At 67.1% G+C, this 110,639-nt stretch carries 108 protein-coding genes, 2 tRNA genes and 1 pseudogene (2 of these 111 cut by a window edge); 51 read left to right on the plus strand and 60 right to left on the minus strand.

Annotated features, from left to right (window positions below; genetic code table 11):
• Positions 1-915, plus strand: the 3' portion of a protein-coding gene (locus AB6807_RS01355; RefSeq protein ID WP_371083232.1) for a LysR family transcriptional regulator. Its footprint begins 42 nt before the window's first position; 915 of the gene's 957 nt are visible here — the last part of the coding sequence; its start codon lies off the left edge, out of view; its stop codon occupies positions 913-915.
• A 19-nt stretch (positions 916-934) separates the two neighbouring features.
• On the opposite strand, the gene fghA is transcribed toward AB6807_RS01355, so the two are convergent.
• The 6 genes from fghA to AB6807_RS01385 all read right to left on the minus strand — a co-directional run bounded on the left by fghA (position 935) and on the right by AB6807_RS01385 (position 6,265).
• Entirely contained in the window at positions 935-1,822 is an 888-nt protein-coding gene (gene fghA, locus AB6807_RS01360) for an S-formylglutathione hydrolase (protein ID WP_371083233.1), read from the minus strand.
• Between the two features lie 8 nt (positions 1,823-1,830).
• Positions 1,831-2,754: an alpha/beta fold hydrolase gene (locus tag AB6807_RS01365; RefSeq protein ID WP_371083234.1), complete on the minus strand. Its 924-nt coding sequence runs from the start codon at positions 2,752-2,754 to the stop codon at positions 1,831-1,833.
• A 130-nt stretch (positions 2,755-2,884) separates the two neighbouring features.
• A complete protein-coding gene (locus AB6807_RS01370; protein ID WP_116908024.1) occupies positions 2,885-4,003 on the minus strand; it encodes an S-(hydroxymethyl)glutathione dehydrogenase/class III alcohol dehydrogenase in 1,119 nt (372 codons plus the stop codon).
• Positions 4,004-4,043: 40 nt separating this feature from the next.
• Positions 4,044-4,733 (minus strand): glutathione S-transferase family protein, encoded by a 690-nt coding sequence (locus AB6807_RS01375; RefSeq protein ID WP_371083235.1) that lies wholly within the window; start codon positions 4,731-4,733, stop codon positions 4,044-4,046.
• Positions 4,730-5,581: an aromatic ring-hydroxylating dioxygenase subunit alpha gene (locus tag AB6807_RS01380; RefSeq protein WP_371083236.1), complete on the minus strand. Its 852-nt coding sequence runs from the start codon at positions 5,579-5,581 to the stop codon at positions 4,730-4,732. The genes AB6807_RS01375 and AB6807_RS01380 overlap by 4 nt, the downstream gene beginning before the upstream one ends.
• A 15-nt stretch (positions 5,582-5,596) precedes the next feature.
• Positions 5,597-6,265: a Rieske 2Fe-2S domain-containing protein gene (locus tag AB6807_RS01385; RefSeq protein ID WP_371083237.1), complete on the minus strand. Its 669-nt coding sequence runs from the start codon at positions 6,263-6,265 to the stop codon at positions 5,597-5,599.
• Positions 6,266-6,454: 189 nt separating this feature from the next.
• Here AB6807_RS01385 and AB6807_RS01390 point away from each other — a divergent pair, with 189 nt between their 5' ends.
• On the plus strand, positions 6,455-7,426 hold the full coding sequence (locus tag AB6807_RS01390; RefSeq protein ID WP_371083238.1) for a LysR family transcriptional regulator: 972 nt from the start codon (positions 6,455-6,457) through the stop codon (positions 7,424-7,426).
• A gap of 47 nt (positions 7,427-7,473) precedes the next feature.
• Positions 7,474-7,914, plus strand: a complete 441-nt coding sequence (gene aroQ / locus AB6807_RS01395; protein WP_093237655.1) for a type II 3-dehydroquinate dehydratase — start codon at positions 7,474-7,476, stop codon at positions 7,912-7,914.
• Positions 7,915-7,948: 34 nt separating this feature from the next.
• On the opposite strand, the gene AB6807_RS01400 is transcribed toward aroQ, so the two are convergent.
• The 23 genes from AB6807_RS01400 to AB6807_RS01510 all read right to left on the minus strand — a co-directional run bounded on the left by AB6807_RS01400 (position 7,949) and on the right by AB6807_RS01510 (position 33,243).
• A complete protein-coding gene (locus tag AB6807_RS01400; RefSeq protein ID WP_371083239.1) occupies positions 7,949-9,535 on the minus strand; it encodes a SpoVR family protein in 1,587 nt (528 codons plus the stop codon).
• Positions 9,532-10,824 (minus strand): YeaH/YhbH family protein, encoded by a 1,293-nt coding sequence (locus AB6807_RS01405; protein ID WP_116908018.1) that lies wholly within the window; start codon positions 10,822-10,824, stop codon positions 9,532-9,534. The genes AB6807_RS01400 and AB6807_RS01405 overlap by 4 nt, the downstream gene beginning before the upstream one ends.
• A gap of 143 nt (positions 10,825-10,967) precedes the next feature.
• Complete coding sequence (locus AB6807_RS01410; RefSeq protein ID WP_116908017.1) at positions 10,968-12,890, minus strand: PrkA family serine protein kinase; 1,923 nt, start codon at positions 12,888-12,890, stop codon at positions 10,968-10,970.
• A 782-nt stretch (positions 12,891-13,672) separates the two neighbouring features.
• The gene (gene dnaJ / locus AB6807_RS01415; protein WP_116908016.1) at positions 13,673-14,818 is read right to left on the minus strand and encodes a molecular chaperone DnaJ; all 1,146 of its coding nucleotides are present in this window, start codon (positions 14,816-14,818) and stop codon (positions 13,673-13,675) included.
• A gap of 110 nt (positions 14,819-14,928) precedes the next feature.
• The gene (gene dnaK / locus AB6807_RS01420) at positions 14,929-16,866 is read right to left on the minus strand and encodes a molecular chaperone DnaK (protein ID WP_116908015.1); all 1,938 of its coding nucleotides are present in this window, start codon (positions 16,864-16,866) and stop codon (positions 14,929-14,931) included.
• Between the two features lie 127 nt (positions 16,867-16,993).
• Complete coding sequence (gene grpE / locus AB6807_RS01425; RefSeq protein WP_116908014.1) at positions 16,994-17,566, minus strand: nucleotide exchange factor GrpE; 573 nt, start codon at positions 17,564-17,566, stop codon at positions 16,994-16,996.
• 163 nt (positions 17,567-17,729) lie between these two features.
• On the minus strand, positions 17,730-18,080 hold the full coding sequence (locus tag AB6807_RS01430; RefSeq protein WP_116908013.1) for an FKBP-type peptidyl-prolyl cis-trans isomerase: 351 nt from the start codon (positions 18,078-18,080) through the stop codon (positions 17,730-17,732).
• Positions 18,081-18,166: 86 nt separating this feature from the next.
• A complete protein-coding gene (locus tag AB6807_RS01435; protein ID WP_371083240.1) occupies positions 18,167-18,628 on the minus strand; it encodes a winged helix-turn-helix transcriptional regulator in 462 nt (153 codons plus the stop codon).
• A gap of 241 nt (positions 18,629-18,869) precedes the next feature.
• On the minus strand, positions 18,870-19,721 hold the full coding sequence (gene asd / locus AB6807_RS01440; protein ID WP_116908012.1) for an archaetidylserine decarboxylase: 852 nt from the start codon (positions 19,719-19,721) through the stop codon (positions 18,870-18,872).
• Positions 19,722-19,857: 136 nt separating this feature from the next.
• Positions 19,858-20,865, minus strand: coding sequence for a Bug family tripartite tricarboxylate transporter substrate binding protein (locus AB6807_RS01445; RefSeq protein WP_371083241.1), 1,008 nt, complete (start codon positions 20,863-20,865; stop codon positions 19,858-19,860).
• A 57-nt stretch (positions 20,866-20,922) separates the two neighbouring features.
• Positions 20,923-21,993, minus strand: a complete 1,071-nt coding sequence (locus AB6807_RS01450; RefSeq protein ID WP_371083242.1) for a lactonase family protein — start codon at positions 21,991-21,993, stop codon at positions 20,923-20,925.
• A gap of 11 nt (positions 21,994-22,004) precedes the next feature.
• Positions 22,005-22,985, minus strand: coding sequence for a tripartite tricarboxylate transporter substrate binding protein (locus AB6807_RS01455; RefSeq protein ID WP_116908009.1), 981 nt, complete (start codon positions 22,983-22,985; stop codon positions 22,005-22,007).
• A gap of 82 nt (positions 22,986-23,067) precedes the next feature.
• Positions 23,068-23,829: an SDR family NAD(P)-dependent oxidoreductase gene (locus AB6807_RS01460; protein ID WP_116908008.1), complete on the minus strand. Its 762-nt coding sequence runs from the start codon at positions 23,827-23,829 to the stop codon at positions 23,068-23,070.
• A gap of 42 nt (positions 23,830-23,871) precedes the next feature.
• Positions 23,872-25,446, minus strand: a complete 1,575-nt coding sequence (gene garD, locus AB6807_RS01465; protein ID WP_371083243.1) for a galactarate dehydratase — start codon at positions 25,444-25,446, stop codon at positions 23,872-23,874.
• Between the two features lie 36 nt (positions 25,447-25,482).
• Positions 25,483-26,778, minus strand: coding sequence for a TRAP transporter large permease (locus AB6807_RS01470; RefSeq protein ID WP_116908532.1), 1,296 nt, complete (start codon positions 26,776-26,778; stop codon positions 25,483-25,485).
• A gap of 2 nt (positions 26,779-26,780) precedes the next feature.
• Positions 26,781-27,269, minus strand: a complete 489-nt coding sequence (locus AB6807_RS01475; RefSeq protein WP_116908006.1) for a TRAP transporter small permease — start codon at positions 27,267-27,269, stop codon at positions 26,781-26,783.
• 142 nt (positions 27,270-27,411) lie between these two features.
• Entirely contained in the window at positions 27,412-28,389 is a 978-nt protein-coding gene (locus AB6807_RS01480; protein ID WP_116908005.1) for a TRAP transporter substrate-binding protein, read from the minus strand.
• A 52-nt stretch (positions 28,390-28,441) separates the two neighbouring features.
• On the minus strand, positions 28,442-29,350 hold the full coding sequence (locus tag AB6807_RS01485; protein ID WP_371083244.1) for an SMP-30/gluconolactonase/LRE family protein: 909 nt from the start codon (positions 29,348-29,350) through the stop codon (positions 28,442-28,444).
• Positions 29,340-30,161 (minus strand): NAD-dependent epimerase/dehydratase family protein, encoded by an 822-nt coding sequence (locus AB6807_RS01490; RefSeq protein WP_371083245.1) that lies wholly within the window; start codon positions 30,159-30,161, stop codon positions 29,340-29,342. The genes AB6807_RS01485 and AB6807_RS01490 overlap by 11 nt, the downstream gene beginning before the upstream one ends.
• 14 nt (positions 30,162-30,175) lie before the next feature.
• Complete coding sequence (locus AB6807_RS01495) at positions 30,176-30,970, minus strand: transporter substrate-binding domain-containing protein (protein ID WP_116908002.1); 795 nt, start codon at positions 30,968-30,970, stop codon at positions 30,176-30,178.
• Between the two features lie 56 nt (positions 30,971-31,026).
• Positions 31,027-31,845 carry an amino acid ABC transporter ATP-binding protein gene (locus AB6807_RS01500; protein WP_116908001.1) on the minus strand — a complete coding sequence of 273 codons (819 nt, stop codon included), beginning with the start codon at positions 31,843-31,845 and terminating at the stop codon, positions 31,027-31,029.
• The gene (locus AB6807_RS01505; protein WP_371083246.1) at positions 31,829-32,485 is read right to left on the minus strand and encodes an amino acid ABC transporter permease; all 657 of its coding nucleotides are present in this window, start codon (positions 32,483-32,485) and stop codon (positions 31,829-31,831) included. The genes AB6807_RS01500 and AB6807_RS01505 overlap by 17 nt, the downstream gene beginning before the upstream one ends.
• Positions 32,482-33,243: an amino acid ABC transporter permease gene (locus AB6807_RS01510; RefSeq protein WP_371083247.1), complete on the minus strand. Its 762-nt coding sequence runs from the start codon at positions 33,241-33,243 to the stop codon at positions 32,482-32,484. The genes AB6807_RS01505 and AB6807_RS01510 overlap by 4 nt, the downstream gene beginning before the upstream one ends.
• A 127-nt stretch (positions 33,244-33,370) precedes the next feature.
• Between AB6807_RS01510 and AB6807_RS01515 the strand changes: the two genes are divergently transcribed.
• The 6 genes from AB6807_RS01515 to AB6807_RS01540 all read left to right on the plus strand — a co-directional run bounded on the left by AB6807_RS01515 (position 33,371) and on the right by AB6807_RS01540 (position 39,843).
• Positions 33,371-34,231 carry a FadR/GntR family transcriptional regulator gene (locus AB6807_RS01515; protein ID WP_371083248.1) on the plus strand — a complete coding sequence of 287 codons (861 nt, stop codon included), beginning with the start codon at positions 33,371-33,373 and terminating at the stop codon, positions 34,229-34,231.
• A gap of 168 nt (positions 34,232-34,399) precedes the next feature.
• Positions 34,400-35,413, plus strand: a complete 1,014-nt coding sequence (locus tag AB6807_RS01520; protein WP_116907997.1) for a tripartite tricarboxylate transporter substrate binding protein — start codon at positions 34,400-34,402, stop codon at positions 35,411-35,413.
• A gap of 53 nt (positions 35,414-35,466) precedes the next feature.
• Positions 35,467-36,378 carry a 5-dehydro-4-deoxyglucarate dehydratase gene (kdgD, locus tag AB6807_RS01525; protein WP_371083249.1) on the plus strand — a complete coding sequence of 304 codons (912 nt, stop codon included), beginning with the start codon at positions 35,467-35,469 and terminating at the stop codon, positions 36,376-36,378.
• Positions 36,379-36,432: 54 nt separating this feature from the next.
• Positions 36,433-36,882, plus strand: coding sequence for a nuclear transport factor 2 family protein (locus AB6807_RS01530; protein WP_371083250.1), 450 nt, complete (start codon positions 36,433-36,435; stop codon positions 36,880-36,882).
• A gap of 50 nt (positions 36,883-36,932) precedes the next feature.
• Entirely contained in the window at positions 36,933-38,267 is a 1,335-nt protein-coding gene (gudD, locus tag AB6807_RS01535; RefSeq protein WP_371083251.1) for a glucarate dehydratase, read from the plus strand.
• A gap of 139 nt (positions 38,268-38,406) precedes the next feature.
• Positions 38,407-39,843 carry an aldehyde dehydrogenase family protein gene (locus tag AB6807_RS01540; RefSeq protein ID WP_371083252.1) on the plus strand — a complete coding sequence of 479 codons (1,437 nt, stop codon included), beginning with the start codon at positions 38,407-38,409 and terminating at the stop codon, positions 39,841-39,843.
• Positions 39,844-39,990: 147 nt separating this feature from the next.
• On the opposite strand, the gene AB6807_RS01545 is transcribed toward AB6807_RS01540, so the two are convergent.
• Entirely contained in the window at positions 39,991-41,604 is a 1,614-nt protein-coding gene (locus tag AB6807_RS01545; RefSeq protein ID WP_371083253.1) for a glycine betaine ABC transporter substrate-binding protein, read from the minus strand.
• A 111-nt stretch (positions 41,605-41,715) separates the two neighbouring features.
• Between AB6807_RS01545 and AB6807_RS01550 the strand changes: the two genes are divergently transcribed.
• The gene (locus AB6807_RS01550; protein ID WP_371083254.1) at positions 41,716-42,954 is read left to right on the plus strand and encodes an ROK family protein; all 1,239 of its coding nucleotides are present in this window, start codon (positions 41,716-41,718) and stop codon (positions 42,952-42,954) included.
• A gap of 4 nt (positions 42,955-42,958) precedes the next feature.
• Here the strand turns inward: AB6807_RS01550 and AB6807_RS01555 are convergent, their stop codons facing one another.
• The 4 genes from AB6807_RS01555 to AB6807_RS01570 form a co-directional block, all read right to left on the minus strand.
• Positions 42,959-44,632 carry an Ig-like domain-containing protein gene (locus tag AB6807_RS01555; RefSeq protein WP_371083255.1) on the minus strand — a complete coding sequence of 558 codons (1,674 nt, stop codon included), beginning with the start codon at positions 44,630-44,632 and terminating at the stop codon, positions 42,959-42,961.
• A 192-nt stretch (positions 44,633-44,824) separates the two neighbouring features.
• Entirely contained in the window at positions 44,825-46,213 is a 1,389-nt protein-coding gene (locus AB6807_RS01560) for a phospholipase D-like domain-containing protein (RefSeq protein WP_116907991.1), read from the minus strand.
• A gap of 70 nt (positions 46,214-46,283) precedes the next feature.
• Positions 46,284-46,994, minus strand: coding sequence for a glutathione S-transferase family protein (locus AB6807_RS01565; RefSeq protein WP_371083256.1), 711 nt, complete (start codon positions 46,992-46,994; stop codon positions 46,284-46,286).
• A 38-nt stretch (positions 46,995-47,032) separates the two neighbouring features.
• Positions 47,033-48,154, minus strand: a complete 1,122-nt coding sequence (locus AB6807_RS01570) for a 5-methyltetrahydropteroyltriglutamate--homocysteine S-methyltransferase (RefSeq protein WP_371083257.1) — start codon at positions 48,152-48,154, stop codon at positions 47,033-47,035.
• A 148-nt stretch (positions 48,155-48,302) separates the two neighbouring features.
• Here AB6807_RS01570 and AB6807_RS01575 point away from each other — a divergent pair, with 148 nt between their 5' ends.
• The 8 genes from AB6807_RS01575 (at position 48,303) to AB6807_RS01610 (ending at position 56,094) form a co-directional block, all read left to right on the plus strand.
• A complete protein-coding gene (locus AB6807_RS01575) occupies positions 48,303-49,409 on the plus strand; it encodes a Rieske 2Fe-2S domain-containing protein (protein ID WP_371083258.1) in 1,107 nt (368 codons plus the stop codon).
• Positions 49,406-50,209, plus strand: coding sequence for a GntR family transcriptional regulator (locus AB6807_RS01580; protein ID WP_371083259.1), 804 nt, complete (start codon positions 49,406-49,408; stop codon positions 50,207-50,209). The genes AB6807_RS01575 and AB6807_RS01580 overlap by 4 nt, the downstream gene beginning before the upstream one ends.
• Positions 50,210-50,249: 40 nt before the next feature.
• Positions 50,250-51,236, plus strand: a complete 987-nt coding sequence (locus AB6807_RS01585; RefSeq protein ID WP_371083260.1) for a 2Fe-2S iron-sulfur cluster-binding protein — start codon at positions 50,250-50,252, stop codon at positions 51,234-51,236.
• A 168-nt stretch (positions 51,237-51,404) separates the two neighbouring features.
• The gene (locus AB6807_RS01590) at positions 51,405-52,577 is read left to right on the plus strand and encodes an ABC transporter substrate-binding protein (RefSeq protein WP_116907985.1); all 1,173 of its coding nucleotides are present in this window, start codon (positions 51,405-51,407) and stop codon (positions 52,575-52,577) included.
• A 194-nt stretch (positions 52,578-52,771) separates the two neighbouring features.
• Positions 52,772-53,644 (plus strand): branched-chain amino acid ABC transporter permease, encoded by an 873-nt coding sequence (locus AB6807_RS01595; RefSeq protein WP_116907984.1) that lies wholly within the window; start codon positions 52,772-52,774, stop codon positions 53,642-53,644.
• Positions 53,644-54,639, plus strand: coding sequence for a branched-chain amino acid ABC transporter permease (locus tag AB6807_RS01600; RefSeq protein WP_371083261.1), 996 nt, complete (start codon positions 53,644-53,646; stop codon positions 54,637-54,639). Before AB6807_RS01595 ends, AB6807_RS01600 begins: the two co-directional genes overlap by 1 nt.
• Positions 54,636-55,397, plus strand: a complete 762-nt coding sequence (locus AB6807_RS01605; protein ID WP_371083262.1) for an ABC transporter ATP-binding protein — start codon at positions 54,636-54,638, stop codon at positions 55,395-55,397. Before AB6807_RS01600 ends, AB6807_RS01605 begins: the two co-directional genes overlap by 4 nt.
• Entirely contained in the window at positions 55,390-56,094 is a 705-nt protein-coding gene (locus AB6807_RS01610) for an ABC transporter ATP-binding protein (RefSeq protein WP_116907981.1), read from the plus strand. The genes AB6807_RS01605 and AB6807_RS01610 overlap by 8 nt, the downstream gene beginning before the upstream one ends.
• Here the strand turns inward: AB6807_RS01610 and AB6807_RS01615 are convergent.
• The 3 genes and pseudogenes from AB6807_RS01615 to AB6807_RS01625 form a co-directional block, all read right to left on the minus strand.
• Entirely contained in the window at positions 56,091-56,807 is a 717-nt protein-coding gene (locus AB6807_RS01615; protein ID WP_371083263.1) for a DsbA family protein, read from the minus strand. The two genes, AB6807_RS01610 and AB6807_RS01615, sit on opposite strands and share 4 nt — an antisense overlap.
• A 2-nt stretch (positions 56,808-56,809) precedes the next feature.
• Positions 56,810-57,727 (minus strand): annotated as a pseudogene (locus AB6807_RS01620) (MBL fold metallo-hydrolase); the annotation flags it as partial.
• Between the two features lie 150 nt (positions 57,728-57,877).
• Positions 57,878-58,780 (minus strand): LysR family transcriptional regulator, encoded by a 903-nt coding sequence (locus tag AB6807_RS01625; RefSeq protein ID WP_371083264.1) that lies wholly within the window; start codon positions 58,778-58,780, stop codon positions 57,878-57,880.
• A gap of 112 nt (positions 58,781-58,892) precedes the next feature.
• Between AB6807_RS01625 and AB6807_RS01630 the strand changes: the two genes are divergently transcribed.
• From AB6807_RS01630 to AB6807_RS01640, 3 genes are read left to right on the plus strand one after another with little or no spacing between them, the layout of a single operon-like run.
• Positions 58,893-59,840, plus strand: coding sequence for a hydroxymethylglutaryl-CoA lyase (locus AB6807_RS01630; protein WP_371083265.1), 948 nt, complete (start codon positions 58,893-58,895; stop codon positions 59,838-59,840).
• The gene (locus AB6807_RS01635) at positions 59,837-61,063 is read left to right on the plus strand and encodes a CaiB/BaiF CoA transferase family protein (RefSeq protein WP_371083266.1); all 1,227 of its coding nucleotides are present in this window, start codon (positions 59,837-59,839) and stop codon (positions 61,061-61,063) included. Before AB6807_RS01630 ends, AB6807_RS01635 begins: the two co-directional genes overlap by 4 nt.
• Before the next feature lie 35 nt (positions 61,064-61,098).
• Entirely contained in the window at positions 61,099-62,103 is a 1,005-nt protein-coding gene (locus AB6807_RS01640) for a tripartite tricarboxylate transporter substrate binding protein (protein ID WP_371083267.1), read from the plus strand.
• Positions 62,104-62,238: 135 nt separating this feature from the next.
• On the opposite strand, the gene AB6807_RS01645 is transcribed toward AB6807_RS01640, so the two are convergent.
• From AB6807_RS01645 to rpoD, 3 genes are all read right to left on the minus strand, one after another.
• Positions 62,239-63,366, minus strand: a complete 1,128-nt coding sequence (locus AB6807_RS01645; protein ID WP_371083268.1) for an HPP family protein — start codon at positions 63,364-63,366, stop codon at positions 62,239-62,241.
• A 19-nt stretch (positions 63,367-63,385) separates the two neighbouring features.
• Positions 63,386-64,621 (minus strand): multidrug effflux MFS transporter, encoded by a 1,236-nt coding sequence (locus AB6807_RS01650; protein WP_116907973.1) that lies wholly within the window; start codon positions 64,619-64,621, stop codon positions 63,386-63,388.
• Positions 64,622-64,732: 111 nt separating this feature from the next.
• Positions 64,733-66,925 carry an RNA polymerase sigma factor RpoD gene (gene rpoD / locus AB6807_RS01655; RefSeq protein ID WP_286512596.1) on the minus strand — a complete coding sequence of 731 codons (2,193 nt, stop codon included), beginning with the start codon at positions 66,923-66,925 and terminating at the stop codon, positions 64,733-64,735.
• Between rpoD and AB6807_RS01660 the strand changes: the two genes are divergently transcribed.
• On the plus strand, positions 66,918-67,166 hold the full coding sequence (locus tag AB6807_RS01660) for a hypothetical protein (protein WP_286512593.1): 249 nt from the start codon (positions 66,918-66,920) through the stop codon (positions 67,164-67,166). The two genes, rpoD and AB6807_RS01660, sit on opposite strands and share 8 nt — an antisense overlap.
• 203 nt (positions 67,167-67,369) lie before the next feature.
• On the opposite strand, the gene dnaG is transcribed toward AB6807_RS01660, so the two are convergent.
• A complete protein-coding gene (gene dnaG / locus AB6807_RS01665) occupies positions 67,370-69,406 on the minus strand; it encodes a DNA primase (protein ID WP_371083269.1) in 2,037 nt (678 codons plus the stop codon).
• Between the two features lie 85 nt (positions 69,407-69,491).
• Here dnaG and AB6807_RS01670 point away from each other — a divergent pair, with 85 nt between their 5' ends.
• The gene (locus tag AB6807_RS01670) at positions 69,492-70,436 is read left to right on the plus strand and encodes a YihY/virulence factor BrkB family protein (protein ID WP_371083270.1); all 945 of its coding nucleotides are present in this window, start codon (positions 69,492-69,494) and stop codon (positions 70,434-70,436) included.
• Here AB6807_RS01670 and AB6807_RS01675 read toward each other — a convergent pair.
• Both AB6807_RS01675 and AB6807_RS01680 read right to left on the minus strand, forming a co-directional pair.
• Complete coding sequence (locus AB6807_RS01675) at positions 70,384-71,142, minus strand: 3-hydroxyacyl-CoA dehydrogenase (protein WP_116907970.1); 759 nt, start codon at positions 71,140-71,142, stop codon at positions 70,384-70,386. The genes AB6807_RS01670 and AB6807_RS01675 overlap by 53 nt on opposite strands.
• A 131-nt stretch (positions 71,143-71,273) precedes the next feature.
• Positions 71,274-71,825 (minus strand): phasin family protein, encoded by a 552-nt coding sequence (locus AB6807_RS01680; RefSeq protein WP_116907969.1) that lies wholly within the window; start codon positions 71,823-71,825, stop codon positions 71,274-71,276.
• A 249-nt stretch (positions 71,826-72,074) separates the two neighbouring features.
• Here AB6807_RS01680 and AB6807_RS01685 point away from each other — a divergent pair, with 249 nt between their 5' ends.
• Positions 72,075-72,536 carry an acyl-CoA thioesterase gene (locus AB6807_RS01685; protein WP_371083271.1) on the plus strand — a complete coding sequence of 154 codons (462 nt, stop codon included), beginning with the start codon at positions 72,075-72,077 and terminating at the stop codon, positions 72,534-72,536.
• Between the two features lie 74 nt (positions 72,537-72,610).
• Here the strand turns inward: AB6807_RS01685 and AB6807_RS01690 are convergent, their stop codons facing one another.
• Both AB6807_RS01690 and AB6807_RS01695 read right to left on the minus strand, forming a co-directional pair.
• Entirely contained in the window at positions 72,611-73,018 is a 408-nt protein-coding gene (locus tag AB6807_RS01690) for a hypothetical protein (RefSeq protein WP_371083272.1), read from the minus strand.
• A 61-nt stretch (positions 73,019-73,079) separates the two neighbouring features.
• On the minus strand, positions 73,080-73,313 hold the full coding sequence (locus AB6807_RS01695; protein ID WP_093303623.1) for a CsbD family protein: 234 nt from the start codon (positions 73,311-73,313) through the stop codon (positions 73,080-73,082).
• Positions 73,314-73,518: 205 nt separating this feature from the next.
• Here AB6807_RS01695 and pncB point away from each other — a divergent pair, with 205 nt between their 5' ends.
• From pncB to AB6807_RS01735, 8 genes are all read left to right on the plus strand, one after another.
• On the plus strand, positions 73,519-74,739 hold the full coding sequence (gene pncB / locus AB6807_RS01700; protein WP_116907966.1) for a nicotinate phosphoribosyltransferase: 1,221 nt from the start codon (positions 73,519-73,521) through the stop codon (positions 74,737-74,739).
• A gap of 50 nt (positions 74,740-74,789) precedes the next feature.
• Positions 74,790-76,202 (plus strand): sodium:proton antiporter, encoded by a 1,413-nt coding sequence (locus AB6807_RS01705; RefSeq protein ID WP_371083273.1) that lies wholly within the window; start codon positions 74,790-74,792, stop codon positions 76,200-76,202.
• 81 nt (positions 76,203-76,283) lie between these two features.
• Positions 76,284-77,270, plus strand: coding sequence for a D-glycerate dehydrogenase (locus AB6807_RS01710; RefSeq protein WP_116907964.1), 987 nt, complete (start codon positions 76,284-76,286; stop codon positions 77,268-77,270).
• A gap of 36 nt (positions 77,271-77,306) precedes the next feature.
• On the plus strand, positions 77,307-78,701 hold the full coding sequence (locus AB6807_RS01715) for a DNA recombination protein RmuC (protein WP_371083274.1): 1,395 nt from the start codon (positions 77,307-77,309) through the stop codon (positions 78,699-78,701).
• The gene (locus tag AB6807_RS01720) at positions 78,698-79,861 is read left to right on the plus strand and encodes an MFS transporter (protein ID WP_371083275.1); all 1,164 of its coding nucleotides are present in this window, start codon (positions 78,698-78,700) and stop codon (positions 79,859-79,861) included. The genes AB6807_RS01715 and AB6807_RS01720 overlap by 4 nt, the downstream gene beginning before the upstream one ends.
• A 125-nt stretch (positions 79,862-79,986) precedes the next feature.
• Positions 79,987-81,525, plus strand: coding sequence for an MFS transporter (locus AB6807_RS01725; RefSeq protein ID WP_371083276.1), 1,539 nt, complete (start codon positions 79,987-79,989; stop codon positions 81,523-81,525).
• Between the two features lie 83 nt (positions 81,526-81,608).
• Positions 81,609-82,076, plus strand: coding sequence for a hypothetical protein (locus AB6807_RS01730; protein ID WP_371083277.1), 468 nt, complete (start codon positions 81,609-81,611; stop codon positions 82,074-82,076).
• 8 nt (positions 82,077-82,084) lie between these two features.
• On the plus strand, positions 82,085-82,750 hold the full coding sequence (locus AB6807_RS01735; protein ID WP_371083278.1) for a TetR/AcrR family transcriptional regulator: 666 nt from the start codon (positions 82,085-82,087) through the stop codon (positions 82,748-82,750).
• 43 nt (positions 82,751-82,793) lie between these two features.
• Here AB6807_RS01735 and AB6807_RS01740 read toward each other — a convergent pair whose 3' ends face one another.
• The 3 genes from AB6807_RS01740 to earP all read right to left on the minus strand — a co-directional run bounded on the left by AB6807_RS01740 (position 82,794) and on the right by earP (position 85,587).
• On the minus strand, positions 82,794-83,657 hold the full coding sequence (locus AB6807_RS01740; RefSeq protein WP_116907958.1) for a TIGR00730 family Rossman fold protein: 864 nt from the start codon (positions 83,655-83,657) through the stop codon (positions 82,794-82,796).
• A 130-nt stretch (positions 83,658-83,787) separates the two neighbouring features.
• Positions 83,788-84,342 carry an elongation factor P gene (gene efp, locus AB6807_RS01745; protein WP_028258883.1) on the minus strand — a complete coding sequence of 185 codons (555 nt, stop codon included), beginning with the start codon at positions 84,340-84,342 and terminating at the stop codon, positions 83,788-83,790.
• A gap of 153 nt (positions 84,343-84,495) precedes the next feature.
• Positions 84,496-85,587: an elongation factor P maturation arginine rhamnosyltransferase EarP gene (gene earP / locus AB6807_RS01750; protein WP_371083279.1), complete on the minus strand. Its 1,092-nt coding sequence runs from the start codon at positions 85,585-85,587 to the stop codon at positions 84,496-84,498.
• Positions 85,588-85,701: 114 nt separating this feature from the next.
• Here earP and AB6807_RS01755 point away from each other — a divergent pair, with 114 nt between their 5' ends.
• The 4 genes from AB6807_RS01755 (at position 85,702) to AB6807_RS01770 (ending at position 90,211) form a co-directional block, all read left to right on the plus strand.
• Positions 85,702-86,616 carry an alpha/beta fold hydrolase gene (locus AB6807_RS01755; RefSeq protein ID WP_371083280.1) on the plus strand — a complete coding sequence of 305 codons (915 nt, stop codon included), beginning with the start codon at positions 85,702-85,704 and terminating at the stop codon, positions 86,614-86,616.
• Between the two features lie 73 nt (positions 86,617-86,689).
• Positions 86,690-88,702 (plus strand): excinuclease ABC subunit UvrC, encoded by a 2,013-nt coding sequence (gene uvrC, locus AB6807_RS01760; RefSeq protein WP_371083281.1) that lies wholly within the window; start codon positions 86,690-86,692, stop codon positions 88,700-88,702.
• Positions 88,703-88,760: 58 nt separating this feature from the next.
• Positions 88,761-89,327 (plus strand): CDP-diacylglycerol--glycerol-3-phosphate 3-phosphatidyltransferase, encoded by a 567-nt coding sequence (pgsA, locus tag AB6807_RS01765; protein ID WP_116907956.1) that lies wholly within the window; start codon positions 88,761-88,763, stop codon positions 89,325-89,327.
• Positions 89,324-90,211: a DMT family transporter gene (locus tag AB6807_RS01770; protein ID WP_371083282.1), complete on the plus strand. Its 888-nt coding sequence runs from the start codon at positions 89,324-89,326 to the stop codon at positions 90,209-90,211. Before pgsA ends, AB6807_RS01770 begins: the two co-directional genes overlap by 4 nt.
• A gap of 25 nt (positions 90,212-90,236) precedes the next feature.
• Here the strand turns inward: AB6807_RS01770 and AB6807_RS01775 are convergent, their stop codons facing one another.
• The gene (locus AB6807_RS01775) at positions 90,237-91,205 is read right to left on the minus strand and encodes a LysR substrate-binding domain-containing protein (protein ID WP_371083283.1); all 969 of its coding nucleotides are present in this window, start codon (positions 91,203-91,205) and stop codon (positions 90,237-90,239) included.
• 71 nt (positions 91,206-91,276) lie between these two features.
• Between AB6807_RS01775 and AB6807_RS01780 the strand changes: the two genes are divergently transcribed.
• The 6 genes from AB6807_RS01780 (at position 91,277) to AB6807_RS01805 (ending at position 96,663) form a co-directional block, all read left to right on the plus strand.
• Positions 91,277-92,194, plus strand: a complete 918-nt coding sequence (locus AB6807_RS01780; RefSeq protein ID WP_371083284.1) for an alpha/beta fold hydrolase — start codon at positions 91,277-91,279, stop codon at positions 92,192-92,194.
• Positions 92,191-93,276 carry a tartrate dehydrogenase gene (locus AB6807_RS01785; RefSeq protein WP_371083285.1) on the plus strand — a complete coding sequence of 362 codons (1,086 nt, stop codon included), beginning with the start codon at positions 92,191-92,193 and terminating at the stop codon, positions 93,274-93,276. The genes AB6807_RS01780 and AB6807_RS01785 overlap by 4 nt, the downstream gene beginning before the upstream one ends.
• A 220-nt stretch (positions 93,277-93,496) precedes the next feature.
• Positions 93,497-93,769 (plus strand): HU family DNA-binding protein, encoded by a 273-nt coding sequence (locus AB6807_RS01790; RefSeq protein WP_007830705.1) that lies wholly within the window; start codon positions 93,497-93,499, stop codon positions 93,767-93,769.
• Positions 93,770-93,798: 29 nt separating this feature from the next.
• Positions 93,799-93,874, plus strand: a tRNA-Val gene (locus AB6807_RS01795).
• Positions 93,875-93,952: 78 nt separating this feature from the next.
• The gene (locus AB6807_RS01800; RefSeq protein WP_371083286.1) at positions 93,953-95,866 is read left to right on the plus strand and encodes a SurA N-terminal domain-containing protein; all 1,914 of its coding nucleotides are present in this window, start codon (positions 93,953-93,955) and stop codon (positions 95,864-95,866) included.
• A 122-nt stretch (positions 95,867-95,988) separates the two neighbouring features.
• On the plus strand, positions 95,989-96,663 hold the full coding sequence (locus AB6807_RS01805) for a histidine phosphatase family protein (protein ID WP_371083287.1): 675 nt from the start codon (positions 95,989-95,991) through the stop codon (positions 96,661-96,663).
• A 14-nt stretch (positions 96,664-96,677) separates the two neighbouring features.
• On the opposite strand, the gene AB6807_RS01810 is transcribed toward AB6807_RS01805, so the two are convergent.
• Both AB6807_RS01810 and AB6807_RS01815 read right to left on the minus strand, forming a co-directional pair.
• Entirely contained in the window at positions 96,678-96,974 is a 297-nt protein-coding gene (locus tag AB6807_RS01810; protein WP_371084133.1) for a hypothetical protein, read from the minus strand.
• Between the two features lie 113 nt (positions 96,975-97,087).
• On the minus strand, positions 97,088-97,336 hold the full coding sequence (locus tag AB6807_RS01815) for a GlsB/YeaQ/YmgE family stress response membrane protein (protein WP_116907950.1): 249 nt from the start codon (positions 97,334-97,336) through the stop codon (positions 97,088-97,090).
• Between the two features lie 180 nt (positions 97,337-97,516).
• On the opposite strand from AB6807_RS01815, the gene AB6807_RS01820 reads away from it, so the two are divergent.
• From AB6807_RS01820 to AB6807_RS01830, 3 genes are all read left to right on the plus strand, one after another.
• A complete protein-coding gene (locus tag AB6807_RS01820) occupies positions 97,517-98,161 on the plus strand; it encodes a YbhB/YbcL family Raf kinase inhibitor-like protein (protein WP_371083288.1) in 645 nt (214 codons plus the stop codon).
• Between the two features lie 76 nt (positions 98,162-98,237).
• Positions 98,238-98,313: transfer RNA gene (locus AB6807_RS01825), tRNA-His, on the plus strand.
• A 271-nt stretch (positions 98,314-98,584) separates the two neighbouring features.
• Entirely contained in the window at positions 98,585-98,929 is a 345-nt protein-coding gene (locus AB6807_RS01830) for an H-NS family nucleoid-associated regulatory protein (protein WP_371083289.1), read from the plus strand.
• An 88-nt stretch (positions 98,930-99,017) separates the two neighbouring features.
• On the opposite strand, the gene AB6807_RS01835 is transcribed toward AB6807_RS01830, so the two are convergent.
• On the minus strand, positions 99,018-100,004 hold the full coding sequence (locus AB6807_RS01835; protein WP_371083290.1) for an NADPH:quinone oxidoreductase family protein: 987 nt from the start codon (positions 100,002-100,004) through the stop codon (positions 99,018-99,020).
• Positions 100,005-100,132: 128 nt separating this feature from the next.
• Between AB6807_RS01835 and surE the strand changes: the two genes are divergently transcribed.
• Genes surE through rlmD form a run of 5 tightly spaced genes read left to right on the plus strand, consistent with a single transcriptional unit; the run spans position 100,133 to position 105,152 of the window.
• Complete coding sequence (gene surE / locus AB6807_RS01840; RefSeq protein WP_371083291.1) at positions 100,133-100,891, plus strand: 5'/3'-nucleotidase SurE; 759 nt, start codon at positions 100,133-100,135, stop codon at positions 100,889-100,891.
• A gap of 1 nt (position 100,892) precedes the next feature.
• Positions 100,893-101,666 (plus strand): protein-L-isoaspartate(D-aspartate) O-methyltransferase, encoded by a 774-nt coding sequence (locus AB6807_RS01845; RefSeq protein WP_371083292.1) that lies wholly within the window; start codon positions 100,893-100,895, stop codon positions 101,664-101,666.
• An 11-nt stretch (positions 101,667-101,677) separates the two neighbouring features.
• Positions 101,678-102,586 (plus strand): peptidoglycan DD-metalloendopeptidase family protein, encoded by a 909-nt coding sequence (locus tag AB6807_RS01850; protein WP_116907944.1) that lies wholly within the window; start codon positions 101,678-101,680, stop codon positions 102,584-102,586.
• Between the two features lie 4 nt (positions 102,587-102,590).
• Positions 102,591-103,613, plus strand: a complete 1,023-nt coding sequence (locus tag AB6807_RS01855; protein ID WP_371083293.1) for a sigma-70 family RNA polymerase sigma factor — start codon at positions 102,591-102,593, stop codon at positions 103,611-103,613.
• Between the two features lie 30 nt (positions 103,614-103,643).
• Positions 103,644-105,152 carry a 23S rRNA (uracil(1939)-C(5))-methyltransferase RlmD gene (rlmD, locus tag AB6807_RS01860; protein ID WP_371083294.1) on the plus strand — a complete coding sequence of 503 codons (1,509 nt, stop codon included), beginning with the start codon at positions 103,644-103,646 and terminating at the stop codon, positions 105,150-105,152.
• Between the two features lie 45 nt (positions 105,153-105,197).
• Here rlmD and AB6807_RS01865 read toward each other — a convergent pair whose 3' ends face one another.
• Entirely contained in the window at positions 105,198-105,899 is a 702-nt protein-coding gene (locus tag AB6807_RS01865; RefSeq protein ID WP_116907941.1) for a Bax inhibitor-1/YccA family protein, read from the minus strand.
• 172 nt (positions 105,900-106,071) lie between these two features.
• Here AB6807_RS01865 and AB6807_RS01870 point away from each other — a divergent pair, with 172 nt between their 5' ends.
• Positions 106,072-106,479 (plus strand): heme-binding protein, encoded by a 408-nt coding sequence (locus tag AB6807_RS01870; protein WP_007830736.1) that lies wholly within the window; start codon positions 106,072-106,074, stop codon positions 106,477-106,479.
• Positions 106,480-106,663: 184 nt separating this feature from the next.
• Here AB6807_RS01870 and hemP read toward each other — a convergent pair whose 3' ends face one another.
• The 7 genes from hemP to AB6807_RS01905 all read right to left on the minus strand — a co-directional run.
• Positions 106,664-106,876: a hemin uptake protein HemP gene (gene hemP, locus AB6807_RS01875; protein WP_062479029.1), complete on the minus strand. Its 213-nt coding sequence runs from the start codon at positions 106,874-106,876 to the stop codon at positions 106,664-106,666.
• A gap of 95 nt (positions 106,877-106,971) precedes the next feature.
• Positions 106,972-107,385, minus strand: coding sequence for a biopolymer transporter ExbD (locus AB6807_RS01880; protein ID WP_116907939.1), 414 nt, complete (start codon positions 107,383-107,385; stop codon positions 106,972-106,974).
• 5 nt (positions 107,386-107,390) lie between these two features.
• Positions 107,391-108,104 (minus strand): MotA/TolQ/ExbB proton channel family protein, encoded by a 714-nt coding sequence (locus AB6807_RS01885; RefSeq protein ID WP_116907938.1) that lies wholly within the window; start codon positions 108,102-108,104, stop codon positions 107,391-107,393.
• Positions 108,105-108,126: 22 nt separating this feature from the next.
• On the minus strand, positions 108,127-108,837 hold the full coding sequence (locus AB6807_RS01890) for an energy transducer TonB (RefSeq protein WP_371083295.1): 711 nt from the start codon (positions 108,835-108,837) through the stop codon (positions 108,127-108,129).
• 101 nt (positions 108,838-108,938) lie between these two features.
• Positions 108,939-109,211: a bacterioferritin-associated ferredoxin gene (locus tag AB6807_RS01895; RefSeq protein ID WP_116907936.1), complete on the minus strand. Its 273-nt coding sequence runs from the start codon at positions 109,209-109,211 to the stop codon at positions 108,939-108,941.
• A gap of 112 nt (positions 109,212-109,323) precedes the next feature.
• The gene (locus tag AB6807_RS01900) at positions 109,324-110,004 is read right to left on the minus strand and encodes a Fe2+-dependent dioxygenase (protein WP_371083296.1); all 681 of its coding nucleotides are present in this window, start codon (positions 110,002-110,004) and stop codon (positions 109,324-109,326) included.
• Positions 110,005-110,095: 91 nt separating this feature from the next.
• Positions 110,096-110,639, minus strand: partial view of a sulfite reductase subunit alpha gene (locus AB6807_RS01905; RefSeq protein WP_371083297.1) — the 3' end only. The gene runs 815 nt beyond the window's last position; only the last 544 of its 1,359 coding nucleotides appear in the window; its start codon lies beyond the right edge, outside the window; its stop codon occupies positions 110,096-110,098.

Below are 110,639 nucleotides of genomic sequence, written 5' to 3' on the forward strand. Positions count from 1 at the left end.
CAGACCTTCGTGCGCATCGTGGAGGCGGGCAGCCTGTCGGCCGCCGCCGCGCAGATCGGCGCCACGCAGCCCACCGTGAGCCGCCGGCTGCAGGCGCTGGAACGCTCGCTGGGCGTGAAGCTGCTGCAGCGCTCCACGCACGCGATGAACCTCACCGAGGACGGCGAGCGCTGCTACGAGCGCGCCAAGGACATGGTCGCCAACTGGAACGCGCTGCAGTCCGACCTGCGCGGCACGCAGGAAGACCCCGAGGGCACGCTGCGCGTGCTGGTGCCGCATGCCTTCGGCCAGCAGCAGTTGCTGGGGCCGCTCGCCAGCTTCCTGCGCGGCCACCCGCGCGTGCGGGTGGAGTGGATGCTGCGCGACGGCACGCCGAACTTCATTGCCGAGAACATCGACTGCGCCATCCAGGTGGGCGAGGTGACCGACCCGTCGGTGGTGGCGATCAAGCTGGCGGACGTGCCGCGCATCGTGGTGGCGGCACCGTCGGTGCTGGGCGGCTCGCCAGTGAAGGGCGGCTTGCCGGTACCGGACCATGTCGAGGCGCTGGCCGCATTGCCGTGGATTGCGCTGAGCATGTACTACCGCAACGAGATCACGCTCACGCATTCGGTCACGGGGGCGTCGCGCGCCATCGGCATTCGAACGCAGCTCACCACCGACAGCCTCTACGCGCTGCGCACCGCGGCGCTGATGGGGTTGGGCGTGTGCGCGGCATCGGCCTGGGCGGTGCACGACGACATTGCGCGCGGCGAGCTGGTGCACCTGCTGCCCGAGTGGTGCGCCGCGCCCTTGCCGATGTACTTGGTCTATCCGCCGGCGCGTTTCTATCCGGTGCGCCTGCGGCGCTTCCTGGACGCGATGCGCGAGGCCATGCCCGAGACCATCGGCGCGCGTGGGCTGCTCAGGCCCTGAACCTCCGAGCCCGGCCTGTTCAGGCCCTGAGGGTCTGCGCGTGGTGCGCGATGTGGTCCGCCATGAAGCTCTGGATGAAGTAGTAGCCGTGGTCGTAGTCCGCATGCCGGCGCAGCGTGAGCGGCTGGCCGGCGGCGAAGCAGGCGGCCTCGAAGGCCTCGGGGTGCAGCTGCTCGGCCAGGAACTTGTCGTCCAGCCCCTGGTCGACGAGGATGCCCTGCGGGTAGGGCGCGGCCACCTGCGATTTCATGAGCGCGCTGGCGTCGTGCGCCAGCCATTGCGCGCGGTCGGCGCCCGGCTCGCCCAGGTAGCCGGCGAAAGCCTTCTCGCCCCACGGGCACTGCGTGGGCGCGCAGATGGGCGCAAAGGCCGACAGCGACCTGAAGCGCCCCGGATGCCGCAGCGCCAGCGTGAGCGCGCCGTGCCCGCCCATCGAGTGGCCGAAGATGCCGATGCGTTCGCCGTCGATGGCAAAGTGCTGCGTCACCAGCGGCAGCAGCTCGTGCACGATCCAGCTTTCCATGCGCCAGTGCGTGGCCCAGGGCTCGGCCAGCGCGTCGAGGTAGAAGCCGGCGCCGATGCCGAAGTCCCAGCTGTCCTTGGCGCCCGGCAGGCTTTCGACCGTGGCGCCGCGCGGGCTGGTGTCGGGCGCGATCAGCGCAATGCCCAGGCTCGCGGCCATGCGCTGCGCGCCGGCCTTGGTCGCGAAGGTTTCCTCGTTGCAGGTGAGCCCCGCGAGGTAGAGCAGGGCGGGCACGCGTTCGGGGTTGCTCTTCAGCGCCTGCGGCGGCAGGTAGACCGAGAAGCGCATCGGCAGGCCGATTTCATGCGACGCGTGCTCGTGAAAGCTCTGCACGCCGCCGAAGGCGTGGTGCGCGGAAAGGGTCTTGGGGGTGTTGTCGGTCATGGGGTCCGTCATGAGGTCTTTTTTTCGCGCAGGGCGGGCACCAGTTCGAGCACCGCGTCGGCGAAGGTGCGCGGCGCTTCCTGCGGCATGTTGTGGCCCACGCCGGGCACCAGCCGGTGCGAGCGCGGCCCGCTGAAGCGGTGGGCATGCGCCGACGGCTCGGCCGGTGGGCGCACGCCGTCGTCGATGCCGTCGAAGGTGATGGTGGGCACGCCGATGGCGGGCTGGGCCGCCAGGCGGCGCTCGATGTCGGCATAGGCAGGGTCGCCGGGCGCCAGGCCGAAGCGGTGGCGGTACGACTGGATCACCACGTCCACGAAGTCGGGGTGGTCGAAGGCGGCGGCGCTGCGCTCGAAGGTGGCGTCGTCGAACTTCCACGTGGGCGACCACAGCTTCCACAGCAGCCGGGTGATGCCCTTGCGGTCCTTGGCCAGGCCGGCGCGGCCGCGCTCGCTGTGAAAGTAGTACTGGTACCAGAGGCTGTGCTCGTTCTCGGCCGTGTCGGGCTCCATCGCCTTGGCGATGTTCTGGATGTTGTAGCTGTTGAAAGAGACCAGCCCCGCCACCCGCTCCGGCCACAGCGCCGCGACCACGCAGGCCGCGCGGCCGCCCCAGTCGTAGCCGGCGAGCACGGCGCGTTCGATGTTCAGTGCGTCGAGCAGCGCCAGCAGGTCGGCGCCCAGCGCGGCCTGTTCGCCCGAGCGCGGCGTGGCGTCGCTCAGGAAGCGCGTGGCGCCGTAGCCGCGCAGGTACGGCACGATCACCCGGCAGCCCTGCGCGGCGAGCAGGGGCGCCACTTCCGCGTAGGTATGGATGTCGTACGGAAAGCCGTGCATCAGCAGCACCGGCGGGCCGTCGGCGGGGCCGGCCTCGAAGTACGCGACTTCGAGCACACCGGCCTCGATCTTGTGCAAGGGTTCCATCTTTTGCATCACCGACTCACCTCCGAAGAGCACGTGGGAGTTATTCCAGGAACACCGCGGAACCGGCTTTGCCGGGCCGCTGGTGTTGCCCCCTGCAAGGGGGTTGGAGAAGCGACACGAAGTGCGCGAAGCCTGGGGGTTAGTAAATGACCACGCCGCGAATGGACTCGCCGCGCTTCATCAGGTCGAAGCCCTTGTTGATGTCTTCCAGCGGCATGGTGTGCGTGATCAGGTCGTCGATGTTGATCTTGTTTTCCATGTACCAGTCGACGATCTTCGGCACGTCGGTGCGGCCGCGCGCGCCGCCGAAGGCCGAGCCTTCCCACTTGCGGCCGGTGACCAGCTGGAACGGCCGCGTGCTGATTTCCGCGCCCGCCTCGGCCACGCCGATGATGATGCTGCGGCCCCAGCCCTTGTGCGTGCACTCGAGCGCCTGGCGCATCACCTTGGTGTTGCCGATGCATTCGAAGCTGTAGTCGGCGCCGCCGTCGGTCAGCTGCACGATGGCGTCGACGATGTTGCCGCCGGCCGCCTCGATGTCCTTCGGGTTGATGAAGTGCGTCATGCCGAACTTGCGGGCCATGGCTTCGCGCTCGGGGTTCAGGTCGACGCCGATGATCTTGTCCGCGCCCACCATCTTGGCGCCCTGGATCACGTTCAGGCCGATGCCGCCCAGGCCGAACACCACCACGTTGGCGCCGGCCTCGACCTTGGCCGTGAAGATCACCGCGCCGATGCCGGTGGTCACGCCGCAGCCGATGTAGCAGACCTTGTCGAAGGGGGCGTCCTCGCGGATCTTGGCCAGCGAGATCTCGGGCGCGACCGTGTAGTTGCTGAAGGTGCTGGTGCCCATGTAGTGGAAGATGGGCTTGCCGTCGAGGCTGAAGCGGCTGGTGGCGTCGGGCATCAGGCCCTTGCCCTGCGTGCCGCGGATGAGCTGGCACAGGTTGGTCTTGCGGCTCAGGCAGAACTTGCACTGGCGGCACTCGGGCGTGTACAGCGGAATGACGTGGTCGCCCTTCTTGAGCGTGGTCACGCCGGGGCCCACGTCGACCACGATGCCCGCGCCTTCATGGCCCAGGATGGCGGGGAAGATGCCTTCGGGGTCGGCGCCCGAGAGCGTGTAGTAGTCGGTGTGGCAGATGCCGGTGGCCTTGATTTCCACCAGCACTTCGCCGAACTTCGGACCTTCGAGGTCCACGGTTTCGATGGTGAGCGGTTCTCCGGATTTCCAGGCGACGGCAGCTTTGGTTTTCATGGTGTTGGGGTTCTTCAGAAAGCGGGAGGGATGAGGATTCTCAGGCAGGGCCAGCAGGGAAGATACCCGACATGCCGATGAACCCCGGCACGTGGCGGAAATTCCAGACCCAGTTTCGCAGTGCGGGAAATTCGTCGAGCGAAATGCCGCCTTCGCCGGCCAGCGCGACGTAGGGAAAGCAGGCCAGGTCGGCAATGGTGGGGTCGCCGGACGAGGCCAGCCAGCGCATGCCCTTGCCGGCTTGCCCGGCATGTTCTGCCCGTTCGGCTTGTCCCGCCTGTTCCGCCTGTTCCGCCAGATGGTCGTCGAGCACGCGGAACACCTCGCGCGCGCCGCGGCGGCAGGCCTCGATGTCCAGGTGGTGGTAGCCCAGCGCGTCGTGCAGCCGCGCGGCCGACGCGGTGCGGGTGATGTCGTCGGCCGTGGCCAGCCACATGGCGACCTGGCCGCGCAGCTTCGGGTCGTCCGGATACCAGCGGCGCTGCGCGTCGTAGCGGCTCGCCAGGTAGACCAGGATGGCCTGCGCATCGCGCAGCACGAAGCCGTCGTCGTCGAGCACCGGCAACTGGCCCAGCGGGTTGACTTTCGCCAGGAAGGCGGGCGACTTGTGTTCGCGGCCCGGAAAGAAATCGACCGGCACCGTCTGGTAGTCGATGCCGAGCCACGCCAGCATCTGCCGCACCTTGAAGCAGTTGCCCGAGAGCGGGTAGTCGTACAGCTTCATCGTCATGCCCCGGTCTCCGTGTGTTTCACGCCGAAGCGCATGCCGCGCTCGCGCAGCCAGCGCCGGTACGTGACCGACGAGGTGTCGCCGCGCGTGGGCGTTTCGGCGCGGCCTTCGAGCGGCATGCGCTTGAAGGCGTGGTTCTCCAGTATGGGTTTGTCCTGCCCGAAGATGGTGTGCTGGAAGGCGATGAGCGCGGCGTCGCTGGAGTCGTCGTCGTAGCAGGCCAGCACCGTGTGGGCGACGACATGCTCGTCGTCCACCGGCTGCAGGAACAGGCCGATGGCGTCGAGCGCGCCCTCGCGAAAGCTCGACTTGTAGAGCATGGCCGAGAAGGGCTGCATCACGCGGTACTTGTAGAGCACCTCGCTGCCGGTGTCGTGCGCGGCCGAGGCGCGCGGCTGCCAGAAGCGGCAGTCGGTGGCCCAGATCTCGCCGGTGGCGGGCTCTATGGCCACCTGGTACCGCGCGACCTCGGTGTGCGGCACCTTGCCAAGGTAGTCGGCGTGCACGAAGGGGAAGTGCGCCATGTCCAGGAAGTTCTCGATCACGCGCAGGCCCGACACCGCCACGCCGAAGCCGCCGCAGTCGATGGTGCGGCGCCCGGGTTCGCTGTATTCGGGAAAGTCGAACAACGCGCGCGCCGGCCGGCCGCTGGGGCAGGCCCAGAGGTAGCCGTAGCGCGATTGCACGGCCAGCGGCTGCGCGCCGACGTGGCAGTGCGGCGTGCCGTCGGCATCGGTCCACAGCCGCACGGTTTCGCCGAGCAGGCGGGTGGTGCGCGGCACCGTGGTGGCGGGCCCGAGAACGAGCCAGTCGTCGAGCATGTTGGGGTCGTCGGTTGCGAAGGGCATGGGCGGGGCTTTCTTTCAGCCGAGGACTTCGATGTCGCCGCGCAGGGTGCGCGCGGCGGTGTGCAGGGTCGCCATGGCGGCGCTGCCGTTGGGCGCGTCGCTCCACAGGTGGACGAAGGTGAGGGCGGGTTGCGCGTCGAGCACCAGCGCGACGGTGTCGACGCCGTCGAGCCGGCCGCGCCAGCCGCCGGAGTCCGCGTTGCTTGCAAAGCCGCGTTGCAGCAGTGCGTCACGCACGGCGGCGGCCGGTGCGCGCACGGTCAGCGTGCGGCAGAAGTGCCAACCGGCGGGCACGGCATCGGCCAATACCGGCGGCGCGGCCGTGTCGGGCGACAGCGCGACCCACAGCATGCCCGCCGCCTCCACAGTGGGGAAGGTTTTCGCGCACACATTGCGCGGCGCCTGCATGACCGGGTGGGCCGGAATGCGCGTGCACTGCCCGCTGCCCGCTTCGTACTCCCAGCCGTGGTACGCGCAGGCCAGCCGGTTCTCGATGACCTGGCCCAGCGTGAAGCGCACGCTGCGGTGCGGGCACCGGTTTTCCCAGGCCTGGGCGCTGCCGTCGGCGGCGCGCCAGAGCGCGAGCTCCTGGCCCTGGGCGAAGCCGGCGACGATGTTGGCGCCGGGGCGCAGGTCGGCGGCGCGGGCAACGGGGTGCCAGGGGTTGGTGTCGTGTGTGTTCATTCGTCGTGGGGGTGCGGAAACTGGCGGGTCTGCAGGGCATTCGTATGACATGCCGGTGATACCGTACCGCTTCCGCCCCACCGAAGAAAGCCACATGAAGAGACGCATCTTTTCATTCCTGAAACGCTCGTCCGCATCCGGTGCGCTGTCCGTACCTGCTGCACGGGCCGCACGAACTGCAAGAGCCGAATGAGCCGCATCGACCTCGCGCTGGTCGAGGCCTTCGTGCTGGTCGCCCAAAGCGGCAGCCTCACCAAGGCCGAAAGCCTCTCGGGCACGTCGAAGGCCACGCTGAGCCGCCAGCTCGTGCGGCTCGAAGAGCTGCTGGGCGCGCAACTGCTGCTGCGCAGCCCGCGCCGCATGGCACTCACCGAGGCCGGCCGCGCCTTCCTGCTGCGCGCCGAAGGCCTGCTCGACGAGGTCACGGGCCGGCTCGAAGCGGCGAGCACCGAGGTCCACGAACTGACGACCGGCGTGTCGGGCCGGCTCTCGCTGCTGTCCGACACGCAGTTCAGCACCTCCTTCGTCTGCCATGTGGTCAAGCTGTTTCTCGCGTCGCACCCCGGCGTGCGCTGCCAGCTCGACGTGGCCAGCGGCTTTCATGCGCCGCGCGTGGACGATGTCGATTGCTACGTGTGCGCCGAGCCGCCCGATGCGCCCAACCTGGTGGCCAAGCTGCTGGGCCGGCTGAACTACGGGCTGTACGCGAGCCCGCAGTACCTGGCGCGCCACGGCACGCCGGGTTCGCCTGAGGAACTGTCGCGGCACCAGTCCATCGTGATGAAGGAGCCTTCGTCGACCCGCGCGCAGGTGTTGCTGGTGTCGGGCGCGTCGAGCTTCGCCTTCGGCCCCGAGCCGGCGTTCGAGACGAACGACCACTGGGTCATGAAGACCTTCTGCATCGACGGCCTGGGCATCGCGCTGCTGCCGGCCTTCTTCGTGCGGCCCGAGGTCGAGCAGGGCGTGCTCGTGCCGGTACTGCCGCAGTGGCAGCCCGAGCCGCGCCGCATCTACTGCGCCTACCAGCGCCAGCGCTACATGGGCCAGAAGCTGCGCGCCTTCGTCGACCTGATGGCGCGCTGCGTGGTGGACATCGACTCTTACAACTACTACGTCGGCTCGTCGGCCGGCAAGCGCCGCCGGACGGCCGCAAGACCATAATTGGCGCCCCCGGCCCCGGCCTTCCACCCACCGTCCACCCGTTCATCATGAAGAAAATCCTCGTCCTCAACGGCCCCAACCTCAACCTGCTCGGCACGCGCGAGCCCGAACAGTACGGACGCGACACGCTGGCCGACGTGGAGCGGCTGTGCAAGGAAACCGGCGCGAAGCACGGCGTGGAAATCGAATGCCGCCAGTCGAACCACGAAGGCGTGCTGATCGACTGGATCCAGGAGGCCGGCCGCGAAGTGGCGGCGGGCAACATGCTGGGCGTGGTGATGAACCCGGGCGCCTACACCCACACCTCCATCGCGCTGCACGACGCCATCAAGGGCGCGAGCGTGCCGGTGATCGAGCTGCACATCTCCAACGTGCACGCGCGCGAGGAGTTTCGCCACCACTCGTACATCTCGCCCGCGGCGCGCGGCATCATCGTGGGGCTGGGCGTGAAGGGCTACACCCTCGCCATCGCGGCGCTGGTGCCCTGATGCCTTTGACGGCTCGCTAGCCTCGCAGGTCTCTTTAGTACTGCTGCTTGGGCGCCGTGGCTTTCCAGCTGCGGCTCACTCGCCCGGCGTTGTCGATGCTCTCCAGGTGCACGTCGAAGCCCCAGAGCCGCGCGACGTGCTTCAGCACTTCTTCGGCGCCGTCGTGCAGCGGCAGGTTGTTGCGCTGCGTGTGGCGCAGCGTGAGCGAACGGTCGCCGCGCGTGGCCACGTTCCACACCTGGATGTCGGGTTCGCGGCTGCTGATGTCGTACTGCCGTGACAGCGATTCGCGCAGCGCCTGGTAGCCGCTGTCGTCGTGGATGGCCGACACCTGCAGCTCCGACTCGCTCTGGAAATCGCGGATGGCGAACAGCCTGAAGTCGCGCATGGTCTTGGGGCTCAGGAACTGGCCGATGAAGCTCTCGTCCTTGAAGTTGCGCATGGCGTAGTCCAGCGTCTTCAGCCAGTCGGAGCCAGCGAAGTCGGGGAACCAGCGGCGGTCTTCGTCGGTGGGCTTCTCGCAGATGCGGCGCAGCTCGGTGAACATCGCGAAGCCCAGCGCATAGGGGTTGATGCCGCTGTAGGCGCGGTGCCCCACGGGCGGCTGGTAGATCACGCCGGTGTGCGAGCTCAGCCACTCCATCATGAAACCGTCGGCCAGCTGCCCGCGGTCGTACATGGTGTTGAGCAGCGTGTAGTGCCAGAAGGTGGCCCAGCCTTCGTTCATGACCTGCGTCTGGCGCTGCGGGTAGAAATACTGCGCGATCTTGCGCACGATGCGCACCACCTCGCGCTGCCACGGCTCGAGCAGCGCGGCGTTCTTCTCGATGAAGTACAGCAGGTTTTCCTGCGGCTCCGACGGAAAGCGGCGCGCGGCATCGGATTCGGCCGCCTGCTCGCTGCGCCGCGGCAGCGTGCGCCACAGGTCGTTCACCTGCTGCTGCATGTGGCGCTCGCGCTCGGCGCGCTGCGCGCTTTCCTGCGCCAGCGAGCGCTTTTGCGGGCGGCGGTAGCGGTCCACGCCGTAGTTCATCAGCGCGTGGCAGGAGTCGAGCAACTCCTCGACCGCGTCGAGCCCGTGGCGCTCCTCGCACTCGGCGATGTAGTGCCGCGCATAGACCAGGTAGTCGATGATCGACGACGCATCGGTCCACATGCGAAACAGGTAGTTGCCCTTGAAGAAGCTGTTGTGCCCGTAGGCTGCATGCGCGATCACCAGGGCCTGCATGGCCATGGTGTTTTCTTCCATGAGGTAGGCAATGCACGGATCGGAGTTGATGACGATCTCGTACGCCAGCCCCATGTGGCCGCGCTTGTAGTTCTTCTCGGTGGAGATGAACTGCTTGCCGTAAGACCAGTGCCTGTAGATCATGGGCATGCCCACGCTGGCGTAGGCGTCCATCATCTGCTCGGCGGTGATCACCTCGAGCTGGTTGGGGTACACGTCCAGTCCGTAGCCGCGCGCGGTCTTCGCGATCTCGGCGTGGTAGGTCTCGATGAGGTCGAAGGTCCAGTCCGACGGGCTGGGCAGCCGCTCCAGCCGGGGCAGGGTGGAGGCGGGCGGGGGCGCGCGAAGAACCTTGGCCGTGGTGGCCGTGGTGCCTGAAATGACGGAGCTCATGACGTGACCCCTTCCTTCTTGAACAGGTCGCGGAAAACCGGATAGATGTCCTGCGCGTCCGACACCTTGCGCATCGCGAAGTTGGGCTGCACGCCCTCGAGCTGCGCGTACTCCTGCCACAGGTTCTGCTCGGTCTCGGCCACCTGCACGTAGGCGTAGTAGCGCACCATGGGGAGGATGTCGTTGACCAGCAGCTCGCGGCAGCGCCCGCTGTCCTGGTGCCAGTTGTCGCCGTCGCTGGCCTGCGCGCCGTACACGTTCCATTCGCCGCTGGGGTAGCGCGCCTTGATGATCTCGTCCATCAGCACCAGCGCGCTGGACACCACGGTGCCGCCGGTCTCGGTGGCGTGGAAGAACTCTTCCTCGGTCACTTCCTGCGCCTGCGTGTGGTGGCGCAGGAACACCAGCTCGATGGTCTCGTAGTGCCGCGTGAGAAACATGTACAGCAGCATGAAGAAGCGCTTGGCCATGTCCTTGCGCGCCTCGTCCATGGAGCCCGAGACGTCCATCAGGCAGAACATGACGGCCTTGGCGCTGGGCACCGGCGTCTTCACGCGGTTGCGGTAGCGCAGGTCGATGGGGTCGATGTAGGGCACGTGCCGCATGGTGCGGCGCAGCTCCGCGATGCGCTCCTCGGTCTCGCGGATCTCGGTCTGGATGAAGGCCTGCGCCGCCTGCGGATGCTGCTGCAGGTGGAGCAGGTGCGCCTCCAGCCGCTTGAGCTCCCTGCGCGGCTCGCCGCCCAGCGCGATGCGCCGGGCCAGCGCGCCGCGCATGGAGCGCACCACGTGCAGGTTGTTGGGCGAGCCGTCGCTGGTGAAGCCGGCGCGGTGGCTCTTCCACTCGGGCACGTCGGCGATCTGCGTGCGAATGAGGTGCGGCAGTGCCAGGTCGTCGAAGAACACGCGCATGAATTCTTCGCGCGTGAGGCGGAAGACGAAGTCGTCCTCGCCCTCGCCGCTGTCGCTCGCCTCGCCGCTGCCCGAGCCGCCGCCACCCCCGCCTTCGGGGCGCTTGATGCGGTCGCCCTTCAGGTACTCCTGGTTGCCCGGGTGCACGTACTCGCGGTCGCCGCCACGGGCATGGCCGAACACGGGTTCGGACACATCGTGGCGCGGCAGGGTCACGTCTTCGCCTTGCTCCAGCTCGCGGATGTTGCGCCCGCTCACCGCGCGCCGCACCGCCTCCTGGATCTGCCCCTTGTAGCGCCGGAGAAAGCGCTCGCGGTTGCCAATGGACTTGTTCTTGCCCGAAAGCCGGCGGTCGATGATCTGCTGCAGGATGGCCACGGTGTCTGCTCCCTTAGTGACTTATCAGGCCGCGTTCCTTCGTGAAACGCCGCGGAACCGGCTTTGCCGGGCCGCTGGCGTTGCCCCCTGCAAGGGGGTTGGAGAAGCGACACGAAGTGCGCGAAGCCTGGGGGTGTGCCATATCACGAACTCTTGCGCACCCGCAGGTACCACTCGCAGAGCAGGCGCACCTGCTTGGCGGTGTAGCCCTTCTCGACCATGCGCGTGACGAAGTCCTCGTGCTTCTTCTGCTCGTCGGCGCTGCTCTTGGTGTTGAAGCTGATCACGGGCAGCAGCTCTTCGGTGTTGGAGAACATCTTCTTCTCGATCACCGAGCGCAGCTTCTCGTAGCTGGTCCAGGCCGGGTTGCGCCCGCTGTTGCCGGCACGCGCCCGCAACACGAAGTTGACGATCTCGTTGCGGAAGTCCTTCGGGTTGCCGATGCCCGCGGGCCGCTCGATCTTCTCGAGCTCGCCGTTGAGCGACGCGCGGTCGAACACCTCGCCGGTGTCCACGTCGCGGAACTCCTGGTCCTGGATCCAGTAGTCGGCGTAGGTCACGTAGCGGTCGAAGATGTTCTGGCCGTACTCGCTGTAGCTCTCCAGGTAGGCGGTCTGGATCTCCTTGCCGATGAACTCGGCGTAGCGCGGCGCCAGCAGCTCCTTGATGTAGCTGATGTACTTCTGCTCGACCTCGGGGGCGAACTGCTCGCGCTCGATCTGCTGTTCGAGCACGTACATCAGGTGCACCGGGTTCGCGGCCACTTCGGAGCTGTCGAAGTTGAAGACCTTCGAGATGATCTTGAACGCGAAACGGGTCGAAACACCGCTCATGCCCTCGTCGACGCCCGCGTAGTCGCGGTACTCCTGGATCGACTTGGCCTTGGGGTCGGTGTCCTTCAGGCTCTCGCCGTCGTACACCTGCATCTTGCTGAAGGTGCTGGAGTTCTCCGGCTCCTTCAGCCGCGTGAGCACCGAGAGCTGGGCCATCATGCGCAGCGTGCCGGGGGCGCAGGGCGCCTGGGCCAGCGACGAGTTGCGCACCAGCTTCTCGTAGATCTTGATTTCTTCCGAGGCGCGCAGGCAGTAGGGCACCTTCACGATGTAGATCCGGTCGAGGAAAGCCTCGTTGTTCTTGTTGTTGCGGAAGGCCTTCCACTCGCTCTCGTTGCTGTGCGCCAGCACGATGCCGTCGAAGGGGATGGCACCGAAGCCTTCGGTGCCCTTGAAGTTGCCTTCCTGCGTGGCCGTGAGCAGGGGGTGCAGCACCTTGATGGGCGCCTTGAACATTTCCACGAACTCCAGCAGCCCCTGGTTGGCCAGGCACAGGCCGCCGGAGTAGGCGTAGGCGTCGGGGTCGTCCTGGGCGTAGGTTTCGAGCTTGCGGATGTCGACCTTGCCGACCAGCGAGGAGATGTCCTGGTTGTTCTCGTCGCCCGGCTCGGTCTTGGCCACCGCGATCTGGCGCAGCACCGACGGGAAGCGCTTGACGATCTTGAACTGGCGGATGTCGCCGCCGTACTCCTCCAGGCGCTTGACCGCCCAGGGCGAGAGAATTCGGTTCAGGTAGCGGCGCGGGATGCCGTATTCCTTTTCAAGGATCTCGCCGTCTTCGGTCGTGTCGAACAGCCCGAGGGGCGATTCATTGACCGGCGAGCCCTGGATGGCGTAGAAAGGAACGTGCTCCATGAGCTGCTTGAGCCGCTCGGCGATCGAACTCTTGCCGCCACCCACCGGGCCCAGCAGGTAAAGGATTTGCTTCTTTTCTTCCAGCCCCTGCGCGGCGTGGCGGAAATAGGACACCACCTGTTCTATGGCTTCTTCCATGCCATAGAACTCCTTGAACGCCGGATAGATCTTGATGACCTTGTTGGCGAAGATCCGCGAAAGACGGGGGTCGTTGCGGGTATCCACCAGTTCGGGTTCGCCAATGGCCTTGAGCATGCGCTCGGAGGCGGTGGCATACGCCGTGGGGTCGCGCTTGCAGGTGTCCAGGTAGTCCTGCAGCGAGATGACTTCCTCGCGGGTGCGCTCGTAGCGGGCGGCAAAGTTGCTGATCACATCCATGGTCACGCCTCCATCAAGTCAATGGGCTTTTGGCCCGATAGCGTGCAGCAAAGGCGATGCGCAACATTTAAAGGTTGTGCCTGCCCGTGGCTGCATGCCGCGGAAAACTCCCCTTACACAATCTGCTTAACAACCAGCATAAAGCAAAGATTGAACCTGGCAAATCATTTGTTAAATCAGAACCCCATCGCCGAGTAAAGTTCCTCGAAAAATGCGGAACGGATTTTCAAATTTCGGCTAAATTCAAAAGCTCGCTTTCTTAATTCTCCCCGGGTGAAACACCTATGACGAATGGCCATCGTCCATATTCCTGTTTTCTCCGGTAAAGCACCGCCTATTGAGCCTCGGGGCTCAATAAAACGGGGCGTCTTCCTCAATAACGCGCGATCTGCCGTTTGGTTTATTGCTCGTTGAAAAAAATATAAAAGCAATCCTCGCGCCACTTCTGCATGAGCGGCTTTCGCTTGTACGCGTGGGAACGCGACGCGGATGCGGGTCGGCGTGGTCCGAGGCGGTGCGGCAAACGCCGTGCTGGTGCCGTGCGCCGGCTTCTTGCGGCTCGATGCACCACGTTGAAGCAACGGACATGAAAAAGGGCCGCGGAGCGGCCCTGAGGGGAGGAGGGTGCGGTCACCCGAGATGAGGTCTCAGGTGTTACATGCCGCAGGAGAAGTGGCGTTCAATGCAGCACCGGGGTGCCGCAAAGCATGGAAAGCAGCGCGTTCGCCCTGCTGCTGCACGCCTTTGGTGCTGGCGGGCCTCCAAGCCCGCCGCGCACCGACTCAGCTGAAGAATTCCTTCGCTTTGTCGAACCAGCCCTTGTCGGTCGGGCTGTGCTTTTCGCCGCCCTTCTTCAGCGACTCGTCCAGCTCCTTGAGCACCTTGCGCTGGTGCTCAGTGAGCTTCACCGGCGTTTCCACGCGCACGTGGCAGTACAGGTCGCCCGGGTAGCTGGAGTTCACGCCCTTGATGCCCTTGCCGCGCAGGCGGAACTGCTTGCCGCTTTGCGTGCCCTCGGGAATGTCGATGGCCGCCGCGCCCTTGAGCGTGGGCACGTTGATCTCGCCGCCCAGCGCCGCCGTGGTCATGCTCACGGGCACCACGCAGTGCAGGTTGTCGCCATCGCGCTCGAAGATGTCGTGTTTCTTCAGCCGGATCTCGATGTACAGGTCGCCCGGCGGGCCGCCGTTCACGCCCGGCTCGCCGCTGCCGGTGACGCGCATGCGCTGGCCGTCGTCGATGCCGGCGCGAATCTTCACTTCGAGCGTCTTGTTGCGCTTGATCTTGCCCTGGCCATGGCACACGGTGCAGGGCTCGGGAATGATCTTGCCGCTGCCGTGGCAGGTGGGGCAGGTCTGCTGCACGCTGAAGAAGCCCTGGCGCATCTGCACCGCGCCCGCGCCGTGGCAGGTGGTGCAGGTGATGGGCTTGGTGCCGGGCTTGGCGCCCGAGCCGTGGCAGGTGTCGCACTCGTCCCAGGTGGGAATGCGGATCTCGGTGGTCTTGCCCTCGGCGGCTTCCTCCAGCGTGATTTCCATCGCGTAGCTCAGGTCGCTGCCGCGGAACACCTGGCGGCCGCTGCTGGTGCGCCCGCCCCGGCCACCACCGCCGCCGAACACGTCGCCGAAGATGTCGCCGAAGGCTTCCGCGAAGCCGCCGAAGCCTTCCGCGCCCGGGCCGCCGCGCATGTTGGGGTCGACGCCGGCATGGCCGTACTGGTCGTAGGCCGCGCGCTTCTGCCCGTCGGACAGCATTTCGTAGGCTTCCTTCACCTCCTTGAACTTGGCCTCGGCGTCCTTGCTGGTGTCGCCGTGGTTGCGGTCGGGGTGGTGCTTCATCGCGAGCTTGCGATAAGCCTTCTTGATTTCTTCCTCGCTCGCGTTCTTGGGGACGCCGAGGGTTTCGTAATAGTCGCGTTTGGTGGCCATGGCAGGTCGCTCAACAGGTCAGGGAAGCAGCAGGAAAAACGGATAACTCGGAAGCAAGAAAGGCTGGAGCACCTTTTCAGGTGTTCCAGCCTCGTGCAAGCGGCTGAAGATCAGCCCTTCTTGACTTCCTTGACTTCGGCGTCGACCACGTTGTCGTCGGCCTGCGCATGCGCAGCAGCTTCCGCGCCAGCCGGGCCGCTGGCGGCCGAGGCGCCGGCCGCGGCCTGCGATTCGGCATACATCTTCTCGCCGAGCTTCTGGCTGGCCGTCATCAGCGTGTTGGTCTTGTCCTCGATGGCGGACTTGTCTTCACCCTTGAGGGCTTCTTCCAGGTCCTTGATCGCGGCTTCGATGGCGTCCTTTTCAGCGGCTTCCAGGCTGGCACCGTGCTCGCCCAGCGACTTCTTCACGCTGTGCACCATGGCTTCGCCCTGGTTGCGGGCCTGCACGATCTCGAGCTTCTTCTTGTCGTCTTCGGCATTGAGCTCGGCGTCCTTCACCATCTTCTGGATCTCGTCTTCGGAGAGGCCCGAGTTCGCCTTGATGGTGATCTTGTTTTCCTTGCCCGTGCCCTTGTCCTTGGCGCCCACGTGCAGGATGCCGTTGGCGTCGATGTCGAAGCTCACTTCGATCTGCGGCGTGCCGCGCGATGCCGGCGGAATGCCTTCGAGGTTGAACTCGCCCAGCGCCTTGTTGCCCGAGGCGATGTCGCGTTCGCCCTGGAACACCTTGATGGTCACGGCCGGCTGGTTGTCTTCGGCGGTCGAGAAGGTCTGCGCGAACTTCGTCGGGATCGTGGTGTTCTTCGTGATCATCTTGGTCATCACGCCGCCCATGGTCTCGATGCCCAGCGACAGCGGGGTCACGTCCAGCAGCAGCACGTCCTTGCGGTCGCCAGAGAGCACCTGCCCTTGAATGGCGGCGCCGACGGCCACGGCTTCGTCGGGGTTCACGTCCTTGCGCGGCTCCTTGCCGAAGAAGGCCTTCACCTTTTCCTGCACCTTGGGCATGCGGGTCATGCCGCCGACCAGGATCACGTCGTTGATGTCGCTCACGCTGATGCCGGCGTCCTTGATGGCCAGGCGGCAGGGGGCGATGGTGCGCTCGACCAGCTCGTCGACCAGGCTTTCCAGCTTGGCGCGGGTGAGCTTGATGTTCAGGTGCTTCGGACCCGACGCATCGGCCGTGATGTACGGCAGGTTGATGTCGGTCTGCGCGCTGTTCGACAGCTCGATCTTGGCCTTTTCAGCGGCTTCCTTCAGGCGTTGCAGGGCCAGCACGTCCTTGCTCAGGTCGACGCCTTGTTCCTTTTTGAACTCGGCAATGATGTAGTCGATGATGCGCTGGTCGAAGTCTTCGCCGCCCAGGAAGGTGTCGCCGTTGGTCGACAGCACTTCGAACTGCTTCTCGCCGTCCACGTCGGCAATTTCGATGATCGACACGTCGAAGGTGCCGCCACCCAGGTCATACACGGCGATCTTGCGGTCGGCCTTGTCCTGCTTGTCCAGGCCGAAGGCCAGGGCCGCGGCGGTGGGCTCGTTGATGATGCGCTTGACGTCGAGGCCCGCAATGCGGCCGGCGTCCTTGGTGGCCTGGCGCTGGGCGTCGTTGAAGTAGGCCGGCACCGTGATCACGGCTTCGGTCACGGTTTCGCCGAGGTAGTCTTCGGCGGTCTTCTTCATCTTGCGCAGGATGTCGGCGCTGACCTGTTGCGGGGCCATCTTCTTGCCGCGCACTTCGACCCATGCGTCGCCGTTGTCGGCCTTGGCGATGGTATAGGGCATCAGGTCGATGTCCTTCTGCACTTCCTTTTCGCCGAACTTGCGCCCGATCAGGCGCTTGATCGCGTAGAGCGTGTTCTTCGGGTTGGTAACGGCCTGGCGCTTGGCCGAGGCACCGACCAGCACTTCACCGTCTTCCTGGTACGCGACGATCGACGGCGTGGTGCGGGCACCTTCCGAGTTCTCGATCACACGCGTGGTGTTGCCTTCCATGATCGACACGCACGAGTTGGTGGTGCCGAGGTCGATGCCGATGATCTTTGCCATGTTCTGTACTCCTGAAAGCCTGAAAAATATGTTGTTATGAACTTGTGGATAACCCGTCGCGATTCAAGTGGACGATGCGGGGATTTCCTGTGGGAATCTTGTGTGCGCGGTTCGCGTCTTTGCGTGATTACTTGGGTGCGCTGACCGTCACCAGCGCCGGGCGCAGCACGCGCTCGTTGATGGTGTAGCCCTTCTGGAGCACGGTGACCACGGTGTTGGGTTCCTGGTCGGCGGGCACCACCGAGATGGCCTGGTGCTGGTGCGGGTCGAACTTGGTGCCGGCGGCGGGCGCCACTTCGATCACCTTGTTGCGTTCGAGCGCGCTCTTCAGCTGGCGCAGCGTGGCTTCGGCGCCTTCGCGGATCTGCTCGGGAGTGGCGTCCTTGATGGCCAGGCCGGCTTCCAGGCTGTCGGTCACGGGCAGCAGGCTTTCGGCGAAGGCCTCGACGGCAAACTTGCGGGCCTTGGTAATCTCGTCGTCGGCGCGGCGGCGGGCGTTCTGCACGTCGGCCTGGGCGCGCAGGTACTGGTCGGCGAGTTCGGTGTTCTTGGCCTGCAGGGCAGCCAGTTCGCCTTGGGCCTGTGCCAGGGCGGCGAGGGCATCGGCTTCGTTGGCGGCTTGCGCGGCCTCCAGTTCTTCGGGGCTGGGCTCGCCTTGCAGCATTTGCGAATTCTGTGCGGATTGTTGCGGGTCAGTCATTTTTCAAAGAACCGGCGTGAGCCGGAAAAACAAACGATAGCCAGCCACTTGGGGCTGGCCCAGGGCATTTCAAGCGAAGAAATGCGCTGAAAAGGCCCGTTTCAGGGCCGGTTGGACATGAAAAAGGCCCGGAATCGGGCCTTTCAAGCCGTTTTGCGCAAACTCAGTGTGCGTCGAGCAGCTCGACGTCGAACTTCAGCGTGGCGTTCGGGGGAATCACGCCGCCGGCGCCGCGGGCGCCATAGCCCAGGGCCGCGGGGATGATCAGGGTGCGCTTGCCGCCGATCTTCATGCCGGCCACGCCTTCGTCCCAGCCCTTGATGACCTGGCCGGCGCCCAGCGAGAACGCGAACGGGTCGTTGCGGTCGCGGCTGGAGTCGAACTTGGCGCCTTGCACGCCGTCGTTGTAGAGCCAGCCGGTGTAGTGCACATGCACGTGCTGGCCGGCCTTGGCTTCGGAACCGGTGCCGACTTCGGTGTCTTCGTATTGCAGGCCGGAGGGGGTGGTAGGCATGGGAAACGCTCCTTGCGTCGATGGGTGTGAAATTGAATCGAAGGCGCGGAGTTTACCGAGGCCGGGCGGCGCCGGCCTGTCGTCGGTCAGCGGGTGCCGGTGTCGTCGGCGGGCGGCGCGGGTGTGGGAGCAGGCGCCGCCGTGGTGGCGGGGGGCTCGGTTGCGGCCGGCGCGGTTGGCGCATTGGTCCCGGGGGCTGTAGCTGGCGCAGCGGCCGTAGCTGCTGGAACGACCGGCGCCGCCGCCTTCTTGAGCTGCCCCAGCTGCCACTTGCCGGCGAAGGCCTGCAGGTCCGACAGCCGCTTGAGCAGGTCTTGCCCGCTGAGCGTGAGGCTGTAGCCGTCGCTGCCGTGGCCGACGATGCCGGCCTCGCGCAGTTCCTTGATGCGGGTGTTCAGCGTGTTGGGAGTGATGCCGCCCACGCTGTCCTGCAGCAGGCGAAAGGTCTGGGCATGGCCGTCGCGCAGGGCCCAGAGCACGCGCAGCGCGTAGCGGGCTTCGAGCAGGGCGAGCAGCTGGCTGACGGCAGCGTTTTCCTTGGTACTCATCGACATCATCTCCTCGAAGCTGGGCGAGCCACCGGGCCTCGCGTTCTTGTGGTTGGGGCTGGACCGTTTCTGACCGTCCAGGGCCGTCTCGTCGGCCGGCGACTATATCGCAAAGGAAGAGGATGCTACTAGTTTTATAGCTGTCGGCGCATGCTGCATGCGGGTTGTGAGACAAAGCCTCACAAATTGGTGTCACAAAACGGTGTCACGAACGGCGTGATGAACCGCACTTGCAGACCGGTCAAACGCCGGCATAGTTGGCCATGGCCTCGCCCAGGCGGATCGCGCGGCCCGGCGACCATTCCGGGTTGAACGCCACGGGCGGCTTGGGGAACAGCATGACGACGGTGGAACCGAGCAAGAAACGGCCCATCTCGTCGCCCTTGCGGATGTCGATCTGCTGGTCGTTGTAGCTCCACTCGCGCAGCTCGCCCACGCGCGGCGGGTTCACCACGCCGTGCCACACCGTGGCCATGCTGCCCACGATGGTGGCGCCCACCAGCACCAGCACGAAGGGGCCCTGCGCCGACTCGAACACGCACACCACGCGCTCGTTGCGGGCGAACAGGCCGGGCACGCCGCGCGCCGTGGTCGGGTTCACCGAGAACAGGTCGCCCGGCACGTGGATCATGCGCACCAGCCGCCCGTCGCAGGGCATGTGGATGCGGTGGTAGTCCTTGGGGCTCAGGTACAGCGTGGCGAAGCTGCCGTGCGCGAACTTGGCGGCCAGCGTGGCGTCGCCGCCCACCAGCGCCGTGGTCGTGTAGTTGTGGCCCTTGGCCTGGAAGATCTGGTCGCCCTCGATGGGGCCGAACTGGCTGATCGCGCCGTCCACCGGGCACACCAGGTCGGCCTGCGCCAGCGGGCGGGCGCCGGGCTTGAGCGCGCGCGTGAAGAACTGGTTGAAGCTCTTGTAGTACTCGACGTCCGACTCCAGCGCCTCGCCCATGTTCACGTCGTACTTGGCCACGAAGCGCCGGATGATCCACGTCGTGACAGCCCCCCGCTCCTTGCCCGCGACCCAGCCGGCGAAATTGGTCAGTGCCTGTTTCGGGAACAGGTATTGGGGCAGTACGGCGGAGCGGTCGGACACGTGGGGAGGGCCTGGAATTGGAATTGGAATCGGGGTCGGGAGGGGCATTCTATAAAGCGCTCCCGCGCCGGGGCGTAGGAAGCTTCCCTTGGTTTCCCGGCCCCGCCGCCGCTTCGGGCGCGCCGCGCGCCCGAAGCTAGTCGGCCTTGATGCCCGCCGCCTTGATCACCTGCGCCCACTTGTCCACCTCGGTCTTCTGGAACGCGGCGATCTGCGTGGTGCTCAGGTCGGTCGGCTCCATGCCGAAGCCCTTGAGCTTGTCCTGCATCTCGGGCGTCGCCAGGATCTTGCGGATCTCGGTGTGCAGCTTGTCGACCACCGGCGCCGGCGTGCCCGCGGGCACGAAGATGGCCTGCCACGACACCACCTCGAAGTCCTGCAGCCCCGGCACGCCCGACTCGGCCACCGTGGGCACGTCGGGCATCGAGGCCAGGCGCTTCGACGACGTGACCGCAATGGCGCGCAGCTTGCCGCTCTGGATGTGCGGGCCCGCCACCACGGTGGTGTCGAACATCATGTCGACCTGCCCGCCGATCGCGTCCTGGATGGCCGGGCCGCTGCCCTTGTAGGGAATGTGCGTGAACTTCACGCCCGACTTGAAGGCCAGCAGCTCCAGCGCCAGGTGCTGCGAGGTGCCCGTGCCCGCCGAGGCCGACGAGAGCCCGCCGGGCTTGGCCTTGCTGGCCGCGATCACGTCCTTCAGCGTCTTGTAGGGGCTCGACTGGCTCACCACCAGCACCACCGGGTTGGTGCCGATGAGCGTTACCGGGGCAAACGACTTGATCGGGTCGTAGCCGATCTTCGGGTACAGGCTCACGTTGATGGCGTGCGAGCTGATGGTGCCGCCCACCAGCGTGAAGCCGTCCGGCGCGGCGCGCGCGCCCACCTCGGAGCCCACGCTGCCGCCGGCGCCGCCCTTGTTGTCGATGATCACGCTGGTGCCCAGCACCGGGCCCAGCTTCTGCGCGATGAGGCGGCCCAGCACGTCGGTGGTGCCGCCGGCCGGAAAGGGCACGAGGTAAGTGATGGCCTTGCCCGTGGGCCAGCTGTTGCTGCCCTGCGCGAAGGCGGCGGGAAGCCCGGCGGCGAACGCGGAGCCGAGCGAGGCGCCGAGGGCGGTGCGAATGAGGGTGCGGCGTTGCATGTCAATGTCTCCTTATGGTTTTGGGTGGTGGCGCCGTGCGGGTTGGGTGCAGCCCCGTCACGGCACGTCGACGATCTCGATCCAGTTCGGGTTCTTGCCCACGTCCAGGTGCTGCGGCTTGCCCAGCGCGCCGGTGTCGGGGTCGATGGCATACAGAGAGATGCCGTTCGATTCCTGCCCCGCGGCAATCAGGTAGCGCCCGCTCGCGTCGATGGCGAAACCGCGCGGCCCCTTCTCGGTCGGCGTGAAGCCCAGCGGCTGCAGCTGCCCCGTTGTGCCATCGACCTTGAACGCCGACAGCGTGCTCGACGTGCGCTCCGACGCATACAGGTAGCGCCCGTCGGGCGTCAGGTGCAGGTCGGCGGCCCAGGGCTTGCCGGTGAAGCCGGCGGGCAGCGTGGTGGTGCTCTGCGCGAGCTTCAGCGTGCCGCGCGCGGCGTCCCAGGCGTACACGTGCAGCCCCGCGTCGAGCTCGTCGAGCAGGTAGACGTAGCGCTGCGCCTTGTCCCACACGAAGTGGCGCGGGCCCGACTTGGCGGCGGTGGCGGTCAGCGGCGGATCGTTGGGCGACAGCAGCCCCTTCTGCGCGTCGAAGCGCCAGCTGGAGACGTTGTCCGCGCCCAGGCTGGTCGCGAGCACGAACCGGTTGCTGGCGTCCGCGTGAATGGCGTGCGCGTTCGGCCCGGTCTGGATCAGCTGGTGGATGGGGCCGACCGTGCCGTCCTTGCCCACCGCGTTCACCGTGATCTTCCCGCCCTGGTACGAGGCCGCGAACAGCCACTGGCCGCTCGCGTCCAGGTCGATGTTGGCCATGCTGTCGGCCAGCGGCGCCTCGCCGAGCTTCTGCAGCGTGCCGCTGGCGCCGTCGATGGACAGCGCCGTCACGCGAAACGGCTGCGAGCGCAGCGCGGCGTACAGCACGCGCTTGTCGCGGCTCACCACCATCGGCATCACCGTGCCGCCGACGTTCAGCGTCTGCACGGGCTTGAGCGACCCTTGCGCGCGGTCGAGCTCCAGCACCGAGATCTCCTGGCTGTCCGCGTTCGACACGTACACCCAGGTTGCGGCGAGCGCCGGGGCCGGCGCGGCCGCGGCCAGCCACAGCAGCGATGCGATGGTCGTCTTCATCGCTGCGCCGCTCAGGGCTTGATGCCCAGCTTGGTGATCAGCGCCTTGAAGTAGTCGTTGTCCTTGGCCAGCGTTTCCTTGAAGGCGGCGCCGTCGGTGTACACGTAGCCCAGGTTCTGCTTGTCCATCACCTCGCGCAGCAGCGGCTCCTTGGCCGTCTTGGCGGCGATGTCGCGCAGCTTGGCCATCACTTCGGGCGGCGTGTTCTTCGGCGCGCCGAGGCCGCGCCAGGTGCCGATGGAAATGTCGATGCCGCGCTCCTTGGCGGTGGGCACCTTGTCGAAGGCGGCCATGCGCTTGTCGGCCATCAGCACCAGCATCTTCAGCTTGCCGGCCTGCACGTAGGTCGACACCTCGGCCGGGCTCACGGCCACCGCGTCGACGTGCCCGCCGAGCAGCGCCAGCACGGCCGGGCCGGCGCCCTGGAACGGAATGTGGTTGAACTTGGCGCCGGTCTTGTCTTCGAGCGCCGAGGCCGCCAGGTGCCAGATCGAGCCGGTGCCCGAGTTGCCCACGCCCATTTCGCCGGGCTTCTTCTTGGCCGCGGCCAGGAATTCCTCGATGGTGTTGTAGGGCGAGTCGGCCTTCACCGTGATGGCGGCCGGGTCGGCGTTGAGCTGCGCGATCGGCTGGAAGTCGTCGTAGTTGAACTTGGCCAGGCCCAGGTGCGGCAGCGTGAGCAGCTCCACCGTGAGCACCGCCAGCTTGTAGCCGTCGGGGCGCGAATGGATCACCTCGTTCCAGCCGATGGCGCCGCCCGCGCCGGGGCGGTTCACGATGACGATGCTTTCCGACATGTGCTTGCGGCTCGCGTCGGCGAAGGCGCGGGCCAGCGCATCGGTGCCGCCGCCGGGCTGGTAGGGCACGATCAGCTCGACCGTGTGGTTCGGGTAGTCGTTGCCGGCGGCCTGGGCGGCTGGTGCCGCGAGGCCGAAGGCGATGCAGGCCGCGCCGGTGAGGGCCGCGAACTTGCGCAGGAATTTCGTCGTCATCTTCGTTGTCTCCGTTGTTGATCTTTGAAAGCTGAAAAGTGAAAGCAGGGGAGCGCGCTCGGAGCGTGGCTCAGGGCGCGGCTCAGGGCATGTACTGCCCGCCGTTCACCTCGAGCACCTGCCCGGTGACGTAGCCCGAGAGCTGCTCCGAAGCCAGGTACAGGAAGGCGCCCACGCACTCCTCGGCCGTGCCGAGGCGCCCCATCGGGATGCCGGCGCGAAAGTTCTCCAGCATCGCGGGCGTCGAGAAGCGGTCCTGGAACGGCGTCTGGATGACGCCCGGCGCCACCGCGTTCACGCGGATGCGGTCGCCCACCAGCTCCTTGGCCAGCCCGTGCGTGGCCGTGCTCACGAAGCCCTTGGCGCCCGCGTACAGGTAGGCCGCGGGCCCGCCGCCGGTGCGTGCGGCCACCGAGGTCACGTTGATGATGTTGCCGCCGCCCTGCGCGCGCATCAGCGGCACCACCTCGCGGCAGCAGGCGAGTACCGAGCGTGCGTTGATGTGCATCACCTCGTCGAACAGCGCGTCGTCGAACTCGGCGATGGGCACGCGCTTGACCAGGCTGCCGGCGTTGTTCACCAGCACGTCGATGCGGCCGAACTCGTCCACCACCTGCTTCACGCAGTCGCGGATGGCGCCCGTGTCGCGCACGTCGGCCTTCACGGCCACGGCGGCGCCGCCGGCCGCGCGGATGGTCTCGACCACCTCGTTGGCCTCGGCGACCGAGCTGTTGTAGTGCACCGCCACGCGCATGCCGCGCGCGGCGAAGGCGATGGCCACCGCCGCGCCGATGCCGGTGCTGGCGCCGGTGACGAGGGCCACCTTGTCCTTGAGGTCTTCCATTTGCGTGCTCCGTGTGTGGTGTGTGTTCTGCAGGGAATGGGTTCAGGTGACCGGCGCCGGGTTGAACAGCACCAGCGCGTTGTGCAGCTTCCAGTGCTCGGCCCAGGTCTTCTTGCGGCCGCTGGCCACGTCGAGCATCAGGTGGAACATTTCCCAGCCGATGTCCTCGATGCTGGCCTCGCCGTCGGCGATGCGGCCCGCGTTCACGTCCATCAGGTCGTGCCAGCGGCGCGCCAGGTCGCTGCGCGTGGCCACCTTGATGACCGGCACCTCGGCCAGCCCGTAGGGCGTGCCGCGGCCGGTGGTGAACACGTGCAGGTTGATGCCCGCGGCCAGCTGCAGCGTGCCGCAGATGAAGTCGCTGGCCGGCGTGGCCGCGTAGACGAGGCCCTTCTGCGCCACCTTCTCGCCGGGCGCCAGCACGCCGGTGATGGGCGCCGAGCCCGACTTGACGATGGAGCCCATCGCCTTCTCGACGATGTTCGACAGCCCGCCCTTCTTGTTGCCCGGCGTGGTGTTGGCGCTGCGGTCGACGCGGCCCTTTTCCAGGTAGGCGTCGTACCAGGCCATCTCGCGGATCATGGCGGCCGCCACCTCGGGCGTGGCCGCGCGCGAGGTGAGCTGGTCGATGCCGTCGCGCACCTCGGTCACTTCCGAGAACATCACCGTGGCGCCCGCGCGCACCAGCAGGTCGGTGCAGAAGCCCACGGCCGGGTTGGCGGTCACGCCCGAGAAGGCGTCGCTGCCGCCGCACTGCACGCCCACCACCAGCTCGCTGGCGGGCACGGTCTCGCGGCGGCGCGCGTTCAGGCGCACCAGGTGCTGCTCGGCCTGGCGCATGACCGAATCGATCATCGACATGAAGCCGACGTGCTCGTCGTCCTGCAGGCAGACCACGTCGAGTTCGTCGCTGCCCGCCGCTTCGCCGCGCCGGTCGACGATGGGGATGCTGCCCGGCGGCAGCAGCCGCTCGGGCTGCAGCTTCTCGCAGCCCAGGCTCACCACCATCACCTCGCCGCCGAAGTTCGGGTTCAGGCTGATGTTGCGCAGCGTGCGAATGGGCACCACCGCGTCGGGCGCGTCGATGGCCACGCCGCAGCCGTAGCCGTGCGCCAGCCCCACCACGTCGTCCACGTTCGGGTACTTGGGCAACAGCTCGGCCTTGATGCGCTGCACCGCGAAGTCGATCACGCCGGCCACGCACTGCACCGTTTCGGTAATGGCCAGGATGTTGCGCGAGCCCACCGAGCCGTCGGCGTTGCGGTAGCCCTCGAAGGTGTAGCCCTCCAGCGGCGCCAGGGCGGGGGGCTTCACGGTGGCGATGGGCAGGCCGTCGAGCCCGGGCGCGGTGGGCATGCGCATCACGCGCTCGTGCACCCAGCTGCCGCGCGGCAGCGCCTTCAGGGCGTAGCCGATCACCACGTTGTAGCGCACGATGGCGTCGCCCTCGGCCAGGTCGGCCAGCGCCACCTTGTGGCCCTGGGGCACGGTGTCCACCAGCACGAGGCCGTCGCTGAACGCCGTGCCTGCCTTCAGGCCGCCGTCGTTCGCGACGATGGCCACGTTGTCCGCGGCGTGGATGCGGATGCGGTGCGGTGGGCGCATGGTTTCTGTCATCGTGGGTTCCTCGGGGCGTGCTCGGGCCTGCTGTGCTTACTTCACGACCATGAACATGCTGGGCAGCCAGGTCGAGAACGCAGGCACGAATGTGACCACGCCCAGCGCAAAGATCAATGCCCCGTAAAACGGCCAGATGGTGCGCATCACCGTGCCCACCGACACCCCGCCGATGGCGCACCCCACGAACTGGGTGGTGCCCACGGGCGGCGTGTTCAGCCCCAGCGCGCAGTTGATGAGCATCACGATGCCGAACTGCACCGAGGTCATGCCGTAGTGCTGGGCAATCGGCAGGAAGATGGGCGTGCACAGCAGGATGGTGGCGGCCATGTCCAGGAAGGTGCCCAGAACGAACAGGATGATGTTGATCAGCAGGAAGATGACCCACGGCGTGCTCGTCACCTGCGACAGCATCTGCCCCGTGAGCTCGGCCACGCCGTACAGGCTGATGAGGTAGCCGAAGGTGCTCGAGATGCCGATCAGCAGCAGGATCACGCCGGTGGTGCGCACCGCCTTCGACGCCGCCTTGATGAAGTGCTCCCACTTCAGCGTGCGGTACACGAAGATGGTCAGCCCCAGCGCATACAGCACCGCCACGGCGGCCGACTCGGTGGCCGTGAAGATGCCCGACAGGATGCCCCCCAGGATCAGCACCACGATGAACAGGCCCGGCAGCGCCGCCGCAAACGAGCGCCCCACGATCGTCCAGCCCGGGAAGCTGCCGGCCGGGTAGCCGCGCTTCACCGCCACCAGGTAGGCGGCCGCCAGGTTGCTGATGGTGAGCACGGCCGCCGGCAGCAGCGCCGCCAGGATCAGCGCCGCGATCGACACCTTGCCGCCCGCCGCGAGCGAATAGATGATGAGGTTGTGGCTGGTCGGCATCAGCGCGCCGACCAGCGCCGCGTGCGTCGTCACGTTGACCGCGTAGTCGGCGTGGTAGCCCTCCTTCTTCATCATGGGGATCATCACGGCGCCCATGGCCGAGACGTCCGCCACGGGCGAGCCCGAGACGCCGCCGAACAGCGTGCAGGCCACCACGTTCGACATGCCCAGGCCGCCGCGCACATGGCCCACGAGGTCGCGCGCCAGGTTGACGATGCGGTCCGCGATGCCGCCGTAGAGCATCAGCTCGCCCGCGAAGATGAAGAACGGAATGGCCAGGAACGAGAAGATCCCCATGCCCGAGGTCATCTGCTGGAAGCCGACCGCCAGCGGCAGGCCTTCATACAGCAGCGTGGCCAGGGCCGACAGCCCGATGGAAAAAGCGACCGGCACGCCCAGCAGCAGGAAGAGCGTGAAGGAAAGGCAAAGAATGAGAAGAGGAATGGTCATGGTCATGCCCACGAGGGTTCGACTTCGCGGCCTTGGGCCAGGGCGATGATGTGCTCGATGGAGAACATCACGATGAGCACGCCGGCCAGCGAGGCGGGCACGTATTTCCAGCCCTCGGAGATCCACAGCGTGGGCAGGCGGTAGTCCCACACCGATTCGGCGAGCGAGGCGCAGTTCCAGGCCATGGCCAGCCCGAAGGTCAGGATCAGCACGTGGATGAGGTATTCCATCTTCAGGCGCAGCCAGTCGGGCGCGAGCACCAGGAACGACTCCAGGCCGATGTGGCCCGCGTCGCGCACGCCCACGGCCACGCCGAACATCGTGACGTAGATGACCAGCAGCAGCGCCAGGCTTTCGGCCCAGGTGGGGGTGTTGTTGAGCACGTAGCGGCCGAACACCTGCCAGCTCACCGCGCAGATCACCGCGACGAGACCGAGGATGCCCAACCACATGCAGGCACGGGCGAGGGTGCGGCAAAGTTTGGTGTACATGTGAGTTCTTCTTTGTCTTTCTCCCTCCCCCTGTGGGGAGGGCAGGGGTGGGGGCAGGCGGCGCAGCTGTTCCCGCGCCGTCGTGCCCCCCTCCCGACCTTCCCCCGGCAGGGGAAGGAGCCAATTCAACGGACCGACTTGCTTACTTCGTGTCCTGCACGCGCTTCACGAGGTCCTTGAGCTTCGCGTCGGTGATGAACTTGTCGTACACCGGCTTCATCGCGGCCTGGAACGGGGCCTTGTCGACTTCGATGATCTCGGCGCCGCCGGCCTTCACCGTGGCCAGCGACTTCACTTCGCGCTCTTCCCACTGCTTGCGCATGTAGGGCACCGACTCCTTGGCGGCCTGGCGGATCCAGCCCTGCTCTTCGGGGGAAAGCTTGTCCCACGCGCGCTTGGAGAACAGCAGCATCTCGGGGGCCATCGAGTGCTCGGTCTTGCTGTAGTACTTGGCCACCTCGAAGGCGCGGGCGCTCTCGTAGGTGGGGTAATTGTTTTCCGCCGCGTCGATCAGGCCGGTCTTCAGGCCCGTGTACACCTCGCCCATGGGCATCGGCGTGGCGTTGGCGCCCATGGCTTCCAGCATCGACACCCACAGGTCGGACTGCTGCACGCGAACCTTCAGGCCCTTCATGTCGGCGAAGCTGCGCACCGGCTTCTTGGCGGTGAACATCGAGCGGGCGCCGCTGTCGTAGTAGGCCAGGCCCACGAAGCCCTGCTTCTCGCACGACTTCAGGATCTCTTCGCCGATGGGGCCGTCCAGCACCTTGTGCAGGTGGTCCACCGAGCGGAACAGGAAGGGCATGGTCGGCACCTGCGTCTCGGCGCAGATGTTGTTCATGGGCGCGATGTTCACGCGCACCATCTGCAACGCGCCGATCTTGGTCTGCTCGATAGTGTCCTTCTCGCTGCCGAGCGAACTGTTGTTGAACACCTTGATGCTGTGCTTGCCGCCCGACAGCGCCTTCAGGCGCTCGCTCATGAACTTCACCGCGGTCACGGTGGGGTAGTCGTCGGGGTGGATGTCGGCCGAACGGAACTCGGTGGCGTGTGCAGCCAATGTGGTCAGCGCGGCTGCGGCGCACGCGGAAATTGCGATAAGGGTCTTGGTGAATTTCATTTGTCTCATCCTCTGCTTTGGTGGTTGTCGAAAGGGGTGCGCCGTGCCGTCTTCAGGTGCCGAACATCGGCTCTGCAACGCCCTGCGCGCCGGGCCGCAGCGCGAACACGCCGCCGGCCAGGGGCTGGTCCGACAGGTCGATGCCGCCGGGCCGGATGGAGGTGACGAACAGCGTGTCCAGGCCCGCGCCGCCGAAGGCGCACATGGCCGGCTTCTTCACCGGCACTTCGAGCGAGCGGTCGAGCCGGCCGTCGGGCGTGAAGCGGTGCACCAGGCCGGCGTCGTTGCCGCAGATCCAGTAGCAGCCGTCGGTGTCCATGGCGGCGCCGTCGGGGCGCCCGGGCAGGGGCTGCATGTCGATGAACAGGCGGCGGTTGCGGGGCGTGCCGGTGTCGGTGTCGTAGTCGAAGGCCCAGACGGCCTGCACCGTGGGGTGCGAGTCCGACAGGTACATGGTGCGGCCGTCGGGGCTGAAGGCCAGGCCGTTGGGCACGATGAAGTCGTCCATGCGCAGGGCCGCGCCCGAGTTGCCTGTGTCGCCTGTGTCGCTCCTTGCGTGGCTGTAGAGGCGGCCGACGCGCGCGCCCGCCGCCATGTCCAGCAGCATGGTGCCGGCCCAGAAGCGGCCCTGGCGGTCGCAGCGGCCGTCGTTGAAGCGCATGGCCGGCATCGCGTGCTCGACCTTGGCCAGCGAGGTGGCGGCCAGCGTGCTGTCGGCCTGCGGCTTCAGCGAGAAGAGGCCGCTTTCCATGCCGGCGATCCACTCGCCGGGGACGTCCGCGCGCGGGGTGATGCAGGCGATCATTTCGTTCGCGGTCCACATCGCATGGCCTTCGCCCGCGTGCCAGCGGTTCAGCGTGCGCGCCGGAATGTCGACCCAGTACAGCGCCTGCTCGCGCGCATGCCACACCGGGCTTTCGCCGGTGGCGTTGCGCGCGTCGAGAACGAGCTCAGCCGGCATCGCCGAACGGGCCCTGTGCGGTGAAGGCGCCGCCCTGGTAGATGGCGTTCGGGTCGTTCGGCGCCACCGGGGGCTGCTGCTCGACCTTGTCGCGGAACACTTCCGAGCCGTCCTGCGGCACGAAGCCCAGGTGCGCGGCGGCGCTGTTGTCCCACCACACGTCGCGGTTGTCCGACATGCCGTAGACCACCGTGTGCTTCACGTCGGGCGTGAACAGCGACTTCTCGATCAGCGTGGTCAGGTCGCGGTAGCTCAGCCAGGTGCTCATCATGCGGCGGTTGAGCGGCTCGGGGAACGAGCTGCCGATGCGGATGCTCACCGTCTCGATGCCCCAGCGGTCGAAGTAGAACTGCGCCATGTCCTCGCCGAAGGACTTCGACAGGCCGTAGTAGCCGTCGGGCCGGCGCGCGGCGTGCGCGTCGATGTGCTCGCTCTGCTTGTAGAAGCCGATCACGTGGTTCGAGCTGGCGAACACCACGCGCTTCACGCCGTGGCGGCGCGCGGCCTCGTACACGTTGAAGATGCCCTTGATGTTGGCCTCGAGGATTTCCTCGAACGGCCGCTCCACCGACACGCCGCCCAGGTGCACGATGGCGTCGCAGCCTTCCAGCAGCGCATGCACCGCGGCCTTGTCGGAGAGGTCGCAGGGCACCACCTCTTCGCTCGCGTCGGCGGCCGGGGCCAGCGAGGCGATGTCGGACAGGCGCAGCACGTCGGCGTAGGGCTTGAGCCGCTCGCGCAGCACCTTGCCCAGGCCGCCGGCCGCGCCGGTCAGCAGCAGCCGGTTGAGTTTGTTCTTCGAGGCTTCCATCTTCACTCGTCCGTTCAGAGCTTGGTGATGCGTTCGGGCAGGTCGCGGTTGTGGTACTTCTTGTAGATGGCGTTGAGCTTGCCGTTCTTCTGGTTCGTGACGACCCAGTTGTTCACCCACTCCTTGAGCTTGGGCTGCTCCTTGTTCAGCGCGATGCCCAGGTCGAAGTCCTTCTGCGCGAACTTCAGCTCCAGGTTCTTCGTGGGCGCCTGCTTGACCATTTCGCTCAGGTTCGACGGCGTGCTGGAGAACAGGTCGATCTGGCCGGTGACCATCGAGGTGATGAGCGTGGCGTCGTCCTCGTAGCGCACGATTTCCGCGCCCTTGGCCTGCTGGGTGGTGAGCGTGTCGTTCACGGTGGCGCGCGTCAGGCCGATGCGCTTGCCGTTCAGGTCGGCGTAGTCGGCCACCTTGATGCTCTTGGGGCCGCCCACGATGATGCTGATGACCGCGTAGGGCACCGAGAAATCGACGACCTTCTCGCGCTCGGGCGTGATCGACAGGTCGGCAATGACCAGGTCGGCGCGCTGTGCCTGCAGCGTGGGCACGCGCGCGGCGTTGGTGATGGACACGATTTCCAGCTTCACGCCCAGGTCCTTGGCCAGCTGCGTGGCGGTGTCCACGTCGGAGCCGGTGGGCTGCAGGTTGGCGTCGGCAAAGCTGAACAGCGGCGTGCCCATGGCGATGGCCACGCGCACCTTGCCGGCCTTCTTGATGTCGTCGAGCTGGTCGGCCATGGCCGCTTGCGCCACGCCGCCCACGAGGGCCAGCGCGATGCAGGTGCGGGTGAAGAGGTTGCCGAGTTTCATGAAAGTCTCCTGGAGTGAATTGATATGGGAGTGATGAAGGAACCCGGGCTGCCTGCTTACAGCCCGTTGTTCAGGAAGGCGTGCAGCTCTTGCGTCTTGGGCGCGTCGAGCATTTCGCCGGGGCCGGTTTCCCACACGGTGCCCTGGTGCATGTAGATGATCCGGTCGGCCACGCGCTTGGCGAAGGCCATCTCGTGCGTCACCAGCAGCATGGTCATGCCGCCGGCTGCCAGGTCTTCCATCACGCGCAGCACCTCGCCGGTGAGCTGGGGGTCGAGCGCGGAGGTGACCTCGTCGAACAGCATCACCTTGGGCGACATGGCGAGCGAGCGCGCGATGGCCACGCGCTGCTGCTGGCCGCCGGAGAGTTGTTCGGGGTAGGCGTCGGCCTTGGCCTTCAGGCCGACCTGGTCGAGCACGCGCACGGCAACGTCGCGTGCTTCGTCGCGCGACTGCTTCTTCACGTGGCGCAGCGCCAGCATGATGTTCTCCTGCACCGTGAGGTGGGGGAACAGGTTGTAGCTCTGGAACACGATGCCCACTTCGAGCCGCAGCTGCTTCAGGTCGACGCCGGGGCTGTCCACGCGGATGCCGCAGACCTCGATGGTGCCCTTGTCGATCACCTCGAGCCGGTCGATGCAGCGCAGCGCCGTGCTCTTGCCCGAGCCGCTGGCGCCGATGATGGCGATCATCTCGCCCTTGGCGACCTCGAAAGAAACACCCTTGAGGACCTGGTTGGAGCCGAAGCTCTTGTAGACGTGGTCCAGCTTGACTATGGCCCCCCGGCTTGCCACTTCGTGTGCTTCGCCACCCCCCGAGGGGGCGGCAAAGCCGACTTGGGAACGGCCCGGCGACGGCTTATTGATTGGCGACATTGAGTTTCTTCTCCATCGCTTCGCTCCAACGCGACAGCGGATAGCACAGGGCGAAATAGAAAGCACCGACCAGGAAGAAGACCAGGAAGGGCTGGAAGATGGTGTTGTTGATGATCTGGCCGGCCCGCGTGAGCTCGACGAAGCCGATCACCGAGGCCAGCGAGGTCATCTTGATGATCTGCACCAGGAAGCCGACCGTGGGGGGCAGCGACAGGCGCATGGCCTGCGGAATGATCACCAGGCGAAGCGTCTGCCAGCGCGAGAAGGCCAGGCATTCGGAGGCTTCCCACTGCGGCTTGGGCATGGCCTCGATGCAGCCGCGCCAGATGTCGCCCAGGTAGGCGCTGACGTAGATCATCATCGCGATGCCCGCGGCCACCAGCGAGGGCAGCGACAGCCCGTACACCGACAGGCCGAAGTACACGATGAACAGCAGGATCAGCAGCGGAATGCCCTGGATGCACTCGATGTAGACCACCGCGAACCAGCGCAGCCAAGGCCGCGGCGAGATGCGCGCGAGCATCAGCCCGAAGCCGCCGACGGCGCCCAGCGCGAAGGCGATGGCCGAGAGCAGCAGCGTCCAGCCGATGGACTGCACCAGGTACATCAGGTGGGTGAAGGTGAAGTGGCCGATGCTCATGCGGCACCCCCGTGCACGGCCACCGCGGCCGTGGAGGTGTCGGGGCCCGCGGCGGGCTGCGCCTTGCCGGCCTGCGCGGTGGCGCGGCGAATGACGCGGCGGCGGCGAAACAGGTACTCGCCCAGCGCCCAGGTCACCAGCTTGATGAACAGCGAGAGCACCAGGTACAGCGCCGCGACCACGATGTAGGTCTCGAGCGAGCGGAAGGTGTCCGACTGCACCGTGTTGGCGATGGCCGTGAGCTCTTCGGCCGAGATCTGCGAGGCCATGGCCGAGGCCTGCATCATCAGCAGGAACTGGCTCGTGAGGGCGGGGTACACCTTCTCGATGGACGGCTGCAGCATGACGTGCCAGCCGATGCGCCACTTTGACAGCCCCAGGCATTCGGCCGCCTCGATCTGCCCCTTGGGCACCGACTCGAGCCCGGCGCGGATGATTTCGGCGGCGTAGGCCGCGATGTTGATCACCATGGCCAGCACCGCGGCCGCGAAGGTGGGCATGCGCACGCCGAAGCTGGCCAGCCCGAAGTACAGCAGGAAGATCTGCACCAGGAACGGCGTGTTGCGCACGATCTCGATGTAGACGGTGCAGGCGCGCGACAGCGGCTTGATGCGGCTGCGCTTGGCAAAGGCCACCAGCGTGCCGACGCACACGCCGATGACCACGGCCAGCGCGGTCATCTTGAGCGTCAGCCATGCACCGTTGACGAAAACGGGCCAGTACGATGCCAACGGGGCGAAGTCGAGGGAATACTTCATGTGAGTGCCGTGCGGACCGCCAGTGCCTCTTCAGGGGTTGTGGCGCTTTCAGCAGCGGCTTCTAAAGAGGTTTGAGTGATAAGTTATCTGTTGTCGTACAACTAGTTTGGGGATTATCATCGTGACCATGGTTCAGTCGATTGCGGGTAATCCCTTGGTATCAGAGGCGCCGGTGGAAGCCGGGGCGGGCGGTGCCGCCGTGGGTGCCGCGTTCGTGGGGCGTCCGCGCCAGCGCGCACGCGGCCTCGCCCACGGGCTGGTGGAAGACCTGGGCGAGAAGATCCGCAGCCAGTCGCTGCGGCCGGGCGACAAGCTCCCCACCGAGTCGGCCATCATGCAGGCCTACGGCGTGAGCCGCACCGTGGTGCGCGAGGCGCTGTCGAAGCTGCAGGCCGGCGGGCTGGTCGAGACGCTGCACGGCGTGGGCACCTTCGTGCTGCAGCCGCGGTCGAGCGGGGTGTTTCGCCTGGACCCGGGCGAGATCGCCGCGTCGGTCGACGTGCTGGCCGTGCTCGAACTGCGCATCAGCCTGGAAACCGAATCCGCCGGCCTGGCCGCCAGCCGCCGCACCGACGAGCAGCTCGTGGCCATGCGCCAGGCGCTGGACGATTTCGAGAAGAACGTGGTGGTGGCCGGCGACACGGTGGGGCCCGACTTTCGCTTTCACCTGCAGATCGCGCAGTCGACCGGCAACCCGTATTTCGCCGACATCATGCGGCACCTGGGCACCACGCTGATCCCGCGCACGCGCATCAGCGCCATTCGCACGCACGAGGGCGGGGCGCCGTACCTGAGCCGCGTGAACCGCGAGCACGAAGAGATCTACGCGGCCATCGCGCGGCGCGACCCCGAGTCGGCCCGCGCGGCCATGCGCATCCACCTGACCAACAGCCGCGAGCGGCTGCGCATCGCGCAGGAAGCCGCGCAGCAGAAGGCGAAAGCCGATGCTGCTGCAAGTGCTTCGGGGCAGGGCTCGCCGGCACCCTAGCGCCCCAGGGCCTTCAGCGCCCCAGGCTTTCCGGACTTTCCGACACCACGGAGCCAACTTTTCTTGGCGTCCAATCTGGACAAGTTGTTTTTCTAGTTGTACGATGACTGATAACTCGCGAGGCGGGACGAGCGAGGTCGTGGCTTCATCGAACAATCAGGAGACAGCATGCGCATCAACCGACGCGGCGCCTTGGGCGCCGCACTTGCAACCACACTGGCCGCCGGCCTGCCAGCTCGCGCGTTCGCCCAGGCGGCCTCCGGCACGCAAGGGGCAGGCGCCAACTGGCCGGCCAAGCCCATCAAGATCATCGTTCCGTACCCGCCGGGCGGCTCGTCGGACATCATTGCGCGCTCCATCACGCAGCCGCTGTCGGAAGCGCTGGGGCAGTCGGTCATCATCGACAACCGCGCCGGCGCCAACGGCAACCTCGGTGCCGACCTGCTGGCCAAGGCGCCGGCCGACGGCTACACCCTCATGCTGTGCGACCTGGGCGCGCTGGCCATCAGCCCGTCGCTGTACCCCAAGCTGCCGTTCGACCCGTCGAAGGACCTGCGCAGCGTGGCCATGCTGGCCTACTCGCCGCACCTGCTGGTGGTGCACCCCTCGGTGCAGGCGAGCACGCTGAAGGAGCTGGTCGAGCTGTCGAAAAAGAGCGGCAGCGACCTCAACTTCGCCGTCACCGCCAGCGGCAGCACCGCGCACCTGGCCGGCATCGAGCTGCAGCGCAAGATCGGCGCCAAGTGGGAATACGTGCCCTACAAGGGCGGCGTGCAGGCCGTGCTCGACACCGTCTCGGGCCAGACGCAGGTGCTCATGAACGGCATGCTCGCCACCTACCCGCAGGTGCAGGCCGGCAAGCTCAAGCTCATCGCCGTGTCCAAGGCCACGCGCATGCCGCTCATCGGCAACGTGCCCACCATTGCCGAGCAGGGCGCGCCCGGCTTCGAGTCGGGCACCTGGCAAGGCATGGTCGCCGCGCGCGGCGTGCCCGACGCGGTGGTCGCGCGGCTCAACCGCGAGCTGGTGCGCATCATTCGCACGCCCGACATCCGTGCGCGCCTCGCGGGGCAGGGCGCCGAGGTCGTGACCATGACCGCGCCCGAGCAGGACCAGTTCTTCGCCAAGGAGCGCGCGCGCTGGGCGCAAGTCATCAAAGAGGCCAACGTCAGGCTCGACTGACCGGCTGCCTCCGCTTTTTTTCTTTCTTTCAAATCTTCACAGGACTCTTCCCCATGAACCCGCAAGAACTCAAGACCATCATGGGCTCCGGCCTGCTCTCGTTCCCGCTGACCGACTTCGACAGCAACGGCGACTTCAACGCGCAGGGCTACGTCAAGCGCCTCGAATGGCTCCAGCCCTACGGCGCGAGCGCGCTGTTCGCGGCCGGCGGCACGGGCGAGTTCTTCTCGCTGACGGGCGACGAGTACCCCGGCATCATCAAGACCGCGGTGGACACCTGCCGCGGCGTGGTGCCCATCATTGCCGGCGCCGGCGGCCCGACGCGCTTCGCCATCCAGTGCGCACAAGCCGCCGAGAAGGCCGGCGCGCACGGCATCCTGCTGCTGCCGCACTACCTCACCGAAGCCGGGCAGGAAGGCCTGGCCGCGCACGTGGAAGCCGTGTGCAAGAGCGTGAAGTTCGGCGTGATCGTCTACAACCGCGCCTCCAGCCGCCTGAAGCCCGAAACCCTGGCCGGCCTGGCCGAGCGCAACCCCAACCTGGTGGGCTTCAAGGACGGCATCGGCGACATCGAGGCCATGGTCGCCATCTACCAGCGCATGGGCGACCGCTTCGCCTACCTGGGCGGCCTGCCCACGGCCGAGGTCTACGCCGCCGCCTACAAGGCGATGGGCACGCCGGTGTACTCGTCGGCGGTGTTCAACTTCATTCCGAAGACCGCCATGGACTTCTACAAGGCCGTGGCCGCCGACGACCTGAAGACGCAGCACCACCTGCTGAAGACCTTCTTCATGCCCTACCTGGAACTGCGCAACCGCGTGCCGGGCTACGCCGTGAGCATCGTGAAGGCGGGCGCAAAGATCGTCGGCCACGACGCCGGCCCCGTGCGCGCGCCGCTCACCGACCTGAAGCCCGCCGAGGTGGAACAGCTGAAGGCGCTGATCGACGCGCTCGGCCCGCAGTAAGCCGGCACCGCAACGCCGCAGGCATTCAAGAAAAACACGGAGACACACAACACCATGTCCATCAAGAAGATCTTCCTCATGGCCGCCGCGGCCGTCGCCTTCTCGGGCTGCTCGATGATGCCCGCGGGCAGCACCGCGTCGGCCCAGCCCGAAGTGGCCGCCGCCGCCGAGCGCCTGCGCATCGCCATGATCGACCCGACCGCCGCCTCGCTCGGCGCGCTGGTGGCCGACGACCTGAGCTACGGCCATTCGGGCGGCAAGGTCGACACCAAGGCCAGCTTCATCGCCGACCTGATGGACGGCAAGTCCGACTTCGTGACCATTACCATCACCGAGCAGACCATCAAGGTGGTCGACGCCAACACCGCCATCGTGCGCCACTCGCTGGCGGCCGACACCAACGACTCGGGCAAGCCCGGCAAGGTGGCGCTGAAGATCCTCGGCGTGTGGCAGAAGCAGGGCGGCACCTGGAAGCTGCTGGCGCGCCAGGCCGTTCGCGTCTGAATGCGACGACCGAAGCAACACCAGCAAGTGCAAGGAACGCAAGGAGTGCAATGAGCGCAAGCCAGACCCCCACCATCACCGCCCTGCGCGTGGTTCCCGTCGCGGGGCACGACAGCATGCTGATGAACCTGAGCGGCGCGCACGGCCCGTTCTTCACGCGCAACCTGCTCATCCTGACCGACAGCGCCGGGCGCACCGGCGTGGGCGAGGTGCCGGGCGGCGAAAAGATCCGCCAGACGCTGGAAGACGCGCGCAGCCTCATCGTCGGCCAGCCCATCGGGCGGCACCACGCGGTGCTCAACAGCATGCGCCACGCCTTCGCCAACCGCGACAGCGGCGGGCGCGGCCAGCAGACCTTCGACCTGCGCGTGACCATCCATGCGGTCACCGCGGTGGAAGCCGCGCTGCTCGACCTGCTGGGCCAGTTCCTCGAGGTGCCCGTGGCCGCGCTGCTCGGCGAAGGCCAGCAGCGCGACGCGGTGCAGATGCTGGGCTACCTGTTCTACGTGGGCGACCGCAACAAGACCGACCTGCCTTACGAGAGCGACCCCGGCGCCGCCGACGACTGGTTCCGCCTGCGCCACGAAGAGGCCATGACGCCCGAGGCCATCGTGCGCCTGGCCGAGGCCACGCATGCGCGCTACGGCTTCACCGACTTCAAGCTCAAGGGCGGCGTGCTGCGCGGCGAAGAAGAAGTCGAGGCCATCCGCGCGCTGCACGAGCGCTTTCCGCAGGCGCGCGTCACGCTCGACCCCAACGGCGGCTGGCTGCTGCAGGACGCCATTCGGCTGTGCCGCGACCTGCACGGCGTGATGGCCTATGCCGAAGACCCGTGCGGCGCCGAAGGCGTGTTCTCGGGCCGCGAGGTGATGGCCGAATTTCGCCGTGCCACCGGCCTGCCCACGGCCACCAACATGGTCGCCACCGACTGGCGCGAGATGGTGCACAGCCTGTCGCTGCAGTCGGTCGACATTCCGCTGGCCGACCCGCACTTCTGGACCATGCAGGGCTCGGTGCGCGTGGCGCAGCTGTGCCAGGCCTGGGGCCTGACCTGGGGCTCGCACTCGAACAACCACTTCGACGTGTCGCTCGCCATGTTCACGCACGTGGCGGCCGCCGCGCCGGGCAAGGTGACGGCCATCGACACGCACTGGATCTGGCAGGACGGCCAGCGCCTGACCAAGGCACCGCTGCAGATCGAGGGCGGCCATGTGAAGGTGCCCACCCGCGGCGGCCTGGGCGTCGAGCTCGACATGGCCGAGGTCGAGAAGGCGCACCAGCTGTACCTGAAGCACGGCCTGGGCGCGCGCAACGATGCGCAGGCCATGCAATACCTGATTCCGAACTGGACCTTCGACAACAAGAAGCCGTGCATGGTCAGATAAAGCGCGCCTCCACGCTCGCCCACTTCGTGTGGTCTCCTACCCCCTGCCGGGGGCAGTACCGGCGGCCCGGCAAAGCCGGTTGCGCGGTAGTCCCGAAAATGAACAGCCCCTTCGCGAATCGCACTCAAAGGAACACAACATGCAGAACTTCGACAACCTGATCGCTGGCGAATGGCGTGCCGGCGCAAGCTACAGCCCCAACGTCAACCCCAGCAACCTGTCCGACGTGCTCGGCCAGTACACGCAGGGCGACGCCGCCCATGTCGACGCCGCCGTGGCCGCCGCCACCGCGGCCTTTCCGGCCTGGGCCACGGGCAGCATCCAGGCGCGTTCCGACGCGCTCGACAAGATCGGCACCGAGATCCTCGCGCGCAAGGAAGAGCTGGGCACGCTGCTGGCGCGCGAAGAGGGCAAGACCAAGGCCGAAGGCATCGGCGAGGCCACGCGCGCGGGCCAGATCTTCAAGTTCTTCGCGGGTGAATGCCTGCGCCTGTCGGGCGAGGTGCTGCCGTCGGTGCGCCCGAACATCGGCGTGGAGATCACGCGCGAGCCGGTGGGCGTGGTCGGCCTGATCACGCCGTGGAACTTCCCGATCGCCATTCCGGCGTGGAAGATCGCGCCCGCGCTGGCCTTCGGCAACTGCGTGGTGCTGAAGCCGGCCGACCTGGTGCCGGGCAGCGCCTGGGCGCTGAGCGAGATCATCAGCCGATCGGGCATTCCGGCCGGCGTGTTCAACCTGGTGATGGGCCGCGGCAGCGTGATCGGCGAGGCGCTGGTCAAGCACCCCGGCATCCATGCGATCAGCTTCACGGGTTCGGTGGGCGTGGGCCGCAACATCGCGATCCAGTGCGTGACCAACCACAAGAAGGTGCAGCTCGAAATGGGTGGCAAAAATCCGCAGGTGGTCCTGGACGACGCCGACCTGGCACAGGCCGTGGAGCTGAGCATGCAGAGCGCGTTCTACTCCACCGGCCAGCGCTGCACGGCGTCGAGCCGCCTGATCGTGACCGAAGGCATCTACCCGAAGTTCATCGCGGCCATGAAGGAGCGCATGGCCAGGATCAAGGTGGGCGACGCGCTGGCGCAGGGCACCGACGTGGGGCCGGTGTCGTCGAAGTCGCAGCTCAACCAGGACATGGAATACATCGCCATCGGCAAGGGCGAGGGCGCCACGCTGGCGGCCGGCGGTGAGCTGCTGAAGCTGGAGACCGACGGCTACTACATGTCGCCCGCGCTGTTCAGCGAATCGGCCGCGTCGATGCGCATCAACAAGGAAGAAATCTTCGGCCCAGTGGCGAGTGTGATTCGCGTGAAAAACTACGAAGAGGCGTTGGCCACGGCGAACGACACGGAGTTCGGTCTCTCGGCCGGCATCGCGACCACGTCGCTGAAGTACGCCACGCACTTCAAGCGCCACAGCCAGGCCGGCATGGTGATGGTCAACCTGCCGACCGCGGGTGTGGACTACCACGTGCCGTTCGGCGGCCGCAAGGGATCGAGCTACGGTCCGCGCGAGCAGGGCAAGTACGCGCAGGAGTTCTTCACTACGGTGAAGACGGCCTATACGCTGGCCTGATTCGTTGTCTTGTGCTTTTGGAAGCCCCCTTGCCGGGGGCTTTTTTGTTGCTGCTGTTCAGGGCGTGTGAGCAGGGCACGCTGTGGATGAACCGCGATCAACGACCGCCGCCCTGTACAACGCAAGCCAACACAACACGAAGAAGACCTAGGAAAGAGGCGCCCTGCGACTGCGCCGCATCAGAAACTCGATCAGTTCGAACACGCCTTCACTGATCAGCGCCAACGCCGCAGCAGGCAACGCACCCGCCATCAACAGTTCGCGGTCGTTCAGCGCCAGGCCCGTCACGATGCGTTCGCCGAAGCCGCCCGCGCCGATGAAGGCCGCGATGGTCGCGGTGCCGATGGCGATGGCCGTGGCTGTTCGCACACCCGCCAATAACGTGGGCAAGGCCAGGGGCAACAGCACCAGCTGGAGACTTTGCGGAGGGGTCATGCCGAGGGCGGTGCCGGCCATTCGCAGGCCGCTGGGCACTTCGGTCAGGCCCGTGACCGTGTTGCGCATGATCGGCAACAGCGAATACAGCGTGAGCGCAATCAGCGCCGGCAAGGCGCCGATGGCGCCGAGCATCGAGATCAACACCGCCAGCAATGCCAACGACGGCACGGTCTGCATCAGGCTGGCCAGGCCCAGCACCACCGCGCGCAGCCGCACATGCGGGAACACCAGGATCGCGATGGGCACGCCGATGAGGATCGCGATGCCGACCGACAACGCCACCAGCAGCAGATGTTGCCGCGCGAGCTTCCACAGGTCGGGGCCGAACAGCTTGGCGACGAAGCCGCGGCGCGGTTCCTGCGCCTGGGGTTGGGTCTGGGTTTTCGCATCCTTGCCGGTGCTCGCCAGGAATTCGCGCGCGATCACGTCGAAGGGCACGCTCTGCAGTTCGGCGCGCGCGTTCATCGCGATCATCGCGTGCTCGTCGACCTTGCCTTCGAGCGTCTTCAGCGCCGCCCAGGCTTGCGGCAGGCGGGTGGGCAGGTCGAGCTTGTAGAGCACCACGGCGTCGTAGCGCGGAAAGTATTTCTTGTCGTCCTCGAGCACGCGCAGGCCCAGGTGGTCGATCTTGGCGTCGGTGGTGTAGATGTCGATCACGTCGATCTGCCGGGCCGCCACCGCGTCGTAGGCCAGGCCGTGGTCGAGGCCGCTGGGCACCTGCTTGAAACCATAGCGCTCGGCCAGGCCCTTCCAGCCGTCGGCGCGGCCGATGAACTCGTTCGACAGGCCCAGCTTGAGCTCGGGGTGCTTGGCCAGGTCGCTCAGGGTGCGCAGGCCCAGCTTGTCGGCATCGGCGGCGCGCACCGCGAGCGCATAGCCGTCGTTGAAGCCCAGCGGTATCGCCACGCCCAAACCCAGTGGCGCCAGCGAGGCGTTCATGGCCTCGCGCGTGTCGGCGGGCTGGCCCTTCAGGATTTCCTGCGCGATGGTGCCGGTGTATTCGGCATAGAGGTCGATGGCGCCCGAGCGCAGTGCTTCGTACACGATGGCCGTGTTGCCCAGGCCCTGCCGCAGCACGGGAGCCGACGCGGTGTGCGGCGCGGCCGTTTGCGCGAGCAGCTCCGCCAGGATGTACGACTCGGTGAAGCGCTTGGAGCCGACGCGCAAGGTGTCGTCCGCGGCATGCGCGGCCTGCGAGCCAAGCACCGTGCCGAACAGCGCGAGCAGAAGTGACAAGAGCTGCAAGAGCGGCAGGAGCTTCAGGATCGACTGGATCGGCAGGAGCAGCAGGGCAGGTTGCCACGGGCGGCGGAGCATGTGCATCGCGGGCAGTTTATAGACAACGCCCCGTTCGGCGTACCCGCCAATCTCCTACACGCCGTCGTGCGCGCAACCGATGCGCCCTTCTGGCGGCGGGGGGCATCATCGATGTCCATGAAGCCCACACCCTCGACACCGGACCCCTCCCAACCCGATCCCTTGCCCGCCACCGACGTGCATGGGCTGCGTGAACTGCCCGGCGTGCATGTGGAGGGCTACAGCCTTCAGCTGCGCGACAAGGACGGCTTCGTCGGCGACCAGGCGAGCCAGACGGCGTTCAGGGAACTGCTGGAGCGCTGGCGCAAGCGCCGCCGCAAGAACGGGGTCGACCCGCTGGGCGACATGCACTCGCGCGACCTGAGCAAGAAGGAACTCGACCGCGTGCTCGGCGCGAAGAAGGCCTCGGAGGCCGGCGACGTGATGCACGGCGTGATCGAGGAGTTCACCGAAGAACTCGCCTCGGTGATCCAGCGCTTTCTGCGCCAGCCCTCGTGGCACAAGGTGGAGCGCATCGTCATCGGCGGCGGCTTTCCGGAGAGCGACGTGGGCGAGCGAGCGGTGCTGCAAACGGCCGCCATCCTCGAGGAGCTGGGCCTGCACGTGCAGATGGGCCGGCTGTCGCACAACGTGGACGACGGCGGGCTCATCGGCTGGGTGCACCTCACGCCGCCGGCGCTGCTGCGCAAGTACGACGCCATCCTGGCGGTGGACATCGGCGGCACCAACGTGCGATGCGGCATCGTGCAGACGCGCTTTCGCAAGACGCAGGACTTCTCGCGTGCGCGGGTGGTGCGGCGCGAGAAGTGGCGCCACGCCGACGAAAGCCCCAACCGCAGCCTGATGGTGGAGCACATCGCCGACATGCTGATGGACATGGTGCGCTACAGCGAGCGCAAGAAGATCCGGCTCGCGCCCTTCATCGGCATCGGCTGCCCGGGGCTGATTCGCCCCGACGGCTCCATCGCGCGCGGCGCGCATAACCTGCCCGGCGACTGGGAGAGCCATGCCTTCCATCTTCCGACGGCGGTGTGGCGACGCATGCTGACGCTGGGCGCCGACCCGATGCTGGTGCTGATGCACAACGACGCCGTGGTGCAGGGCCTGAGCGAGCTGCCCTTCATGCGCGACGTGAAGCACTGGGGCGTGCTGACCATCGGCACGGGGCTGGGCAATGTGAGCTTCACGAACGTGCCGCTGCCCGAGGAGCTGACGCCGAAGGGCGGGAAGGCTGCGAAGGCCTCCAGGAAGGCAAAGGACGCGAAGGGCGAAAAGACCGAGAAGGACTCGACACCCAAGAAGTCCGCGAAGAAGTCCGCGAAGAAGGCCGCCAAGAAGGCCCCGAAAAAAGCCTGACCCCCTACGGCGTCACGCGCGTGAGCGCCGACACGCTCGCGATGTTGCCCGCCGCGTCCATGGCGCGCGCCTCGATGTTCGCGTAGCCCGCGGCCGAGGGCGTCCAGCGGCAGGAGAAGGGCGCGGCCTGCAGGCTGCACACGGTCTTGCCGTCGACGATGAAGCTCAGCTGCGCCACGCCGGCCGAGGCATTGGCCGCCAGCTGGGCGGGCGCGCGCGCCGCTGCTGCTGGCGGCACCGTCATCGCCACGGCCGGCGGCGCGGTCACGCTCGGCGGGCTCACGACGACATTGGCCGACGCCACCGCGGTGTTGCCCGCGGCGTCCACGCCGATTACGCGAATGGTCTGCACGCCCGCGCTGCTCGGCGTCCAGCTGCAGGTGTAGGGCGGGGCGGTGAAGGTGCAGATGGGAATGCTGTCGCGGCCCAGCACCTTCACGCCCCACACGCCCACGTTGTCGACCACCGCCGGTGCGATGACTGTGGGCTGGCCGACCGTGGCGTTCGACGGCGCCGACAGCGACACGGTCGGCGGCGTCACGTCGATGCCGCCCAGCGCCAGGTCGATGGTGAAGCCCGGCTGGCCCTGCACCGCCTTCTGCTCGAAGGCGTCGAAGATGGTGAACCAGCTCGCGCCCGGCGCGCGGTTTGGCGCATGCGCCTTCACCAGCAGGGTCGACTTGCCCACGGCGAAGCAGCTGAAGCCGCAGTCCCAGTCGAACACGAAGCGGCCCGACGCATCGGCCACGCCCGTCACCAGCATCACCAGCGGCTTGCCCGCGCCCGGGTTGCGCCACACCGACACCTGCGCGCCGGGCAGCGCGGCGCCGCTGTCGCGGTCGCTCACGCGCACCTGGGTGCTGGTGGTGCCGGCCATGAACTTGGAGCTGCCGAGCTTGGGCCAGTCGGTCCAGTCGGTGTCGATGTTGGCCTTGGTGCCGGGCGTGAAGCGAATCATGTCCAGCGTGGCGATGCGGTTGGCCGCCGGGTCGCGGCGCTGCTCGAACACGGTGCCCAGCAGCGGGTCGAGCCGCCAGTGCTGGCGCGTCCACCAGTAGCGGTCGCTGTCGTCGGCCAGCGCCAGGTCGACGATGGGCGCAACGCCGGTGGTGTCCGCCACGGCGATGCCGTTGTAGTACTCGCCCGCGCCGGCGCCGAACACATGCTCCAGCTCGTGCAGCAGCGTCTTCAGCTGGCGGCCCAGGTAGTCTTTCTCGGTCGATTCGGGCACGCCCGGGCTGGGTGCGCGCGACAGGCGCAGCGGGTCGTGAATGGCGACCCAGTTCAGGTTCCAGGCCACGCCCTTCTGCGGAAAGGTCCAGCTGGTGGAAAGGCCGCCGTGGCTGTAGCCGCGGGTGGACTTGTTGATGCACACCACCACTTCGCCGTTGACCAGGCCGTTGTAGGCGCACTGCGGCGCGGCGGCGGGCGGCACCAGCTGCAGGTCGGAGGTGGGGTCGAAGGCAAAGCTGCGCACCGTTTCGCGCGTGAACACGGTATTGACATCGGCCACGTACTGGGCGAGCCGGCGGCCGGCTTCGACGGGGCCGATATCGGCGGCGAGCTCGGGGTCGACGATGAGTTTCAGGCGGTGCACGCTGGGCGGTGCGCGGCCGATGTCGTTCATGGCCGAATGGGCGGCGTGGGCCGGGAACAGGGCAGCGAAGGCAGCTGTCATGGCAATGAGGGCCGTGATTGCCTTCATTCCACACAGCGCGAACAGCGATGCAAGCGCTGCGCTCGCCTGTGCTCGCAGCCTCAACAACGCTCGCATCGGTCAACCCCGGGCCGGGGTCAACTACCGGAACCGGTGGGAATTCTAGGGCTCAGCTTCCGTTTGTTTCACAAACGTTGCATTTGCGCACCGCGATTACAGCTGGAAAGCTACCGTCAGCAGCAGCCCCTCTGCCAGGTCGCGCATGAGCCCGGGGCGCCGCGCGCGGTAGGGCTCGCCGGCGGAAGCGGTGGTTTCGATCCACTCGGCCAGCCAGTCGATTTGGTCCGCGCCGTAGAACACCACCGCCGCCTCGTGGTTCAGCAGCAGGCTGCGCAGGTCGAGGTTGATGGAGCCGCACATCGCCAGTTCGTCGTCGACCACCACCGCCTTGGCGTGCGCCATGAAGGGCAGCATGCGAAAGCTCACGCCCGCGCGCGCCAGGTCGCGCATGGCGCGGGCGCGCACGAAGTCGGCCAGCCGGTGGTTGGACACGGCCGGCATCGCGATGGTCACCTGCACGCCGCGCCGTGCGGCCAGCCGCAGCGCGTCGCGCAGGCCGTCGCCGGGCACGAAGTAGGGCGTGATGGCCAGCAGCCGGTGCTCGGCGCGAAAGCACGCGTCGATCAAGAGCGCATGCGCCGTGTCTTCGGTCTGGTCGGGCCCGCTGGGCAGGAACTGGGCCATGGCGGTGCCGGGGCCTTCGGGCGCGTCGTCGCACACGATGGCGCGGGCCTTGCGGCTGCGCACCGAGGCCCAGTCGTGGTCGAACTGCCGCGCCGCCGCCGCGGCCACGCTGCCGCGCAGGTCGAACGACAGGTCGAGCCAGGCCACGCGGTGCTTTTCGTTGCCGGTGAAGTACTCGCCCGCCAGGTTGCGTCCGCCCGACCAGAGCCAGGCGTCGTCCGCGATGGTGAACTTGCGGTGGTTGCGCAGGTTGCGCGGGCCGATGCGGCGCAGGCTGAAGAAGGGGCGGAACACCGCCACCTCGCCCCCCGCCGCGCGCAGCCGGTCGAAATGGTGGCGCGGCAGCGAGAGCGCGCCGAAGCCGTCGAGCAGCACGCGCACCTTCACGCCTTCGCGCGCGCGCTGGGCCAGGCGCTCGAGCACGGCGTGGCCGAGCGCGTCGTTGCCGATGATGAAGGTGCACACGTCGATGCGCTCGCGTGCCCCGTCGATCACCTGCCACAGCGCCTCGCGCGCGGCCTCGCCGTCGGCGTGCATGCGGATGGCGCTGCGCCCGGGCGGCGCCAGGCCGAAGCTCTCGATCAGGTCGGCCGCCCAGTGCCCCGGCGGCACCGAGCGCGGCGGCCGGGGCGAGCCCGCGGGACGCAGCTTGCGCTGGCCGAACAGCAGGTACATCGGCAGGATGAAGTAGGGCATCAGCACCAGCCCCATGACCCAGGCGATGGCCGTGGTGGGGGCGCGCTGCTCGCGGCGTGCGCGCGTGGTCAGCACGTAGACGAGCAGTGCGAAGGTCACGACCAGGAAATGCTGCGAGGGAGAAGGCAGCCAGTCGAACTTCGAGACGCTTGCAATGGGCATGGGTCGATGATGCCTGAGCACCCCCGGCGCGGCGCCGATTTCCCTCGGCGCCGGTCGTTCTGCTGCCCGTTCAGCGCCGCAGGAAGGCCGGCACGCCGCGCCCCTGCGAGGCAAGGAACCGCATCATCGGGTCGACCACCGCGCGCACCGCGGGCCGCTCGCCCACGCGGGTGCGCCAGGCCAGCAGGCGCGGCGTGGCGTCGGTCATGCCCGCGCCCTTGCGGTCGGCGAACACATATGCCATGTAGAAGGCGATGTCGGCGAAGGAATACGGGCCGGCCAGGTGCTCGCGCGTGGCCAGCAGGCCTTCCATCTCGTCGTAGAAGCGCGCGCAGCCGGCGCAGGCCGCCACCGCGGCGGCGCTCTTCATGTCGTGCTGCAGGCCGAAGAGCTTGATGACGTGGGGGAAGAACACCTCGTCCGACTTCTGCTCCAGCTGCCGCGCGCAGGCCCGCTCGGCAATGCCGCGGGGCCACAGCGCGAGGTGCGCGGGGCCGGGGTAGCGGTCTTCGAGGTACTCGAGGATCTGGGTGGAGTCGAACAGCGCGACTTCGTCAGGGCCGCCGTGGCCGCCGTGGACGCCGCCGATGGTGTCGACCCACACCGGCACCTGCTGCTTGACCGGGTTGACCCGCAGCACCTCGGGGTGCTTGGGCTCGTAGGCGTCGTCGGTGGTGAAGGGCACCATGACGAGATCGAAGGGCACGCCTTTTTCGCGCGCCGCGATCTCGACCTTGGCGCCGAACATGCTGAGGGGACCGGAGTAGAGGGTTGTCGTCATATGGGTTGCGACTTGACCAGAAACCGGCCCCCGGTGCATCAGGTCGAGCCCCAGACCTCCTGCGCCGTCTCGACCACCAGGCGCAGCTTGGCGCGCTGCGCTTCCACCGCGATGTTGTTGCCGTGCACCGTGCTGGAGAAGCCGCACTGCGGCGACAGCGCCAGCTGGTCGAGCGAGGCGTACTTGGCGGCGTCGTCGATGCGGCGCTTGAGCTCGTCCTTGTCTTCCATCTCGCCGAACTTCGTGGTCACCAGGCCGAGCACCACGGTCTTGCCCTTGGGCAGGTAGCGCAGCGGCTTGAAGTCGCCCGAGCGGGCGTCGTCGTATTCCATGAAGTAGGCGTCCAGGTCCATCTCCTTCAGCAGCGCCTCGGCCACGGGCTCGTAGTTGCCGGCCGCGGCGTGCGTGCTCTTGAAGTTGCCGCGGCACAGGTGCATGGCCAGCAGCATGCCCGGCGGCTTTTGCGCGACCACCTTGTTGATGAAGGCGGCGTAGCGGTGCGGCAGCTCGTTCGGGTCGTCGCCGCGCTTGCGGGCCGCTTCGCGCATGTGCTCGTCGCACAGGTAGGCCAGGTTGGTGTCGTCCATCTGCACGTAGGTGCAGCCGGCCGCGGCCAGCGAGCGCAGTTCGTCGCCATAGGCCTTGGCCACGTCGTCGTAGAAGGCCGGGTCGAGCTCGGGGTACGCCGTCTTGCTGATGCCCGCCCGCCCGCCGCGAAAGTGCAGCATGGTCGGCGAGGGAATGGTCACCTTCGGCGTGTTGCCCGCGGCCACCTGGCTCTTCAGGTACTGGAAGTCGGCCAGCTGGATGTCCTTCACGTGGCGCACCGTGTCGGTCACGCGCATGGCGGGCGGGGCCAGCTCCTCGGTGCCGTCGGGCTTGCGGATGGTGACCGGAATGTCGGTCTTCACGCCGCCGAGCTGATCGAGAAAGTCGATGTGGAAGTACGTGCGGCGGAACTCGCCGTCGGTGATGCTCTTCAGCCCGATGTCTTCCTGGAACTTCACGATCTCGGTGATGGCCTTGTCCTCGACCAGGCGAAGCTGCTCGGGCGTGATCTCGCCCTTGGCCTTCTGCTCGCGGGCTTCGAGCAGGTACTTGGGACGCAGGAAACTGCCCACGTGGTCGAAGCGGGCGGGCAATGCGGCGTGCTGTGACATGGATGACTCCGTCGTGATTTTTGGGGGAACGAGCGCAGATCGTATCGCCATCGAAACGCAGCTGACTGTATACAGCAGCGTCGGTGTTTACCCTGAAATAGCGATAAATCGCTGGAAATTTGGCTGTCTCTGTATACATTGCGTATTCATGAAAACGCCCACGACCGCCTTTCCGCTGAACGCCTGGTATGCCGCCGCCTACGACGTCGAGGTGCGTCACGCGCTGCTGCCGCGCACCATCTGCAACCAGAAAGTGGTGCTGTTCCGCCGCACCGACGGCCAGGTGGCCGTGCTGGAAGACGCCTGCTGGCACCGGCTGATGCCGCTGTCGCTGGGCCGCCTCGAAGGCGACGAGCTGGTGTGCGGCTACCACGGGCTGGTCTACAACAGCCAGGGCCGCTGCACCCACATGCCGAGCCAGGAAACGCTCAACCCCTCGGCCTGCGTGCGCAGCTTTCCGGCGGTGGAAAAGCACCGCTTCGTGTGGATCTGGCCCGGCGACCCGGCCAAGGCCGACCCGGCATCGATCCCCGACATGCACTGGAACGACGACCCCGCCTGGGCCGGCGACGGCAAGATGATTCGCGTCAACTGCGACTACCGCCTGGTGGTCGACAACCTGATGGACCTGACGCACGAGACCTTCGTGCACGGCTCGTCCATCGGCAACCGCGAGGTGGCCGAGGCGCCGTTCGTGGCCACGCACGGCGACCGCTCGGCCACCGTGACGCGCTGGATGGAAAACATCGACCCGCCGCCTTTCTGGGGCAGCCAGATTCGCCATGCGCGCGGCTACACGGGCAAGGTCGACCGCTGGCAGATCATTCGCTTCGAAGGCCCGTGCACGGTGAACATCGACGTGGGAGTGGCCGAGGCCGGCAGCGGCGCGGTGCCCAGCGGCGAGAACCCGGGCGACCGCAGCAAGGGCGTGAACGGCTACGTGCTCAACACCATCACCCCCGAGACCGACAAGACCTGCCTGTACTTCTGGGCCTTCTCGCGCAACTACTGCCTGGGCGAGCAGCGCCTCACGCACGAGCTGCGCGAAGGCGTCTCGGGCATCTTCCGCGAGGACGAGCTGGTGCTCGAGGCCCAGCAGAAGGCCATGGACGACCACCCCGACCACAAGTTCTACAACCTGAACATCGACGCCGGCTCCATGTGGGCGCGCCGGCTCATCGACCGCATGGTCGAGAAGGAAAAGCCCGCGCGCGCGGCCATTCCCATTCGCGCCGTCGAGAAGCAGGCCGCATGAAGGTCGCCGCTGTGTCCGGTGCCACCAACCCAGTCAACGCCGCCAACCCCGCCGAGCCCGCCGACAGCGGCAGCTCCCAGGGCGTGAAGGCGCAGCTGCGGCTGCGCGAAATGATTTTGGCGGGGGAGCTGCCCGGCGGCGCGCGCATTGCCGAGGTGGCCATTTCCGAGCAGCTCGGCGTGTCGCGCACCCCGGTGCGCACCGCGCTGATGCGGCTGGAGCAGGAAGGCCTGCTCGAAGCCTTGCCCAACGGCGGCTACGCGGTGCGCACGTTTTCCGAGCGCGACGTGGCCGACGCCATCGAGCTGCGCGGCACGCTCGAAGGCCTGGTCGCGCGGCTGGCGGCCGAGCGCGGCGCCGCGCCGGTGGTGCTGCGCGAAGCGCGCGCCTGCCTCGCGCGCATCGACGAACTGCTGCGCGAACCGGCGCTGGACGACGCGGCCTTCTCGCGCTACGTGACGCACAACGAGCGCTTTCATGCGCTGCTGTGCGAAATGGCGGGCAGCCCCGTCATCGCGCAGCAGCTGGAGCGCGTGGTCAACCTGCCGTTCGCGTCGCCCTCGGGCTTTGTCATCGTGCAGGCCAATTCGCCAGCCGCGCGCGACATGCTCGTCATCGCTCAGGACCAGCATCTGCAGGTGCTCGACGCCATCGAGTCCGGCGAGGGCTCGCGCGCCGAGGCACTGATGCGCGAGCACAGCCGCATCGCGCGGCGCAACCTGCGCGAGGCGCTGCACGGCACGCCCACCGCCGAGCAGCGCCCCTTGCCCGGCGTGCAGCTGATTCGCCGCCGCGGCTGAAGCGGCCGTCCTTTCTCTTTTTGCCCCTGGTGTTCCCCCGATGAAAAGCGATCTTCAATGGATGCAGGCGCAGGTCGTCGCGCTGCGCGACGTGACGCCCACCGTGCGCGAGTTCGAGCTGCGCCCCGACGGCGGCTTTGCTGACAGCTACGAGCCCGGCGCCCACCTGCAGGTGCAGGTGATGACGGCGCAGGGCCGGCTGCAGACCCGCTCGTACTCGCTGGTCGGCGAGGGCGACCGCCAGTGCTGGCGCATTGCCGTGAAGCGGCTGGACGACGGCCGCGGCGGCTCGCTCGCGATGTGGAAGCTGGCCGTGGGCGACCGCCTGCAGGTGAGCGCGCCGCAGAACCACTTCGCGCTCGACATGTCCGCGCCCGGCTACCTGCTGGTGGCCGGCGGCATCGGCATCACGCCGCTGGTGCTGATGGCGCAGCGCCTGGGCGCGCATGCAAGGCGCAACGGCGTGCCGGTGAAGATGCTCTACGGCGCGCGCCATGCGGGCGAGTTCGGCTACCTGGCGCACCTGCGGGAGGCGCTGGGCGAGGGCGTGTCGGCGCACGAAGGGTCGACGCCCATCGATTTCGCGGCCGCCATCGCCGCGCTGCCGCCCGGCGGCCAGCTCTACACCTGCGGCCCGGTGCCGATGCTCGAGGCGCTCAAGCGCGCCTGGCATGCGGCCGGCCGCCCGCTCGAGGACCTGCGCTTCGAAACCTTCGGCAGCAGCGGGCGCTTCGCGACCCAGGCTTTCGAGGTGCGCATTCCGAGGCACGACCTGACCATCACCGTGCCGGCCGACTGCACCTTGCTCGACGCGCTCGACGCCGCCGGCGTGCAGACGCTGTGGGACTGCAAGCGCGGCGAGTGCGGCCTCTGCGCCATGGACGTGCTGGCCGTCGAGGGCCAGGTCGACCACCGCGACGTGTTCCTCAGCGAGCATGAAAAGGAGGCGGCCACGCGCATTTGCGCCTGCGTGTCACGCGCCGTGGGTACGCTCACGCTCGACTCCGCGTACCGCGCCGACAGCTGAGGCCGCAAGCGCGGCTGGAGCCACCTTGCGCGATGATCGCGCAGTTCATTTATTGATCGCGCAACAAAGGCCCGCCAGAGGGGCCGGGTAGGTGATTGCCTGCTTCGCCGAATGTTGCAAAGTGTTGAAAATAGCCCCGGTTTCGAGTTCCGTCCCTGAAGGAAAAACATGCAAAGACGCCATCTCATCCAGACCGCCGCACTGTCGGCGCTCGCGCTTTCAATGTCGCTGGCCAGCGCCCAGGACAACAAGTTCAAGATCGGCCTCATCCTGCCGATGACGGGCCAGTCGGCCTCCACCGGCCGCCAGATCGAAGCCGCCGCGCGCCTGTACATGGCCCAGAACGGCGACACCGTGGCCGGCAAGAAGGTCGAGCTCATCATCAAGGACGACACCGGCCTGCCCGACGTGACCAAGCGCCTGGCGCAGGAACTGGTGGTGAACGACAAGGTCAACGTGCTCGCCGGCTTCGGACTGACGCCTTTGGCCCTGGCCGTGGCGCCCATCGCCACCCAGTCGAAGACGCCCCAGCTCGTGATGGCCGCGGCCACCTCGAGCATCACGGAGGCCTCGCCCTACATCGTTCGCTCGGGCTTCACGCTGCCGCAGGTGTCGGTGCCCATGGGCGACTGGGCGCCCAAGAACGGCATCAAGACCGTGGTGACGCTGGTGGCCGACTACGGCCCCGGCAACGACGCCGAGAAGTTCTTCAGCGAGCGCTTCCAGCTGAACGGCGGCAAGGTGATCGACAAGCTGCGCGTGCCGCTGCGCAACCCCGACTTCGCGCCCTTCCTGCAGAAGGTGCGCGACGCCAAGCCCGACGCGCTGTTCGTCTTCGTGCCCTCGGGCGCGGGCGCTGCGGTGATGAAGCAGTTTCTGGAGCGCGGCATGGACAAGGCCGGCATCAAGCTCATCGCCACCGGCGACGTGACGGACGACGACCAGCTCAACGACATGGGCGACGGCGCGCTGGGCGTGGTCACCTCGCACCACTACTCGGCGGCGCACCCCTCGGCCATGAACAAGAAGTTCGTGGAAGCCTTCGAAAAGGCCAACCCCAAGCTGCGCCCCAACTTCATGGCCGTGGGTGGCTATGACGGCATGCGCGTGATCTACGAAGCCCTGAAGGCGACCAAGGGCGCGGGCGGCGGCGAGGCGCTGCTGGCCGCGATGAAGGGCCAGGTCTTCGAGAGCCCGCGCGGCCAGATGATGATCGACGCCCAGACCCGCGACGTGGTGCAGGACGTGTACCTGCGCAAGGTCGAGAAGAAGGACGGCCAGCTCTACAACGTCGAGTTCGACGTGATCAAGAGCGTGAAGGACCCGGGCAAGACGAAGTAGGTTTCTTTTCCGCAGGTCGGAGATCGAGAGAGGGGCATTCGGGGCGCGATCACGCCGGCGGGGTGCCCCTTTTCTCGAATGTCCCCCGGCCTGCGGCCTCCTCCTTCGTTGCTCGAAGGGGAGTACCCGGCGGCCTGTTCAACCCGTCCCGAACGAACCAACCGCAAGCCGCAACAAGCTCCTGAAACACTGACATGTTGACCATTCTTTTCGACGGCATCGCCTACGGCATGCTGCTCTTCGTGTTGGCAGTCGGACTGGCCGTGACGCTGGGGTTGATGAACTTCATCAACCTCGCGCACGGCGCCTTCGCCATGGCCGGCGGATACCTCACGGTGTTCGCGATGCAGAAGCTGGGCCTGCCTTTCCTGGCCTGCCTGCCGCTCGCCTTCATCGTCGTCGGGCTGGCCGGGGCCTTGCTGGAGCGCACGCTCTACCGGCCCATGTACGGCAAGTCGCACCTCGACCAGGTGCTGTTTTCCATCGGCCTCGCCTTCATGGCGGTGGCGGCCATCGACTACTTCGTGGGCTCGTCGCAGCAGAACGTGCAGCTGCCCGAATGGTTGCGCGGGCGCACCGAAATCGGCGACGGCGCGTTCATGCTGGGCATGGGCCACTACCGGCTTTTCATCATCGGCGTGTGCGCGGTGCTCACCGTGGTGCTGCAGCTCATTCTTTCGAAGACCCGGTTCGGAAGCCGCCTGCGCGCCGCCGTGGACGACCCGCGCGTGGCCGCGGGCCTGGGCATCAACGTGAACATCGTGTTCCTGCTGACCTTCGCGGTGGGCTCCGGCCTGGCGGGGCTGGGCGGCGCGCTGGGCGCCGAAATTCTGGGGCTCGACCCGACCTTTCCGCTCAAGTACATGATCTATTTTCTGATCGTGGTGTCCGTGGGCGGCACCTCGTCGATCACCGGGCCGCTCGCGGCGGCGCTGCTGCTGGGCATTGCCGACGTGGCGGGCAAGTACTTCATTCCGAAGATGGGTGCGTTCACCGTCTACCTGCTGATGATCCTGATATTGATGTGGCGCCCCCAGGGCCTGTTCACGCGCAAGGGAGGCCGCTGATGAGCACGCCTTCCACCGCCGACTTCCAGTCGGCCCTGCTGCGCAAGGCCCGCTGGCGGCCGCTGGAGTTCGTGGTGTGGGCGGTGGCCTTCGCGCTGCCGCTGGCCATGCCCTCGCACTCGCTGCTGGTCAACGAGATTGCCATCGTCGCGCTGTTCGCGATGTCGCTCGACCTCATCCTGGGCTACACCGGCATCGTGTCGCTGGGGCATGCGGCCTTCTTCGGCTTCGGTGCGTACGCCGCGGCGCTGTTCGCCAAGCTCGTCATGCCCGACCCGACCGTGGGCCTGGTGGTGGCGACCGTGCTGTCGGCCGTGCTGGGCCTGGTCGCCAGCGTGACGATCCTGCGCGGCAGCGACCTCACGCGGCTGATGGTCACGCTGGGCACCGCGCTGCTGCTGCTGGAGCTGGCCAACAAGCTCGACTGGCTCACCGGCGGCGCCGACGGGCTGCAGGGCGTGGTCATGGGGCCGGTGCTCGGCTTCTTCGAGTTCGACCTGTACGGCCGCACGGCCGCCTGGTATTCGCTGGCCGTGATGCTGGTGCTGTTCCTGCTGATGCGCCGGCTGGTGCATTCGCCCTTCGGCGCCACGCTGAAGGCCATTCGCGACAACCGGCTGCGCGCCATGGCCATCGGCATTCCGGTGGTGTCGCGGCTGGCCACGGTCTACACCATCGCGGCCGGCATTGCCGGCGCCGCGGGCGCGCTGCTGGCGCAGACCACGGGCTTCGCGTCGCTCGACGTGCTGGCCTTCGACCGCTCGGCCGACGTGCTGCTGATGCTGGTCATCGGCGGCGTGGGCTGGCTCTATGGCGGCGTGGCGGGCGCCATCGTCTTCAAGCTGCTGCAGACCTGGCTGTCGGCCGTGACGCCGCAGTACTGGATGTTCTGGATCGGCCTGATCCTGGTGCTGCTGGTGCTGGTGGGCCGCGACCGGTTGCTCAAGCCCTGGACCTGGTTCGGCGCGGGCAAGAAGAAGGGCGGTGCCGTATGACCGACACCGTGCTTTCCACCCACGGCCTCGTGATGCGCTTCGGCGGCATCACCGCCACCAACAACGTGACGATGGAGCTCAAGCGCGGCGCGCGCCATGCGCTGATCGGCCCCAACGGCGCGGGCAAGACCACGCTCATCAACCAGCTCACCGGCGTGCTCACGCCCACCGAAGGCCGCATCACGCTGCTGGGCGAGGACATCACCACGCTGGCCCCTCACAAGCGCGTGGCGCGCGGGCTGGTGCGCACCTTCCAGATCAACCAGCTGTTCGACTCGATGACGCCGCTGGAAACGCTGGCGCTCGTGGTGTCGCAACACCAGGGCATCGGCGCGCAATGGTGGCGCCCGCTGGGCGCGAGCAAGGCCATTGCCGAGCGCGCGGCGCAGCTGCTGGAGGAGTTCCACCTGGGCGACGTGGCGCTGCAGCAGGTGAAGCACCTGGCCTACGGCAAGCGCCGCCTGCTCGAGATTGCGATTGCGCTGGCCTGCGAGCCGCGCGTGCTGCTGCTCGACGAACCGGTGGCGGGCGTGCCCGCCGGCGAGCGCGAAGAGCTGCTGCAGACCGTGGCCGCGCTGCCGGCCGATGTGTCGGTGCTGCTCATCGAGCACGACATGGACCTGGTGTTCAGCTTTGCCGACCGCATGACCGTGCTGGTCAACGGCACGCTGCTGACCGAGGGCGACCCTGAAACCATCGCCAACGATCCCAAGGTGAAAGAGGTCTATCTGGGCCACGGAGAAGCTGCCCATGTCTGAGCTGCTGCGCATCGAGAATTTGAGCGCCGGCTACGGCGAAGCCGTGGTGCTGCACGACGTGGCGTTCGCGCTCGGCGAAGGCCAGACGCTGGCGCTGCTGGGCCGCAACGGCACGGGCAAGACCACGCTCATCAACACGCTGGCGGGCGCCACGCGCCAGCACGGCGGCACCATCGCGCTGGGCGGGCAGGCGCTGCACAAGCTGGCGCCGCACCAGCGCGCGGCGGCGGGCATCGGCTGGGTGCCGCAGGAGCGGAACATCTTCAAGTCGCTGACGGTGCACGAGAACCTCACGGCCGTGGAGCGCACTGGAAAGTGGAACGCGCAGCGCGTCTACGAGATGTTCCCGCGCCTGGCCGAGCGCAAGACCAACCTGGGCACGCAGCTCTCGGGCGGCGAGCAGCAGATGCTGGCCGTGGGCCGCGCGCTGGTGCTCAACCCCAAGCTGCTGCTGCTCGACGAGCCGCTCGAAGGGCTGGCGCCCATCATCGTGGAGGAGCTGCTGCGCGCCATCCGCCGCATCACGCAGGACGAGGGGCTGGCCGCGATCATCGTGGAGCAGCACCCGCAGGCGATCCTCGCGATTTCGGACGAGGCCGTGGTGCTCGACCACGGCACCATCGTGCACACCGACAAGGCCGCGACCTTGCGCACGCAGCCAGAGGTGCTCGACCGGCTGCTGGGCGTGGCGCGCTAGGCGCCTTCGGCCAACGCGGCCAGCTTCGCCTTCCAGTCGTCGGCGCGGCCCAGCCAGGGGCCGGCGTCGATGCGGCTGGCGCGGCCGTCGGGCTGCACCAGCACGAAGGTCGGAAAGCCCTGGCCGCCCGCGCGCTGCAGCAACTGGCGGCTTTCGGCGATGTGCTGCGCCGTCGCCTCGCCCGACAGCTGCGCGAACGCGGCCTTGAAGGCGGCGGCGTCGAAACCGATGTCGACTGCCATCTCGGCCAGCACATCGGCATCGGCGATGCGCCGGCCTTCGACGTAGTGCGCCTGCTGCAGGCGATGCACCATGTCCAGCCCGCCGCCCGCGCGCAGCGACTCGGCCGCGAGAACGGCGGTGGTGGGCGGCTCCGAGTCCATCACCGCGCCGGTGTCGCGCAGCAGGCCTTCGAAGTAGCGCTCGCCGAAGGGCTGGCCCGTCATCTCGGTGATGCGGCGGTCGTGCGGCATCACGTACTCGCGCCACTGCGGCGTGATGGGGCGGCGGTTGGCGCCGGTCATCATGCCGCCGCCGTGGAGCGCGACCTTCAGGCCCGGCACGCCGCGCGCGGCCGCCACCAGCGGCGCGGCGGCGTAGCACCAGCCGCACAGCGGGTCGAAGATGTAGTGCAGGGTGGCGCCTTCCGGGGCGTCTTCCGGGGCGTCTTCCGGGGCGCCCTCTGGGGCGCTTGCTTCGGCGGTATCGGTCATTGCGGCCATTTCATTTCTCCCTTGACGACCTTGGCGCCGAGTTCGAGCGACGAGGGGTCTTCCAGCCTGGGGTAGCGCTTCTTCATCGCGGCGATGAGTTCGCCCGAGTCTTTCGCCTTCGCCGCCTCGACCTCGAAGGCTTGCAGGTAGCTGCGCGTGAAGTTCACCGACGCCACCGTGTACGGCGCCGATCCGTCGGCGTTCGGCAGGTAGTGGCCGGGCACCACCGTCTTGGGGTGCAGCGCGGCGATGCGGTCCAGCGTCTTGATCCAGTCGCGGCGCGACTGCGGCGTTTGCGTGTCGGCCACCCACACATGGATGTTGGCCGACACCGGAATGCCGCCGACCACGGCCTTCAGCGAGGGAATCCACGCGAAGCTGCGCTCGGGCTGGGAGCCGTGCAGGCCGTTCAGGCCGTCCAGTCCGACCACCTGGATCTTGCGGCCCTCGAGCGTGAGGCTGTCGCCGGCCAGTGCATCGGGCACGATCAACGCCTTGGGGGCGTTGTCTTTCAGGATGGGGCCCCAGTGCGCGAGCTTGCCGTCCTTCGAGGCCTGGATGGCGGCCACGGTCTGCGGGGTGGCGACGATCTTCGCGTCGGGGAAGGCGGCCTGCACCACGTCGAGGCCGAAGTAGTAGTCGGGGTCGCTGTGGCTGATGTAGACGATGGTGAGCTTCTTGCCCGTCGCCTTGATCTTGCGCACCAGCGCCTCGGCGTCGTTGCGCTGGAACTGCGCGTCGATCAGCACGGCCTCGGCCTGGCCGGTGACGATTTCGGAGGACACCGGGAACATCGACCGGGCGCCGGGGTTGAACACCTCGAGCCGAAGCGGCTGGGCGGCCTGCGCCAGCGGCGCGAAGCCTGAAAGCGAAGCGAGGGCGGCCAGGGTGGCGGTGGAGAGGAGGGCTCTGCGGAACATGGCGATCTTTCTGGGTGCGGTGAGGGGTGACAGTGCGCCGATGCTAGGTTGCGCGAACTGAAATAAAAACCGCCTCCAGGGCAATGGATCGTTTCGTATTCCGGGCGAATCGGGCGAATCGGGCGAATCAGGCTGAATAGGACTGGCGAATCAGTCCGTCGCGCACCGCTCCAGGTGCGCCACCAGCAGCTGCGCCGACGGCGACAACGCCTCCCCGCCACGAAAGCAGATCGCGAAGCGCCGCCGCGCCCAGTCGTCGGTCAGCGGCATCAGCCGCAGGCCGAAGGCGTCGGTGAAGGGCCGCGCCACCTCCGCCGGCACCACGCTGATGGCCAGCCCCGCGCGCACCACGCGCAGCGCCGCGTCGAAGTTGGACACCAGCACCCGGTACACCAGCGGCTTGCCCGCCACCGCCGCCTCGCGCGCGAGCATCAGCTGCACGGCGCTCAGCGCGGGCATGCCAACGAACTCGTGGTCGAGCACCTGCTCGAAGCGCACCGCCTCGTGCCGCGCCACCGGGTGCGAAGGGTGCGCGACGATGGCCAGGTGGTCGCTGCGGTAGCTGCGCCGCTCCAGCCCCTCGAGGTCGGCGGCGTCCCAGCACAGGCCGATGGAGGCGATGCCCTCGCGGATGCCGCGCACGATCTCCGGGCTCACGCGCTCTTCCATGTCCACGCGGATGTTGCGGTTCGCCGGGTCTTGCAGGAAGCCCGCGACGTCCTCGGCCAGCGACTCGGCCATGACCGAGGCCGACGCCAGGATGCGCACATGCCCGCGCGCGCCGCCGGCGTAGGCGGCCATGTCGCGCTCGATGCGGTTCGCGCTGCCGAGCATGGCGCGCGCGTGCTCCAGCAGGGTTTCGCCGGCCGGCGTCGGCACCACGCCGCCGCGCTTGCGCAGCAGCAGCGGCGTGCCGACCGCGTCTTCCAGCTGCGCCAGCCGCTTGCTGATGGCCGAGCCGACGATGCTGGCCTGCTCGCCGGCGCGCGCGATGCTGCGGGTTTCGCAGACCGAGACGAACAGGCGCAGGGTGGTGAGGTCGAGGTCTCTCATGGTGTTCCGATATGGAAGCAAATGGCTTCCAAAATATACCTTCTGGCGCTGTTCGGAACTTCTAACATCTGCTTCGTACCCCCCGCACATTCCTCACGACGGAGACAAAGTCTTGATTCACGCCTTCCTGCCGCCACGCGCGGTCGTTCGCGAAGTGGGGCTGCGCGACGGCCTGCAAAGCATCGCCCGCGTGCTGCCCACCGCCCGCAAGCTCGAATGGATCCGCGACGCGCACGCGGCCGGCCAGCGCGAGATCGAGGTCGGCTCCTTCGTGCCGGCGCACCTGCTGCCGCAACTGGCCGACACGGCCGAGCTGCTGGCCTATGCCAAGACGCTGCCGGGCCTGTTCGCCTCGGTGCTGGTGCCCAACCTGAAGGGCGCGGAGCGTGCGATCGCAGGCGAGGCCGACCTGATGATCGTGCCGCTGTCGGCCAGCCATGCCCACAGCCTGGCCAACCTGCGCAAGACGCCCGACGAGGTGGTGGCCGAGGTGGCCCGCATTCGCGCGGCGCGCGACGCGGCGGGCTCGAAGACGCTGATCGACGGGGGCGTGGGCACGGCCTTCGGCTGCACGCTGCAGGGCCATGTGGCGCCCGACGAGGTGCTGCGGCTGATGCAGGCGCTGCTCGACGCGGGCGCCGACCGCGTGAGCCTGGCCGACACCGTGGGCTACGCCGACCCGGCGATGGTGCGCAGCCTGTTCGAGCGCGCGTTGCGCATCGCGGGCGACCGGCTGTGGTGCGGGCATTTCCACGACACGCGCGGCATGGGGCTGGCGAATGCCTATGCGGCGCTCGAAGTGGGCATCACGCGCTTCGACGCCTGCCTGGCCGGCATCGGCGGCTGCCCGCATGCGCCGGGTGCCAGCGGCAATGTCGACACCGAAGACCTCGTCTTCATGCTGCAGAGCATGGGCGTGGCCACCGGCATCGACCTGCCGAAGCTGCTCGACCTGCGCCGCCGCGTGGCCGGCTGGCTGGACGGCGAGACGCTGCAGGGCACGGTGTGGCGCGCGGGCTTTCCGAAGACCTTCGCGGTGGGCGAAGAGGTCACGGCATGAGCGCGACGGCAACGACAGACACGACGGCAGCCGGCGAAAAGCGCCTGCCGCTCGCCGGCATCCGCGTGGTCGAGTTCACGCACATGGTCATGGGCCCGACCTGCGGCATGGTGCTGGCCGACCTGGGCGCCGAGGTCATCAAGGTCGAGCCCATCGACGGCGACCGCACGCGGCACCTGCTGGGCGCGGGCGCGGGCTTTTTCCCGATGTTCAACCGCAACAAGAAGAGCATCGCGCTCGACCTGCGGCATCCGCAGGGGCTGGAAGCGGCGCTGCGCCTGTGCGCCACGGCCGACGTGGTGGCGCAGAACTTCAAGCCCGGCACCATGGACAAGTACGGCCTGGGCTACGCCGCGCTGGGCAAGCTCAACCCGCGCCTCGTGTACGTGAACCACACGGGCTTTCTGCCCGGCCCCTACGAGCACCGCACCGCGCTCGACGAGGTGGTGCAGATGATGGGCGGCCTCGCCTACATGACCGGGCGCCCCGGCGACCCGTTGCGCGCGGGCACCAGCGTGAACGACATCATGGGCGGCATGTTCGGCGCCATCGGCGCCATCGCCGCGCTGATGCAGCGCGCCGAGACCGGCAAGGGGCAGGAGGTGCAGTCGGCGCTGTTCGAGAACAACGTGTTCCTGGTGGGCCAGCACATGCTGCAGTACGCCATCACGGGCCAGGCGGCGGCGCCGATGCCCGAGCGCATCTCGGCCTGGGCGCTGTACGACGTGTTCACCGTGAAAGACGGCGAGCAGATCTTCCTGGCTGCGGTGAGCGACGCGCAATGGAAGACCTTCTGCGACGCGCTGGGCTTCGACGACCTGAAGGCCGACCCGGCCCTGCTCACCAACAACGACCGCGTGCGGATGCGCCCCACGCTGCTGGCCGACCTGCGCGCGCGCCTCGCGGACCGGTCGGCGGCGGAGCTGTCGGCGCTGTTCGAGGCCAGGGGGCTGCCTTTCGCGCCCATCGTGCGGCCGCAGGACCTGTACGACGATCCGCACCTGAAGGCCACCGGCGGGCTCGCGGACATCCGCCTGCCCGACGGCGAGCGCGCCGGCGAAATGGCGCAGACCACGCTGTTTCCGATCACGCTGGGCGGCGACCGCCTCGGCGTGCGGCTGCACCCGCCGACGCTGGGCGAGCACACCCGCGAGCTGCTGGCCGAGCTGGGCTATGCGCGCGAGCAGGTGGACGCCTTGCATGCCGGGGCGGCGGTGGCCTGAGCCACGAATTCTTCAAAACACAAGAAAGACGAGACATGACCCACACACTTCCTTCGATGCATCGGTTGAATCTGCTGAACCGCCGCACGGTGCTCGGCTTCGGCGCGTGCGCCGCCGCGGTGGCTGCGTGCCCCGCGCTGGCGCAGGGTTCGGACAAGCCGATTCGCTTCATCCTGCCGATCAGCGCGGGCTCGGGCGTGGACACCATCGTGCGCGCCGCCTCGGTCGCGCTGGGCAAGGCCTTCGGCCAGCCGGTGGTCATCGAGAACCTGCCCGGCGCGGGCGGCATCACCGGCGCGGCGGCCATCGTCAAGGCGGCGCCCGACGGGCTCACGCTGGGCATGGTGTCGAACAACCACGTCATCAACCCGGCGGTGTTCAAGAAGATGCCGTTCGACGCCATCAACGACATCACGCCCATCAGCGTGGTCGGCGCCACGCCGCTGGTGCTGGTGGCCAACCCCAAGCTGCCCGCGAAGAATGTGCCCGAGCTGGTGGCGCTGCTGCGCGCCAAGCCCGGCGGCTACAACTACGCGTCGTCGGGCAACGGCACCATCATTCACCTGGCCGGCGAGATGTTCATGGACGAGGCGGGCGTGAAGGTGCGCCACATTCCGTACAAGGGCACGGGCGCGATGGTGACGGACATGATCGGCGGGCAGGTCGAGATGGGCGTGGTGTCTTTGCCGGCGGTGCAGCCGCACATCAAGAGCGGCGCGCTGCGCGCCATCGGCCTGTGCGGCCCGACCCGCTCGGCGGCCGCGCCCGACATCGCGACCATCGCGGAGCAGGGGCTGCCGAACTACGCGGTCGAAGGCTGGTTCGCGGTGATCGGCCCGCCGAAGATGCAAGCCGCCGACATCCAGCGCGTGCACGACGCCGTGGCCGCCGCGTTCACGAGCGCGGAGGTGCGCGACGCGATGGACAAGCAGGGCAACGTGATCAAGCCGACGACGCCGGAGCAGGCGGCGGCGTACTTCCGCAGCGAGGCTGCGCGCTATGCGGCGCTGGTGAAGAAGGCGAACGTGGTCCTGGAATGAGGTCTTGCTCCTTCCCCCTTTGGGGGAAGGCTGGGATGGGGGCAAGCGGCGCTCGATGAGGCACCTCGTTGTCGTTGAAGCCGCCGTGCCCCCACCCCGACCCTCCCCCGGAAGGGGAGGGAGAAATACCCAGCCCTAAGCCGGCCCCACCGCCCGGTACAAAGCCCGCACGAAATCCGACTGCGTGATCATCCCCGTCAGCCGTTTCTCCCCGTCGATGATCGGAATGTGGTGGTGCCCGCCCTCGGAGAACAGCGGCACCAGGTCGACCACCGGCCGCTCCGCGCTGGCCACGCGCACCTGCCGCGTCATGATCTGCCCCACCACCTCGGGCTTGTCCGACATCACCGTGCGCGTCGCGCGGATCAGGTCGCGCAGCTTGCCGGCGATGCCCTCGTGGTGCTGCAGGTCGAGCTGCCGGAAGAAGTCGGCCTGCGTCACGATGCCCACCACGCGGCGCGTGCGGTCGGTGACGGGCAGGGCCTTGATGCGCCGCTCGTGCATCAACGACCACGCTTCCTGCAGCGGCGTGCCGAACTCCACCGACACGGGCTCGCGCGACATGATGTCCGCGCAATGCAGCGTGCCCAGCCGGCGCTTGTACGACTCCAGCTCGGTTTGCTGGATCAGCGACGCGAGGTCGTCGCGGCTGATGTCCAGCACCTGGTTGTAGCGCGCCAGCACGGCGTCGATGTCGGCCTGGCTGAAGCGCGCGTCGGTGGCCGGCGGGCGCGCCACCTGCACGTGCGGGTAGCGGCGCCCGGTGAGCGAGTTGTAGGCCACGCCCGCGAGCACCAGCAGCAGCGAGTTGGTAAAGAACGGGAAGAGGGCGGACGAGAACTGCGTGGTGTGCGTCAGCACCGCGAGCAAGGCCGCGGCACCGCCGGGCGGGTGCAGGCAGCGCGCGCTGAACATGAGCGCGATGGCCAGGGCCACCGCCACGGCGGCCGCGACGGCCGGCTCGGGAATCCAGTTGGCGCAGGCGATGCCGACCAGCGCCGACAGCGTGTTGCCGCCGATCACCGACCAGGGCTGCGCCAGCGGGCTCGCGGGCACCGCGAACACCAGCACGGCACTGGCGCCCAGCGGCGCGATCAGCCAGACGCTCGCGTGCAGCGGGCCCGCCAGCCAGTGCGACAGCAGCGCCGTGACCAGCAGGCCCAGCCCGGCGCCGGCCACCGCACGCAGGCGCTCGCGGGCATCGATGGTGGTGCGGCCCGGCAGCCAGGCGCGCGCGTGGGTCAGGAGTGCGTCGAACCGCATCGGACCGTGAGCTCCGTCGTCAGCCTTCGTGGGCCACCAACCGGCCGATCTCGGGCCAGCGGCCGTGCAGCCACACCCAGGCGACCAGCCCGATCACGAGCATGCCCAGCGAGGTGAGCGCGAGCGCGAGCGTCGAATGCATCACCAGCGGCGCGATGGCGCCGGCCACGATGCCGTTGGCGGTGGAGCCGATCACGGCCTGCAGCGACGAGGCCATGCCGCGGCGCTCGGGGTGCAGGTCGAGCACCAGCAGCGTGACCACGGGCACCATCAGCGCCCAGCCGAAGGCGAACACCGCCAGCGGCCACAGCGCCCAGGCCACGTGCGCCTGGAAGAAGGTGTTGGCCACCACGTTGACCACCGAGGTCACCAGCATGATGAGGAAGCCGTCGCGAATCTGCCGCTTGGGCGCGACCTTGCCGGCCATGCGCCCGCTGGCGCGCGCGCCGAGCATGATGCCGCCGATGGTCAGCAGGAAGAACCAGAAGAACTGCTGCGGCTGCAGCGCCAGGTGGTCGCCCAGGAAGGCGGGCGCGGCCAGCACGTAGAGGAACATGCCGTTGAAAGGCACGCCGCTGGCGAACGCCAGCAGCAGAAAGCGCGGGTCGGAGCACAGGTCCCAGTAGCCGCGCATCAGGTGGCGCACCTGGAAAGGCTGGCGGTGGCTCTTGTGCAGCGTTTCGGGCAGCAGCTTGTAGTTGGCCGTGAACAGCACCACGCCCACCGCCACCAGGAACCAGAACACCGCGTGCCAGCCCGCGTGCACGAACAGGAAGCCGCCCACGATGGGCGCGATGGCCGGCGCCACGCCGAAATAGATCGTCACCTGGCTCATGACCCGCTGCGCCTCGGCGGGCGGGAACATGTCGCGAATGACCGCGCGCGAGACCACGATGCCCGCGCCCGTCGACAGGCCCTGCAGGCCGCGGAACAGCACCAGCTGCGTGATGTTCTGCGACAGCGCGCAGCCCAGCGAGGCAATGGTGAACACCGCCAGGCCCCACAGCACCACGGGCCGGCGGCCGAAGCTGTCCGACAGCGCGCCGTGGAACAGGTTCATGAACGCAAAGCCGAAAAGGTAGGCCGAGAGCGTCTGCTGCATCTCCGCCGGCGTCGCGCCGATGGACTGCGCAATGCCCGAGAAGGCCGGGATGTAGGTGTCGATGGAAAAGGGCCCGAGCATGCCCAGTACGGCGAGCAGCACGGCAAGCGCCCAGCGCGGGGCCTGCCAGAGTTTGTCTGCATCGGGATTCATGGGGAGGGGGCTCCGTTGTTCTTGGGGTGTTGGGTTGTCGGGTCTGCAAATAGAGAACGCCCGCCGCCCGGGTCAGGGGCAAGGCGGGCGTTTGGCTTCAGCGAACCTGGATTACAGGGTGTCGATGAAGCTGCGCAGCTTGTCGGAGCGGCTCGGGTGCTTCAGCTTGCGCAGCGCCTTGGCCTCGATCTGGCGGATGCGCTCGCGGGTCACGTCGAACTGCTTGCCCACTTCTTCGAGCGTGTGGTCGGTCGACATCTCGATGCCGAAGCGCATGCGCAGCACCTTGGCTTCGCGCGGCGTGAGGCTGTCCAGGATGTCCTTGACCACGTCGCGCAGGCCGGCCTGCATGGCGGCCTCGATGGGCGCCGTGTTGCTGCTGTCCTCGATGAAGTCGCCCAGGTGCGAATCGTCGTCGTCACCGATCGGCGTTTCCATGGAGATCGGCTCCTTGGCGATCTTCATGATCTTGCGGATCTTGTCTTCCGGAATTTCCATCTTCGCGGCCAGGATGCCGGCGTCGGGCTCGAAGCCGAACTCCTGCAGATGCTGGCGCGAAATGCGGTTCATCTTGTTGATCGTCTCGATCATGTGCACCGGAATGCGGATGGTGCGCGCCTGGTCGGCAATCGAGCGGGTGATGGCCTGGCGGATCCACCACGTGGCGTAGGTCGAGAACTTGTAGCCGCGACGGTATTCGAACTTGTCGACCGCCTTCATCAGGCCGATGTTGCCTTCCTGGATCAGGTCCAGGAACTGCAGGCCGCGGTTGGTGTACTTCTTGGCGATGGAGATCACGAGGCGCAGGTTGGCCTCGATCATTTCCTTCTTGGCGTCACGGGAAGACGACTCGCCTTCGTTCATGCGCTTGTTGATGTCCTTGAGCTGCGTGAGCGGCACCACCACGCGCGACTGGATGTCGGCCAGGCGCTGCTGCAGTTCCTGCACCGGCGGAATGTTGCGCGCGAGCACGGCGCTCCAGGGCTTGCCGGCGGCGGCCTGCTTCTCGACCCACTTCAGGTTCAGCAGGTTCGACGCGATGCGGTTGCCGTTCTTGTCGTAGCCGCTGAAGTCGCGGATGAACTCGTCCTGCGGGAAGCCGCACTTGTCCACGATGATGCGGCGCAGCTCGCGTTCCTTCTTGCGCACGTCGTCCACCTGCGTGCGAACCAGGTCGCACAGCTTCTCGATGGTCTTGGCCGTGAAGCGGATGGTCATCAGCTCTTCGGACAGCGACTCTTGCGCCTTGGCGTACGCGGGCGTGCCGTAGCCTTCCTTGTCGTAGATCTTGTGGACCTTCTCGAACATGCCGGCGATGCGGTCGAAGCGCGCGAGCGCCTCGTTCTTGAGTTCTTCGAGCTTCTTGGTCAGGGCCTTGGAGCCGCCCTTGCCGTCGTCGTCGTCTTCTTCGTCGAATTCGTCGAAGTCTTCTTCGGCCACGTAGTCGTCGGCCTCGTTGGGGTTCGAGAAGCCGTCCACGATGGTGGAGATGACGACCTTGCCTTCGCGGATTTCAGCGGCGAGGCGCAGGATTTCGGCGATGGTGGCGGGGGAGGCCGAAATGGCTTCCATCATGGCCATCAGGCCGCCTTCGATGCGCTTGGCGATTTCGATTTCGCCTTCGCGCGTCAGCAGCTCGACCGTGCCCATTTCGCGCATGTACATGCGGACCGGGTCGGTGGTGCGGCCGAATTCGCTGTCCACCGTGGAGAGAGCCGCTTCGGCTTCTTCCTCGGCTTCTTCCACCGTGGTGGCGGTGGGCGCGGTGTTGTTCAGCAGCAGGGTCTCGGCGTCGGGCGTCTGCTCGTACACCGCCACGCCCATGTCGTTCAACATGGTGACCACGACTTCCATGGTCTCGGCGTCGACCAGCTTGTCGGGCAAGTGGTCGGAGATTTCGCCGTGCGTGAGGTAGCCGCGGGTCTTGCCCAGCGTGATCAGGGTCTTCAGGCGCGAGCGGCGCTTGGCCAGGTCTTCTTCGGAGAGCACGGTCTCGTCGAGGCCGAACTCCTTCATCAAGGCGCGTTCCTTCGCCTTGCTGATCTTCATGCGCAGCGGCTTGACCTTTTCTTCGGTCGTGGTGGCCGCGGCGGGTTCGTCGCCCGCGATGTCTTCCTCGATGTCCGACAGGTCGATGTCGCTCTCGGGCGCGTCCTTGTCAGCCTTGGGCTTGCGGCCGCGCTTGGCGCCGGTGGCGGGCGAGGCTGCACCAGCAGCGGCGGCCTTCGGCGGGCGGCCGACTTTCTTTGCGGCCGGGGCGGCTGCTTTTTTGGGATCGTCGAGAGAGGTCGATTTCGTGGGCACGGTTTTCACTTTCGTTGCGGCTGCCGCTTTGGATGCGGTGGCACCCGTCTTAGTTGCTGGCTTCGCGCCGGCTTTCAACGGTTTTTCTGCTGCGGGCTTGGTGGCGACGCTTTTGGCAAGTGAAGGAGCAGGCTTCTTTGAACTGGGCATACGACCTCGTTACGACAAGAAAAGACAAGCGAAATCACAGGCGCACCGTCACGCGGACAGCGCCACCAGCCCGTGCACAGGCACGGACTAAAACAATTGGGAAAGAGGAATTAATTCCTCACAGGCAAGATGTCGGGCGAACATTTGGTGTGCAGTCCTTGCGGTTATTGACCCTTTCCGCCGGAATTTACCGGTGGAGTGCGTTGCGCTGAGGGTCGGCCCGGAGGTGCTGCTGTCGCTCTTGCCTAATTTCGCCAGTTGCGAAGCCCTACATTATAGCGCGTTGCGCAAATTTCAAGCAGTTTCTGCACCAGAAGCGCGAATGCGTGCACGCAATTCGAGTCGGCGGGTTTCCAGCGCCTTGTAGCGTTCGAGGGCTTTCGGGTCTTTTCCGACGGCCGCAATGGCTTCGCTCTGCTGGGCTTTGAGCAGGTCGTCGAGCATGAAGTCGAGCACGCTGGTGAGTTCGCGGGCGGCTTCGGCCAGGTGCTGCGCCTCTTCGCCCTCGGGGACGGGGGCGGCCTCGGCCACGGACATCAGCCGCTCGGCCAGCGCTTCGAAATCCATTCCGCGCATGCCTTCGCGCAGCGCGGCCCAGGGCTGCACGCCGTGCTCGTGCAGCTGGCTGTCCAGCCAGGTGAAGAGCGCGCCATGCGTGCCGGGCAGCTCGCACAGCATCACGTGGAGCTCGTGCGAAAGCGCATCCCACTGCGCCATGTTCGACAGCAGCAGCCGCACCGCCACGTCGGGGCGGCTGGGCGGGGCGCCGCGCCCGCGCAGCGGCTCGATGGGCTCCTCGAACTTGCCGCCCCAGCGCTTTCCCTTGACGAACTTGCGCTGCTGGAACTTCGGCTTGCTATCGCTTTCATAGCGCGGCGGCTCGAAGTCCTGCGGCGGGGGCATGTCGGGGTAGTAGTCGTCTCCGCCGCTGTATCCGCTGCCTCCGGCGTCGTAGCCGCCGGGCTCGTTGTGCCGCTGCTGCGCGGGCGCGCCGCCTGCCTTGCGCGGGCCCGGCAGGGAGGCCCACAGGTCCGACAACGCCGCCGCGTCGAGTTGCACCAGCGTGGCAATTTCGCTCAGCAACTGCCGCTTGAGCGCGCCGTCCGGCATGGCGCTCCACAGCGGGCGCACGTTGCTGGTCATGTGGGCGCGGCCTTCGGCGGAGGTAAGGTCGCAGCCTTCGCGCGCGGCCTCGAGCATGAAGCGCGACAGCGGCGTGGCCTCGTTGATGAAGCGGGCGAAGGCCTCGGCGCCGTGCTCGCGGATGAAGCTGTCGGGGTCGTGCTCGGCCGGCAGGAACAGGAACTTGATGCTGCGCACATCGGTGGCATAGGGCAGGGCGCCGTCGAGCGCCTTGCGCGCGGCGCGGCGGCCGGCCGCGTCGCCGTCGAAGCTGAACACCACCGATTCGGTGAAGCGGAACAGCTTTTGCACATGCTCGGTCGTGCAGGCGGTGCCCAGCGTGGCCACCGCATTCGGAAAGCCGAGCTGTGCCAGCGCCACCACGTCCATGTAGCCCTCGGTGACCAGCGCAAAACCGCGGTCGCGGAAGGCGGCGCGCGCCTCGTACAGGCCATAGAGTTCGCGGCCCTTGCTGAACACGGGCGTTTCAGGCGAATTCAGGTACTTGGGCTTCTCGTCGCCCAGCACCCGGCCGCCGAAGCCGATGCATTCGCCCTTGACGTTGCGAATCGGGAACATCACGCGGTCGCGAAAGCGGTCGTAGCGCTTGGCGTCGGCCTCGCTGAGCTGGCCTTCCTCGTTGTTGACGATGACCAGGCCGCTTTCGGCGAGCAGCGGGTCGTCGTAGTCGGGGAACACGCTGGCCAGCGAGCGCCAGCCGGCCGGCGCGTAGCCGATGCCGAACTGCTTGGCCACTTCGCCCGAGACGCCGCGGCCCTTCAGGTAGTCGATGGCACCGGGCGCCTGGCGCAGCTGCTTGCGGTAGGCGTCGCCGGCTTTCTCCAGCACGTCGGTCAGCGTGGCCTGCTTCTGGCGCTGGGTGGCGGCGCGGGCGCGCTCGGCGGGGGAGGCATCGTCTTCTGGCACCTGCAGGCCGTACTGGCCGGCCAGGTCGTGCACCGCCTCGACGAAGCCCATGCCCGCGTGCTCCATCAGGAAGCCGATGGCGTTGCCGTGCACCCCGCAGCCGAAGCAGTGATAGAACTGCTTCGTCGGGCTGACGGAGAAAGAGGGCGATTTCTCGCCGTGGAACGGGCACAGCCCCATGAAATTGGCGCCGGCCTTCTTGAGCTGCACATAGCGGCCGACGATTTCGACCACATCGGCGCGCGCGATGAGTTCCTGGATGAATGAAGCGGGGATGGTCATGTAGGCGAAGAGCGGCAAATCATACGCAAGCGGCGCCGCCCCCGCGGGCCGACGGCATACTGAAAGCGTCCGAAATCCACGCCAGATGACGCCCAACCCCCTTCAACACGCCGCGCCGCTGCTGCGCCACCCCCTGCGATTCGGCTGGGACGCGCTCAAGGAATTCCGCGCCAACCAGGGTCTGCTGCTCGCGGGCGCGGTGGCGTACTACGCCTTGCTGTCGATCGTGCCGCTGCTGATCGTGAGCGTGATCGCGCTGTCGCACGTCATCGAGCAGGCCGAGCTGCTGCGCACCATCGGCCGCTACCTGGAGTGGCTGCTGCCGGGCCAGTCGAAGGCCATCGTGGCCGAGCTGTCGAGCTTCCTGGACCACCGCGACGTGCTGGGGCCGGTGCTGCTGGTGACGATGATCTTCTTCAGCTCGCTGGCCTTCAGCGTGCTCGAAAGCGCGATGGCGGTGATCTTCCACCATCGCAAGGCCGACCACAAGCGCCACTTCCTGGTGTCGGTGGCCATGCCCTACGTGTACATCCTGTGCCTGTGCGTGGGGCTGCTGCTGGTCACGCTGGTGTCGGGCGCGCTGCAACTGGTGGGGCAGGAAAGTGTCGACCTGCTGGGGCGCAGCTGGTCGCTGTCGGGCATTTCGGGCCTGCTGCTGTACCTGCTGGGGCTGGGCGGCGAGATCTTCATGCTGACCTCGCTCTACCTCGTGATGCCGGCCGGGCGCATGTCGCTGCGGCATGCGCTGTTGGGCGGGGTGACGGCCGCGCTGCTGTGGGAGCTCACGCGGCGCGTGCTGATCTGGTACTTCTCGACGCTGTCGCAGGTGAACGTGGTCTACGGCTCGCTCACCACGGCGATCGTGGTGCTGCTGAGCCTGGAGATCGCGGCCACGCTGGTGCTCCTGGGAGCCCAGGTGATCGCGAACTACGAGCGCCTGGACCGCACCGGCAGCGTGAAGCCGGGCAAGGACGAACTCAGCGGGGAGCCAGTCGAATCGCTCCGTCCAGGCGAATCACTTCGCCGTTGAGCATGTCGTTCTCGATGATGTGCTTGGCCAGCTTGGCGTAGTCGTCGGGCGTGCCCAGGCGCGAAGGGAAGGGCACGCTGGCGGCCAGGGCGTCCTGCACTTCCTGCGGCATGCCGAACAGCATGGGCGTGCCGAAGATGCCGGGGGCGATGGTCATGTTGCGGATGCCGCTGCGTGCCAGGTCGCGTGCAATGGGCAGCGTCATGCCGACCACGCCGCCCTTCGAGGCGCTGTAGGCGGCCTGGCCGATCTGGCCGTCGTAGGCCGCGACCGAGGCGGTCGAGATGAGCACGCCGCGCTCGCCCGTGGCTTCGGGCTCATTCTTGCCCATGGCGTCGGCCGCCAGGCGAATCATGTTGAAGCTGCCAATCAGGTTGACCGTGACGGTCTTGCTGAACACGGCCAGCGCGTGCGGGCCGTTCTTGCCGACAGTTTTCTCGGCCGGCGCGATGCCTGCGCAATTGACCAGGCCCACCAGCTTGCCGAGCTTGACCGCGGCGGCCACCACGGCCTGGCCGTCGGCTTCCTGGCTCACGTCGCACTTGACGAAGACGCCGCCAATTTCCTTCGCAACGGCTTCACCCTTGTCCGCCTGCATGTCGGCGATCACCACCTTGGCGCCGTTGGCGGCCAGCATGCGCGCCGTGCCTTCGCCGAGGCCCGAAGCGCCACCGGTCACGATAAATACCTTGCCGTCGATCTGCATTGAAAGTCTCCTGAGATGAGGCGGCCATTATCGAAGACGCTCGCCGGGCGAAAAAAAAGGCCTCATCCGAAGATGAGGCCCTGAATTGGATCCGTGAGGACCCAAGGAGACAACTGGTGGTGGTCGACGGCTTAGCGCTTGCGCGAAGCGGTCGCGGTCTTCGCAGCGGCAACGGCTTGCGACGACACGGCGTTGAAGTTGGCTTCGGCGACGTCCGAAGCTTGCTTGACGGCCTTTTGAACCGATTCGAAAGCGTTGTTGGCGGCAGCCACGGCGCTCTTCATGACCGCGACGGCGGTTTCCGAACCGGCCGGGGCGTTCTTGGAAGCGCTGTCGACCAGGCCGACGAAGGCTTGTTGGGCTTCAGAGGCCTTGGCTTCGAAAGCCTTGCCGAATTCAGCGCCGGTGCCTTGGGCGATGTCGTACAGGTGACGGCTGTAGGCAGCGGTCTTTTCGGCCAGGGGCTGGAACAGGCTGGCTTGCAGGGTCAGCAGTTCTTGTGCGTCCTTGACGCTCAGGGCGGCCTGGGCGGTGCTCTGGGCTTCGGCCAGGGCAGCCTTCGAGGCGGTCACGTTCAGCTCGACCAGCTTTTCCACGCCTTCGAAAGCCTTGGTGGTCAGGCCGAACAGGGTTTCGAGGTTGGCTTTTTGGGCGGCGAGGATTTGGTCAGCGGTCAGGGCCATTTGAGATCTCCAGAAGGGATTGAGTGGTCGGTTCACGTTGCGCTGTCTCGCCGTCAATGTTGCGGTGCAGCATGGCCTCAAGTATAGGCAGCTGAGTTTTGCGATCAAGGGGTTTTTGCTGCTCTGCAGCAATTTAGAACCCGTCTTCTAAATTTGGCCGCGTGGCCAAAAAACCGACACCGCGCCTGCGCTTTTCACTGAGCTGCACGCGACGTTCCGCGGCAGGCGCCGCTGGCAGAATGCCGCGCCATGACCGAAGCCGCCACCGCCACCCCTGCAGCCAAACCCTCTCCCCACAAGCGCGACAGCTATCGCGCGTTCCGCAGCATTCCCACGCGCTGGGCCGACAACGACATGTACGGCCATGTGAACAACGTCGTCTACTACAGCTGGTTCGACACCGCCGTGAACGCATTGCTGATAGAGCAGGGCGCGCTCGACATCCACCAGGGCCGGACCATCGGCTTCGTGGTCGAGACCCAGTGCAACTACTTCGCGCCGATCGCGTTTCCGCAGACCGTGGAGGCAGGCATCCGCGTGGCGCAGGCCGGGCGTTCGAGCGTGCGCTACGAGATCGCGCTGTTCGCCGAAGGCTCTGAGACCGCGGCCGCGCAGGGCCATTTCATTCATGTGTACGTGGACCGCGCCACGCAACGCCCGGTGCCGCTGCCCGACGCGTTGCAGAAGGTGGTCGACTCGCTCAAGGCCTGACCCGAACGCTCCAATGACAAACGGCGCCCGAGGGCGCCGTTGATCTTTTCGAAGGCTGCGTAGCCGTACGTGACTTACATGGTCTTCTTCATGGCCTTGATGTCGGCCTTGCCCTGGGCTTCGTCGGCCTTGGCCTGCTTTTCGCAAGCCGACTTGGCGTCGCCCTTCTGGTCGTCGCACTTTTCCTTCGCGACTTCGTAGGTGGCCTTCACCTTTTCTTCAGCCACCTTGCGGGCGTGAGCGTCGCTCGGCTGGTATTGCTGCTCCAGTTCGGCCTTGGCAACGTCTTCCTTGCCCTTGGCTTCCTTCTGGCAGACGTCCTTGGCGTTGTCCTTCATCGTGTCGCACTGGGCCTTGGCGACCTTGTAGTCGGCCTCGATCTTTTCCTTGGCGACCTTGTATTCGTCCTTGGTCATGGCGCTGGCTTGCGTGGCCATGAAGCAGGTGGAGGCCAGGGCCAGCATGAGGAGGTGCTTTTTCATTGGTTTTTTCCTTTGAAGAGTCGATGGAATTGGGAAAGAGGGGAAGCTCAGGGGCAAACGCTCAATAGCGCTCGAACCACAGCGCGTCCGGCGAGCGGCCGTCACGCGATTCCCAGTCCTTGACCTGCTTTTCCGCCTCGTCGCGGCTGATGCCGTGGCGTTCCTGGATGCGGCCGAGCAGCTGGTCGCGCTTGCCGGCGATGACGTCGAAGTCGTCGTCCGTCAGCTTGCCCCATTGCTCCTTGACCTTGCCCTTGAGCTGCTTCCAGTTGCCTTCGATGGTGTCCTTGTTCATGCGAATCTCCTTGGATAGGTTGATTCGGCGGTCTGTTGTTGCCGCCGTGAAATCAATGTCGTCCGGTGGATTCGCCCCCTCGGTAGGACTTGCTGTTCACGCCCCGTAGGCAGAGGCCGACGCCTCCCGTGATAATCGAACGGACGCCGAAAGTTTGAGACACCCCAACGCATCGCGCCGCACTGCCTGCACCGCGCCCAGCACCATGATCATTCACAGCCTGCTCGACACCGACCTCTACAAGTTCACGATGATGCAGGTGGTCCTGCATCACTTTCCCGGGGCCCGCGTCGAGTACCGCTTCAAGTGCCGCAACCCGGGCGTGAACCTGGCGCAGTTCGCCGGCCAGATCCGCGACGAGATCCGCAGCCTGTGCTCGCTGCAGTTCCGCGACGCCGAGCTCGCCTACCTGCGCTCCATGCGCTTCATCAAGAGCGACTTCGTCGACTTCCTGGGCCTGTTCAGGCTCAACGAGAAGTACATCAACATCATTCCCCAGCCCTCGGGCGAGCTCGAGATCCGCATCAAGGGCCCCTGGCTGCACACCATCCTGTTCGAGATCCCGGTGCTGGCGATCGTGAACGAGGTGTACTTTCGCAATACGCAGAAAAAGCCCGACCTCGAGGAAGGCCGCCGCCGCCTCGAAACCAAGATCTCGCAGCTGCAGGACGACGGCCTCAGCGACCTCAAGATCGCCGACTACGGCACGCGCCGCCGCTTCTCGAAGGACTGGCACGAAGAGGTGCTGCGCACGCTCACCGCCCGGCTCGGCGCCGTCACCTCGCCGGCGGTGCAGGCAGCGCCCGGCGCGCGGCTGCCGCAGCTGGCGGGCACCAGCAACGTGCTGTACGCCATGAAGCTGGGGCTGATTCCGCTGGGCACCATGGCGCACGAATACCTGCAGGCCTGCCAGGCGCTCGGCCCGCGGCTGCGCGACAGCCAGATCTTCGGCTTCGAGAGCTGGGCGCGCGAGTACCGTGGCGACCTCGGTATCGCGCTGTCCGACGTGTACGGCATGAGCGCCTTCCTGCGCGACTTCGACCTGTATTTCTGCAAGCTCTTCGACGGCGCGCGCCACGACAGCGGCGACCCGTTCCAGTGGGGCGAGCGCATGCTGGCCCACTACATCGCCAACCGGGTCGATCCGCGCACCAAGACGCTGATCTTCAGCGACGGCCTCACAGTGCCGCGCACCATCGAGCTGTACCAGCAGTTCCGCGGGCGCTGCCAGCTGGCCTTCGGCATCGGCACCAACCTCACCAACGACCTGGGCTACGAGCCGCTGCAGATCGTCATCAAGATGATCCACTGCAACGACCAGCCCGTGGCCAAGCTGTCGGACACGCCCTCCAAGAACATGTGCGAGGACGAGAAGTACCTGGCCTACCTGCGCCAGGTCTTCGAGATCGAACAACCCGCGGCCTGAAGGCTGTACCGCGCTCCTGCACCACCCGGTCTGGTACGGTACGGCCCCCCATGCAAAAAACGATTCGACAAGGCGCTGCCGCGGCGGCGCTGCTGCTGCTTCCCGCGCTGGCTTGCGCCGCTGACTTCGACGGCGGGCAACTGTCGCCGCTGTGGGGCGTGCCGTTTGCCGGCATTCTGTTGTCGATCGCGTTGCTGCCGCTGCTCACACCCGCGTTCTGGCACCACCACTACGGCAAGATCTCGGCCGCCTGGGCGCTGGCGTTCCTGCTGCCCTTCGCCGCGACGTATGGCGCGGGCATGGCCGGCGTTCAGCTGGTGCATGCGCTGGTGGCCGAGTACATCCCGTTCATCATCCTGCTGACCGCGTTGTTCACCGTGGCGGGCGGCATTCACATTCGCGGCAACCTGCGCGGCACGCCGGGGTTGAACACGGCGATCCTGGCCATCGGGGCGGTGCTTGCGAGCTTCATGGGCACCACGGGCGCGTCGATGCTGCTGATTCGCCCGCTGATCCGCGCCAACGACAACCGGCCGCGCAAGGTGCACGTGATCGTGTTCTTCATCTTCATCGTGTCGAACGCGGGCGGTGCGCTCACGCCGCTGGGCGATCCGCCGCTGTTCCTCGGTTTCCTGAAGGGCGTGGGCTTTTTCTGGACGGCGCAGAACATCCTGTTCGAGACGCTCTTCATCCTCGCCGTGCTGCTGGCGTTGTTCTACGCCATAGACCGCCGCTTCTACCGCAAGGACGGCGTGCTGAGCGCCGACCCCACGCCCGACACCGGGCGCCTGGGCTTCGACGGCGCGGCCAATTTCTGGCTGCTGGGTGGCGTGGTCGCGCTGGTGCTGCTCAGCGGTTTCTGGAAGTCGCCGGTGGCCTTCGACGTGTTCGGCACCGAGGTCGGCCTGCCGGGGCTGGTGCGCGACCTGGGCCTGGCGCTGATCGCCGTGGTCTCGTACAAGCTCACCGCGCCCAAGGTGCACGCGGCCAACCAGTTCGAGTGGGAGCCCATGGCCGAGGTGGCCAAGCTGTTCGCGGGCATCTTCCTGACCATCATTCCCGTCATCGCGATGCTCAAGGCCGGCACGCAGGGGCCGTTCGGCGCCATCGTCTCGGCCGTGACGCGCGCCGACGGCCAGCCCGACCCGGCGATGTACTTCTGGGCCACGGGCGTGCTGAGTTCGTTCCTGGACAACGCGCCGACCTACCTGGTGTTCTTCAACACCGCGGGCGGCGACCCGGCCGCGCTGATGACCACCTACGCCAGCACGCTGGCCGCCATCTCGGCCGGCGCGGTGTTCATGGGCGCCAACACCTACATCGGAAACGCGCCCAACCTCATGGTCAAGGCAATCGCCGAGAGCCGCGGCGTGCGCATGCCGAGCTTCTTCGGGTACATGGCGTGGTCGGTGACCATCCTGGTGCCGCTGTTCGTCGTTTCCACCTTCATCTTCTTCCGCTGACCTTCTTTCGCTGACCCTTTTTCGCCGACCCTTTCCCGCTGATCCTTTTCCGCTGACCATTTTTCGCAGAGAGACAACATCATGAGCAAGCCCAAGATCCTGGTCGCGCGCGCGATCTTTCCCGAGACCCTCGAGCGCCTGTCGCAGCATTTCGAGGTCGAGTCGAACCAGGCCGACGAGGGCTGGAGCAAGGAGCAGCTCATTGCCAGGCTGCAAGGCAAGCAGGGCGCCTTCACCACCGGCAGCGAGCGCATCGACGCCGCCGTGCTCGACGCCTGCCCCGACTTGAAGATGTGCGCCAACATGGCCGTGGGCTACAACAACTTCGACGTCGACGCCATGGCCGCGCACGGCGTGCTGGGCACCAACGCGCCCGACGTGCTGACCGAGACCACCGCCGACTTCGGCTTTGCGCTGCTGATGGCCACGGCGCGCCGCATCACCGAGAGCGAGCACTTCTTGCGCGCCGGCAAATGGCAGAAATGGAGCTACGACATGTTCGCCGGCTCCGACATCCACGGCTCGACGCTGGGCATCATCGGCATGGGCCGCATCGGGCAGGGCATTGCCAGGCGCGGCGCGCACGGCTTCGGCATGAAGGTGGTCTATCACAACCGCTCGCGGCTCGACGCCACGCTGGAAGCCGAATGCAAGGCCAGCTACGTGAGCAAGCAGGAGCTGCTGCAGACCGCCGACCACGTGGTGCTGGTGGTGCCGTATTCGGCGGCCTCGCACCACACCATCGGCGCGGCCGAAATCGCGCTGATGAAGCCGACGGCCACGCTGGTCAACATCGCGCGCGGCGGCATCGTCGACGACGCGGCGCTGGCCGTGGCGCTGCGCGAGAAGCGCATTGCCGCCGCCGGCCTCGACGTGTTCGAGGGCGAGCCCAAGGTGCATCCCGACCTGCTGACCGTGCCCAACGTGGTGCTCACGCCGCACATCGCGAGCGCCACCGTGCCCACGCGCCGCGCCATGGCCGACCTGGCGGCGGACAACCTCATCGCGTACTTCGGCGGCAAGGGGCCCCTGACACCCGTAACGCCGGTCCCCGCGGCGAGCAAATAAACACGACCACAGCGAGCAGCGGCAGCGCCCCCGACCTTGGATTCCTATTCAGACCTGATCCTCATCGCGCTGGCCGCGCTCGCGGTCATCCAGCTCGTGCTGGTGATCTGGCTGCTCGCACGCCGACAGCCCCCGCCCGACCACGGCGACCTGCTGCGCGTGCTGGCCACGATGGGCTCGGCCAGCGAGCGCACCGAGCGCGAACTGCGCCGCGAAATCGCCGACAGCTCGCGCGGTGCACGGCAAGAAACGGCGCAGGCCTTCGCCACCTTCCAGCGCTCGCTGGTGCAGCAGGGCGCCGAAGCTACGCGCACGCAGAACGCGCAGCTCGACGCGTTCTCGCTGCAGCTCGCCTCGCTGCAGAAAACGCTGGCCGACACGCTCAACACGCAGCTGCAAAGCCTGAGCGACGCGAATGCGCGCCGCCTGTCCGAAGTGCGCGCGACCATGGAAACCCAGCTCGCGCAGCTGCAGCAGACCAACGCCGCCAAGCTCGACGAGATGCGCAAGACCGTCGACGAGAAACTGCAAAGCACGCTCGAGGCGCGCCTGGGCGAAAGCTTCAAGCAGGTGGCCGACCGGCTCGAGCAGGTGCACAAGGGCCTGGGCGAAATGCAGACGCTGGCCGTCGGCGTCGGCAGCCTGCAACGCGTGCTGACCAACGTGAAGACGCGCGGCGTGTTCGGCGAGGTGCAGCTGGAGGCGCTGCTCGAACAGGTGCTCACGCCCGAGCAGTACGCCAAGCAGGTGGAGACCAAGCCGCGCAGCGGACAGCGCGTGGACTTCGCCATCCGCTTTCCGGGCCGCGGTGATGACGGCGCGCCGGTGTGGCTGCCCATCGACGCCAAGTTTCCGCGCGACGACTACGAGCGGCTCATCGATGCGCACGAACGCGCCGATGCCGCCGGCGCCGAGCTGGCCGCCAAGGCGCTGGAGGCACGCATCCGCACCGAGGCGAAGTCCATCGCCGACAACTACCTGGCCGCGCCGCACACGACCGATTTCGCGATCCTGTTCCTGCCGGTGGAGAGCCTCTATGCCGAGGTGCTGCGCCGGCCCGGCCTGATGGACGCCATCCAGCGCCAGCACCGGGTGACGCTGGCCGGCCCGACCACCTTGCTGGCCATGCTCAACAGCCTGCACATGGGCTTTCGCACGCTGGCGCTGGAGCAGCAGGCCTCCGAGGTGTGGAAGGTGCTGGGCGCGGTCAAGACCGAGTTCGAGCGTTACGGCGAATGGGTTTCGCGCATCAAGGAGCAGGTGGCCAAGGCCTCCGACACGCTCGACAAGGCCGACACACGCGCCAGGCAGATGCGCCTGGCGCTGCGCAAGGTCGAGGCGCTGCCCGACGCGCAGGCGCAGGCGCTGCTGCCTTCGACCGGCACCGATATCGACAACGAAAACGACAAAGAGGGCGAAGACATCCCGTGAAAGGCTCCGAACTGCTGCGTGTCATCGGCGCCCAGGTGTGCCTGCACGCGACCATGGCCGGCATGCGGCTCGCCACGCCGCTGCTGGCCCTGCAACAGGGCTACAGCGCCGCCGCCGTCGGCGTGCTGATCTCGCTGTTCGCGCTGACCCAGGTGTTCCTGGCCCTGCCCGCGGGGCGCTTCGCCGACCGGCACGGCTTCAAGCGGCCGCTGTGGCTGTCGGTGATTGCCGCGGTGGTGGGGGCGGGGCTCGTCGCTGTTTTTCCGGTCTTTCCGGTGATGTGCCTGGCGGCGTTGCTGACCGGCGGCGCCACGGGCGCGACCGTGATCGCGCTGCAGCGGCACGTGGGCCGCTCGGCGCACGACCCGACGCAGCTCAAGCGCGTGTTCAGCTGGCTGGCCATCGCGCCCGCCTTGTCCAACTTCGTCGGGCCGTTCCTGGCCGGCATGCTGATCGACCACGCGGGCCGCGAGCCGGCGGACATGCTCGCATTTCGCATCTGCTTCGTGGCGATGGCGGGCCTTCCGCTGATCTGCTGGATGCTCGCGCGCGGCGCGCACGAGCCGCCGCCCACGGCACCGCTGGCCGGCGCCGCACCCACGCGCGCCTGGGACCTGCTGCGCGAGCCGATGTTCCGCCGCCTGCTGTTCGTGAACTGGCTGCAGTCGTCGAGCTGGGACGTGCATGCCTTCGTGCTGCCGGTGCTGGGGCACGACCGCGGCATCAGCGCGTCGGTGATCGGCTCGATCCTCGGCGCCTTCGCCATCGCGGCGGCGGTCATCCGGGTGATGCTGCCGGTGATTGCCTCGCGCTCGTCGGAGCGCGGCGTGATCCTGACGTCCACCATCGTCACGGCGCTGGTGTTCGCGGTCTATCCGCTGCTCGACTCGGCCTGGACCATGGGCCTGTGCTCGGTGGTGCTGGGCTTCTCGCTGGGCGCGGTGCAGCCGATGGTGATGAGCATGCTCCACCAGATCACGCCCCACGCGCGCCACGGCGAGGCGCTGGGCCTGCGGCTCATGACCATCAACGCGTCCAGCGTCGCGATGCCGATGCTGTTCGGCTCGCTGGGCGCGATCATCGGCATCGGCGGGGTGTTCTGGGTGGTGGGCGGCGTGGTGGCGCTGGGGGCGCGGGCCACCTGGGGCCTGAAGGCTTGAGAGGCGCGAGCGCGGCACGCAACAGCCGAAAACCACGCTTCAAATAAGAGCAATTCTCATTTGATTGACATTTGACTGACCGACAGTCAGTATCGGCGCCTTCTTCAGCGACCTTGAAGGCGTCCATGAATTCCCGTTCCCTGCCGGCGGCCGACCCGCGCCGCCGTATCGCGCTCGTTGCCGCGGTCTTCCTCGGCAGCTTCATCGCCACGCTCGACGTGAGCATCGTCAACGTCGCGCTGCCCACGCTGCAGCGCGCGCTGTCCACCGACCTGGCCGGCCTGCAGTGGGTGATCGACATCTACGCGCTGTGCCTGTCGGCGTTCATGCTGTCGGCCGGCCCGCTCGGCGACCGCTACGGCCGAAAGCGCGCCTGGCTGGCCGGCGTGAGCGTGTTCACCATCGGTTCCGCGCTGTGCGCGGTGGCCACCAGCCTGCCGACGCTGCTGGCGGGCCGGGCGGTGCAGGGCGTGGCCGGGGCGCTGCTGATTCCGGGCGCGCTCTCGCTGCTGGCGCACGCTTTTCCCGAGCCTGCGAGCCGGGCGCGGGTGATCGGCGGCTGGTCGTCGTTCACCGCGCTGTCGCTGATCCTCGGGCCGCTGCTGGGCGGGTTGCTGGTGGACCACGCGGGCTGGCAGAGCATCTTCCTCATCAACATCCCGATCGGGCTGCTGACCGTGGGGCTGGGGCTCTGGGGCATCCAGGAGAGCGCGCACCCCGAGCACGCCGCGCTCGACCCGCTCGGGCAGGTGCTCAGCGTGCTGTGGCTGGGCGCGCTGACCTACGGGCTGATCGCCGCGGGTGAGCATGGCTGGGGCTCGGCGCAGGCCGCGAGCGCTCTGGTGTCGGCGGCCATCGGCCTGGTGCTGTTCCTGGTGGTGGAGGCGCGCGTGGCGCGCCCGCTGCTGCCGCTCGGGCTGTTTCGCGACGCGCGCTTCTCGGTGACCAACTTCGCGTCTTTCGTGCTCGGTTTCTCTACGTACGCCAGCCTGTTCTTCTTCTCGCTGTTCCTGCAGCAGGTGCAGGGCTGGTCGCCCAGCGAGACGGGCTGGCGGCTGGTGCCGCAGTTCGTCGCGACCGGCGTCGTGGCGTCGCAGTTCGGCCGGCTCGCCCGCCGTTACGAGGTGCACACGCTGATGGTCGCGGGCTATGCGCTCATCGGCGCGTCGATGCTGCTGCTGACGCTGTTCTCGGCCGATACGCCGTACGCGCTGCTGGCCCTGCTGTTCGTGTTCCTCGGCGCGGGCTCGGGGCTGGCGGTGCCGGCCACCAGCACGGCGGTGATGGCCTCGGTGCCGGCGCAGCGTTCGGGCATGGCGTCGGCCACGATGAATGCACTGCGCCAGGCCGGCATGCTGATCGGCATTGCGCTGCTCGGCACCTTGATGAGCACGCGCGCCACGTCGCTGCTGGCCGACGCGCTCGCGCAGGCGGGCCTTCGCAATGCGCAGCAGGCCGCGGTGGCCGCGGTCGGCCGTCATGACCTGGGTCCGCTGGCCTCGCTGACTTCGCTGGACGCGACCACGGCCCATCGGCTGCTTGCCGATGCGCTCGCGGGCGGCTTCCACGCCGCGATGGCCTGTGCCGGCATCGCCGGTCTGCTGGCGGCAGGGCTGCTCGTGGGCGTGCGGCCGCGTGCCGCCGTCGTGCCCGCCCACGCCTGAGGCTGCGTCACCCGATGCCCGCCGCACTCGTGCCGGTGCGCTTGTTTGCGCGCCGTCATCCGGTTTTTTCCAAGGAGCTTTCCATGATCCATCACGAACTCAGCCAGTGGCCCCTCGTCATCAGCGTGTCATCGGGCCTGCAGACGCTCGAAAGCATGCAAGCCTTCACCGAGGACTGGAACCGCTGGCTCGACCGGGGCGAGCGCTTCGCCTCGCTGCGCGTGTTCGCCGACGCCGACGCGCTGGTCCACCCCGAAGGCAGCGCGCAGAACGCCAGGCAGTGGCTCCAGGCGCGCGGCGCCGACATTCGCCGCCATATGATGGGCATGGCGAGCGTGGTGCCCGCCGACCAGTACGAAAAAATCCGCAAGATGAACGTAGAAAAACTCTTCGGCGTGCCCGCCAGCACCTTCGCCGACGCCGACGATGCGCTCGTGTGGCTCGGCGAGCGCGTGATGACGCCGGGCGGCCTGCCGTTCGACCTGGCCGCGGTGCGTGCGGCGATCCGCTCGGCACGCGCGGCTGCAGCCGTGGCCGCTCCCGTTCGCTGAGGCCGTCGATGAGCACCAGCGGCACGACCACCGACCCCGCACAACCCGAAGGCGAGGCCGCGCCGCGCCGCCGCACCAAGGCCCCCGAGACGCGCGCCGCCGCGCTGATGGACGCCGCCGAGCGGCTCTTCATTTCGAAGGGCATCGCCACCACCAGCATCGACGACATCGCCGCCGGTGCGCAGGTGGCCAAGGGCACCTTCTACCTGTACTTTCCGTCGAAAGAGGCGCTGCTCGGCGCACTGCAGCAGCGCTTCGTCGACACCTTCTGCGGTCGCCTGCAGGCGGCCATGGACCGGCAGCGCCCCGACAACCACCACGCCCGCCTGAAGGCCTGGGTGGAGGCGGGCTTGCAGACCTACCTGGACAACGTCGCGCTGCACGATGTGGTGTTCCACGAATACCGCCCCGAAGACAGGCGCATGCGCAACGACAACGCGGTCATCACGCAGCTGGTCGGGTTGCTGAAGCAGGGCGATGCCGCCGGCATCTGGGACGTGGAGGACGCGACCTTCACGGCCGTGGTGCTCTTCAATGCGCTGCACGGCGTGGCCGACGACGCCGTGGCCATGGGCCAGACCGGCGACGCCGAGCGCAAGCGCCGCGCGCGGGCGCTCACGAAATTCTTCGAGCAGGCGCTGCATCCTGGCGAGGACGACGACAGCGCCGGTTGAACCCGACCGGGCCCAGCTGAAAGTGCCGGGCCCCGCGCTCAGCTCAGAGCTTGTAGAAGCGCTTGATCGCGCTCCATGCGTCGTCTGGCGCGTCGACGTATTCGAAGAGCTTCACGTCGCCCGGGGAGATCACGCCTTCGTCGACCAGGAAGTCGAAGTCGATCATGCGCTTCCAGTAGTCGGAGCCGAAGAGCACGATCGGCACTGGCTTCGATTTCTTCGTCTGCACCAGCGTGATGACTTCGAACAGCTCGTCGAGCGTGCCGAAGCCGCCCGGGAACGCCACCAGCGCCTTCGCACGCATCATGAAATGCATCTTGCGGATCGCGAAGTAGTGGAACTTGAAGCTCAGCGCCGGGGTGACGTACGGGTTGGCTTCTTCTTCCATCGGCAGCGCGATGGCCAGGCCGACCGAGAGGCCGCCGCCTTCATGCGCGCCGCGGTTGGCCGCCTGCATGATGCCGGGGCCGCCGCCGGTGCACACGAAGAGCTTGTCCTGCGGCTCCTTGTCGTTGCTGTACTGCGCCACCAGCTTTCCGAAGGCGCGCGCCTTCTCGTAGTAGTGCGAGTTGCGCGCCAGCCGGCGCCAGCGGTCGGCGGCCACGGTATCGCCGGCCGCATCGGCCTGCGCGATCAGGGCGGCGGAATCTTCCTCGCTGCGAAAGCGCGCGCTGCCGAACACCACCACGGTGTTCTCGATGCCGTGGGCGCGCTGCTCAAGGTCGGGCTTCATCAGCTCCAGCTGCATGCGGATGCCGCGGGTTTCGCGGCGCAGCAGGAACTCGGGGTCGGCGAAGGCGATGCGCGAGGGGTCGGGGTCCAGCGGCAGGCCCTTGTCGGCATGGGAGTGCAGCGTGGCCCAGGCGTCGGCCAGGCGTTTGTCGTGAAGGTTGTGCGTGTTGTTCATGAGGAAACCAGACAGAAGGACCTGAGTGATTGTGCAGCGTTGCAATCGGCGTGCCCAGACAACAAAAAAGGCTCCTTGCGGAGCCTTCTTCGAGGGTGGTGGTCAGCCGGAAAACCGGAGCCCTGGAGGCTCAGACGCGCTTGCGGTATTCGCCGGTGCGCGTGTCGATTTCGATCTTGTCGCCTTGCGCCACGAACAGGGGCACGGGCACTTCGAAACCGGTGGCGATCTTGGCTGGCTTCATGACCTTGCCCGAGGTGTCGCCCTTGACGGCCGGCTCGGTCCAGGTGATTTCGCGCTCGACGCTGGTGGGCAGTTCGACCGAGATGGCCTTGCCGTCGTAGAACACCACTTCGACGGCCATGCCGTCTTCGAGGTAGTTCAGGGCGTCGCCCATGTTTTCGGCTTCGACTTCGTACTGGTTGTACTCGGTGTCCATGCAGACGTACATCGGATCGGCGAAGTAGGAGTAGGTGCACTCCTTCTTGTCGAGCACGATCTGGTCGATCTTGTCGTCGGCCTTGAAGACAACTTCGGTGTTGAAGTTGGCGATCAGGCTCTTGAGCTTCATGCGCACGGTGGCGGAGTTGCGGCCGCCGCGGCTGTATTCGGTCTTGAGCACGACCATCGGGTCCTTGCCGTGCATGATGACGTTGCCGGCGCGGATTTCTTGAGCGATTTTCATATCAGGGTCTCTGGATGTTGGCCGCTCGGTGCACGGGGCCCCTCGGCGACGTGTGCCGAAGTGGTTGCCCCGCGGTACATGTCCCGCGGCAGGTTTAGCGGAGAGCATCTCGGATCGTCGAGATCCGGGCCGAAATCCGCAAAGCCCGCTATTTTAGCTTTTTTGGGCGGTCGAATCCTGCAGTTGCGTGACCAGATCGTCTTGCGCCAGCAACCGGGTGCGGGCGTTTTCCACCGTTTCATGCCACGGCCCCTGCGTTTCGACCGGCGGCAGGGGGGTATCGCCGAAGCCGTTCCAGGCGTGGTGGAAAAGCCGCAACGACGGCGAAGCACCGAGCCAGTCGAGCCACGCGCCGAGCTTGACGTGGTGCGCGTCGTCGTCCTGCGGGTAGATCTGCCAGACGAAAGGCGCGCCCGCCCAGATGGCCCGCACCCATGAATCTTCCCCGCGCACGAAGTTCAGGTCGCAGGACCACAGCAGATGGTCGTAGTCGGATTGCGTGAGGTACGGCAGGTATGAAATTGATAGCGCACCGCGCACGGTTGGCACCTGCGTTGCCGGGCCTGAATCCGCAAGAAGCGCCTGCACAGCCTGCGTGGCGCGCCCCGCCGTGACCAGCAGGTGGGTGGGTTCTGCGCCCTTCGCCAGCTGCTCCAGCAGCGCGGCCAGCGCGGGCGGCTCGTAGCAGAACAGCGAGACCAGGCGCCCGACGCCTGCCCACGCGATTTGTTGCGCGGCCAGCCAGGGCGCGCGGTCGAAGCGCGCGCGCCGCTGCATCAGGTCGGGTTCTCGCAGCAGGCCGCCGGTGGCGGACGTGAAGCCCGGGTAGAAGAAACGCTTGGTCAGCCCGGCACCGGGGCCCTTGAACACCGGCGAGGGCAGGCCGTGCAGGCGTTCGACATAGGGCTCGGCCGACAGGTATTCGAGGTTGACCCAGGCCCGGCCCGGCGCTTCTGCAAAACGCGCGACCAGCTCGGGTGCCGGCTCGCAGCCGAAGCCCTCGACCAGCACGTCGGGCGCCGGCGCGGCCACGGCGGCTTGCAGCGCGCCCGCGTCGAGCCAGTCGATCACCTCCACGCCTTCGTGGCCCGCGGGCGCCATCCAGCGCAGCGCCGACGCGTCGTCGATCCACAGCCGCACGCGTTCGCCGCGCACCGCGAGCTGGCAGGCCAGCCGCCAGCAGACGCCGAGGTCGCCGTGGTTGTCGATGACCTTGCAGAAGATGTCCCATCGCCTGGATTGCATGGCCGCGAGTGTGCCCGGGTTCGCGGTGCCGCCGGCAGGTTGCCGGTTGCTATGCTGGCCGCACAACAATCACCGGAGAGAGATCATGAGGATGCAGCGCTGGGGTGTCGCACGATGAGCGACGCCTATGAACACGTTTTCGTCGAGGCCAACGGCATCCGCTTTCATGTGGTGCAGGCCGGTCCGCCCGACGGGCCGGTGGCGATGCTGCTGCACGGCTTTCCCGAGTTCTGGCGCGGCTGGGCAAGCCAGATCGATGCGCTGGCCGCCGCCGGCTACCGCGTCTGGGTGCCCGACCAGCGCGGCTATGGCGAGAGCGACAAGCCGCAGGGCGTGGACGCCTACGCGCTCGAGACGCTGGCCGACGACATCTGCGCGCTGATCCGTAACACCGGTCGCGACACGGTGACGCTGCTCGGCCACGACTGGGGCGGCGTGGTGAGCTGGCGCGTGGCGGCACGCAACCCGGAACTGGTGGAGCGCCTGGTCATCGTCAATTCGCCGCACCTGGCGGTGATGCTGCGCCACATGTCGGTCGGGCGACAGCGCCTGCGCAGCTGGTACATGCACTTCTTCCGCATTCCGCGCCTGCCCGAGCGGCTGCTGCGCCGGCACGATTTCCGGGGGCTGGTGCGGGTGCTGAGAAGCGGCAGCAGGCCGGGCGCTTTCTCCGACGAGGAAATCGCGCAGTACCGCGAGGCCTGGAGCCGCCCGGGCGCGCTGACCGCCATGCTCGACTGGTATCGCGCGCTGATGCGCGACCGCTCGCGCATCCATGCGGACACGCGCATTCCCATGCCGACGCTGCTGCTGTGGGGCGTGCAGGACGAGGCGCTCGGCATCGAGATGGCCCAGCCCAGCATCGCGCTGTGCGACCGCGGCGAACTGCAGCGCATCGAGGGCGCGGGGCACTGGGTGCTGCACGAGGAGGGCGCCGACGTGAGCTGGCGCATCCTCGGGTTCCTGAGGGGCGACGCGGTGGCCGTGGCCGAGCCCGCGGCACGCCCTGTCGCAGCCGTCAGGGCATAAAGGTTTCACTCCGCATGGTGCCTTGGTGCCGCGGGTCGACGTGCCCCGCGCGGCGCGCGCCACAATAGTCGCCATGTCAGACGTGCACTCCGATCAATTGCTCAGCGAAGTCGCGGCCCTGCCGCAGTTGCCGGGTGTCTATCGCTATTTCGACGCCGCGGGCGCGGTGCTTTATGTGGGCAAGGCGCGCAACCTCAAGAAGCGCGTGGCCAACTACTTCCAGAAGAGCCACGGCGGCACGCGCATCGGCCACATGATCTCGAAGATCGCGCGCATGGAAACCACCGTGGTGCGTTCCGAGGCCGAGGCGCTGCTGCTCGAGAACAACCTCATCAAGACGCTCAAGCCGCGCTACAACATCCTGTTCCGGGACGACAAGAGCTACCCCTACCTGAAGATCGCGTCGCACCAGTTTCCACGGCTGGCCTACTACCGCGGCGCGGTCGACAAGAAGCACCGCTACTTCGGGCCGTACCCGAGCGCATGGGCGGTGAAGGAATCGATACAGCTGCTGCAGAAGGTGTTCCGCCTGCGCACTTGCGAAGACACCGTGTACGCCAACCGCACGCGCCCGTGCCTGCTGTACCAGATCAAGCGGTGCAGCGGACCCTGCGTAGGCCACATCGCGCCCGACGCCTATGCGCAGGACGTGGCCAGCGCCGAGGCCTTCCTCATGGGCGACACGCAACTCGTGCTTTCGAAGCTCGAGCAGCGCATGACCACGCATGCCGAGAAGCTCGAGTTCGAGCAGGCGGCCGAACTGCGCAACCAGATGTCGGCCATCTCGCGCGTGCTGCACCAGCAGTCCATCGAGATCGCCTCGGACAAGGACGTGGACATCCTGGCCGTGCAGGTGCAGGGCGGCAAGGCCTGCGTGAACCTGGCCATGGTGCGCGGCGGCCGGCACCTGGGCGACCGGCCGTACTTTCCGGTGCACGTGGAAGACGCGGCGCAGATTCATCACGGCGAGCTGGACGACGATGAAAGTGAAGGCGGGGCGTCGTTCGTCGCCGACGCCATCGAGGTGCAGGTGCTCGAGGCCTTCATCGCTCAGCACTACATCGACGTGCCCGTGCCGGCCACGCTGGTGCTGAGCGAGCAGGTGAGCCGCGAGCTGATCGAGGCGATTTCGCTGCAGGCCGGCGGCCGCGTGACGGCGGTGTTCCAGCCGCGCGAGCAGCGCCGCCACTGGCTCGAAATGGCCCAGACCAACGCCAAGCTGCAGCTCGCCCGGCTGCTCGCCGAAGAGGGTTCGCAGCAGGCGCGCACGCGCGCGCTGGCCGATGCGCTGGAGCTGGCGTCGGAAGACCTGGACGAGTTTCGCGTCGAGTGCTTCGACATCTCGCACACCGCCGGCGAAGCCACGCAGGCCTCGTGCGTGGTGTTCGCGCACCACACGATGCAGAACCGCGAATACCGCCGCTACAACATCGAAGGCATCACGCCCGGCGACGACTACGCCGCCATGCGCCAGGTGCTGCACCGCCGCTACGGCAAGCTGGCCGAGGCGATGGCCGCCGAGACCGAGGAGCTTCCGCCCGGCGATGTCGAAAGCGAAGAGGCCGAGGCAGTGCCGGACGCGCCAGACGCGCCGGATACGACGGATACGCCAACCGTCCCGAAGACTCGCACCGCGCGCATGCCCGACCTGGTGCTGGTCGACGGCGGCAAGGGCCAGGTGTCGATGGCGCGCGAGGTGTTCAGCGAACTCGGGCTGCCGCTGTCGCTGATCGTCGGGGTCGAGAAAGGCGAGGGCCGCAAGGTCGGCCTCGAAGAGCTCGTGTTCGCCGACGGCCGCGAGAAGGTCTACCTGGGCAAGGACTCGGCCGCGCTGATGCTTGTCGCGCAGATTCGCGACGAGGCGCACCGCTTTGCGATCACCGGCATGCGGGCCAAGCGCGCGAAGGTGCGCGTGGGCGGCAGCCAGCTCGAGGACATTCCGGGCATCGGCCCGAAGCGCCGCGCGCGGCTGCTCCAACGCTTCGGCGGCATCCGCGGCGTGGCGGCGGCAAGCGTGGAAGACATCGCGTCGGTGGAGGGCATCGCGTCCGACCTGGCGGAAGAAATCTACAAGGCGCTGCACTGACGGCAACGCAGGCGAGACCTTCGTTCGAGGGTTAATGCCGCCATGACACAATCAAGAAATGTTCTGGACCCTTCCGACCATCATGACCTGGACGCGCATCGTCGCGATCCCTTTGATCGTCGGCGTGTTCTACCTGCCGATCAGCGAGCCGATGCGCAACCTGATCGCCACGGTGATGTTCATCGTCTTCGCCGCCACCGACTGGCTCGACGGCTACCTGGCGCGCAAGCTCAACCAGACCTCGGCCTTCGGCGCCTTCCTCGACCCCGTGGCCGACAAGTTCCTGGTGTGCGCCTCGCTGCTGGTGCTCGTGCATCTGCAGCGCGCCGATGTGTTCGTGGCGCTGATCATCATCGGCCGCGAGATCGCCATTTCTGCCCTCCGCGAATGGATGGCGCAGATCGGTGCCAGCAAGAGCGTGGCGGTGCACATGATCGGCAAGGTGAAGACCACCGTGCAGATGGTGGCCATTCCGTTCCTGCTGTATGACGGGCGGCTGTTCAAGGTGATCGACACCGGCCTGTGGGGCCAGTGGCTGATCTGGATCTCCGCGGTGCTCACCATCTGGTCGATGGTGTATTACCTGCAGAAGGCCATTCCGGAAATCCGGGCCCGCACCAAATGACTTCGGCGGCCACGGCCCGCAACGCGGGTTGGCTGCGGGCGATGCCGGCCGTGTTCGTGCTGATATGGAGCACGGGTTTCATCGTTGCGCGCTACGGCATGCCGTATGCGCCACCCCTCAAGTTCCTCGCCGTTCGCTATGCGTTGTCGCTGGTGTGCTTCGGCCTGTGGGTCACGCTGGCCAAGGTCGCGTGGCCCAAGGCGCGCGCCCAGTGGGGCCACCTGGCGGTCACGGGCGTGCTGATGCAGGCGGGCTACCTGGGCGGTGTCTGGGCCGCGGTGCATGCGGGCATGGGCGCGGGGCTGGTGGCCTTGCTGGTCGGCATCCAGCCGGTGTTGACGGCGGTGTGGCTGGCCTTCAATGGCGGACGCATTTCGAACCGGCAATGGACCGGGCTCCTGCTCGGCTTCGCGGGGCTGGTGCTGGTGGTGTCGCGCAAGTTCGGGCAGGGCGCCGAAGTCAATGCGCTGACGATGGGGCTGGCGGTGATGGCGCTGCTGTCGATCACGGCGGGCACGCTGTACCAGAAGCGTTTCGTCGCGCCGTGCGACGTGCGCAGCGCCAGCGCGGTGCAGATGGCGGCGGCGCTGCTGGTCACGCTGCCGTTCGCGGCGCTGGAGTCGCAGGGCATCGAATGGAATGCGTACTCGGTCGGCGCGATGGCGTGGTCGGTGCTGGCGCTGTCGCTGGGCGGCAGCTCGCTGCTCTATATGTTGATCCAGCGCGGCACCGCCACCGCAGTAACCAGCCTGCTGTACCTGGTGCCGCCCTGCACCGCGGTGATGGCGTGGCTGCTGTTCTCGGAGCCGATCACGCTGGTCACGGTGCTGGGCATCGCGCTCACCGCCGTGGGCGTGAGCCTGGTGGTGCGCGGCGGCCGCTGAGCGGGGCCGGGTTCTTTCTCTTCGTTCAGCGCGAGCCGGTCTTGTCCGGCTTCCAGGGTTCCCCGCGAAATTGCTCCACCAGGTGGTCGACCAGCAGGCGCACGCGGCGCGGCGTCTTCGGGCGCCAGGGCGCGACCCAGTGGATGTCCGCGTCCGGCATGGCGTACTGCGGCAGCACGCGCACCAGTTCGCCGCTGGCAAGTTGCGGCGCGATGTCCCACAGGCTGCGCAACATCACCCCGTGCCCGGCCAGGCACCAGTCGCGCACCATTTCACCTGAGTTGCTGGCCAGCGGGCCCTGCACACGCACGCGCGCGGTGCCGCCGTCGCGCGCTTGGCGCAAGCTCCAGAGCGCGTGCTGGCGTTGGCCGCTGGCGTGGCTGTCGCCGTTCTCGCGTGCGACCAGGCAGTCATGCGAAGCCAATGCCTCCACGGTGGCCGGCGTGCCGCGACGCTCCAGGTAAGCGGGCGCGGCGGCCAGCACGCGCCGGTTGCGCGCGATGCGGCGCGTGACCCAGTCGGCCGCGCGGCGTTGCTGCACTGCCCACAACCACACGGCGCCGTCGTAGCTTTCTGCGCCGAGGTCGGGCAGCTGCTCGGTGAGCACCAGTTCGATCTGCAGGGCAGGGTGGCGCGCCTGAAAGCTCGCCAGCGCCGGCCCGAGCCAGCGCCTGCCGAAGCCGAAGGTCGCGGCCAGGCGGATGGTGCCGGTCAGCTCGTTCTGCCGTTCGCCGAGTTCACTTTCGAGCGCGGCAAAGCCGTCGAGCAGCACGCGCGCATGCAGGCACACCGCCTCGCCTTCGGCCGTGACGCTGAGCCTGCGCGTGGTGCGGTCGAACAGGCGCTGGCCCAGCCGCGCCTCCAGCGCGCCCAGCCGCTTGGTGACGACCGAGGGCACCACGTCGAGCGTCGCGGCTGCGCCCGCCAGGCTGCCCTGGTCGCGAATGGCGAGCACCAGCGCCAGGTCGCCGCGGTCCATCGAGGGAGTATTCATGCCGAATCGGAAAGTATGAATTGGCCGATTGTTGCTTGATGATCGCGGAGGCGCAACGCACAATCGTCGCCGTGACCGCCTCCTTTTTTTCCTTTCCCACGTTCGACATCGAGCGCAACGGCGTGCGCATCCATGGCCGCATCGGCGGTAGCGGCGCGCCGCTGTTGTTGCTTCACGGTCATCCACAGACGCACGCCATCTGGCACCGGGTGGCGCCCGCGCTGGCCGAGCGCTTCACCGTGGTCGCGGTCGACCTGCGGGGCTATGGCGATTCGGGCCGCCCGGCGGCCGATACCGAGCACGCGGTCTACGGCAAGCGCGAGATGGCGCTCGATGCGCTCGCCGCCATGCAGCACCACGGCTTCGAGCGATTCGGCGTGCTGGCGCACGACCGCGGCGCGCGCGTGGCGCACCGGCTTGCGGCCGACGACGCCCAGGCCGTCGAACGCATGCTGCTGCTCGACATCGCGCCCACGCTGTCGATGTACGAGAACACGTCCGAGGCGTTCGCCAAGGCCTACTGGCATTGGTTCTTCCTGATCCAGCCGCCGCCACTGCCCGAGGCGCTGATCGCGTCGGACCCGGTGCGCTACGTGCGCAGCGTGATGGGCGGCCGGCATGCGGGGCTCGCGCCCTTTGCGCCCGAGGTGCTCGCCGAGTACGAGCGCTGCGCAGGCATCGCGGGCACGGCCGAGTCGATCTGCGAAGACTACCGGGCGTCCGCCACCATCGACCTCGTGCACGACCGCGCCGACATCGCCGCTGGGCGGCAGCTTGCGCAGCCGCTGCGCGTGCTCTGGGGCGAGCATGGCGCGGTGGGCAAGGCTTTCGATGTGCTGGCGCTGTGGCGCGAGCGCGCCGCCGATGTGTCGGGCCGCGCGCTGCTGTGCGGCCACTACGTTCCCGAAGAGGCGCCGGGCGAGTTGCTCGCCGAGGCGCTGGCATTCTTTTCATCTCCATCTCCCCAACAGGCAGGAGCGACCCCATGACCACTCAGAGAATCGCAGTCATCGCCGGCGACGGCATCGGCAAGGAAACCACGCCCGAGGGCCTGCGCGTGCTCGAGGCCGCCGCGGTCAAGTTCGGCATCGACCTGAAGTTCGACCACTTCGACTTCTCGAGCTGGGACTACTACGAGAAGCACGGCCAGATGCTGCCCGACGACTGGAAGGACCAGATCGGTGGCCACGACGCCATCTTCTTCGGCGCGGTCGGATGGCCCGAGAAAATTGCCGACCACGTGTCGCTGTGGGGCTCGCTGCTGATGTTCCGCCGCGAGTTCGACCAGTACATCAACCTGCGCCCCGCGCGGCTCATGCCCGGCATCATCGCGCCCGTGGTGCGCCGCGACGGCACGCCGCGCGAGCCCGGCGAGATCGACATGTACATCGTGCGCGAGAACACCGAGGGCGAGTACTCGAGCATCGGCGGGCGCATGTACCAGGGCACGCCGCGCGAGATCGTCATGCAGGAAACCGTGATGTCCCGCGTGGGCGTGGACCGCGTGCTGAAGTTCGCCTTCGAGCTCGCGCAGTCGCGCCCCAAGAAGCACCTGACGAGCGCCACCAAGTCGAACGGCATCTCGATCACCATGCCCTACTGGGACGAGCGCGTGGCCGAGATGAGCAAGAACTACCCGGGCATCACGCTCGACAAGTTCCACATCGACATCCTCACCGCGCACTTCGTGCAGCGGCCCGACTTCTTCGACGTGGTGGTGGCGAGCAACCTGTTCGGCGACATCCTGTCGGACCTGGGCCCGGCGTGCACCGGTACCATCGGCATCGCGCCCAGCGCCAACCTCAACCCCGAGCGCACCACGCCGTCGCTGTTCGAACCGGTGCACGGCTCGGCGCCGGACATCGCGGGCAAGGGCATTGCGAACCCCATCGGGCAGATCTGGTGCGGCGCGATGATGCTGGAATTTCTGGGCCACAAGCAGGCGCACGACGCCATCCTGTCGACCATCGAGCAGGTGCTCGCGCCCCAAAGCGGAGCACCGCGCACGCCCGATATCGGTGGCACGGCGAGCACCGGCGACCTGGGCAAGGCGATCGCCAACGCGCTCTGAACCACTGCGAAAAAAGACTTCACGAAACGCCCCTAAAATCGCGCGCTCCGCTGATCTGCAAGGCCTCGCGTCTTATTGACACCCTGCAGACCAGTGGTTGTAATCCTCGATGGCAGTGCGCTGCCGAGGCGTCAGGCCTGCCAGGTTCTTGAGTCGCACACAGCGCGGCCAGGTCGCAGCTGACGAAAGCCGACCAACTTTTTTTCTACAAGGGGCCCTTGTGAACAAGACCGAACTGATTGAGCACATCGCAAAGAACGCCGATATTTCCAAAGCCGCAGCAACCCGTGCGCTCGAATCCACCATTGGCGCTATTCGTACCACGCTCAAGAAGGGCGGCTCTGTGTCGCTCGTCGGTTTCGGCACTTTCGCAGTCGGCAAGCGCGCGGCCCGCACCGGCCGAAATCCCCGCACCGGCGACGCGATTAAAATCAAGGCCGCCAAGATTCCGAAGTTCCGTCCGGGCAAGGCGCTGAAAGACGCGCTGAACTGACACGGTAGACTCGGAGAGTATTTCCGGTGGGGTGCTTAGCTCAGTTGGTAGAGCGGCGCCCTTACAAGGCGTAGGTCGGGGGTTCGAGCCCCTCAGCACCCACCACCCACCCGATGCAAAGGCGAACCGCAAGTTCGCCTTTTTTATTGCCGTCCGACATCCGTCGAAAAAGAGTGTTCAAGCATGTTTGATTTCTTCCGCAAGTACAACAAGATCGTCATGATTTTCTTGTTCTTGCTGATCATTCCCTCGTTCGTGCTCTTCGGTGTCGAGCGCTACCAGGGCAGCAGCGACGAGAAGGTGGCGCGCGTGGACGGCCAACCCATCACCAAGCCCGAGTGGGACCAGCAGCACCGCGTGGAAACCGACCGCATCCGCCAGCAGTCGCCCAACGTCGACCCGACGGTGCTCGACTCCGACGCGTTGCGCTACGCCACGCTGGAGCGCATGGTGCGCGACCGCGTGCTGGCTGCAGCTGCCGCCAAGGGCAACATGACGGTGTCCGAAGACCGCCTGTCGCGCATGTTCGCGCAGGACCAGGGCCTGGCGGCATTCCGCACGCCCGACGGCAAGTTCGATCGCGATGCCTTCCAGCGCGTGACCGGCCGCACCCCCGAGCAATACGAAGCCGGCGTGCGCTCGGACATGGCGACGCAGCAGGTGCTGCTGGGCGTGTCGGGCACGGCCTTCACGCCGCCTGCGCTGGCCGCCACCACCATCAACGCCTTCTATGACAGCCGCGAGATCCAGGTGGCCCGCTTCAACCCCGACAGCTCCGCATCGAAGGTGACGGTGAGCGACGCCGACATCGAGGCTTACTACAAGGACCACGCGGCGCGGTTCCAGGCGCCCGAGCGCGCCGACGTCGAGTACCTGCTGCTCGACCTGGAGGCCGCCAAGAAGAACATCGTGCTGAGCGACGCCGACCTGCAGGCCTACTACAAGGAAAACACCGCGCGCTTCGGCACGAAGGAAGAGCGCCGTGCGAGCCACATCCTGATCACCGCGCCGACCGGCATGGCCGCCGCCGACCGCGAAAAGGCGAAAGCCAAGGCCGAGCAGCTGCTGGCCGAAGTGAAGAAGGCGCCCAACACCTTCGCTGAAGTGGCACGCAAGAATTCGCAGGACCCCGGTTCGGCGGAAAAGGGCGGCGACCTCGACTTCGTCACGCGCGGCGCCATGGTGAAGCCGTTCGAAGACGCAATGTTCTCGCTCAAGAAGGGCGAGATCAGCGGCATCGTCGAGACCGAGTTCGGCTACCACATCATCCTGGTGACCGACATCAAGCCGGCCGTGGTGCCGCCTTTCGAACAGGTGCGCGCGAGCATCGAGAACGAAGCCCGCGCGCAGCAGGCCACGCAGGAATTCGCGAAGGCTGCCGAGGCTTTCACCGATGCCGTGTACCAGACGCCCGACAGCCTCAAGCCCGCTGCCGACAAACTGAAGCTCACGATCCAGACGGCCAAGAACGTGGCGCGCACGCCCGCACCCGGCGCCACCGGTGCGCTGGCCAGCCGCAACTTCCTGAGCGCGCTGTTTGCACCCGATTCGCTGGATCGCAAGCAGAACACCGAGGCCATCGAGGTCGGTTCGAGCCAGCTCGCATCGGGCCGCGTCACGCAGTACACGGCCGCGCACCCGGTGCCGCTGGCCGAAGTGAAGGACAAGATCCGCGCGCAGCTGGTCACCGAGCGTGCCGCCGTGCTCGCAAAGACCGAAGGCGAAGCCAAGCTCGCCGCCTGGACGACCAAGGCCGACGGCGCAACCTTCGGCGCGCCGGTGACGGTGTCGCGCCGCGAAGCGCAATCGCAACCGCTGGCGGTCATCGACGCCGCGCTGCGTGCCGACGCCTCCAAGCTGCCCGCGCTCGTGGGCGTGGACCTCGGCACCCAAGGCTATGCGGTGGTTCGCGTGACCAAGGTCGTGCCGCGCACGCCGCCGGCGCCCGAGCTCGCGAAGCAGGAGCAGGCACAGGTCGGCCAGTCGGTGTCCGCGGCCGAGGACGCTGCGTACTACAACCTGCTGAAGGAACGCTTCAAGGCGGAGATCCTGGTGCCGAAGCCGGCAGACGCGCTCCCCGTGGCCGCAGGCCGCTGAGCCAGCGCCTCTTCGTGAAAAAGCCCGGGCCGATGCCCGGGCTTTTTCATTTGCGGCGGCGCCAACGAGGCGGTCGCACGAGGGACAAGCCGGGTCTTCGCTTCTTGCCAGAATCGCCCCGCATGGGAACCCTCTACCTCGTGCGCCACGGGCAGGCCAGTTTCGGCGCTGCGGACTATGACAACCTGAGCGAACTCGGGCATCGGCAGGCCGTGCGCCTGGGCGAGTACTGGCGTGAGCGCGGCATGGTGTTCGACGCGGTCATCACCGGCACCTTGAAACGCCATCGCCAGACATGGGAAGGCATTGCGAAAGGACTGGGCCTGGCGCGCGACGACGTGCTGCCCTGGCCGGGCCTGAACGAATACGACAGCGAGGCGGTCATCGCCACCATCCACGAAGGCAAGCTCCAGAAGCCGGATTCGCCCGAGATGTACCGCCACCACTTCAGGCTGCTGCGCGAAGGGTTGAATGCGTGGATGCAGGGCCGGGCCGAGCCGGTCGGCATGCCGAGCTATGTCGACTTTCTGGCGGGCGTGACGACTGCGCTGGACCACGTGCGGGATAAGCACCATGGCGCGAAAGTGCTGGTGGTGTCGAGTGGCGGGCCGATCAGCACCGCGGTCGGCCACGTGCTGGGCACGAGCGCTGAGACCACCGTCGAGCTCAACCTGCGCATCCGCAATTCATCGGTGACGGAATTCGCCTTCACGCCCAAGCGGCACATGCTCGTGACCTACAACACGCTGCCGCATCTGGACGGGCCGGCGTACGAGGATTGGGTCACCTACTCCTGAATGCGTGCGCGGGCTCAGGCCTGCCACACGCCGTAGCCCGCCTTGCGCAGCGCGATGCCGAGATCGACCTCCATCAGGCGAGCGTCTTCGTAGGTCAGCGGGTTGTAGCGCTCATAGAGCGCGGGCAGCAGGTGCAAGCCGAATTGCTGCACGAAGCTGTTGGCCTGGACGCCGGCCTTGTGCTTGTCGAAGCGGATGTCAGGGTCCAGGCCGGTCATGCCGACATAGACGAAAGGCTTGCCGAGCTGGTAGTCGGGGTTGGCGCGACGGAACCGGGCGTTGTTCCAGACGCGATCGTCGAGCTCGACCACGTAGACGTGGTGCCTGGCTCGCGGTTTGCGGGGCTGCGCCGGCTTGGGTGGCTTGGTGTCTGCGTTGGCGTCGGCACCGGCCGCCCCCTTGGCGCGGCGCGGCCGCGTCGGCATCAGCTCTTGCGCTTGATGAGGCCGTAGAGAACCAGCAGCACGATCGCGCCCAGCACGGAGGCGATGAAGCCGGCGCCCTGGCCCGCGGTGTACCAGCCCATCGACTGGCCGACGTAGGTGACGATCAGCGAGCCGGCGATGCCGATGATGGTGGTGACGATGAAGCCCGCGGAATCGTCGCCCGGCTTGACAGCGCGCGCCACAAGACCCACGACGAACCCGATCAGAATGGTCCAGACGATGCTCATGAAGAAATTCCTTTGGTGGTGAAGTGGCGTGGCAAAAGCCATGATAGCGGCTCGATTTGAGCGCGCGTGTACGCCGACGCAGATGAATTTCGGAGCAGTGGAATTTTGGCTTGCTGTCGTGGCGCGGGCCTGCGCGGCGTCCTACAGCCGCGTCTTGGTCGGCAAGGTACACCGTTGCCTATGCTCGAAAAACTCCCAGATGTCATCGGCCACGCGTTGCACGGCGTGCGCGCCGGTCTCGACAACATTGTTTTCAACACCCTCGGCATGCGCGAGGGAATGGCGTCGATTGCACTGAGCAGCGTCGCGTTCGTCGACCATGGGCCGTTGCAGCCGCGCTTCACTGCCGATGCGCCCGACGGGGAGGGCGTTTCACCGCCGTTGCAGTGGACGGGGCTGCCGTCAGGCACGGCGTCGGTGGTGTTGATCGTGGAGGATGCCGATTCGCCCACGCCCAATCCGCTGGTGCATGCCATCGTGGTGGGCTTGCCGGTCGGCGATGGTTCGTTGGCCGAGGCGGCGATTCCGAGCGAAGGGAATGATGGGTTGGGTGTGCAGGTCGGTCGCAATTCGGCGCTGCAGTCGGCCTGGCTGCCGCCCGATCCGCCGCCGGGGCACGGCGTGCACCGGTATGCGTTTCAGTTGTTTGCGCTAGCGGACGCGCCGGAATTTTCTGAAGCGCCGGGGCGCGACGAGGTCGTCGAGACGCTGCATGCGCATGCGATCGCCAGCGGGTTGTTGATCGGCACGCATGAGCGGCCCGACGGCACGGTGAAGATTCAGGAGGGCGCGGCAGTACCGAGCGGACCGTTGGCGGCGGGCTGATGTGGCGTTCAAGCAGCGTCTTTTTCATTGAGTAGTGAAAAGCGCGATTTTTGACGCTACAATCAAAGGCTCTACGGTGGCTGTAGCTCAGCTGGTAGAGTCCCAGATTGTGATTCTGGTCGTCGTGGGTTCGAGTCCCATCAGCCACCCCAAAAAATTTCTCTTTAGCGCTATTGCTCAATAGCATTCAAAGAGTTGCACCGCCGGGCTTGCCCCGGCGTTGTCATTTCCGGACCGCCGTTTTCTACCAGCGGACTCCGATCGATCTCCTTTCCCTCTCCTATAAGCGCCCAAAGTGGTGCGCGCGTGTTGCGAGTTGTTGCATCAACGCAATGCGAATTCAATTTTTTCGCTCGGATAAAGGCTTGCGGCAAAAGTAAACTGAATTAAAATCCGCTCGTTTTCAATTTCTGGAGTCCATCAATGGCTTCGACACTCGCCGATATCAATTCCCAGATCAAGAAGCATGACGAGCAGATTGCGCAATTGCGCAAGCAGGCCGAAGACCTGCGCAACCATGAGCGCGCCGGCGTGATCGAAGAGTTGCGCAAGAAGATTGCCGAATATGGATTGACGGCCTCCGATCTGAAGCTGACCGGCCGCGTGGGTGCTGTGAAGCGCGCCGCGGGCACCGCGCCGGCCAAGGCTGCCGCCAAATACCGCGGCCCGACCGGCGAAACCTGGTCCGGTGGCCGTGGCCGCAAGCCGCGCTGGGTGACCGAGGCATTGGCCGCCGGCAAGTCGCTTTCTGATTATGAGATCAAGTAAGTGCCTGTCGGAGTCCTGGGCAGCTGCCCAATAAAAAAGCCCGCGCATGCGGGCTTTTTTATTGGCGTGCCGGCAGGCCGCAGGGAACTCAGTTCACCATAACGAGTTTTCCTTTGACGCCGCGCGACCCCATGTGCGCGTAGGCGGCCTTCAATTCGGCCATCGGCATCGTGCTGTCGATCACCGGCTTGATCTTTCCCTGGCCGTACCACTGGGCCAATTCGGCCATCATCTGCGCATTGGCCTTGGGTTCGCGCCGAGCGAAATCGCCCCAGAACACACCTACGAGAGAAGCGCCTTTCAACAGCGTCAGATTCAATGGCAGCGACGGAATGGGGCCGGACGCAAAACCCACCACCAAATAGCGACCGCGCCATCCGATCGAGCGAAAGGCCGGTTCCGCAAAATCACCACCGACAGGGTCGCAAATGACATCGGGGCCTTTGCCGTCGGTCGCGGCCTTCACGGCGTCACGAAAGCCATTGGGAAGCGCGTGCGTGGTGTAGTTGATCGTCGCGTCGGCGCCAATGGAGCGGCACAGTTCGCATTTCTCGTCGGTCGATGCCGCCGCAATCACCTTGGCGCCAGCGGCCTTGGCAATCTGGATCGCGGCCGTGCCCACGCCGCCCGCCGCGCCGAGCACCAGCACGGTCTCGCCCGGCTTGAGCTGTGCGCGGTCCATCAAGGCGTGCCAAGAGGTGGCGTAGATCATGATGAAAGCGGCCGCGTCGACATGGCCGAAACCCTCGGGCAACGGCATGCACAGCGCCGCGGGGGCCAGCGTGTGTGTGCCGAAGCCGCCGGTGCCCGACAGGCAGGCCACGTTCTGGCCGACCTTCAGGTGCGTGACGCCTTCGCCCACCGCCTGGATCACGCCCGCATATTCCGAGCCGGGCACGAAGGGCAGCGGCGGCTTCATCTGGTATTTGTTCTGCACGATCAGCAGATCGGGAAAATTAAGGCTCGCCGCCTTGATTTCGATCAGCACCTGGCCCGGCCCCGGCGTGGGTGTCGGCAATTCCTTCCAGGTCAGCGCGTCGACGCCGGTGGGGTTTTCGCAAAGCCATGCGTGCATGCTGGAGTCTCCTTCGAATGAGTCGGGTGGGGGCAATGAATGCGGGGGATGATAGGCGGCGCACCGGGGTGGGCTTGTCCCTGCTGCGACGCACCCGACGCCTACAATCCGAGCGATTCCAGGACACCATGAAGATACTCATTTCCAACGACGATGGCTTTCAGGCGCCGGGCATCGTCGCACTGCACGACGCGCTCAAGGACATCGCCAATATCGAGGTGATTGCTCCCGAGCACAACAACAGCGCCAAGTCGAATGCGCTGACCCTGGCCGCTCCGCTGTACGTTCGCGAAGCGCACAACGGCTTTCGCTACGTGACCGGCACGCCGGCCGATTGCGTGCACATCGCGCTCAAGGGCCTGCTCGACTACCGGCCCGACCTGGTGGTGTCCGGCATCAACAACGGCGCGAACATGGGCGACGACACCATTTATTCAGGCACCGTCGGCGCGGCCATGGAGGCCTACCTGTTCGGCATTCCCGCCATCGCGTTCTCGCAGATCGAAAAAGGCTGGGCCCACGTGGACGCGGCTGCGCAAGTGGCGCGGCGCCTGGTGCAGCAGATCGAGCGCGAACGCATGCTCGAGGGCGATGCCTTCCTGCTCAACGTGAACGTACCGAACAAGCCGTTCGACGAACTGAAGCCCGTGAAGGTCTGCCGGCTCGGCCGCCGCCACGCGGCAGAAAAAGTGATCACGCAGGACAGCCCGCGCGGCGAGACCATGTACTGGATCGCCGGTGCCGGCGGCGCCAAGGACAGCGGGGAGGGCACCGACTTCCACGCCACGGCCGCCGGCCACATTGCGTTGACGCCGCTGCAGATCGACCTGACCGACCACGCCAACCTCGGCCAATGGCGCGAGACGGTGGCCCGTCTCGGCAACTGACATGGCCACGCAACGGCCCAGTTTTCCTGTTCGCCTGACACCCACCGCTTCCGCCGCCACGCGCGGGCGCATGCCTGCCGTGCCGGTCAAGCCGATGGTGCCGTCCACGCCCTCGATGGCGTCCGCCGCCGTTCGTACGCGCATGGTGCAAAAGCTCGCGGCGCAAGGCATTTCCGATCCGCGCGTGCTGCGCGCGATGGGGGCCGTGGAGCGCCATGGCTTCGTCGACAGCGCGCTGGTCAACCAGGCGTACGAAGACACCAGCCTGCCGATCGGGCTCGGACAGACCATCTCCAAGCCGAGCGTGGTGGCCCGCATGATCGAACTGCTGCTGGGCGCGCCCGCGCTGGCCGGCAAACCGCAGGACAAGCTCGGGCGCGTGCTGGAGATCGGCACCGGCTGCGGCTACCAGGCCGCCGTGCTGAACCATGTGGCGACCGAGGTGTACAGCATCGAGCGCCTGCGCGGCCTGCACGAGCGCGCGCGCCTGAACCTTCGCCCCTTCAGGCTCGCCACCGTGCACCTGATTTTGGGCGACGGAATGATCGGCTACACCAAGGGCGCTCCCTACGCCGGCATCATCGCGGCCGCGGGCGGCGAGGCGGTGCCGCAAGCCTGGATCGACCAGCTCGCGGTGGGGGGCCGCATCGTGGCGCCGACGCATTCCGCCAGCGGTGGCCAGGCCCTTGTCGTCATCGACAAGACCTCCCGTGGACTGGAGCGGCTCATTCTTGAGGCGGTTCACTTTGTCCCCCTAAAATCAGGCATCGCTTGAAGGAATAACAAATGCAGGGTTTTGGCAATCGGAGTTGGTTCGCTGGCGTCACGTTGGCCTTTGTGCTCGTGATCGCGGGCTGTTCCACACCGCGTGGGCCGGCGCCGGTCGAAGACCGCGGCACCATGACGCGCGCACCGAGCGCGACAGTGCCCGGCGGCCCTCCCATCACCACCGACGCCAACGGCAGGCCGCTGGCAGGGATCGAAAACTATGGCAAGCCCGGCTACTACGCCGTGCGTCCCGGCGACAGCATCCGCCGCATCGGTGCGGACACCGGCCAGCGCTGGCAGGACATCGTTCGCTGGAACAACATCGAGAACCCCGACCTGATCGAAGTCGGCCAGGTGCTGCGCGTGATTCCGCCGACCGGAACGGCCGTGGCCTCGGCCCCGCCGGCCAGCGCGTCATCTTCTTCCGAAGGCGCGACCACCAAGCCTGTGACGCCGCCGCCGGCCCTCGTGCCTACGGCACCGGCCAGCGCAGCCAAGCCGCCCACGCCTGTCACAGCATCGCCGTCGGCACCCGGCAGCAGCGGCAACTCGGGTGACGAAGATCTCGGCTGGATCTGGCCCGCGAGCGGCTCGCTGATCGCCGGCTTCGACGAAGCCAAGAACAAGGGCTACGACATCAGCGGCAAGGCGGGCGACCCCGTGCTGGCCGCCGCCGATGGTCGCGTGGTCTATGCAGGTGCCGGCCTGCGTGGCTACGGCAACCTGATCATCCTGAAGCACAACAACACCTACCTCACGGCATATGCGCACAACCAGACGCTGCTCGTGAAGGAAGACCAGTCGGTTCAGAAGGGCCAGAAGATCGCCGAGATGGGCAACAGCGACGCCGACCGCGTCAAGCTGCATTTCGAGATCCGCCGCCAGGGCAAGCCCGTCGATCCTTCGCGCTACCTGCCGAATCGGTGATGCCATGGCTGCCTCCCGCCCCCGTCGCACACAGCCTGTGCGCGGGTCGGCGGGCAAGGGCAGCCTGAAGGACGTTCCCGAGGAGCCCACGGCTTCTTCCGACGGAACGCCAGACGCTTCTGCAAGCGACAGCGCCGCACCCCGTAGCGCGCTGAGCGAGGCGCCCGGTGGCGAGGGCGCCGACGCGCTCACCGTCTATCTGCGCCAGGTCCGGCGCACCGAGCTCTTCACGCCCGCCGAGGAGTACCAGGCCGCCTGCGCCGCGCGCGCCGGCGACTTCGCCGCGCGGCAATCGATGATCGAGCACAACCTGCGGCTCGTCGTGAACATCGCCAAGAGCTACCTCGGCCGGGGCGTGCCGCTGTCTGACCTCATCGAGGAGGGCAACCTCGGGCTGATGCACGCCATCGGCAAGTTCGAACCCGAGCGCGGCTTCCGGTTTTCGACCTACGCGACGTGGTGGATCCGCCAGTCGGTCGAGCGCGCGCTCATGACGCAGGCGCGTGCCATCCGCCTGCCGGTGCATGTGGTGCGCGAGCTGCAGCAAGTGCTGCGCGCGCGCCGGACGCTAGAAGGCGATGCGGAGTTCGTGGCGCAGCGGCCCGACGGCGTTCGCGTGGAGGACATTGCTGCGCTGCTTGGGCGCGACGTGCAATCGGTGTCCGATTTGCTCGCGCTGTCCGAGGCGCCGCGCTCGCTGGACGCGGGCGACGCGCGCGGCGACGAAGGCTTCACGCTGGCCGACACCGTGGCCTCCGAGGACGCGCAGGCCAGCCCGACCGATGTGACCCACACCCACGAGGTGGAGCGCCTGCTCGACCAATGGGTGCACGCCCTCGATGCACGCGAGCGCGAGGTGCTGGAGGGCCGCTACGGGCTGCACGATCGCGAGCCCGAAACGCTCGAGGTGCTGAGCGTGCGCCTGGGCCTCACGCGCGAGCGCATCCGGCAGATCCAGAACGAGGCGCTGGCCAAGATGCGGCGCCAGCTGGCGCGCTCGGGCGTCGGGCGGGATGCGCTGTTCTAGAGGATTTGCGCACGCTGAGACAATCGGGGGATGACGGAACCCATCGAAGAAAACCAATCCCCCCCGACAGTCCCCGCGAAAGCCTCCGAAAAGGCCCCCGAAAAAGCCCCCGTGAAAGTCGCCGCGAGCCATCCTGCGAATCCTGGTGAAGAGTGGTTGCAGGTCGAGTCGCTCGACCTCGATGCACAGGGCGTGGCCCACAAGGCCGACGGCATGGTCGTGTTCATCGAAGGCGCATTGCCCTTCGAGGAAGTGCAGTTCAACGTGCACCGCCGCAAGAACAACTGGGAGCAGGGCACGGTCACGACCATCCGCCGCGAATCGTCGCAGCGCGTGCGTCCCGGCTGCCCGCACTTCGGGCTGCACACGGGCGCATGCGGCGGTTGCAAGATGCAGCACCTGGACCCTGCCGCCCAGGTTGCCGTGAAGCAGCGTGCGCTCGAAGACAACCTGTGGCACCTGGGCAAGGTACGCCCCGAGAACCTGCTGCGCCCGCTCGAAGGGCCGGCCTGGCACTACCGCTACCGCGCGCGGCTCTCGGTGCGCCACGTGGTCAAGAAGGGCACGGTGTTGATCGGCTTTCACGAGCGCAAGAGCCGCTACCTGGCCGACATGCAGGTGTGCCCGGTGTTGCCCAAGCAGGTCAGCGACATGCTGATGCCGCTGCGCGCGCTGATCGGCTCCATGGATGCGCGCGAGACCTGCCCGCAGATCGAGCTGGCCTGCGGCGACTCGCCCGATTCCACGCGGCTGGGCACGATCGCGCTGGTGTTGCGGCACCTCGAGCCGCTGTCGCGCGGCGACATCGACCGCTTGAAGGCTTTTGCCGAGCAGAACGAAGGCGTGCAATGGTGGCTGCAGGCCAAGGGCCCGGACACCGTGAAGTTGCTGGAAGAGGGCGGCACGCCGCTGGCGTATCGGCTGCCCGAATTCGGCGTCACGATGCCGTTCAAGCCCACCGATTTCACGCAAGTCAATCCGCACATCAACCGGGCGCTGGTCGGCAAGGCGCTGCGCCTGCTCGACGTGCAATCGCACGAGCGCGTGATCGACTGGTTCTGCGGGCTGGGCAATTTCACCCTGCCGCTGGCAAGCCGGGGCCGCGAGGTGCTGGGCATCGAAGGCAGCGACACGCTCGTTGCCCGCGCGACCGACAACTTCCAGCGCAACCAGCCCGCGACGCCCGCCCGCCGGGCGTTGTCGCCCGCCACTTTCGTGGCGCGCAACCTGTTCGACATGACGCCGGCCATGCTGGTGGCCGACGGCAGCGCCGACAAGTGGCTGGTCGACCCGCCGCGCGAAGGTGCTTTCGCGCTTGCCAAGGCCATGGCCGACCTGCACCAGCAGCCCGAGTTGCGCACCGACGGCTGGACGCCGCCGAAGCGCATCGTGTACGTGAGCTGCAACCCGTCGACGCTGGCGCGCGATGCCGGCCTGCTGGTGCACCAGGCGGGCTACCGCTGCACCTTCGCCGGGGTGGTCAACATGTTCCCGCACACGGCGCACGTGGAGTCGATAGCGGTTTTTGACCTGGAATGAAAAAAGGCCCGAAAGGGCCTTTTTTGCGGGAGCGCGGTTCGCTCGTCAGTCGCGCTCGCCGCCGAAGATGCCCAGCAGCGCCAGCAGGCTCTGGAACACGTTGAACAGGTCGAGGTACAGCGCGAGCGTGGCGGTGATGTAGTTGGTTTCGCCGCCGTCCATGATCTGCTTCAGGTCATAGAGCATGTAGGCCGAGAAGATGCCGATGGCCGCCACCGAGATGACCAGCATGCCGGTGCTCGAACCCACGAACACGTTGATGATGGCGCCGAACATCAGCACCATCGCGCCGACGAACAGAAACTTGCCCATGCCCGACAGGTCGCGCTTGATGACGGTGGCCAGCGAGGCCATCACGAAGAACACGCCGGCGGTGCCGCCGAAGGCCGTCATGATGAGTTCGGAGCCGTTCTTGAAGCCCAGCACCATCGCGATCAGCCGCGAGAGCATCAGGCCCATGAAGAAGGTGAACCCCAGCAGCACCGGCACGCCAGCGGCGGAGTTCTTGGTCTTCTCGATGGCGAACATGAAGCCGAATGCGCCGCCCATGAACACGATCAGGCCGAGGCCGCCGGTCAGCGAGCGCGTGATGCCGGTGCTGACCCCGACCCAGGCACCCAGCACGGTGGGCAGCAGGCTCAACGCCAGCAGCCAGTAGGTGTTGCGCAGCACGCGTTGGCGTTCGGCCTGGGCCAGCGGCTGGCCGTAGCTGGTGGAGGTGTCTAGGGTGGTAACGCGGTCGGTCATGGCCGGAGCTCCTGTGGTTGCTGCTGACGCAGTTGGGGCGCATTCTAGGGGCCTGCAAGGGCAGGTTCGAAAAAGACCGTACGCCCGACGTTCCGGAGCTTGGCACCGGCCCGAAGGCACTGCTGGCGGCGTGGCCGTTATGCTGTCGGGTTTTACGCAACCTGAGCACACCATGAAGACCAAATCCTTCCTCGAACTCGCCGATGTCAAGGCCGTTGCCGCCGCCGCCGAAGCCGAGGCCCTCAAGAACAACTGGGCGGTGACCATCGCCATTTCGGACGACGCCGGCAACCTGCTCTGGCTGCAACGCCTGGATGGCGCCGCCGCGCTGTCCTCGCACATCGCCCCCGCCAAGGCCCACACGGCCGCCATGGGCCGTCGCGAAAGCAAGGTCTACGAAGACATCATCAACGGCGGCCGCACCGCGTTCCTGACGGCACCTGAAGTGCAGGGCCTGCTCGAAGGCGGCGTGCCGATCGTGAAGGACGGCCATGTGATCGGCGCGGTGGGCGTGAGCGGTGTGAAGTCGAACGAAGACGCGCAGATCGCCAAGGCCGGCATCGCCGCGCTCGGCCTCTGATCTTTTCGTTCCGCACAAAGCAAAACGCCGACTTCGAGGTCGGCGTTTTCTTTTTCGGATGCTTCAGCGTGAAAAAAAGCTTGGCTAGTCGGCGAACCGTTGGCTAGCAAAAAACGACCCTTCGGAGATGAATCTCCTCGAGTCGCCCCACGATGAAACTTGCGCGAGGGGCGCGCTGATGACCTTACTTGGTCAGGATCAGCTTGCCGAGTTTGGTGGCCTGGAGCCGATAGAGGGAACCGTTGTGCATGATGCCCACGGTCTTGCTTCCCTTGAGAAGCTCCGTGCTTTCGACCATGGGCGCCGGACGCGCTGCCTGGATGGACGCATGGCCGCCACCCGATTGGTCGAGCGAAGGATGGTTCAGAACAGAAAAGGCATTCGGAGTGGCTGGCATCTGGAGTTCCCTTATCGAAGCGATGACTGAATGATAATGATTCGCAATAAAAAGTCAATCGCGGCGATCAACTTTTTTTCATTGCGTTTTTCAGGTCACTTCGTATCGGGCTCGGTGATGAAGCCGATCTTGCGCACGCCGGCCTCTCGGGCTTCCGACATGGCCTTGGCCACGCGCTCGTAGCGCACGGCTTTGTCGCCGCGGATGTGCAACTCGGGCTGCGGTTCCTTGGCGGCTTCGGCGGCCAGGCGGGCAGGCAGCACGCTGTCGTCGATCTTTTCTTCGTTCCAGTAATAGGCGCCGTCGGCCGTCACGCTGAACAAAATGTTCTGCGGCTTGGGCTGCTCGGGCTCGCTGGAGGCGCGGGGCAGGTCGATGTTGACCGCGTGCTTCATCACCGGCACGGTGATGATGAAGATGATCAGGAGCACCAGCATGACGTCGACCAGCGGCGTCATGTTGATCTCGTTCATCACCTCATCGGGTTCGTCTTGTGTACCGAAAGCCATGATGCTCAGCCCTTCTTGAGCGGAACCACGATCGCTTCGCTGCCGCTCTGCACGCGGGCACCGGTCACGAAGTAGGCGTGCAGGTCGTGCGCGAAGGCATTGAGCTTGGTCAGCACGAACTTGTTGCCGCGAACCAGCGCGTTGTAGCCCAGCACCGCCGGAATGGCCACGGCCAGGCCCAGTGCCGTCATGATCAGCGCTTCGCCGATCGGGCCGGCCACCTTGTCGATGGTCGCCTGGCCGGCCGAGCCGATGCTCATCAGCGCGTGGTAGATGCCCCAGACCGTGCCGAACAGGCCGATGAAGGGGGCGGTGGAGCCAACCGATGCCAGGATGGCGAGGCCGGTCTGCAGGCGTGCCGTGAAGGCGTCGATGCCGTTGCGCAGCGAACGCGTGATCCAGTCGCTCACGTCCAGCGCGTCGTGCAGGTGCGCCTTGGTGTTGCGGTGGTGCGCGGCGGCTTCGCGGCCTTCGAGGGCGAGCGCGCGGAAGGGGTTGGTGTCGTCGGTGCCGAGCTTGTTCAGCGCGGTGGCGAAGTCTTCGCTGTGCCAGAAGTCTTGCGAGTGCTTGGCCAGGCGCTTGTAGCGGATGACGTCGAGTGCCTTGACGATGATCACGATCCACGACGCGAGCGACATGCCGATCAACAGCACCGCCACGGCCTTGGTGACGAAATCGCCCTGGTTCCAGACGTTCATCAAGCCAAATTGGGAATCCATACGAAGTTGCTCCAGAGAAAAATTAGTTCAGGACGTAGTTGACGGGGGCGTCATACGACATGGCCTGCACCACGCCGTTGACCTTGCCGGGGACGAACCGGCATTTCATGATGTATTCCACCGCGGCTTCGTCGAGGCGATCGAAGCCGCTGGATTTCTTGACTTCCGCGCTCTTGGGCATCCCGTCGACACCGACGAGCACCCGCACGATCACCTTGCCCTGTTCGCCCAGCCGGCGGCTCATGGCAGGGTAGGTGGCCTTCGGGTTTTGAAGGTAGTCGGCACTGCTCGATGGCAGCTGCACGGCGGGCGGTGCCGGCGGTGAGAGCGGCGGCGCGGGGGGCGCCGGCGGGGCGGGCGGTGCCGGTGGCGCGGGAGGCGGCGGCGGCTCGGTCACGCCGACGGGCGCCTGAGGCGCGGGCGTGGGCTTTGGCTCGCGAATGGCCTGGGGCCGCGGGGGCGGCGGCGCCTTGCTCACCTTGGGCTGGGGTGGTGGCGGGGGCGGCGGAGGCGGGTCTTCCTTGGGCTTGGGCGGCTCGACGAACTGGCTCAGTATTTCGACTGGAATCACCACTTCGGCGGCGCGGCGAAGCAATCCGCTCTGCAGCGCCCAGAGCGCGGCGCCATGGAACAGGATGACGCTGCCCGCGATGACCACATTGCGGGAAAGGCCGAGGAAGGAGGGGGGAGGGGCAAAGCGGTCAGACACGATCAACCATTCGAATGCGGGCACCTTGCAAGGTACCCCGATTGCAGCAAAACCGCTACGAGGACGCGTTGTGTACCGCGTGCGTCACTTGCGAAAAATCCACCAGACCGACCCTGCGACCAGGATCAGGCTGCCGCCGAGTGCCGAGACGAGTTCCATGCCTTGCTTTCCTTGATGGAGTTGGCAAGCTGGATCGCTCTGGCGCCCGATTCGCAATTCAATGCGGCCACCGGGTGAGAAGCGCTGCACTGCGCGACGATATCGCGCGCACAGCCTTCACATTGTCCACACTGGGTGGCCACGCCAAGCTCGAACTGGACTTCGTCGAAAGTCATGCCCGCGCGCACGTGGCGTGCGATTTCGCGGTCGGAGACTCGGCGGCAGACGCAAACGATCATGGCGGTGAAAGCGGCAGTTGGCTGGCTGTTGGAAGTGACCGATTATAAATAAGAATCCATCGCATTTGCAATAACTATGAAGTGACCAGTTTGCAATGGTGGATTCTTCGGGTCACACCTCCGACCAGAGGCGCAACAGATTGTGATAGTGCCCTGTCAGCGCCACGGTTTCCTCGCATTCGCCCAGGCGGGCGCGCAGCTTCTGGATGTTCTGGTCCAGCTCGAACAGCATCGCGCGCTGCTGGTCGTTGCGCACCATGCTCTGCAGCCAGAAAAACGAACACACCCGCGCACCGCGCGTCACCGGGTGCACACGGTGCAGGCTGCTCGCCGGATAAAGAATGAGATCGCCCGCCGGCAGCTTCACTTCGTGCGAGCCGTAGGTGTCGATCACCTCCAGCTCGCCGCCCTCGTAATCCTCTGGTTCGCACAAGAAGAGCGTGCACGACAGGTCGGTGCGCAGCTGCTGGGCGCTGCCGGGCAGGGCGCGTACGGCGCCGTCGACATGCACCCCATAGTGCTCGCCGCCCTCGTAACGGTTGAACAACGGCGGCACGAAGCGCAACGGCAGAGCCGCTGAGAAGAACAGCGCGTTGCGGGCCAGCGCCGCCAGCACTGCGGCGCCGAGTTCGCGGCCCACCGCCGATTGCTCGGGCAGCTGGCGATTGCGCTTGACCTGCGCACCCTGGTCGCCCACGGTCTCGCGGCCGTCGGTCCAGTTCGTCGCGTCCAGCGCCGCGCGCATCTCGCGCACCTGGGCGGGGCTCAGCACATCGGGCACGTGCAGCATCATTTGTCAGGAACTCCACAAAGAAAAAAGCCCCGGCGCGGGCCGGGGTGCGAGTGTCGCACCGCGGTCGGCGGGCAGCGGCAGGTCACGGGGGTCAATAGACGTCGCGGCGATAACGCCCGCTCGCCGCCAGTTCGCGCATGAGCGCCTCGCCCGCCACCTGCCGCAAGGCAGCGTCCACGCCGCTCGCCATGCCCTGCAAGCTCCCGCAGACATAGACGGCCGCGCCGCTCCGCAGCCACTGCAACAGCGCGTCGGCCGACTGCAGCAGCCGGTGCTGCACATACAGGCGCTCTTCCTGGTCGCGCGAGAAGACCATGTCGAGCTTCCGCAGCACGCCGCCGGCCTGCCAGGCCTCGATTTCGTTGCGGTACAGGAAGTCATGGGCCGCCTGGCGTTCGCCGAACACCAGCCAGTTGTCGTGCCTGCCCGCCGCCGCGCGGGCGCGCAGGTGCGAGCGAAGGCCGGCCAGCCCGGTGCCGTTGCCGATGAGGATCAGCGGCCGCGCCTCGTTCCCCTCCAGGCGAAAGCCGCGGTGCGGACGCATGCGCAGGCCCACGGTGTCGCCGATGGCGAGCGTGGACGTGAGCAGGCCCGACGCCGCGCCCAGCGTGCCGTCGGGATGCTGCTCCTGGCGG

It is taken from the genome of Variovorax sp. RCC_210, assembly GCF_041355175.1.
Lineage (GTDB): Bacteria > Pseudomonadota > Gammaproteobacteria > Burkholderiales > Burkholderiaceae_C > Variovorax.

Excerpts from the sequence above, each read along its gene's own strand:
- fghA (WP_371083233.1), bottom strand. The coding sequence starts at position 1,822 with ATGACCGACAACACCCCCAAGACCCTTTCCGCGCACCACGCCTTCGGC.
- AB6807_RS01880 (WP_116907939.1), bottom strand. The coding sequence starts at position 107,385 with ATGGCTTTCGGTACACAAGACGAACCCGATGAGGTGATGAACGAGATC.
- AB6807_RS01815 (WP_116907950.1), bottom strand. The coding sequence starts at position 97,336 with ATGAGCATCGTCTGGACCATTCTGATCGGGTTCGTCGTGGGTCTTGTG.
- AB6807_RS01520 (WP_116907997.1), top strand. The coding sequence starts at position 34,400 with ATGCGCATCAACCGACGCGGCGCCTTGGGCGCCGCACTTGCAACCACA.
- AB6807_RS01785 (WP_371083285.1), top strand. The coding sequence starts at position 92,191 with ATGACCACTCAGAGAATCGCAGTCATCGCCGGCGACGGCATCGGCAAG.
- AB6807_RS01375 (WP_371083235.1), bottom strand. The coding sequence starts at position 4,733 with ATGACGATGAAGCTGTACGACTACCCGCTCTCGGGCAACTGCTTCAAG.
- AB6807_RS01865 (WP_116907941.1), bottom strand. The coding sequence starts at position 105,899 with ATGACCGACCGCGTTACCACCCTAGACACCTCCACCAGCTACGGCCAG.
- AB6807_RS01400 (WP_371083239.1), bottom strand. The coding sequence starts at position 9,535 with ATGAGCTCCGTCATTTCAGGCACCACGGCCACCACGGCCAAGGTTCTT.
- AB6807_RS01575 (WP_371083258.1), top strand. The coding sequence starts at position 48,303 with ATGAAAACGCCCACGACCGCCTTTCCGCTGAACGCCTGGTATGCCGCC.
- AB6807_RS01735 (WP_371083278.1), top strand. The coding sequence starts at position 82,085 with ATGAGCACCAGCGGCACGACCACCGACCCCGCACAACCCGAAGGCGAG.
- efp (WP_028258883.1), bottom strand. The coding sequence starts at position 84,342 with ATGAAAATCGCTCAAGAAATCCGCGCCGGCAACGTCATCATGCACGGC.
- AB6807_RS01565 (WP_371083256.1), bottom strand. The coding sequence starts at position 46,994 with ATGACGACAACCCTCTACTCCGGTCCCCTCAGCATGTTCGGCGCCAAG.
- AB6807_RS01725 (WP_371083276.1), top strand. The coding sequence starts at position 79,987 with ATGAATTCCCGTTCCCTGCCGGCGGCCGACCCGCGCCGCCGTATCGCG.
- AB6807_RS01755 (WP_371083280.1), top strand. The coding sequence starts at position 85,702 with ATGAGCGACGCCTATGAACACGTTTTCGTCGAGGCCAACGGCATCCGC.
- AB6807_RS01595 (WP_116907984.1), top strand. The coding sequence starts at position 52,772 with ATGTTGACCATTCTTTTCGACGGCATCGCCTACGGCATGCTGCTCTTC.
- AB6807_RS01505 (WP_371083246.1), bottom strand. The coding sequence starts at position 32,485 with ATGAGCATCGGCCACTTCACCTTCACCCACCTGATGTACCTGGTGCAG.
- AB6807_RS01820 (WP_371083288.1), top strand. The coding sequence starts at position 97,517 with ATGCTCGAAAAACTCCCAGATGTCATCGGCCACGCGTTGCACGGCGTG.
- AB6807_RS01600 (WP_371083261.1), top strand. The coding sequence starts at position 53,644 with ATGAGCACGCCTTCCACCGCCGACTTCCAGTCGGCCCTGCTGCGCAAG.
- earP (WP_371083279.1), bottom strand. The coding sequence starts at position 85,587 with ATGCAATCCAGGCGATGGGACATCTTCTGCAAGGTCATCGACAACCAC.
- AB6807_RS01570 (WP_371083257.1), bottom strand. The coding sequence starts at position 48,154 with ATGTCACAGCACGCCGCATTGCCCGCCCGCTTCGACCACGTGGGCAGT.
- AB6807_RS01510 (WP_371083247.1), bottom strand. The coding sequence starts at position 33,243 with ATGAAGTATTCCCTCGACTTCGCCCCGTTGGCATCGTACTGGCCCGTT.
- AB6807_RS01730 (WP_371083277.1), top strand. The coding sequence starts at position 81,609 with ATGATCCATCACGAACTCAGCCAGTGGCCCCTCGTCATCAGCGTGTCA.
- AB6807_RS01475 (WP_116908006.1), bottom strand. The coding sequence starts at position 27,269 with ATGTACACCAAACTTTGCCGCACCCTCGCCCGTGCCTGCATGTGGTTG.
- AB6807_RS01530 (WP_371083250.1), top strand. The coding sequence starts at position 36,433 with ATGTCCATCAAGAAGATCTTCCTCATGGCCGCCGCGGCCGTCGCCTTC.
- AB6807_RS01855 (WP_371083293.1), top strand. The coding sequence starts at position 102,591 with ATGGCTGCCTCCCGCCCCCGTCGCACACAGCCTGTGCGCGGGTCGGCG.
- AB6807_RS01550 (WP_371083254.1), top strand. The coding sequence starts at position 41,716 with ATGAAGCCCACACCCTCGACACCGGACCCCTCCCAACCCGATCCCTTG.
- dnaK (WP_116908015.1), bottom strand. The coding sequence starts at position 16,866 with ATGGCAAAGATCATCGGCATCGACCTCGGCACCACCAACTCGTGCGTG.
- AB6807_RS01680 (WP_116907969.1), bottom strand. The coding sequence starts at position 71,825 with ATGGCCCTGACCGCTGACCAAATCCTCGCCGCCCAAAAAGCCAACCTC.
- AB6807_RS01670 (WP_371083270.1), top strand. The coding sequence starts at position 69,492 with ATGACGCCCAACCCCCTTCAACACGCCGCGCCGCTGCTGCGCCACCCC.
- AB6807_RS01540 (WP_371083252.1), top strand. The coding sequence starts at position 38,407 with ATGCAGAACTTCGACAACCTGATCGCTGGCGAATGGCGTGCCGGCGCA.
- AB6807_RS01770 (WP_371083282.1), top strand. The coding sequence starts at position 89,324 with ATGACTTCGGCGGCCACGGCCCGCAACGCGGGTTGGCTGCGGGCGATG.
- garD (WP_371083243.1), bottom strand. The coding sequence starts at position 25,446 with ATGACAGAAACCATGCGCCCACCGCACCGCATCCGCATCCACGCCGCG.
- surE (WP_371083291.1), top strand. The coding sequence starts at position 100,133 with ATGAAGATACTCATTTCCAACGACGATGGCTTTCAGGCGCCGGGCATC.
- AB6807_RS01435 (WP_371083240.1), bottom strand. The coding sequence starts at position 18,628 with ATGAGTACCAAGGAAAACGCTGCCGTCAGCCAGCTGCTCGCCCTGCTC.
- AB6807_RS01460 (WP_116908008.1), bottom strand. The coding sequence starts at position 23,829 with ATGGAAGACCTCAAGGACAAGGTGGCCCTCGTCACCGGCGCCAGCACC.
- hemP (WP_062479029.1), bottom strand. The coding sequence starts at position 106,876 with ATGCCAGCCACTCCGAATGCCTTTTCTGTTCTGAACCATCCTTCGCTC.
- AB6807_RS01590 (WP_116907985.1), top strand. The coding sequence starts at position 51,405 with ATGCAAAGACGCCATCTCATCCAGACCGCCGCACTGTCGGCGCTCGCG.
- AB6807_RS01410 (WP_116908017.1), bottom strand. The coding sequence starts at position 12,890 with ATGGATGTGATCAGCAACTTTGCCGCCCGCTACGAGCGCACCCGCGAG.
- AB6807_RS01650 (WP_116907973.1), bottom strand. The coding sequence starts at position 64,621 with ATGAATCCCGATGCAGACAAACTCTGGCAGGCCCCGCGCTGGGCGCTT.
- dnaJ (WP_116908016.1), bottom strand. The coding sequence starts at position 14,818 with ATGGCCACCAAACGCGACTATTACGAAACCCTCGGCGTCCCCAAGAAC.
- AB6807_RS01430 (WP_116908013.1), bottom strand. The coding sequence starts at position 18,080 with ATGCCTACCACCCCCTCCGGCCTGCAATACGAAGACACCGAAGTCGGC.
- AB6807_RS01635 (WP_371083266.1), top strand. The coding sequence starts at position 59,837 with ATGAGCGCGACGGCAACGACAGACACGACGGCAGCCGGCGAAAAGCGC.
- AB6807_RS01545 (WP_371083253.1), bottom strand. The coding sequence starts at position 41,604 with ATGCACATGCTCCGCCGCCCGTGGCAACCTGCCCTGCTGCTCCTGCCG.
- AB6807_RS01380 (WP_371083236.1), bottom strand. The coding sequence starts at position 5,581 with ATGCCCTTCGCAACCGACGACCCCAACATGCTCGACGACTGGCTCGTT.
- AB6807_RS01555 (WP_371083255.1), bottom strand. The coding sequence starts at position 44,632 with ATGACAGCTGCCTTCGCTGCCCTGTTCCCGGCCCACGCCGCCCATTCG.
- gudD (WP_371083251.1), top strand. The coding sequence starts at position 36,933 with ATGAGCGCAAGCCAGACCCCCACCATCACCGCCCTGCGCGTGGTTCCC.
- AB6807_RS01740 (WP_116907958.1), bottom strand. The coding sequence starts at position 83,657 with ATGAACAACACGCACAACCTTCACGACAAACGCCTGGCCGACGCCTGG.
- pgsA (WP_116907956.1), top strand. The coding sequence starts at position 88,761 with ATGTTCTGGACCCTTCCGACCATCATGACCTGGACGCGCATCGTCGCG.
- pncB (WP_116907966.1), top strand. The coding sequence starts at position 73,519 with ATGATCATTCACAGCCTGCTCGACACCGACCTCTACAAGTTCACGATG.
- aroQ (WP_093237655.1), top strand. The coding sequence starts at position 7,474 with ATGAAGAAAATCCTCGTCCTCAACGGCCCCAACCTCAACCTGCTCGGC.
- AB6807_RS01775 (WP_371083283.1), bottom strand. The coding sequence starts at position 91,205 with ATGAATACTCCCTCGATGGACCGCGGCGACCTGGCGCTGGTGCTCGCC.
- AB6807_RS01685 (WP_371083271.1), top strand. The coding sequence starts at position 72,075 with ATGACCGAAGCCGCCACCGCCACCCCTGCAGCCAAACCCTCTCCCCAC.
- AB6807_RS01800 (WP_371083286.1), top strand. The coding sequence starts at position 93,953 with ATGTTTGATTTCTTCCGCAAGTACAACAAGATCGTCATGATTTTCTTG.
- AB6807_RS01495 (WP_116908002.1), bottom strand. The coding sequence starts at position 30,970 with ATGAAACTCGGCAACCTCTTCACCCGCACCTGCATCGCGCTGGCCCTC.
- AB6807_RS01675 (WP_116907970.1), bottom strand. The coding sequence starts at position 71,142 with ATGCAGATCGACGGCAAGGTATTTATCGTGACCGGTGGCGCTTCGGGC.
- AB6807_RS01830 (WP_371083289.1), top strand. The coding sequence starts at position 98,585 with ATGGCTTCGACACTCGCCGATATCAATTCCCAGATCAAGAAGCATGAC.
- AB6807_RS01365 (WP_371083234.1), bottom strand. The coding sequence starts at position 2,754 with ATGCAAAAGATGGAACCCTTGCACAAGATCGAGGCCGGTGTGCTCGAA.
- AB6807_RS01895 (WP_116907936.1), bottom strand. The coding sequence starts at position 109,211 with ATGATCGTTTGCGTCTGCCGCCGAGTCTCCGACCGCGAAATCGCACGC.
- AB6807_RS01585 (WP_371083260.1), top strand. The coding sequence starts at position 50,250 with ATGAAAAGCGATCTTCAATGGATGCAGGCGCAGGTCGTCGCGCTGCGC.
- AB6807_RS01610 (WP_116907981.1), top strand. The coding sequence starts at position 55,390 with ATGTCTGAGCTGCTGCGCATCGAGAATTTGAGCGCCGGCTACGGCGAA.
- uvrC (WP_371083281.1), top strand. The coding sequence starts at position 86,690 with ATGTCAGACGTGCACTCCGATCAATTGCTCAGCGAAGTCGCGGCCCTG.
- AB6807_RS01445 (WP_371083241.1), bottom strand. The coding sequence starts at position 20,865 with ATGCAACGCCGCACCCTCATTCGCACCGCCCTCGGCGCCTCGCTCGGC.
- AB6807_RS01580 (WP_371083259.1), top strand. The coding sequence starts at position 49,406 with ATGAAGGTCGCCGCTGTGTCCGGTGCCACCAACCCAGTCAACGCCGCC.
- AB6807_RS01805 (WP_371083287.1), top strand. The coding sequence starts at position 95,989 with ATGGGAACCCTCTACCTCGTGCGCCACGGGCAGGCCAGTTTCGGCGCT.
- AB6807_RS01470 (WP_116908532.1), bottom strand. The coding sequence starts at position 26,778 with ATGACCATTCCTCTTCTCATTCTTTGCCTTTCCTTCACGCTCTTCCTG.
- AB6807_RS01885 (WP_116907938.1), bottom strand. The coding sequence starts at position 108,104 with ATGGATTCCCAATTTGGCTTGATGAACGTCTGGAACCAGGGCGATTTC.
- AB6807_RS01515 (WP_371083248.1), top strand. The coding sequence starts at position 33,371 with ATGGTTCAGTCGATTGCGGGTAATCCCTTGGTATCAGAGGCGCCGGTG.
- AB6807_RS01835 (WP_371083290.1), bottom strand. The coding sequence starts at position 100,004 with ATGCACGCATGGCTTTGCGAAAACCCCACCGGCGTCGACGCGCTGACC.
- AB6807_RS01500 (WP_116908001.1), bottom strand. The coding sequence starts at position 31,845 with ATGTCGCCAATCAATAAGCCGTCGCCGGGCCGTTCCCAAGTCGGCTTT.
- AB6807_RS01390 (WP_371083238.1), top strand. The coding sequence starts at position 6,455 with ATGAGCCGCATCGACCTCGCGCTGGTCGAGGCCTTCGTGCTGGTCGCC.
- AB6807_RS01615 (WP_371083263.1), bottom strand. The coding sequence starts at position 56,807 with ATGACCGATACCGCCGAAGCAAGCGCCCCAGAGGGCGCCCCGGAAGAC.
- AB6807_RS01490 (WP_371083245.1), bottom strand. The coding sequence starts at position 30,161 with ATGGAAGCCTCGAAGAACAAACTCAACCGGCTGCTGCTGACCGGCGCG.
- AB6807_RS01605 (WP_371083262.1), top strand. The coding sequence starts at position 54,636 with ATGACCGACACCGTGCTTTCCACCCACGGCCTCGTGATGCGCTTCGGC.
- kdgD (WP_371083249.1), top strand. The coding sequence starts at position 35,467 with ATGAACCCGCAAGAACTCAAGACCATCATGGGCTCCGGCCTGCTCTCG.
- AB6807_RS01710 (WP_116907964.1), top strand. The coding sequence starts at position 76,284 with ATGAGCAAGCCCAAGATCCTGGTCGCGCGCGCGATCTTTCCCGAGACC.
- AB6807_RS01625 (WP_371083264.1), bottom strand. The coding sequence starts at position 58,780 with ATGAGAGACCTCGACCTCACCACCCTGCGCCTGTTCGTCTCGGTCTGC.
- AB6807_RS01370 (WP_116908024.1), bottom strand. The coding sequence starts at position 4,003 with ATGAAAACCAAAGCTGCCGTCGCCTGGAAATCCGGAGAACCGCTCACC.
- AB6807_RS01485 (WP_371083244.1), bottom strand. The coding sequence starts at position 29,350 with ATGCCGGCTGAGCTCGTTCTCGACGCGCGCAACGCCACCGGCGAAAGC.
- AB6807_RS01690 (WP_371083272.1), bottom strand. The coding sequence starts at position 73,018 with ATGAAAAAGCACCTCCTCATGCTGGCCCTGGCCTCCACCTGCTTCATG.
- AB6807_RS01850 (WP_116907944.1), top strand. The coding sequence starts at position 101,678 with ATGCAGGGTTTTGGCAATCGGAGTTGGTTCGCTGGCGTCACGTTGGCC.
- AB6807_RS01455 (WP_116908009.1), bottom strand. The coding sequence starts at position 22,985 with ATGACGACGAAATTCCTGCGCAAGTTCGCGGCCCTCACCGGCGCGGCC.
- rlmD (WP_371083294.1), top strand. The coding sequence starts at position 103,644 with ATGACGGAACCCATCGAAGAAAACCAATCCCCCCCGACAGTCCCCGCG.
- AB6807_RS01450 (WP_371083242.1), bottom strand. The coding sequence starts at position 21,993 with ATGAAGACGACCATCGCATCGCTGCTGTGGCTGGCCGCGGCCGCGCCG.
- AB6807_RS01900 (WP_371083296.1), bottom strand. The coding sequence starts at position 110,004 with ATGATGCTGCACGTGCCCGATGTGCTGAGCCCCGCCCAGGTGCGCGAG.
- AB6807_RS01385 (WP_371083237.1), bottom strand. The coding sequence starts at position 6,265 with ATGAACACACACGACACCAACCCCTGGCACCCCGTTGCCCGCGCCGCC.
- AB6807_RS01480 (WP_116908005.1), bottom strand. The coding sequence starts at position 28,389 with ATGAAATTCACCAAGACCCTTATCGCAATTTCCGCGTGCGCCGCAGCC.
- dnaG (WP_371083269.1), bottom strand. The coding sequence starts at position 69,406 with ATGACCATCCCCGCTTCATTCATCCAGGAACTCATCGCGCGCGCCGAT.
- AB6807_RS01640 (WP_371083267.1), top strand. The coding sequence starts at position 61,099 with ATGACCCACACACTTCCTTCGATGCATCGGTTGAATCTGCTGAACCGC.
- AB6807_RS01560 (WP_116907991.1), bottom strand. The coding sequence starts at position 46,213 with ATGCCCATTGCAAGCGTCTCGAAGTTCGACTGGCTGCCTTCTCCCTCG.
- AB6807_RS01870 (WP_007830736.1), top strand. The coding sequence starts at position 106,072 with ATGAAGACCAAATCCTTCCTCGAACTCGCCGATGTCAAGGCCGTTGCC.
- AB6807_RS01845 (WP_371083292.1), top strand. The coding sequence starts at position 100,893 with ATGGCCACGCAACGGCCCAGTTTTCCTGTTCGCCTGACACCCACCGCT.
- AB6807_RS01705 (WP_371083273.1), top strand. The coding sequence starts at position 74,790 with ATGCAAAAAACGATTCGACAAGGCGCTGCCGCGGCGGCGCTGCTGCTG.
- AB6807_RS01695 (WP_093303623.1), bottom strand. The coding sequence starts at position 73,313 with ATGAACAAGGACACCATCGAAGGCAACTGGAAGCAGCTCAAGGGCAAG.
- AB6807_RS01645 (WP_371083268.1), bottom strand. The coding sequence starts at position 63,366 with ATGCGGTTCGACGCACTCCTGACCCACGCGCGCGCCTGGCTGCCGGGC.
- grpE (WP_116908014.1), bottom strand. The coding sequence starts at position 17,566 with ATGACTGACCCGCAACAATCCGCACAGAATTCGCAAATGCTGCAAGGC.